This is a genomic window from Sphingomonas sp. PSPC2-2 (assembly GCF_049897725.1).
In the GTDB taxonomy this organism is placed as follows: Bacteria; Pseudomonadota; Alphaproteobacteria; order Sphingomonadales; family Sphingomonadaceae; genus Sphingomonas.
In genome coordinates this window covers 54,467-165,806 of sequence record NZ_JAFCWU010000009.1, presented here as the reverse complement: position 1 = coordinate 165,806, position 111,340 = coordinate 54,467, and the positions used below count along the sequence as shown (strand labels likewise).

Below are 111,340 nucleotides of genomic sequence, written 5' to 3'. Positions count from 1 at the left end.
TATGACGATGGTACGGAATCCGCTCACCGTCGAAGACGGCCTGGGTAAGATGATCGTCGCGCTGGGCATGCCCGGCGCGATCAAGGCTACCGGACGGAAAGCATCCTACCTTCGCGCGCTGTCCAATCCGAACCGGCGCGAACAATTGACGGTCGTCGATATGGTGAAGCTCGAGCGAGCTCACGCGCGTGCTGGCCTTCCCGGCGCACCAATTTTTGAGATCGTCGCTTCCATCCTGCACCTGGCGAAGCCCGAACGCCTCAGTGAGGCCTACGCGATCAGCCGGTGCGCCATCGAAATTGCTCGCGAAGACTGCGAATCCCAAGTCGCGCTGATGGAGGCGGGCCTACCCGGTGCTGACGATCGCGCTCTGAAGAAAGCGCTGAAGGAAACCGTCGAATCGATCCAGGCGAAAAACCGCGCCGTCGCGGTGATCCAGTCGCTGATCGCGCACGAGCAGCAACCGCCATGATCCGCCCGGCCCGCCCCCGGGCTTGACCGAACCTGCATCGCCGAACCGTAGCCCCCTCGCCGCATCCGCTGGCGGGGTGGGAAAACTGCTGCCTGGACAATCCGCATGAGCAACCGCGCCGCCATCGTAAAGATCATGACCGAGCTCGACGCGATCCAGTTGGCGCTGCGGCCGGTCGAGCGGTCGGTCGCATCCTATACCGCTATGGGCAGGGTGCGGCGCGCGCGGCTCAACATCTCGCTTGCCAAGCTCGAACTGGCGCACGCGTTGCAATATCCGGTCGATCCGGTGATCGAAATCACCCTGGTCGAGCCCGCCCCGACAGACCGCACCGGCACCGCAGTGACCAACGTCATGACCGATGGTCTGTCGTCATGACCGGCACGATCACTCCCGGCGCATATCTCAAGCGCTGTCGCCAGCGCGCCGGTCTGAGCATCGCCGATGTCGCCGCGCGCGTCGCGACCGAACCGCAGACGTCCGAACATCAGCGTGGCAAATGGCTCGAGCTGATCGAAGCCGATGCCGCGCCCGCGAGCTTTCGCACCGTCGTCGCCCTGCGCCTCGCCTATCGCTTCGATCTGACCGTGCTCGCCCAGCTCGAGGCGATCGCCCAGGGTGCCGACATACTCGCGCCCTTCCTGTGTCGCATCTGCGCCTGCAGCAAAAACGATCGGTGCATGGATCCCAAGGGCGACGAATGCTGCTGGGTCGAGCCCGATCTGTGCTCGGCCTGCGCCACTCCGCCTGCGGCGAGCGTCGTCGAATGAGCGCCGACGGTCACCGCCGCCCCCGGCGCGCGCGCCTGGCGCGCCGCGCGATCGATCTCGCGATCGCCGCCGCCGGTTTCGGCGTCAGCGTGCTGCTGCTCAGCAAACCTTCCTTGGCGAAGGCGGCCTTGTGGCTCGCTTTGGTCGCGCTCGCGACCGCCTTCGCGATGATCCAGCGGGAGATGTCACGATGAAACTTGACCTTGCCGTCCGGCCCCGGCCGGAAATCACGCACCGCATGGATTGCGGATGCCCCAGTTGCCGCCCACCCAGCCCCAGCGATCCGCGTCGCGCGCTGCTACACCGCTTGCTGCACCGCGGCCCCGGCCTGTTCGCGCTCGGCATGGTGGCTGGGCTGCTGGCCGTCGCCGTCACCGGCAATCTGGGAGCGGCGCTGCGTGCGCTGTTCGGCTTGTGAGCGAGGCGACCATGGGTGTGACCGGCAACGCCCACGAACTGCTCGGCTGGATCGGCGGCCTCCTCAGCTTCGATCCGGAGCCGACCTATCGAGTGATCTCGGTCGATGCCGCAGCTGGCACCCAGACCATCGAACATTGCCAGACGAAGAACACATACGCCGTGACCGTCACCCAGCTGACAGGAGTCGAATGATGTCCGACGTCATTGCCGCGGACCAGCTCCGCTTGCTCATCGAACGGATCGAGCGCCTCGAGGAAGAGAAAAAGGGCATCGCTGACGACATCAAGGATGTCTACGGCGAGGCCAAATCGACCGGCTTCGACGTCAAGACGATGCGGGTGATCATCCGCCTGCGCAAGATGGAGAAACACCATCGCGACGAGGCCGAGGCGATGATCGAAACCTACAAATCCGTGTTGGGGCTGTAGCGATGGCCAAGCCCACGCTCCAGGAAATCGCCGCCATGCCCTACCCGGCGTCGCTGCAGGCATGCCGTCGCTATTACGATCGCCATTGGGCATTGTTCGATGATCGTGGCGAGCGCGAGATCGTCGTCACGATCGATTTTGAAGTCACCAGTGAGGATCAGCGTTCCTATGCGATCCTAGCATCGTCGGTTGAACAGGCGGAGTCCGAAGCGCGCGAGCTCTTGCACACAGAGGTGCACGGGATTTCGGACGTGCTGGAAGTCCGACTGACAGATCCGCATCACGATCGGTCCCATCCCGCCTTTTCGTTCGATCGGGTGCACTGATGGACGCGATCGATCTAAAACGGCAAAAGCTGATCGCAGCGACCGACTATGTCGGCAAGCTGACTCGGGCGGGCGTTCCCGCCGCAACGATCATCGACGGCCTCGTCGCCAACCACGGTGCCGCATACCGTACGCGCTATGACGGTAGCCGGCTGTCCTGCGCCGGCGTCGTGTCCACCTGCACCTTCAGCCCCGACAAGGGATTGCTCGAGAACTGGACCAAGACCGCGACCCTTCGGCTGATGGCCTCGGCGATGGTGTCGGCATGACCCCTTTCGCGAAATTGCTGGCCGAACTCGGCGTCCGCTTGCCCTTGCGCCTGTGCGACGAGGAAACCGGATCGGTACTCGACGCCGACGACATGGAAGTCTTCGTCGTCGATGCCAATCGTGACCTGAGCGATGAATCCGCGTCGGCGATCGCCGCACTGCTCGTTGAGGCGGTCAACGCGCGCACTACCGCCACGCACGATCTAGCGTCGACGCAGCTCGTAATGGCTTTGAAGCCCTTCGCCGCAGTCGCCGACGAATGGGATCGCTGGCAGGCAATGGGGAGCACGTCCGCTCCGCGCATGATCCAGTTGCGCTACGGTCGCACGTCAATCTTCCTCCTGGAATATCAAGCTGCCAGGACCGCAGTCTTAGCGGCTTCCATGGAAGTCAGGTACCGCCCGAATGATGCCGCATGACGTGCGACCGCGTCTCGCTCCCAGGCGGCGGGTCGGCGATCATCTGCTCGTCGCGCACCCGCCAGCGCTGCGCCTGCGGTCGCCCCGCCACCCTGCTGTGCGACTGGAAGGTCCCGACCAGGAAGAGCGGAACATGCGATGCGCCGGTCTGCGCCCGCTGCGCGTATCAGCCGGCGCCGGGAAAGGATCTTTGCCCGGAACATCGCGGCGCGTTCGAACACTGGCGCGCTGCCCGCGCGGCCGCGACCAGCGAGGTGTGCGCATGATCAGCTTTGGCGATCGGGGCTTCTGCACCGCCCGCTGCGGCACGCTCGATTGCGTGCAGAATTTCACGCCTGAGCGCGAAGCCGAGGCGCGCGCCTGGTGGGGTAACCGGCCCGGTCATCCGCCTGTGGATTTCCTCGATCTCGCCGCGCGCTGCACGCGCTGGCGCCCCGCGCCGCGCCCGCTGCGCATGTTTCCGATCTCTGGAGGCGAGGTGACCAACCTCGCCCCCGCCCCTGGCCGTCCAGCGGTGGCACCCGCTCGCTCGGTCCTAACCGAAGGAGCGTGCCCATGACCAGCACCCCGACCGAGTTTCCCGCGACGATCGCGTCCGCGCGGCCCCCGCAACTGCCGCCCGCGATCCTGCGCAAGGCGGTGACCTTCGATCAGCTCGAGATCAGCCGCTTCAACGTCCGCACCAATCGCACAGCGCAAATGACGATCGAGGCGCTCGGCCGCTCGATCCTCGCGCTCGGCCTGGTCAACGCGCTGAAGGTCCATCCGCTGAAGGGCGGCAAGGAACGCTATGGCGTGCATGCCGGCGGTCGCCGCTGCCGCGCGATCGGCGCGCTGATCAAAGCGGGCGCGCTCCCGGCCGACTGGCCGATCGACGTCGTCGTGCGCGACCAGCTGACCGAGGCGCAATTGCTCGAGGAAAGCCAGGCCGAGAACATGATGCGGCTCGATCTCGAAATGTATGAGATCGCCGAGGGCGTGGTGCGCTCGCATGTGGCGGGCGATTCGCTCGAGACGATCGCCGAGCGGCTCGGCCAGGAGCCGCGTTTCACCTATCGCGCCTATCGGCTGGGGATGCTCGCCCCGCCGATTTTCGATGCACTGAAGGCAGGCACGATTTCGCAGGCGCAGGCCGAAGCCTATGGCGCGACCGAGCAACAGACACTGCAGCTTGCCGCATTCAACGCGCTGCGCCTCCTGTCCCCGATCGAGCAAACGCCCGATCGCATCCGCGCCTGGCTCAAGATCGGCGATGCCGAGGCGGCGCGGCTGCTCCGCTTTGTCGGGCAGCAAACCTATCTCGATGCCGGTGGCGCGCTGGAACTCGACCTTTTCGACGATCCTGCCGACGCCGCACCGGCGCGCGCGCTGATCTGCCATCCCGATTTGCTGCGCCAGCTTGCCGATGCCGCGCTGGCCGGTGTGCGCGACGAGATCCGCCGCCGCGCCGCGCGGCCCGATCTGCGCTTCGTTCCACAACCGCCGCAGGCGAGCTTTGGCGGACCAGATCATTTCCTCAATATTCCGGAACTCGCGGTGGTGCTGGGCGAGGAAACCGAAATCACCCTGCCCGAGGGCGATGTCGTCGGTTACATCCAGATCGCCGCGAGTGGTGACCCCAAAATCAGTTTCTGGTGGGAAAGCACGAAGGCGAAGTACAGCACGCGCAAACCCGTCGACACCGCCGCGCCAGCCGCCAAGCCGCGCGCGATCGGCGCGGCCGTCAGCCAGGTCGCGGGCTTCGATGCGCGCCGCGCGGCCGATGCCGCGATCAAGCAAGAGGACGGCCTGACGCAAGACGGCGTCGATGTTTTCCGCGCGCTGCGTCGATCGATCCTGCGCGCCGCCCTGGTCGGCAATGCGCGCGACGGCGGCACCGTGGGCCGCGATTTCCTGGTCTGGTCGCAATTGCGCCAGATGATCACCCCGAACACGCCGGGCAACGCGATCGGCGTGTCCCGCCTAGCCCCGGCCTCGCCCGGGCCTGACAGCGCGCGCAGCCTGATCCAGGCCATGCCGGGCAGCCGGCTGTGGATGGACGCCATGCGCGACATGCACTTGTGCCCGGCCTTCAGCCGCGACGATCTCGTCGCCGCGTTCCAATCCTATCGCGAACAGGACAAGGATTTCAAAACCCTCGCCGCGACGATCGTCGCGGGCCTCGCGATCGAACGGTCGCTCAATTACGGCGATTATAGCGTGCCGCTCCACGACGCGCTGGCCGACATGGTCGGCCTCGGCACCGATAAGGGCCTGCGCGATTTCTGGCAGCCGACCGTGGAGCTGCTCAATCTGCTCGACAAGGGACCGTGCCTCGCCATCGCCGAGCCGATGGTCGAGCGCGTGACCTTCGGCACCTGGGCGCGGATGAAGGGTAGCGAGATCTCGCGCCAGGTGCTGCAGGTCGTCACCGGACAACATCCCGCGACCCGCGCATCGATGGCGCAGGCTGCGGCGAACTGGGTGCATCCGTTGTTGCGCTTCCGCGGCAACGTGCCGGCCGAGGCGGCCGATGCCGACGACATGCTTCAGGCGGCTGAGTGATGCCCCGCGCGAAATCCCCCGCATGGACGAGCGAAGAGCGCGCGGTCCTGATCGAGCTCTATCCGGCGCTGGGCCTCAATGGCGTTGCCGATGCCCTGCCGGATCGGTCATGGCAGGCGATCTACGTCATGGCCAACAAGCTCGGCCTGCGCACCGTCTGCACCGCAAAAGCGCCCGAGCCCAAGCTGCAGGGCCAACGCCTGGAGGAAGCCATTCGGCTCCGCGAAGTCGAAGGCTGGTCCTTCGCCCGGATAGGCGCGCATATGGGGGTGGCCGAAGCTTCCGCCTGCAACGCGGTCCTGATCGCGCTGTGCCCGCGCAAGGGATTCCGGCCTGCAGAGCGCGATGCAACGGGTAGGCTCACGCCGGAGGGACTTGAGCGTCTGCGCTATGCGCTGCGCAAGGGCATGAAGGGCTTGGATATCCAACTTCGCCTTGGCGTCAGCGCCAGCTGCGTCGCCGAGCAGCGCCGCCGCTATCAGGCCGATCTGAAAGCGCGCGACAAAGCCCCCCTTCCTCCGCCGGGCGCGGGTGCAGCCTATTCGGGGGTGAAGGTGGCTGTCGCAAAAAAGCGGGAGGTCGAAGGCCTATTGCTCGAGGGCTTTGGCGCCAAGCGGGTAACCGCACAGACGGGCGTCAGCAACACCACCGTCGGCCGTATCCGCAATCGCCTGGTCAAGCGCCTGGCGCGCAAGGGCGAGTGCCTTCCCGGATGTGACCTCGCTGGTCGGCGTATCGGTGCCGCCAAGGCATCCACCAACTATATCCCGCCGGAATCGATCACCGCTTTGCGCGAACGGCTCCTTGCACGGGAGCCGGTAGCCCGGGCCGCGCGGGCGCTGGGGATTGGCGGTTGTTCCGCCTATCGCATCCGGAATCAGTTGGCCGCTGAGTTGGCGGCGCAGGGAGAAACACTTCCAGCCCCCAACCGTCTCGGGCGCAGCGCGGAAGCGCGCCGCCTGGCGCGCGAGGCCTCATGGCTTCCCGCTGGCATGTTGCGCCGGTTCCGGCAGCTGGCTGCAGAAATCGGACCAGACGCCGCCAAAGCACAGATCGTCGCGGAAATCGCAGCGGATAAGGCCGCCGCGATCGCCGCCCGGCAAGCCGAAGCTGCTCGCCCCAAGTCTTTCGAGGAGCAACTCGAACGGGTGCGCAATGGTGCCAAGATCATCACCATAACCCCATTACGACGTCCGGGGCCCATGATGACGCTCGGCGGCGTCGCGACGGGTGCCCTGTGATGCTCCCGGTTCATCGCACTGAGCGCCCGAGCGGACCCGAGCTGATCGCGGAAATCGAGGCTGCGGCTAGGCACCGTTGCGTCACAGCGCGCGCGCTCATCGCGCCGCTCTATCCTGACAACCCCTCCGCTGCCTTGAACACGATCAGAAAGGCGTCTCATCCAACCGAGCGAACCGTCGCGAAGGTTCGCGCCTTGATCGCAGGTGGACCGATCGCGCGCGAGCCAAGCCCGGCTACCGCTCCGAAGCGAACCCCTATCACCGAAGGGCAACGGCACGCGGCTGCGCGCTCCGCCGGCGGCATGAGAACCACTCTGGTGCAGTCCCTTGATCGGCCGCCGGCACCAAGGATGCCGACCATTCTTGGGGATCGCCGCCCGCCCGCCTGGTCCCGCGAAGCATGTCCCGTCTGTGCCACGCGCGGCGACCTTGGCTGCGCGCATCGACGCCCCTTCGAGGAGGTATGCGATGGCTTACGCTGAAAACACGACGGTGCCGACCGAGCGCTCGATCGCCGAGCCGATCGCCGCCGAATATGCGAGCGGCTGCGCCGACCAGCTTCTGATCTCCGGGCCCAACCAGACCACAATCAACCGAGCGGAGCGCATATGAGCTGGGATACCTTCGGATCGCCCTATGACCCCAATTACCGGGGAAAAGGCAAAATCAGCCGGCCGCAAGAAACCCGCCGCGCCGAACAGGAACAGCACCAGCTGCGCGGGTGCGGCGATCCCGCATGCCCGAGCTGTAACCCGGACACCGCATCGCGCTTCTCCAGCGCAGAACAGTCCGCTGCCTACCGCAGCCCGGATCCGGCACCGGCGCGTAATCGCAGCTTCTCTGTTTCTGTCGACGACAACGCCCGTGAGGCGATGCGGCGCATGAGCGACCGCTTGGTCAATAACATGTTGTTAGGTTACGACATCTCCAGCGGCGAGAGCAATCCGTCCTCGACGTCAGCGAGCGACGGCAAGGCCAAGCCCCCGACATCGTACCGCGATGCGCGCAAGGCGGTCGCCCAATGGATCATCGCCGCCCCCGAACAGGCGTTCGATGATATCGTCGGCAACGATGCAGCACTCGCGCAGCTGCGCGACGCGATCCAGGCCCCGGTCACGCACAAGGCGCTGTATGACGCCTATGGCCTGAAGATGCCCAAGGGGGCGATGCTTTCGGGACCGCCGGGCTGCGGAAAGACGATGTTCGCGCGCGCAGCCGCATCGGAGATGAAGCGACTCTATGGATCCGCGACCGAATTCATCTCGATCTCGGGTGCCGAACTGCAGTCGATGTACATCGGCGAGACCGAGGGACGGATCAAAGCGATCTTCGCCTTTGCTCACGAATATCAGGCGTTTCACGGCCACCCGCTGCTCGTTTTCATGGACGAGGCCGAAGTGCTGCTGCCCGATCGCACGGGCCGCGTGCGCCGCGTCGCACCATGGGAGGAAAGTCAGGTCGCGACATTCCTCGCCGAAATGGACGGCATGCAGGAAAGCGGCGCGTTCGTCCTACTGGCGACCAACCGCCCCAACGTCATCGACCAGGCCGTGCTGCGCGATGGCCGCTGCGACTTCAAGATCGTCGTCCAGCGCCCGACGCCGGAAGCGATCGAGTCGATCCTGCGCAAGAACTTCGCGGGCGTGCTGCTCGACAGCGAAAGCAAGCTCGAGCAGCTCGTCTTTGCTGCGGTCGAATGCCTGCATGATCCGCAGAAGATCATCATCGATGCGCAGACGATCAAAGTCGACTTCCAAGCCGAGATGATCGAGCGCGGCCACAAGCATTTCCTGCTCGAGCATATCGTTTCAGGTGCGATGGCCGCGTCGATCCCCGGCCGGGCGAAGCGCGCAGCCTTCACCCGCGATAAAGCGGATGGGGTCGCGCGCGGCGTCACGACGTCGGACGTGGTCAAGGCGGTCAACGATATCTTCGAAGAAAATCGCGGCCTCGATCATGCCTTCGCCTTCGAAGCATTCATGCGCGAGTTCCTGACTGAAGCGACCGCGTCGCGGCAGGACGGTAAGTCATGACTGCATCGACGCACCGACCGACTCTAGCCGAAGCAAAACATCTCGGCCGGCCAAGCGACCGAGGCCGGTTCCTGCGCATCAACGACGTGATCGCGACGACCGGGCTGAGCCGAGCGACCATATACCGCCAAATCGATGCAGGGGCCTTCCCCAAACAAGTGCCCCTTACCGCTCGCGCGGTCGGATGGTGGGAAACGAGCATCGAAGAGTGGCTCAACGGACGCCGCTCCGCCGCCTGACCTGCGCCGCAACGGGGGCATCCACGGGGGCACCAAACAAACCAGGCGCTCAGTTTTAAACGTAAATGGGGACATTTAGCATGATCACACCGGCTTCCACCTCTTCCGCCAATCGGCGATAGTGCCCCCCGACCGTGGCGGGCGGGGCTATTTAACCCGGAATAATCTCCCCGAAATCGAGGGCCTTCCTCGGTTAGCGCGCCTGTAACTATCAAAATTTCCGCAGGTTCGGCGTTTCGGCCAAATTGCTTCCTAAAATGAAGATGGGGAAGTCGAAGCATTGGCAACGGGAAGTCTGGCATCATGGGCACCTGCACGGGCGTGAACGCGATATCGTCGGCATCACCGACCGCGTCGATATCGTCGACCACGCAGATGGCGGCCTTGCGACAACACAAGCAAGACTATCTGAAGATGATGGCGGCCGCCCAATCGGGTGACGCGACGGCGGCGAAAGCGGCGTATGCCCGCCTGACCGCCAATCGGACGCCCCCCGTCAAAAGCCCGCTCGCCGCGCTTGGGGCGACGCTCCAGAGTGGCGACACAGCGGCAATCCGGCAAGCGGCGGAGGCCCTGCAACAAGCGCGTGACGGCCAGATCAGCAAGTCGGCCGACCCGAACGCACCGCCACCGCCCAAGCCCATTCCCGCCGCTGCCTACGGATCCAGCCAAACCGACATTAACGTCCTCGCGTGATCGGGAGACAGGCACAGCATCGCGACCGCAGCCGGGCAGGAACGCCGGAGACCGCCCCGGCGACCTCCGATCTCACCTCACGGCGTTTCGCTCCTGCGCGGTCCGCCCTGGACGCCGCTTCGGGTTCAAATCGGGCGCAGCCCGACGACGCAAAGGCGATGCAGCGGTGACGTTCGATCCAGCCGCTTCTGTCGCGTCCGATGATGGTGAGCCGATAAGCCCCGGCTTCGACAGCGCGCGCGCACCGCTTCGCTGCGCGACATCGCTCGATCCGGCGGACTGGTCAGGCTTGCGCGCGCAGGGGCATCGGATGCTCGATGACATGATCGACCATCTCGAAGGACTTTCCGGGCAACCGGCCTGGCGTCCGGTGCCCGCAGACGCTCTGGCCGTTGCGCGCGAAGCGGTACCGGTGGCCCCAACCGATCTGGCGAGCGTGCACGCAAGCTTCATGGACGCGATCCTTCCTTATGCCGGCGGCAATCTGCATCCCGGTTTCATGGGTTGGGTGCAGGGTGCGGGGACGCCCGTCGGCATGCTGGCCGAAATGCTCAGCGGCGGGCTGAACGCCAATTTGGGCGGGCGCAACCATATGCCGATCCTGATCGAGCGCCAGATTCGCGACTGGGTGCGCGAGATCTTCGCCTTTCCCGCAACAGCAGACGGTCTGTTCCTGACCGGAACTTCGCAAGCCAATTTCGTCGCGTTGCTGGTCGCACGAACGCGGATATGCGGTGCGGCTGTGCGGCAAGTCGGCGTGACGAAGGCACCGCGCCTGGTTGCTTATGCGTCGAACGAAGTTCACGGCTGCGTTCCCCGAGCATTGGAAATGGCGGGACTTGGCTCCGACGCGCTCACCCGCGTCGCGACCGACGCTGCGGGGCGGATCGATATGGGCTCGCTCCGGGCACACATCCGGGCGGATCGCGCCGCCGGCCTGACGCCCTTCCTGCTGGTGGGCTCCGCCGGTACGGTCAACAGCGGCGCGATCGATGACCTGGACGCCCTGGCCGATCTTGCGGGCGAGGAGGACCTGCACTTTCATATCGATGGCGCGCTGGGTGCGCTGGGCATGATGTCGCCCGAGATCGCGCCGCTCCTGCACGGAATCGAGCGCGCCGATAGCCTGGCGTTCGATTTCCACAAATGGGGGCATGTCCCCTACGACGCTGGTTTCCTGCTCGTTCGCGAGGGCATCTGGCTGAAAGAGACCTTCGCGTCGCCCGCGGGCTATTTGACCCGCGCCGAGACCGGCCTCGCGGCGGGCGGGGACTGGCCATGCGATATCGGCCCCGATCTTTCGCGCAGCTTCCGGGCGCTCAAGACCTGGTTCACGCTCAAGACCTACGGGACCCAGGCATTGGGCGCGGCCATGGCTGCGAACTGCCAGTTGGCCCGCGTATTGGCTGCGCGGATCGCGGCCGAACCCGATCTGGAACTTCTGGCTCCCGTCGCGCTCAACATCGTTTGCTTCGGTTACGCGCCCGACGGCGTTGGCGGGGATGGCGCGATCAACCGTGCGATCGTTGAGGATCTGCACAATGCCGGTCGCGTCGCACCGTCCCTGACGCTGGTGAAAGATCGGCCCGCAATCCGCGCCGCTTTCGTCAATCACCGCACCACCGCAGATGACCTCGACGCGCTTGTCGAAGGAGTATTGCGGTTTGGCGCGGGCCATTCTTCGCGGCGCTGAGGATATATCGATGCCAGTCAACCACCCCCTTCTCAACCGGCCCGTAATCGGTCCACGCACCGAGACGCTCGGCATGCATCGCCTTTTGCCAGTGGCCTTTGAGCGCCGCGACATGACCGCTTTATGGCAACACACCATCCAGCGGATCGAGGCGGACGTGGGCGACGCGGCAGCGATGATCGATCTGTCGATGATGCTCTATTGCCATTTTCGCGCCGACGAAGCGCGTGCCTTGCTCGATCAGGCCATCGCACTTCAGCGCGACTTTTGCATCGTCCACGGTGATGGCTCGGGCCTGAAGGTGCTCGCCTTCGTCACGCCGGGCGATTTCATGGCCAACACGCCGGTCGATTTCCTGCTCAACGGTTCCGACGCCGTTCTGTGGCTGCGCTATGTCGATGCCGACACCGCAGATCTGGACGGCCTGCCCGAACATGATGTCGCCTTGCTGGCGATTGGCGAGGCCACCGAGCATCGCGCCGTCCTGGCGCGGATGGCGGAATTATTGCCCACGCTCGGTGGTCCAGTGATGAATGCCGATCCGCGCCGGATCGCGGGGCTGACGCGGGATGACGTCAGCGCGTCGCTTGCGGCCGAGGCGTCGCTGTGCGTCCCGCCAACCACCAAGGTCGATCGGGCGGTGCTCGAATCGATCGGCTCGGGAGCAACCGAACTCGCCGACCATGTCGCGAGCCTTGCCTTCCCCATCATTGTGCGCCCCCTCGGCACGCATGCCGGCGGCGGACTCGATCGCCTGGACTCGCCCGACGCCGCGCTGGCGTATCTCGCCACCGATGAGAGTGCGAAGTTCTTCATCGCGCCCTTTATCGATTATCGCGGAAACGACGGACTGTTCAGCAAACAACGCGTGGTGTTTATCGGCGGCAAGGCGTTCCCCAGTCATTTGGCGCTCTCCGACCATTGGATCGTGCATTATCTGAGCGCCGGCATGGCCGAAAATGCCGATAAACGCGCCGTCGAGGCGGCATGGATGGAGCATTTCGATACCGATTTCGCTCACCGGCACGCTGCTGCGTTCGCCGCGCTCAATCGTCGAATCGGGCTCGATTATTTCGGGATCGACTGTGCCGAATTGCCCGACGGACGGCTGCTGATTTTCGAGGTCGATGTCGCCATGCTCGTTCACGACATGGATGACGGGGAGACGTTCCCGTACAAAAAAGTGGCGATGCAGAAGCTTTTCGACGCGTTCGTCACCTATGCGGGCGCGTTGCGAGGGGTCGGCTATGAGTGCGCCGCGTGAGCGCCCTCGATTTACTGCACTTGCTCGTCAGCGGCGGGGATGAGCGGCTTGCGCTCGATCCGCAGACGGGGTGCAATATGTATGGATACGGACCGCGTCCGGCTGCCTCGGAACGCGCGCTAAGCTCGTCCACCGCTTCGTCGATTTCGGGCAGCGCCTTTGCGGCGGTCCAACACTATCACCGGTATCTTCTGGGCGAGAGTGTCGCGCGGGGAGAAACCGCTGTTTATCAGGCGGAATGTGACGGTCTCCGCGCCAGCCTGCTCGATTGTATCGGATGTGCGGCATCGTCAGGAGTCGAGGTCCTGCTATCACCCTCCGGCACCGATCTGCACTTGCTGGCGACGCTTTTGTTTCGCCAGCCGGACGCACCCCTTTTCACCCTGACGCTCGAGCCGAGCGAAACCGGCAGTTCGGTGGCGAGTGCGGCTTCGGGCTCGCACTTCATGGCGCATTCGCCAAGCGGCGCGCGCCGGTTGCCGGGCAGTTCGATTGCATCGGGCATAACCAACGCGACCTTTGCCGTACGGGACGATGCCGGTTGCCTAAGAGATGAAGACGGTGTTGAGGACGACATCAACGCCCGTATCGCCGCCGCGATTGAAAGCGGCCACAATTGCCTGGTCGTCGTCACGGATGTGTCCAAGACCGGTTTGATCGCCCCCCGTCTCGATACGGTGTTTCGCCTGAGGGCACGTTATGGCGACCGCATCGATTTCCTGATCGATGGCTGCCAGCTGCGCCTCACACCGGAAACCATTCGGGCCTATCTCGCGCAGGGGTTCGCCCTTGCGATAACGGGATCGAAATTTCTGGGCGGCCCCAGTTTCAGCGGCGCGTTGTTCTGCCCGCCGTCGCTCGCAAAGCGCTGGCGCGACCGCGAACTGCCCCCGCAAATGGCGGACTATTGTGCGCCCGCGGAGCTGCCCTCGGGCTGGCGCGCGCGGCAAGCCTTGCCGGACCGCGCCAATTTCGGCCTGCTGTTGCGCTGGCATGCTGCCCTCCATGAGTGGCAGGCGCTGCTGGCCATTCCATCATCCGAGATCGAGCGCACCGTCAGGACGTTTGGGAAGGCGGTGGAGGATCGCCTGCGGCACGATGGTGCCTTCATACCGCTGGCAACCCGCTCGCTTGACCGGCATCCGCTGCTGCCAAGCGGATTTGATCTGTCTTATGATGCCATACCGACCATCTTCCCGTTCCTGCTCAATCGGCAGAACGGCATCGGCACGCTCAACGCGGTCGAAACGCGGCATGTCTTTGAGAGAGTTGCGCGAGGCGGTCCGAACGTTCCCGCGATCCGGCTGGGCCAGCCGGTCGCGTGTGGCCTACGCCATGGCGAGAAGGTCGCCGCGCTGCGGCTATGCCTGAGCGCGCGGCTGATTGTCGATGCGTCCGACCGCGAGGGCGGCCTTGTGGCAATCATCAACCACGCCATGAAGGCGCTTGACGGCGTCGCGATGGCGTCTTGTGGATTCAGCGTCGAACGGCGATCGATCGCCGCCTGACGGGCGTTTTGGCTGCGACCGATCGTCCCCCCCGCACGAGCGCTGCTCCATGTGAAATCAGACCAGCGCGCGGGTTCCGCCCGAACGGTTTCCGCGACCGCCACAATTCCGCCAAGGTGCTTGATATAAGCTCGTTTTACCAAGGGGTACGCCGCCATTGCGGGTACGCGGCCGTGGGGGAACAGCGTGAAGGCCTCAAGCTGGGCATGGCCATCTTTCGCGCTCGTTTCCGTCGGCCTCGCCGACGTTTCCCAGGCTGCACAAACCCAGCCAGCCTCTGCCGCACCCGCCGACCCGCTGACGCCAGGTTCCATGACGGACCGCGATACAGGTGACATCGTCGTCACCGGGCATCGAACCGCAGGCACTGCCATCGAGACGGTGAAACCGCTTGCCGTGTTCGACAGCGCCGCGCTGCTGGCGCTGGGGCCGACAAGCATGGCGGACCTGATGAAACGCCTTAAGGGCGTGGCAACCTCCGCCAGTGGCGGTGAACCCGCCATCCTGCTTAACGGTCGACGCGTTTCAGGATTCGGCGATTTGATGAGCCTGCCTCCGGAATCGATCGAACGTGTCGAGGTCCTGCCCGAGCAGGAGGCCGCTCGCTTCGGCTTTCCGCCAACGATGCGGGTGATGAACTTCATCACCAAAAAGCATTTTCGGTCGGTGACTTTGCAGGAACTGGGCGGCTCGACCACCGAGGGCGGCGGTGCGACCAACTATGTCGAAGTGAATGGCGCGCGTATCGAGGGGCCGAAGCGGGCCTCGCTCAGCCTCTACTATCTCCATCTCGATCCCCTGCTACAAAGCCAGCGAGCGATCGCGCCAGATCCCGACTCCCTTTTCGCCGTTGGCGGCAACGTCACCGGCGTCGGCGGTGGCAGCATCGACCCTTCGCTGGATCGCCTTGCAGGCCATCCCGTTACCATCGCCGCCGTTCCTCAAAGCGTCGCGGCCCGTCAATCGCTCGACAATTATGTCAATTCCGGCCGGGCGATGACCGATTCCGGTGCCTACCGCACGTTGCAGCAGCGTACAGATACGCTTCACGCCGAAGGAGCCTTCGGGGCACCGCTTGGCAAGAGCGTGGACGGTTCGCTCAACCTTTCCGTTCAGGCAGACCGCAACAGCGGGTTGAGCGGGCTCGCCTCGGGCATCATTCAGGTGCCCGGAGGTACAACGGCGCTGCCCTTTTCCGGGCCAGTACTGGTCTATCGCGCCTTTCCCGGGGCGGTGCTGCACCAGAACAGCTCCACGCTGACCGCGCATGGCGGCCTGACCCTTCAGGGCAGTATCCGACGGTGGTCGTGGAACGTGACCACTAGCTATGACCGCGTATTCTCCCGGGCGGACTCAGAAACGGGTGTTCCACTTGATGCGCTTCAGGACGCGGTCACGGGCGGCGGAGATCCCATGGCAGCGCTCGACGTCGCGAGCGCGGCGCAACGCACCGTCAACCACAGCCGTACCTCGACCAGTACGGTTGCGAGCAAAGCGGTTGTGAATGGCTCGCTCGCCCATCTGCCTGCCGGTGATGCGCAAGTCACGGTTTCTGCGGATTATAGTCGTTCGGTCAGCGGGACCCATGGCAATGGCGAAGCGATCGACCTTGGGGCCGTCAGTCGATCGATCGGCGGAGCCAGTTTCAACACCGTGATACCCATCGCCTCGGCGCAGAACGGTGTGCTGCCCATTCTTGGCCAGTTGACGGTAAACGGCATGGTGGGTGTGTCAGATGTCTCCCGCTACGGGCGGCTGACCAGTTCGAACTATGGATTCACCTGGACCCCGGTGCGGCCCGTGCAGTTGACTGGTTCCATCACCGAAACGCGAACGCCGCCTGCGATCGGCCTGCTCGTCAGCCCCACCTTTACGACGCCGAACACCCCGTTTTTTGATTTTACCGCCGGTGCCAGTGTGCTGGTTTCCACGCTTGTGGGGGGCAACCCGTCACTGATGCCCGAGCGACGGCGAACGACGACGCTGGGGCTTGCGCTACAACCCTTCAAAGACCGGGAGTTCCGCTTCGGGATCGATTTTCTCGACACCACCATCGATAACCAGTCCGCCACGTTGGGAAGCCTGACACCGGACTTTCAGGTCGCGTTTTCAGGGCTATTCCTCCGGGATTTGGCGGGAACCCTGATCAGCGTCGATCTGCGTCCGGTCAATCTGGCGCGCGAGAACGAGAAGAAGTTGCGGATGACGCTGAACCTCCAGACCCCGATTGGCCGCGCCCCACCACCGCCGCCTGCGCCGAACAAGGACGGGCCTCCGGCGAAACCGGCCAAACCGCGCCCGTTCCTATATATAAACCTGACGACCAACTATCGGTTGCAGGATCGTCTGGTCTTGCGGAACGGATTACCATCGCTCGATCTCCTCAATGGAGCGACAATCGACGGGACCAGCGGACGGCCCGAGTGGGATGTTGATGGCACCGTCGGCGGAAATTACGGCCCGTTCAACGTCGGGGTGTATGCCAGACTGCAAGCACCAACCCGCATTCGCAGTGCGTCGGCAGTTTCCGATCTTCGTTTCTCCGCGAAAACCTGGCTCACGCTCTACGGATCGCTCGATATCGCCAAGATCGCCCACCGCCCCTGGAGCAAACAGATGTCGCTCCAGTTCACGGTGGAAAATATGCTGAACGACCGAATCCAGGTGCGCGATCGGACGGGGGCAACGCCCAATCGCTTTCAAGCCGCTTGTCTTGATCCGCTCGGTCGGTCCGTCCGCCTGGGTCTTCGCAAATTGTTTTGAAGAGCGCGGCACCTTGCCAGGGCAGGCCTGCTCCCCCGGGGAATGTCACGGCGGCCCTTCACTCCATGAACGTGCCGAGCCGCCGCCCGAAGTCGACGATCGCGTGGCCGATCCGCAGGCGCGCCCGTTGATAGCGCTGCAACGCCGCTTCGATGGGGGCTTCGGCCAATGCGCTTGTCAGCGCCAGCGCATCGCCCGCTGCCTTTGCCACGCCCATCGCCGTGTGCGGGCGCGCCACAAAGGCGCTGTCACCGATGAGTACCAGCCGTCCGCGCGCCATTTGCGGGGTTTCATAATCGAAGATCGCCTGAACGAACGGGTTTGGCTCGGCCAGCAGCGCATCGTGAAACTGCGGCGGAAGCTGCGCCGAACCGGCAGACCGCAGATCAGACTTTGCCGGCTCGGAAAGCTGTCCTGGAGCAAGGGAGAACGCATGAACCTGGCCAGTGCGGTCTGCGAGCGTGCGCTGGAGATCGTCCGCGCGCCGATACCAGACCCAATTGTACCGCCGCATCCCCGGCTCCAATTCACCGTTCGGCCCGGGGACGACATAACCGAGCGCCTGCGATCGATTGCCCGTGTAAAAGGCGAACCGGTCGAGCAGCGTTTGCGCGGCACTGTCGGGAAGCGCGCTTTCGGGGACCAACCCGCGCCAGGCGACATAGCCGGTATAGGTCGCCTGTTGCGCGGTTCCGATCACGGCCGCGCGGACCGTCGACCCGATCCCGTCGGCACCGATGACCAGATCGGCGGTTACGCGCGTTCCGTCTTCGAACTGCACCCATGCCGTGCTGTCGTCGGTTCCTGCCTGCACCGCATCGCGACCGACATGATAGTCCGATGTCGAAAGCACGTCGCGCAATCCGGTATAAAGATGGTCCCAGGAGATTTGCATCTGGGGCGCGGCAACGCGCCCGGTGATGGTGCCATCAAGATCCAGGAAAATGCGCTCGCGCGCCATCACACCGATGGTTGCCAGATCATCAAGCCCAAGCGCGCGAAGCGCGACGAACACCTCTTCCTGCGGAACCAGTCCAGCACCGCGCCCGGCAAGCCCGGCGCGCGAACGCTCATAGACCTGGACATCGTGCCCGGCCTTTCGCAGCAGCCCTGCAGCGAACAGACCTGCGAGCGACCCGCCTACGATCACGATCCGCATCATCAGTGCTTTCTGCGCAGGCTGGCGATCTGCAGCGCGACCGCAACCAGTGCGAACGCGCCGCCAAGGGCAGCGACGGCGTCCCAGCCCCCCGCCTTCCACGCGGTCATCGCGGCGGCCGAGCCGACCGCGCCGCCAAGGAACATCGCCCCCATGAAGATGGTGTTCAGCCGCGAGCGCGCTTCCGGCCGCAAGGCGTAGACAATATGCTGATTGGAGACGAGCGCGCTCTGCACGGCGAAATCGAGCAGAATGACGCCGACGATCAAGCCGGCCAGCAAGGTCCACACGCCGAAGATCAACCAGGAAAGCAGCGTCAGCAGCGCGCCAATCGCGATCACCTGGTGCGGCCCGTAGCGATCGGCGATCCGCCCTGCAATCGGTGCCGCAAGGATGCCGACCGCACCAACGACGCCAAAGAGTCCGGCGATTTCGGCCCCAAGGCCAAAGCGCGGTTCCTGCAGCCGCAGCGCGAGGATGGTCCAAAACGCCGTAAACGCGGCGAACAGCAGCGATTGCGTTACCGCCGCCAGCCGCAGCGCGCCGAATTCGCGCCACAAATGGACGAGCGAGCGCATCAATGCTCCATAGCGCAGGGTCGAGTCGGGCTTGCTGCGCGGCAGCGAGAACGCCATCATCGCGCCAGCGGACAGCGCCATCGGCAGACCGAGCCAGAACATCGCGCGCCACCCCGCGTGCGTCGCGACGAACCCGGCCAACGTGCGGCTGAGCAGGATGCCACATAACAGCCCCGACATAACGGTGCCGACGGTCGCGCCGCGGCGTTCGGGCGCAGCCAGATGGGCGGCAAACGGAACGATCTGCTGCGCAACCGTCGCGGCAGCACCGACCAGCAAGGAGGCGAGGATCACCAGGATAACCGTCGGGGCAATCGCAGCGGCGACCAAAGCCAGCGCCAGCACACCGAATTGCAGCAGGATCAGGCGCTTGCGCTCGACAAGGTCACCCAGCGGCACGAGCAGGAACAGGCCGACCGCATAACCGAGCTGGGTCGCCGTCGGGATCATGCCGGCCGCAGCGCCCGGAAACTCGCGTTCGATGATGCCCAGCATCGGCTGGTTGTAATAGATATTGGCAACCCCGATCCCGGCTGCGGCCGCCATCGCAAAGGTGGCACCGCGCGTTAACGGGAGGCTCGGCGCGCTGGTCGATTCAGCATCGGCGATCCGCTCCTCCGGGGGGGTACGGCTGGCCCTCTGAATATCAGTCATCATTCACATCCTGTCGCGGTTCAAGACAGGATTTTACCCAACTCTTGCCCCGCGCGAACCCATACTTACATATGACCTAACTTATTTGTTAATATTCAAAATGTTACGACCATTTTCTTCCATCAGCCCCGTCGGAGAAACGGCGCAAGGGACGCCGCTTCACGATCAGGAAGTCGTGCGGCTGCACCACAATCTCGTCGTCGGGCTGGGCGCAAGCCTGCCATTAAATCGGCGAAGAAAGCTCGGAAGCTCGCGAAATTTGCCGCGATGTCTGGCAACGCTGCCGCTATGAGCCCATGTCCGATATCGAGAGAATGCCCCTCGCCCGCGCCTTCTGATGTATAAAAGGAAGATCCATGCCTAACGACCCCGTCATCATCGCCAGCTACGCCCGTACGCCAATGGGTGGCTTTCAGGGGGCGCTTTCCGGCGTCACCGCGGTTGAACTCGGCGTGACGGCGGTGCGTGCGGCAGTCGAACGGGCGCAGGTCGACCCGAACAGCATCGATCGGATTTATATGGGGTGCGTGCTCCCTGCGGGCCTGGGCCAGGCCCCCGCCCGCCAGGCGGCGCTCGGCGCGGGGCTGCCCGATTCGGTAGAAGCAACCACGATCAACAAGATGTGCGGCTCTGGCATGCAGGCGACCATCATGGCGACCGAAGCGCTGATGGCGGGCACCGTCGACGTAGTAGTGGCCGGCGGTATGGAGAGCATGACCAATGCGCCGTTCCTGCTGGCAAAACATCGCTCGGGCGCGCGGATTGGCCATGACGTCGTCATCGATTCGATGATGATGGACGGTCTGGAAGATGCCTATGACAGGGGCAAACCGATGGGGGCCTTTGCCGAGGATACCGCCACCGCCTATCAATTTACCCGCGCCGAGCAGGACAGTTTCGCGATCGAAAGCCTGACTCGCGCCAACGCGGCGATCACCGGCGGCGGCTTTGCCGACGAAGTCGTTCCGGTCACGGTCAAGACCCGCGGCGGCGATGTCGTCGTCAGCGAAGACGAACAACCCGGTAAGGCCAAGCCCGAGAAAATCCCCAGCCTGCGCCCCGCTTTCGCCAAGGACGGCACGATCACCGCTGCTACCTCCGCTTCCATTTCCGATGGGGCGGCCGCCCTGGTGCTGACGCGGGCGAGCGTGGCCGAACAGCGCGGCCTGTCGCAGGAGGCGCGAATCGTCGCGACCGCCGCACACGCCCATGCCCCGGCTTTGTTCACCACCGCGCCGGTCGCGGCGATCCGCAAAGTGCTGGAGCGCGCCGGTTGGTCGGTCGACGACGTCGATCTGTTCGAGGTCAATGAGGCATTCGCCACCGTGGCGATGATCGCGATGCGCGAGCTGGCCATTCCGCGCGAGAAGCTGAACGTCAATGGCGGCGCGACCGCGCTCGGCCATCCGATTGGTGCCAGCGGCGCGCGGATCATCGCCACGCTGGTCGCGGCGTTGAAGCGGCGGGGACTCGAAAAGGGCGTTGCCGCCTTGTGCATCGGCGGCGGCGAGGCGACCGCAATCGCGGTTGAGCTGATCCACCCGTAAGCCGCGCATCGGCAAGGCCGACGCAAGGGCGCGGGGGCCCGGCGTCGGCCTGATGACAGGCGGTCAAGTTTGCCGCAAAAGCTGCTTTGCGCGCGACAAATGCGGGCGATCGAGCATTCCGCCCTTATACCCGATCGCGCCGACGCCCGGATTGGCGGCGAAGAGATCGACGATCGCCTGCGCCTCGGCGATTTCCTCCGCAGTCGGCGTGAAGGCGGCGTTGATCACGTCGACTTGGGCGGGGTGGATGGCGAGCATCCCGCGAAAACCATCGCGCCGCACCTTTTCCGCCCGCGCTTTGAGCAAGTCGAGATCGCGAAAATCGCCCTGGATCGTTTCGATCGCCGCGACCTCCGCCGCCGCCGCACCGAGCAGGCACAGCGAGCGCGCCAATTCATAGGTGAAGCCATAACTGCCATCGGCGTTGCGATTGTCGCTGGCCCCGATCGAATCGGCCAAATCTTCCGCTCCCCAGGTCAACGCCACGACGCGCGGCGCACCCTTATAGTCGCCGGTGCGGAACATGGCGGCGGCGGTTTCGGTGACCAGCGCGATGACCGGGGTGGACCCTGCCGGGATGCCGTGCGCCGCCTCGAACGCGCTGAGATAATGATCGAGCCGCTCGACATCCTCCCGCCCGTTGACCTTGGGCACCATGATGCCGCCGGGACGGGCAGGCATGATCGCGGCCAGATCGGTAAGCGCAGCAGTGCCGTCGAGCGGATTGATCCGCACCCACAAGCGCGATCGTCCCGCCGCGTTCGCCTGCAAGGCATCGTGAACAACCTGCCGCGCGAGCGGCTTGTTTTCGGGCGTCACCGCGTCTTCCAGATCCAGCAGGACGATGTCGGCCGGACTCGCAATCGCTTTGGCCAGCTTACGTTCGCTATCGCCTGGCGCGAACAACCAGGAGCGCATCGTCAGCACTTCGGGGATATCGGACGGCACATCGCTCATTGTTCAGGGTTTCCCACGGTATCGAAACAGCCAAGTCGCATCAAGTCGCATACGGTGTATGGCCGCGTTTGATAACACCCGCTGCATCGAAGCGAGATCGGGCGATTGGGTGTCGGTGCCACCGTTATATTCCCCTACCCCACCGCGCCCGATCTGCTAGAACGGTGCCACGTCGCGTCCGCGCCCGTGCGGTCGCCGCTCCGGGGGTATTTCATGGCACTCGTCATTGCAGGGCTGCTGGTCGTCGTTGTCCTGCTCTATCTCATGCTCGGCATGAAGGTGGTGCGCCAGGGCTATCAATATACGATCGAGCGCTTCGGCAAGTTCACCGCTGTGGCGCAACCCGGGCTCACCTTCATCGTGCCGCTGTTCGACCAGATCGGTCGCAAAGTGAACATGATGGAGCAGGTGCTCGATATTCCGGGACAGGAGATCATCACCAAGGACAATGCGATGGTCGCGGTCGACGGCGTGGTGTTCTTCCAGGTGCTCGACGCCGCCAAGGCCGCCTATGAGGTGAGCGACCTCTACCTCGCCATCATGCAGCTCGCGACGACCAATTTGCGTACCGTGATGGGATCGATGGATCTCGACGAGACGCTGTCGAAGCGCGATGAGATCAACACGCGGCTGCTGATGGTGGTCGATCATGCCACCGAAAGCTGGGGTGTGAAGATCACGCGCGTCGAATTGAAGGATATCCGCCCACCTGCCGACATCGTCAACGCGATGACGCGCCAGATGAAGGCCGAGCGCGAAAAGCGCGCGACGATCCTCGAGTCCGAAGCGGCGCGGCAGAATGCGATCAACCGCGCCGAAGGGGCCAAACAGTCGCAGATCCTCGAGGCCGAGGGTCGTCGCGAATCCGCCTTCCGGGATGCCGAAGCGCGCGAGCGCGCCGCCCAGGCCGAGGCGAGCGCCACCAAGGCGGTGTCCGACGCGATCGAGAGCGGCAGCGTTCAGGCGATCAATTATTTCATCGCGCAGAAATATGTCGAGGCGATCGGCAAGTTCGCCACGTCTCCGAATGCCAAGACGATCCTGTTCCCGGTCGAAGCGACTCAGCTGATGGGGACGCTGGGCGGGATTGGCGAGCTGGCGCGCGAGGCGATTTCGGGCAGTCCGACGCCGCCGGCTCCCGCTACGCCGCGACCGCGCGGACCGTTTGAGGACAAGCCGCAATGATGCTGTTCGGCGTGGCATGGAGCGATGGTGCACTGTGGTTTGCGGCGGCGCTCGCGCTGGTCATTGCCGAGATGCTGGCACCTGGCTTTTTCCTGATTTTTCTGGGAGCCGGTGCCGCCAGTGTCGGCGTGGTCGCGCTGATCGCGCCGGGCTTGCCGGTGATCGTCCAGGCGTTGATATTTGCGGTGGTGACCGGGGCGCTGGTGGCGCTTGGGTGGCGTTGGTATCGCCAGTCGGACCGGTCCTCGGCCGACCCGCTCCTCAATGATCGCGCGGCCCGACTGATCGGCAAGCGTGTCGTGGTTTGCGAAGCGATCGTCGATGGCGAGGGCCGGGTGACGGTTGGCGATGGCGCGTGGAGCGCGACCGGGCCGGATGCAGCCGTGGGCACGACGGTGCGGATCGTCGGCGCGGATGGCAGCGTCCTGCGGGTCGAGCCCGCCTGACGCTGCCCGTCGCGTTATTTCTTGCCGAAGAAATTGGCGGCGAGCCCTTCGAGTTCGCCAAGCGCGCCCTTGCCAGCGCTCCCAAGCGGACCGTCCAAAAGCGTCGCGAATTGGGCGAGCGCCCCTTCACCGCCGATGTGGCCGATGATCTGCTGCAGCACGTCTACGGGGAGGCCAGTCGTCTCGGCCGCAGTCGTGGCCGTATCGGTCGGCGCGGCATGGGCCTGGCCCAGCGCGGTGATTGCCGATTCGACTTGCTCCGGCGTCAGCCCGACCTTCGCGGCAAGGTTCTTTACGTCGACATTTTCAGTGACTTGGGCGAGCAGTCCGTCGAGCAATCCCATATGTGCATCCTTTCGAGCTGATCCGAGCATAGCAAGATTAGCATGCGCCCGGCAGCGACGCGAGATCGGGCGTGATGAAACCGCGTCGCGCGGCCACCGAAAACAATCGATCGCGCGAATAAAAGCGTAGTGGCCAATCGCGCTGTCCTGCCGGTGATCCAAGCAGGGCGTTAACGCACGCGACCAGCGTCTCCCCGGACGGTCGCGCTGCAACATGGGCGCACACACCACTGAGGTAGGCGCGGGTAATCGTCTCATGATATCCTTGGGTGTCGTCGTTCACCCCGCCGACCGCGACGTTGTAGCTACTTATGATAGCGGCAATTTCGACATCGATGGCGATGTCCGGACGATCGCGCACCAGCCACGTGGTCGCGGCGAGATGCGCCTCATGCGTCCACTCGGCACGCGGCAGGCTGTGGTCGAGCAGCCCCTCCCCGACGCGGCGAATGGCGTCATCGTCGGGGAATGGGCGAAAAGGCAATTGGGTCATCGGATCGGGCTTTCCGGTTGGGCGTGCCCGATCCGAAGACCGGGCCATCAGGCGGGAACGTGAACCTTCGGGGCCGATTGTCGCACCCCTTCATCGACATGATCGGCGAATTGCGCGAAGTTTTCCACGAACAGATCGACCAATTTTGCCGCCGTGGCGTCATAGGCCGCCTTGTCGGCCCAGGTTGCCCGCGGATCGAGGATCGCGCTGTCCACCCCTGGCACCGCCACCGGCACCTTGAAGCCGAAATTCGGATCGGTGCGGAATTCCACGCCGTTCAGGCTGCCGTCGAGCGCCGCGTTGAGCAGCGCCCGCGTCGCCTTGATCGGCATACGGCTGCCGACGCCGTATTTCCCGCCGGTCCAGCCGGTGTTGACCAGCCAGCAATCGACCCCGCCCTTGGCGATCCGCTCCTTGAGCAAATTGCCGTAGACCGAGGGATGCCGCGCCATGAACGGTGCGCCAAAGCAAGTCGAGAAGGTCGCATCGGGCTCGGTCACGCCAATTTCCGTCCCGGCCACGCGCGCGGTGTAGCCGGACAGGAAGTGGTACATCGCCTGTTCCGGGCTCAGCTTGGCGATCGGCGGCAGGATGCCATAGGCGTCCGCCGTCAGCATCACGACATTGCGCGGCACCGGCCCCATATTGTGTTCGGACGCGTTGGGGATGAAGTCGATCGGATAGGCCCCGCGACTGTTTTCCGCGAGGCTCGCATCGTCGAGATCGAGCACGCGCGTCACCGGGTCCATCACCACGTTTTCGAGGATGGTGCCAAAGCGTTTGGTGGTGGCGAAGATCTCCGGCTCTGCATCGGCCGACAGGCGGATCATCTTGGCGTAGCAGCCGCCCTCGAAATTGAAGACGGCGGTGTCGGACCAGCCATGCTCGTCATCACCGATCAGCGTGCGGCTGGCATCGGCGCTGAGCGTGGTCTTGCCGGTGCCCGACAGGCCGAAGAATACGGCAGTGTCACCATCCTTGCCGATATTCGCCGAGCAATGCATCGGCATCACGCCCGTCGGCGGCAGCAGATAGTTGAGCAGGCTGAACACCGATTTCTTCATCTCGCCGGCATATTTGGTGCCGCCGATCAGGATCAATTTGTCGGTGAAGTTGACCGCGATGATGGTTTCGCTGCGGCAGCCATGCCGCGCGGGGTCGGCACGGAAGCTGGGCAAATCGATGATCGTGTAATCGGGCACGAAACCGCGCAGTTCCGATTCCGCCGGGCGCACCAGCATCGTGCGGATGAAGCTGTTATGCCAGGCCAGCTCGTTGATCACGCGCACGTTGACGCGGTGCTCGGGCTGCGAACCGCCGAACAGATCCTGAACGAACAGATCCTCCTTGTCCCGCAAGGCGGACAGAAAATCGGCCTTCAGGACAGCGAAATGCTCCGGCGACATCGCCTTGTTGCTTTTGCCCCACCATACGGTGCTCTCGGTTTCGGCATCACGGACGATGAACTTGTCCTGTGCGGAGCGCCCGGTATGCGCGCCGGTTTCCACGACGAGCGGCCCATCGGCCGACAGTTTTCCCTCCCCGCGCGCGATGGCGGACTGGATCAGGCGGGCGGTGACAAGGTTCCAGTGCAGGTTGGCGCGGGTCTCGATGCCCTGGGCCTCCAGCCCTGCGGTCGGGGTACGGTCGCTCATTGCGTGGGGTCTCCTCAATGTCCCATGCGGGCCAATTGACCTCGCATTTTATGCTTTTGCACCGTGGCGCATATCGTTGGCCTTGCTCGCGGTCAAACACGCTCTGTTCAGCGTGCATTGAGGCTGCGCGTGTAATCGATTACGCCGACTCGCGAACGACAAGGATCTATCCCGCCCGATGACGGCAACGATTGCTTTGGTCGATGACGACCGCAATATCCTGACCTCGGTCTCGATCGCGCTTCAGGCCGAGGGCTTTGTCACGCGGGTCTATTCGGATGGCGAGACGGCGCTGAAGGCGCTGATCGACAACCCGCCCGACATCGCGATCCTCGATATCAAGATGCCGCGCATGGATGGGCTGGAGCTGCTCCGCCGCCTGCGCGAAAAGAGCATGTTGCCGGTGATTTTCCTGACCTCCAAGGATGACGAGCTCGACGAAGCGCTAGGCTTGGCGATGGGGGCGGACGACTATATCGCCAAGCCGTTCTCGCAGCGGCTGCTGATCGCGCGGATTCGGGCGATCTTGCGCCGCACCGAAGTTGCGCAGGGCGGCGCGGGCGACGGTGAGGCAACCCCGGAGACATCGCTGGTGCGCGGCCGATTGGCGATGGACACGGCGCGGCACCGCGTTACCTGGAATGGCGATACCGTAACCCTGACCGTCACCGAATTTCTGATCCTGGAAACGCTGGCGCAGCGCCCTGGCATCGTCAAAACCCGCAACCAGTTGATGGACGCGGCTTATCATGACGACATTTATGTCGACGACCGCACCATCGACAGCCACATCAAGCGCGTGCGGCGCAAGTTTCGCCAAGTCGATGCCGACTTCGATGCGATAGAGACGCTTTATGGAGCCGGATATCGATTCTCCGAGGAATAGCGCCGTCGGTATCGATCTGGCTCGTGACGAAGAGGATGCGCGCGCGCTGTCGCTGCGCTGGTCGGCGCGCGTATCGCTCACCCCCCGCATCCTGTTTGTGAACGTGTTCGCGCTCGCAATGCTCGCGGGCGGGTTCTTTTATCTCGATTCCTACCGCAGCCGCATCGTCGACGGCCGCGTCACCCAATCGATCCGCGAGGCCCGCCTGGTCGCCGAGGCGATCGTCGCGGTACCGCAGAAGCAGCGTCCCGACCTCGCGCTGAAGCTGGCACAGGACATGGGCGCACGCTTGCGGATTTATGACAAGGACGCGAAGCTCATCATCGACACGCGCGCGATGGGACTGCGCAATTTCGTGCTGCAAGACCCCGACAAACAGGATTGGCAGCAGGCTGCAGCGCGCTTTCTGGACGCGGTCATCGACACCGTGGTCGGGGCACCGCGCGCACCACTCTATCGCGAGCGAACCAGTGGAATGGCGTGGCCCGACGTGCGCACCGCGCGTGCCGAGCCGAAGGTCGCCGCGACGGTATGGCGCGCGCCCGATCGCACGCCCGTCATCACCGCCGCCTCGGCCTTTCCGGGCGGCGGCGTGGTGATGAGCACGATCAACGCGCGCGACATCACGCAAACCGTGCGGGTCGAGCGCTTTCGCCTTGGCGTGGTCTTGCTGATCGTCGCGATCGTGTCGGTGTTGCTCTCCCTGTTTCTGGCACGCACGATCGTGCGACCGTTGCGGCGGCTCGCACGCGCGGCGGTGCGGGTGCGGCTTGGGCGTGCGCGCGAAGTGGTGGTTCCGCGCCTGCCCGAGCGCCGCGACGAGATCGGCATGTTGGCGCGTGCGCTCTCCGACATGAGCCTCGCGCTGCGCGCGCGGATCGACGCGATCGAGGCCTTTGCCGCCGACGTCACGCACGAGATGAAAAACCCCCTCGCCTCATTGCGCTCCGCCGTCGAGGGCATGGCGATGGTCAAGGATCCCGCGCTGCAGGATCGTCTGCTGGCGATCGTTCGCGATGATGTCCAGCGGCTCGATCGGCTGATCACCGACATCGCGGAGGCCTCACGCCTGGACGCACAATTGAGCCGCGCGAAGTTCGAGCCTGTCGATCTGGGCATGATGATCATGGCACTGATCGCCAGCCGCGACGCGCGCGGGATCGAGCGCGGCATTCGGATCTGGTTCGACAACAAGCTTGCCGAACCCCTGATCGTGCTCGGAGAAGGCGGGCGCCTGGAACGTGTGCTGGAAAACCTTATCGAAAATGCAGTTTCCTTCTCACCCGAAGGCGGTGTCATCACGATTACGGCGTCGCGCGATCACGACATTTTGACGGTTTCGGTGGAGGACCAGGGGCCCGGCGTTCCGGAAAGCGCGCGCGAGCAGGTGTTTCGTCGATTCCAGTCCTTGCGCCCAGCGGGCGAAGCGTTCGGAAAGCATTCCGGCTTGGGCCTTGCTATCGCGCGCACGATCGTCGAGGCCCACCAAGGGACGATCAATGTCGAGAGTCGTAGCGACGGCGCGGAGGGTGCCCGTCTGGTCGTCCGCCTTCCGGCGAGGAACGCGACGTGAAGCAGATTCGGCTTTATGCAACCGCTGTTGCGATCGGCAGTCACGCGGTGCTGCTGATGGGGCCGTCCGGTTCGGGCAAGTCCGACCTCGCCTTGCGCCTGATTGATCGTGGGGCAAATCTGATCAGCGACGATTACACGATCCTTGAGGTTCGCGACGGTGCGCTGTTTGCCTCGGCTCCAGAAACGATTGTCGGAAAGATCGAAGTTCGCGGGATCGGCATCGTCGCGATTCCGCATATCGACAATGTCGCCGCCGCGCTCGTGGTGCATCTGGGCGGTGCCGTCGAACGGATGCCACTGCGCCAGACCGTAATGACCATCGCGGGGGTCGATCTGCCCGAAACCAAGCTTGAAGCCTTCGAACAATCTGCCCCGATCAAGGTGGAATTAGCGCTGCACCGCGCTACAAAGGAACTATAATGCGTGACCCGAAGGACATTTTGCTCGTCACTGGCATGTCGGGTGCCGGCAAGTCGACGGTGCTCCGAACGCTCGAGGATCTCGGGTGGGAAGTGGTCGATAATTTCCCCCTCTTGTTGCTGGATCGGTTGCTAGGTGCCCCCCTCCCAGAAGGAGCGGACCAATCGACGCAGCCGCTCGCGCTCGGCATTGGCGCGCGGACCCGCGATTTCGATCCAGAACGCATTGTCCAGCGGATCAAGCAATTGCAGGACGTCTATGGGCACGACATCGGTACGCTATTCCTGGATTGCGCTGGCAGCGAGCTTGAGCGGCGTTATTCCGAAACACGACGTCGCCACCCGCTGGCACTGGATCGGCCCGCGGCGGACGGTATCGCGCGCGAGCGCGAATTGCTGGCTCCCCTTCGGAAATGGGCCAATCGACTGATCGACACGACCACGCTTACCGCCAATGAACTGGCGCAGCAGGTCCGCACGACGTTTTCTGGCGAAGGGCTGGGGGAACCGACGCTTTCCGTAACCTCGTTCGGCTTTGCCCGCGGCCTGCCCCGCAACGCTGACCTCGTTTTCGATATGCGCTTTCTGCGCAACCCGCACTGGGTGCCGCAGCTGCGCCCCGGTACCGGGCTGGACGCCGATGTCGCCGCCTATGTCGCAGCAGACCCTGCTTATGAATCCGCAGTCGGGCAGATCGAGTCGCTGCTGCTGCTGTTGCTTCCGCGCTACAGAGCCGAAGGAAAATCCTATGTCACCGTCGCGTTCGGCTGCACCGGCGGGCGGCATCGCTCGGTGCATGTGACAGAGCGGGTAGGTGCCAGGTTGCGCGCGGAGGGATTTTCGCCCACGGTCTCGCATCGAGATCTTGACGCTGCTCCCCAGGACTCACTGGAAGGCGCGCCGGACGAGACGCAAAATAATGGGGCGCGTGTTGCATGAGCTGGGCGGAGCGATGATCGGGCTTGTTCTCGTGACTCATGGCCGATTGGCCGACGAATTTGTGACCGCGATGGAACATGTCGTGGGCAAGCAGGAGCGTGTTGCCACCGTCGCGATCGGTCCGGACGACGATATGGAGGCGCGGCGCAACGACATTGCCGCCGCGATCGCCCGTGTCGACGCCGGGCGCGGCGTCATCCTGCTTACCGATCTGTTCGGCGGCACGCCCTCCAATCTCGCTATTTCGCTGCTCGAACGCGGGCGGATCGAGGTGATTGCGGGGATTAACCTGCCGATGCTGATCCGGCTCGAATCGGCGCGCAAGTCGATGAAGGTCGTCGATGCCGTTGCTGCCGCGCGCGAGGCGGGTCGCAAATATATTTCGGTCGCATCCGAGGTGTTGGGCGAGGCGGCGGCTTGATGGCCGTCAGCCGCAGCGTCCTGATCTCCAACAAGCGTGGGCTCCATGCCCGGGCGAGCGCCAAGTTCGTGACGCTGGCGGCGACGCAACCGTGCGAAGTGCTGGTCGAAAAAGACGGCGCGGGGTCGGTCACGGGCACGTCGATCATGGGCCTGATGATGCTCGGCGCAGCGATGGGCGACACGATCATGATCTCCGCCGACGGCGAAGATGCCGAGACGGCCGTCAGCGCGCTGTGCGATCTGGTCGAAGCCAAGTTCGGCGAGGATTGACCGGCCTGCACCGCCCCGGCTTGCGGGCTGCGCTGGCGGAGGGCATGTGGCGGGAATGGACGTCGACATCCCCTGCCTTGCTCCCGCCGCCGCACCGGAGCGCCTGTAATGCCGCGTGAAATCACGGCTTATTCCAACCCGCTGATCAAGCGCGTGCGCTTGCTGCGCGAGAAGCGGCATCGCCGCGAGGAAGGGCTGTTCCTGGCGGAGGGCTTGCGCATCCTGACCGAGGCGCGCGAAGCCGGGCGTATTCCCCAATATTTGTTCTTCGCCCGCGACAGCGCGGCGCATCCGCTGGTGCAGGCGCTGGTCGCCGATGTCGAGGCGGCGGGCGGCGAAGCGATCGAAACGGTGCCCGACATCCTCTCCAAACTGTCGGGCAAGGACAATCCGCAAGCGGTGGTCGGTGTCTTCCCCGAATTTACGCGCGATCTGGCCAGCCTCGATCGCTCGAGCGCGGCGATCTGGCTGGTGGCCGAGCGACTGCGCGATCCCGGTAACCTCGGCACGATCCTGCGCACCGGCGATGCGGTCGGTGCAGGCGGCCTGATTCTGATCGGCGAATGCGTCGATCCCTTCTCGGTCGAAGCCGTGCGCGCAAGCATGGGCGCTTTGTTCACCGTGCCCGTCGTGCAGTGCGAATGGGCGGAGTTCACGCAGTGGTTGCGCAGTGGACCGGGGCAATTGGTGGGGTTGAGCCTCGACACCGACAGCGACTATCGCGCCGCCAGCTACACCGCCCCGACCTTCCTGCTGACCGGCAACGAAGCGCAAGGCATGCCCGATGCTTATGCGGCGCAGTGCGATCTGTTGGTGAAGATCCCGATGCTGGGCAAGGCCGACAGCCTGAATGCGGCGGTCGCGACCGCAGTGATGGCGTATGAGGTGCTGGCGCAAAGCCGGGGTACGTGACCGATTTAGGCTGGTGCCCCCGAGTGGATTCGAACCACCGGCCTGCGGTTTAGGAAACCGTCGCTCTATCCGACTGAGCTACGGGGGCGCCGCGCGCGGTGGTACTGTGCGGCGCTGACGAAATCAATTGACCGTATCGGGTGGAATTACCGGGAACGGCAAGGCCGCGACCGGTACGCCTTCCTCGACCAGCGCCTTCGCCTCGGCCAGGGTCGTTTCGCCGTGGATCGGCGTCGCGGCGGTTTCCCCGACGTGCATCGCGCGCGCGCGATCGGCAAAGGCGCGCCCGACCCATTCCGACTTCTCCAGCGCTTGAGCCTGGGCTTGAGCGAGCGCGTGGAGCGCGGCCTTCATCGTCTCCGGGGTGAGGGCTGGAGGAGCCGCCGCCTCGACGTTTGGCGCCGGAACGCTGCGGCTGTTGCCCTTTGCGCCCACATTCGGGGCCATCACGGCCTTGACGATCTCATCATCACCGCAGATCGGGCACGCGAGCAGGCCTCGCGCCTGCTGATCCTCGAACGCAGTAGTTGAGCCAAACCAGGCTTCGAACACATGCGCCTGACGACAGCGCAGATCGAACACGATCACGCCGATTCGACCTCCGGGATCGCGCGCCGATGCGCCAGCACCGGAATGCGCGCGCGAACATCGGCGACACGCGCCGGATCGATCTCGGCAAAGCCCAAAGCAGCCGTCTCGCCCATATCGAGGACAACCTCTCCCCACGGGTCGATCACCAGCGAATGGCCATAGGTTGCTCGGCCATCGGCATGGACACCGGTCTGCGCGGCCGCGATAACATAGGCCCCGGCCTCGATCGCGCGGGCGCGCAGCAGCACGTGCCAATGCGCCGCGCCGGTCGGACGGGTAAAGGCAGCGGGCACAGCCAGCACGGTCGCGCCTGCGTTGCTCAGCGCACGGTACAGATCGGCAAAGCGCAGATCGTAACAAATCGACAGGCCCAGCGCGCCGACCGGGGTCTGCACCACCACCGCGCCCTCACCGGGTGCGTAGCTTGCGGATTCGCGCCAGCTCTCACCGGTCGGCAAATCCACGTCGAACAAATGCAATTTGTCGTACCGCGCGCGGATTTCGCCATTGTCGTCGATCACGAACGCCCGATTGGCGAGCCGCCCGCTTTCCCCCAATACCGCCAGCGACCCGATATGAACCCAGATGCCGTGTTCCGCCGCTGCGGTACGCACCGCGGCCAGCACGACATCGTCCGCTTCGCTGCGCAAGACCTGTGCGGCGCGCGCGCGGTCCCGATCCAGCAAGCCCGACATTTCGGGGGTGAACAGCATCGTCGCGCCGCCCCGCGCCGCCTCCGCCACCGCCGCGACGAGCGTTTCGGCATTGGCAACGGGATCGATCCCGCTGGTGACCTGGGCAAGCGCGATCTTCATGCCGCGAGCAAGGCGTCCAATTTCCCGGCGCGCTCCAGCGCGGCCAGATCGTCCGACCCACCGATATGGCGATCATCGATGAAAATCTGCGGAACGGTGGTGCCGCCATTGGCGCGCTCGAGCATCTCGGCGCGCTTCGGGCCACCCATCGTAATGTCATATTCCTCGGGCGTGACGCCCTTCGAGGCGAGCAATTTCATCGCGCGCGAGCAATACGGGCAGAAGGCTTTGGTGTAGATTTCGATCTTTGGCATTGCCAAGAAATGTGGGGTGCACCGGTCGTTGTCAATGTCGGGGTCAATGTCGGGCGCATCAATCCGCCGAATCGAGCACCCGCGCCCAGCACAGGATCGTCACCTTTGCCGCGCCCGCGCGCAGCAAGGCGGCGGTGCAACCGTCGGTTGTCGCGCCGCTGGTGTAGATGTCGTCGATCAACACCACCGACTTGCGGCGCAGCTGCGCCTTCGGGTCGATCACGCGGAAAACCCCGGCGACGGCTCGGGCGCGCGCCTTTGCCCCCATCGCGCGCAGCGGTGGCGTGGCCCTCACGCGGCGCAACAGCAGCGGATCGTTTGCGACACCGCTCACGCGGGTTAGCGCGGCGGAAATCAATGCGGCCTGGTTGAAGCCGCGCGACCATAAACGCCAGCGGTGGAGCGGCACCGGCACCAGCACGTCGGCATCGTCCGGCAGCAACCGCGCCATCTGCCGACCGACCGTCTCGGCAAAGGCGGTGCGACCGCCATATTTCAAGCGGAGCGCGACCGTGCGCGCGACATCGCCATAAGCCACCGCCGCGCGCACCCCGGCGTGGCGCGGTGGATCGGCGATGCAGGTCGCGCACTGCGCCTCGGCCCCGCGATCATAAGCGAACGGCGCATGGCAGGTTGCGCACCACGGCGGCGCGAGAAAGCGCAGCGCGCCCCAGCACACCGCGCAGAAGCGATGATCTTCCCCCGTGACCGCACCGCAGCCGGGGCAGCGCGGCGGCAGCGCGAAATCGGCGATCAGGCGCAAAGGGGCGAGCCAGGGCGACACGGCCCCCCTTGTCGCCCGACGCCTAGAGCGGCACAAGCCGCGCGATGAGCGTTCCCGACATCTTCGACCGCGCGGCACGCCGCCTCCACCGCGACCGCGCCGCCCCGACCTTCGCCGAGTTCGATTTCCTGCGTGCGGCGATGCTCGACGGGATTGCGGAACGGCTGGCGAGCGTGACCCATCGTTTCACCGACATGCTCGATCTCGGGTGCTTCGACGGGGCCTTGCCCGTTCCAGCGGGGGCAAAGGTCACGCGGTGCGACGCGGGCGCGCTGTTTGCTGTCCAATCCGGCGGGGTGCAGGCGGACGAGGATCGCCTCCCCTTCCCCGCCGAATCGTTCGACCTGGTGGTTTCGGCAGGCGTGCTCGACAGCGTCAACGATTTGCCCGGCGCGCTCACGCTCGCCCGGCGTGCACTTCGACCCGACGGCCTGTTCCTCGCCGCCTTCTGTGGCGCGGGTACGCTATCGACCTTGCGCAGCGTTCTGCGCGAGGCAGAGCGGGATCGCCCGGCGGCGCGGATCCATCCGCAAGTCGATGTGCGCTCGGCGGGCGATTTACTGATGCGCGCAGGCTTCACGCTGCCCGTCGCCGACATCGAGCCGCTGACCGTTCGCTATCGCGGGATCGGCGGGCTGCTGCGCGATCTGCGCGGCATGGGTGCCTCCAATATCCTGCGCGACCGCACACCGCTGCGCCGCGATACGCTCGCGCGCGCGGCCGAACTTTTTACTGAGCGGGCCGATCCCGACGGCAAGACGCCTGAGCGATTCGACATTCTCTATCTGACCGGCTGGTCCCCGGCCCCGACGCAACCGCAACCGGCGCGCCGCGGCAGCGCGACCGCCTCGCTCGAAGGCGCGCTGCGGCGCTTTCCGCCGAGCGAGGCCTAGCGCGCGAGCCGCACCAGCATTTCGTCGAGCGCCGAGAGGAAGCGCGAACGGTCGGCCTTGGCAAAGGGTGCGGGCCCGCCCACGACATCGCCGCCCGCGCGCAAATCGGCCATGATCGCGCGCACCGCGATCGCATTGCCGATCGACGCCGTGGTGAACGGCTTGCCGTTGGGCGCAAGCACGCTGGCCCCTGCTTTCAAGCAGCGATCGGCGAGCAGGATGTCGTTGGTGATGACCACACTCGCGCGATCGGCACGTTCGGCGATCCAGTCATCCGCCTCATCGAAGCGGTCGCCGACCACGATGCGCGACAGCAATGGATGGGCGGGAATGCGGATCGGGCTGTTGCTGACGATGGTGACGGCCACCGAACGTCGCAACGCGACCCTGTAGATTTCGTCCTTCACCGGACAGGCATCGGCGTCGACATAGATGTGCAGGCTCATACTGTGCGCCTAGGCGAAAAGCCGCGCCGGATCGACAGGAACCCGTCGTGCTGGCATCGGGGGGAGAAACCGCGCCTAGGAGACCGAGAGATGCCGCTCTATGAAATCGACGGGCTGCGGCCCACGCTAGGCTACAATGCCTGGGTCGCACCCAGCGCCGAACTGATCGGCGATGTACAGCTCGGCCCCGATGTCAGCATCTGGTTCGGCGCGGTGATCCGCGGCGATAATACGCCGATCGTGGTGGGCGCGCGCAGCAATATCCAGGAAGGCGCGATGTGCCATTCCGATCCCGGCGCGCCGCTGACGATCGGCGAGGATTGCACGATCGGCCATCACGCGATCCTGCACGGCTGTACCGTCGGCGACAGCGTGCTGATCGGAATGGGCGCGGTGGTGCTCAATCGGGCGGAGATCGGCGCAGGCTCGATTGTCGGCGCAGGCGCGCTGGTCACCGAAGGCAAGGTGTTCCCGCCGGGCAGCCTGATCGTCGGCAGCCCCGCCCGTGCGGTGCGCGAACTCGACGAAAACGCGCAGGCGATGCTGCGCGTCTCCGCCGAACATTATGTCGCCAACGGCCGCAAATATGCCGCCGGGTTGAAGCGATTCGATTAAGACCCGCTTTTGCTGCCGCCACGCGTCGCCCAGGCGGCGATGTCGCCGCGAATGCGCGCATTCACAAGGCGGCGCGCCGCCATCGTCGCAACCGTGGCCTTGGCGGCCCCGCGTGCGGCGAGCGGCAGATTGGCGGCAGCGAAGGCGGTGATCTTGGCGGGCATCGCCGGATCGTCCGAACCGGCCCCCAGGCTGGACACGAAGCCCGCCCGGTTGCTGGTTTCCACCAGCGTATTGACCAGCGCGAGATTGCTGACGGCAAAGTCGAACGCCATGTCGGGATGGCTGCTCGCGACCGAGCGCAACAGGCTGGCCTTTTGTGGTGTGGTCAGGTCGCCGGTCGACAGCAGGCCGAGCGCGCGACGGGCCAGCGCATCGTCATCGCTATAGCCCAGCAAGCGTATATAGCCGTTTTTCACCACCGGGTTCTTTTCGGCCAGCGTCAGCTTCAGCAGCGCGTCCCATTCGGCAGGGGTCGCGTTCGTGGCATAGGTGCCGAGGATCGGTTGCCGGATCGCCGCCGGGATCGCGTTGGTGTCGGTCGCCAGCGCGGCGACATAGCGCCGTGCCTTCTCAGCGACGACGGGGTCCCCATTGTCGCCCAGCACCGCGATCAGCGTTTCGCGCAACGTGGAGATCAGCGGCGATTCGTCCTGCTTGGCCTGGAACCCGACGCGTTCCAGCGCCGGTGCCAGCGTCGTGACGATGCGCGCGCGCATCGCGGTTTTGGCCGCCCCCTTGGGCAAGCGCCCGCCCAGGTCGGATAGCTGCCCGGCGAGCGTCTGCCACAAGAGGGGATTGGCACCGGGTTCGATCGCTCCGACATCGGCGAAATAACGGTCGAGCCGCTGATTGCCGCCCTTCGCCAGAGCGAAATCATCCCCCAGCGTGCCGAGCTGGTCGGTCAGCGCAAGGCTGGCGAAATCGCGGACGATCGCCGCGTGCGCCGACGCATCATAGGCCACGCGCGCATAGCTGCCCTCGTCGCGATTGAGCACCACGGTGCCGCATCCCTGCACGGTGACCGTGGTCGGCTTGGCACCGCGCACGATCGCGCGCGCCACTGGCTTCCCAACCACACCAAGCGTCAGCGGAACATGCCATGTCAGCACTTGCTTGGCGCTGCCGTCATAAGCGAAACGTCCCTGCGTCATAGTGACCTTGGTTTCTCCGCCGACGCAACGGGCGCTGGTCATGGTGACGAGCGGCACGCCCGGCTGCAGCGTGAAATCATGCGCGATATCCGCCACCGGCTTGCCCGCAGCCGCCGACAATTCAGTCCACAGCTGGTCGGTCACGGTGTTCGAATATTTGTACTTCGCCATGTAACGGCGGATGCCATCGCGGAAGGTGTCTGCCCCCAGCGTCGACTCCATCATGCCGATGACGGCCTGGCCCTTGGCATAAGTGATCCCGTCAAACCCCTCGCCAATCTGGTCGACGGTTTCGACATGGCGGATGATCGGATGCGTGCCCGAGGTCGAATCCGCCTGCAACGCGGCTTCACGGTCCTGCGCCACCGCCGTCGCCGCCGCATTCCAATCGGGGTTGAGATCGATGCTCGATTTGTTTTCCATCCAAGAGGCGAAGCCCTCGTTGAGCCACAGGTCGTCCCACCATTTCATGGTGACGAGATCGCCAAACCATTGGTGCGCCATTTCGTGCGCAACCACGGTGAAGATGCGCTGCTTGCCGCTCTGCGTCGCGCGCTTCTGGTCGTACAGCAACTCGGGCTCGAAATAGAAAATCGCTCCCCAGTTTTCCATCGCGCCGAAGAACTGGCTCGAACCCGGGCCGGCAATCATGTCGAGCTTGGGCAAGGGATAAGGCTGACCGAAATAATCGTTATAATAGGTCAGCAGGCGCTTGGCCTGGGCGAGCGCATAATCGCCCTGATCCGCCACCCCGCGCCGGGTGATGATGCCAATTTCGGTCTTTCCCGCCATCACCGTCTTGCGCTCGACGTCCCCCATTCCGAGGAACAGGAGGTAGCTCGACATTTTGGGCGTTTCCGCGAACCGATAGAGCGTGGTCCCGTCCTGCTGTTGGGTAATGCTCGTGGCGGGCATGTTGGAAAAGGCGGTCTGCGCGGCGGGTGCCACGGTCGAGAGCGTGAAGGTCGCCTTATACTGGGGCTCGTCCCACATCGGCGCGAAGCGACGGGCATCGGGGGCCTCGAACTGCGTGGCCAGCATCCGCGCGGCCGATCCGTCCGGATTGGTATAGTCGATCGCGAACAGGCCCGACGCCGAGGTATTGATCGTGCCCGTCCAGGCGAAATGCAGGCGGTGTTGGCCGGTCGGCGCGAGCGTCGGCAGCGTCAGCGTCAATTGCTGCTTACCGGTGTCGAGCGTGAACGGAACCGCTGTTCCGTCGAGGGTCGCCCCGGTAATTTTGAGGTCCGCCGCGTTCAGCACAATCGTCTTGGTTGCTCGCGCGACAGAGATCGTAACGGTTTCTTCGCCTGAGAACGTCATCGCTTTGGCATCTGGGCGGATGGTGATGTCATACGAGACGGGTGCTACGCCTTCCGGCAACTGACCGACCGCAAAGGCGGGCGACGCGACTCCAATCAACAAGGCGGCAGCAAGGGTCAGCTTCACTAGGGTGCTCCGGAAACAAACGCAGAATTCCGCCCCATAACCCTTTCGTGCGCCGTGGCAAATCAACGCCGCTGGACAGGCGTTTCGGTTGCGCTATGAAACGGACATGAGCATTCCCCCCTTGTTCGCATCGTTGCGGCTCCCGGTCATCGGTTCGCCGCTGTTCATCATTTCCGGGCCGGAACTGGTCATCGCGCAATGCAAGGCGGGGATCGTCGGGTCCTTCCCGGCGCTTAATGCGCGTCCGCAGGGATTGCTCGACGAGTGGCTGCACCGCATCACCGAAGAGCTCGCCGCCCATAATCGCGCACATCCCGAACGCCCGGCCGCGCCGTTCGCGGTCAACCAGATTGTCCATCGCTCGAATGAGCGGCTGGAGGCCGATCTGGCGACCTGCGCCAAGTGGCAAGTGCCGATCGTCATCACTTCGCTTGGCGCGCGCGAGGATTTGAACACCGCCGTCCACAGTTGGGGCGGCATCACGCTGCACGACGTGATCGACGACCGCTTCGCGCGCAAGGCGATCGAAAAGGGCGCGGACGGCTTGATCGCGGTGGCCGCGGGTGCGGGCGGCCATGCCGGTCGCTTGTCGCCCTTCGCGATCATCCAGGAAATCCGCCAATGGTTCGATGGCCCGCTCGCCCTTTCGGGATCGATCGCGACGGGAGACGCCATTCTGGCGGCGCAAGCGATGGGTGCCGACTTCGCCTATATCGGTTCGCCCTTCATCGCGAGTGTCGAGGCGAATGCGGAAGCCGCGTACAAGCAGGGGATCGTCGAGGGCAAGGCCGCCGACATCGTCTATTCAAACCTGTTCACAGGCGTGCATGGCAATTACCTGCGCGCGTCGATCGTCGCGGCCGGGATGGACCCCGACAATCTGCCGGAGGGGGACCTCAAAACCATGGATTTCGGCACCGGCAACGGAGCGAAGCCCAAGGCGTGGAAGGAAATTTGGGGCTCTGGCCAAGGCATTGGGGTCATCGACCGAGTCGAGCCCGTTGCCGACATGGTCGACCGGCTGGAGCGCCAATATCGTGCCGCACGCGAACGCCTGAAGCTGTAGCTCTGCTGTAGCTCTATTAGGGCGCGCGACCGGGCGACCGCGACTCAGAAGGCGAGCGCGAGACGATCCTGCATCGTGCGGGCGGGGCTCTCAAAGCTCTCGATCTCCGCCGCCTGGATTTGGTCCAGCCGCGCGACACGCCGGTGAAGATCGATGCTCGCAAGGATCAGCGTTTGAGCGGTCGCAGGCATCGATTGGACGACCGCGCTCTCGGACATCGGGGCAGCCCCCAATCTACGCGACTCATCCAGCGCCTCGCGCGGTGCCATCTCGCCCGCGTCAACCGCGCGCTGGGTCAACAACCAGGCGATGACGTGCATCAACCGCGTGGTGACCTTCAACGATTCGCAGCTGAACGATACACGCGCGAGCGGATCAAGGGCTTCGCGATCAGAGCGGCCGCCTTCGTCGAAATAGCTGCGCGCCTCATCCGCCAGGACCATGGCATCGATGTACAGCGTGTCGATAACGCGGCGCTGCATGCGCGAATCATAGGCTGGGGACCCCATGCCACCACCATACATATACAAAACCTTAACGGTAGCGCCTTGTGGCGCGCGCCCCATTTGTCGCTTGTCCCACTTCGGGAACGCCATCGCCTTACGCGATAATGTCCGGGACGAGTTGATCTTCGAGCATCGCGATTTCATCGCGCAGACGCAGCTTGCGTTTCTTGAAGCGTGCCAATTGAAGCTGATCGAGCGCACCCGAACCGATCAAGGCCCCGATCGCAGAATCGAGATCGCGATGTTCGACGCGTAACACCTCCAGCCGTTTTGCGATCAGGCTTTCGTCCATCGTGCCCCCTTCGATGCCTCGCCTTAGCAAATCACAGACGCGCAGCACGGATAAAATCGACCTGTCGCGCGAATCGGTGCGCACATCGTACTTCGTTATAATTGGGGAGAGACAAGCGGCGCTCCGCATGTTCTATTGGCTACCCCAAACAGCACATGAAGGAGGTACGCATCCCATGCAGACCGCGCATCACTCGGCCCTTTCGGCCAAGCATGCAGTCCTCGATCGCCAGATCGCCGCCGAAACGCAGCGACCGTTGCCGGACACCGCGACACTGGCCGCGCTAAAGAAACAAAAGCTTCGAATCAAGCAGGAACTTGCGCAAATCTAGCGTGAGACGGGCCCGGACGCAGGCGCGTCCGGGTCACCAACCGACCTCTCGATTAGCGAAGCGCGCGCGGGAAAATCGGTTTCACGAAAACGGGTGTCTGCCCGCCCTGACCGACCGGCTTTCGCGCGAGCAGCGGATCGATCTGACGATCGAACGCGACTCCGATGCGTCCGGCTGCCGACCAAGCGATTTGCCCGGGCACCCAACCAACACCCCTTACGTCGAACTCGACTCGCAGGCCTTGCGCCAAGCCGTCTGGAAACTCTGCCATCAACCCCCCGGCAGAAAGGTTGCGAACCCGCACCGAGTGAGTAGCGCTTTGCCCAGCCACGCGAAAATCCGCCATCAGAAACAAGCTGTCGCGCGTGTCCTGACGGTTATGCGCCCCTTCATCGAATGAGGGACTGAGCGGATCTTGCGAATATTGGTCCATTGCGTGCAAATTGCCGATCTTGGTTCGCGGCAAGACTACTCGCGCAATGGTATCCAACATCTTAAGGCAGCGACCGTTCGCTCAATCCTCGCGCGAAATCTTTTCGTGCCGTTCGTGACGCTCCTGGGCCTCGACCGTCATCGTCGCGATCGGCCGCGCTTCCAGGCGAGCCAGCGAGATCGGCTCGCCGGTCACTTCGCAATAGCCATATTCCCCTTCATCGATTCGACGCACTGCGGCCTCGATCTTGGAGATTAGCTTACGCTGCCGGTCCCGGGTGCGCAGTTCGATCGACCAATCGGTCTCGCTGGACGCCCGGTCGGTAAGATCTGCCTCCCGCAGGGTATCGACCTGAAGCTGCGAGATCGTACCCGCTGCCTCGCGCAGGATCGAATCCTTCCAGCCTTGCAACTTTGCGCGAAAATACGCCTGCTGACGGGGGTTCATGAACTCCTCGTCGGCGCTTGGCCGGTAGCCGTCGTCACTACCGACCTGCGGTACCGCGAACTTTTCGGAATCGTCCAATCTATTCAAGACAGTCGCCATCCCACTCTCTCCCCTCACGGTCACCCGATGCTTTGCGCACCTCCGGACCGAGCCAAGGTCAACCCACCTGATGCGGGCCTATAGCCATGCCATTGAAGCACCACAAGCAATCCTGATGCCGGGCGACACGGGAAAATAGGATCGGACAAAATTGATACTGCCAGACGCTCACGCCGACTCCATTCGGGCGTGCGGAGATCGGGGACGCAGACTCGGCAAAACGTCTTCACGGTCACGTGCGAAACAAATGTTAACGCGGGGATCGTTCCACAATGAAACGTTAACCATACTGCACACTGCTTAGTCACGTTTTGTGGCCAAAGGATCACGAAAAAGTTGGTTAACGCAATTGCACTTAACGCTTTGTTCGGCACTTTGCGGAATATCAAATGCAAGTCTGCGCGAGATGTATCGTCCAGGCGATATTTGCGCCGTTAGTGAGAGAATAGCATCATGTCCGTCCGGATGGCTTTGGCGAAACTGTGTGCATGTGCCTGTGGGGGCGCGATTGTCGGCGGTGGCGCCGTGCATGTGGCCGACGGCGCGCGGGCACGCAGCGCCTATACGCACAAGGTCACCAAACGAATCGTCCGCCGCACCACGACGGTCGCCGCCAGCAAGATGCGGGTCGGACACGCTGGCGCGCGCGTTCGCAAGGTGGTGACCCAGACCACCACCACGACGCAGCCCCAAATTGTGTATCTGACTGCACAGGGTGCCCCCGTTCCTGTGGACCCGCCTTATTCGGGCTCAGGCGGCGGTGGCGGCGGCGGGCTGACCGTGATCGGCGGCAGCGGTGGTTTCGGCGGCGGTGGTTTCTTCGCCGGCGGTTTCTTTGGCGGCGGCGGGAGCAGCAGCGGCGGCGGCAGCATCGTCATCTCTTCGACTTCGACCGGTGGATCGACCTCGACCGGCGGATCTTCGACCAGTTCTTCCACCAGCGGCGGGTCGACCTCGACCGGCGGATCATCGACGTCGAGCGGCAGCGTTTCGAGCACGTCGTCCAGCGGTTCGGTCAGCAGCACCTCCTCGTCGGGCGGCTCGGGCGGATCATCCTCGTCCACGAGCACAGGCGGCGCAACGGTATCGAGCACGTCGTCAACCGGCGGCTCCTCGTCGAGCGGGAATGTCTCCTCGGCATCGGGCGGTTCCAGCGGCAACGTCTCGTCTGCCTCGGGCGGCTCGAGCGGGAACGTTTCCTCTTCGTCGGCGTCGAGTGGCAACGTTTCCTCGTCCTCCAGCGGTAATGTGTCGTCGGCCTCGAGCGGGAACGTCTCCTCGGCCTCGAGCGGCTCCTCATCCTCAAGCACCTCCTCCTCTTCGAGTGGCAACGTGTCCTCGGCCAGCTCGTCCAATGGTTCGAGCAGCAGCAGTTCCTCGGCAAGCTCGAGCAGCTATGGCTCAAGCAGCCATGGCTGGAGCTCCAATGGCGGATGGGGATCATCGGGCAGCGGCAGTAGCGGAAGCAGCGCATCGAGCAGCGCGAGCAGCGGCAGCACGGGTTCCAGCGGCGGCCCACCCGCCCCCGTCCCCGCACCGCCGATGGTCCTGCTGTTCGGGGCGGCCGCAGCCGCGCTGGTGGCGCGCAAGCGCTTCGCCAAACCGAGCGCGAACCTCGCCTGAGCAGGCGAAAAGCGACCGTAGCGGGTCTTCCCCACGCGAACGGGTTGCGTAGGGCACGGGGCGACGCCATAGCCCGGTCATGCATGATATCCGCCTGATCCGGGACGATCCCGCCGCTTTCGACGCAAGCCTCGCCCGGCGCGGCTTTCCCCCCGTCGCTTCCGAACTGGTCGCGCTCGACGAACGCCGTCGCGCCCTGATGACCGAGGCGCAGGTTGCGCAGGCCCGGCGCAACGAAGCCTCGAAAGCGATTGGTGCCGCGAAGGCCGCGAAGGACGAGGCGACCGCCGCCACGTTGATGGCCGAGGTTGCGACGCTGAAAGAACGGCTGCCCGCGATCGAAGCCGAAGAAAAGGCGCTCGGCGAGTCGTTGAACGCCCAACTCGCGGCGATCCCCAATCTGCCACTCGGCGACGTGCCCGAGGGTGCCGACGAGGCCGGCAATATGCTGGTCGCAAGTCACGGCACCCCCGGCACCTTCGGTTTCACCCCGCGCGAGCACGACGCGATCGGCCCCGCGCTCGGGCTCGATTTCGAAACCGGCGCGGCAATGGCGGGCGCGCGTTTCACGCTGGTGCGCGGCGCTGCGGCGCGGCTCCACCGCGCGCTTGGACAATTCATGCTCGATACGCTGTCGGGCGAGCATGGCTATGAGCAAGTCGTGCCCCCGCTGCTGGTCCGCGACGAGGCGGTGTTCGGCACCGGGCAGCTCCCCAAATTTGCCGAAGATCTGTTCAAGACCACCGATGGCCGGTGGTTGATCCCGACTGCCGAAGTCAGCCTGACCAATATCGTGCGCGAACAGATTTTGAGCGAGGCCGAACTGCCGCTGCGCTTCACCGCACTCACCCCCTGCTTCCGTTCGGAAGCGGGCGCGGCGGGGCGCGACACGCGCGGCTTCATCCGCCAGCATCAGTTCGAAAAGGTCGAAATGGTCTCGATCGTCACGCCCGATGCCTCCGAGGCCGAGCATGAGCGGATGACGGCGTGCGCGGAGGGCTTGCTCAACGCGCTTGGCCTGCCGTTCCGCCGCATGAAATTGTGCACCGGCGACATGGGCTTCACCGCCGCGCGCACCTACGATCTCGAAGTGTGGCTGCCGGGACAAGGCCAGTATCGCGAGATTTCGAGTTGCTCGACCTGCACCGATTTCCAGGCACGTCGCATGAACGCGCGCTACCGGCCCGAGGGCGAGAAAGCGACGCGCTTTGTCCACACGCTCAACGGTTCCGGCCTCGCGGTCGGACGGACGTTGGTCGCCGTGCTGGAAAACTATCAGCAGGAGGATGGCGCGGTGGCGATTCCCGATGTGCTGCAGCCTTACCTCAAGGGCCTCAACCGGTTGGAACCGGCGCGCTGACATCGCCCGTTCGCCCTGAGCCTGTTGAAGGGTAGCCCTCTTCCCGCGCCTGGCATGCAAGGGAGAGCGGTGCTTCGACAAGCTCAGCACGAACGGAAAAGGGCGTCACGCATAAAGGACGACACGATGCGGATTCTGCTGACCAATGACGATGGCTATCACGCGCCCGGGCTCAAAATCCTGGAGGCGATTGCCGCGAAATTCTCCGACGATGTCTGGATCGTTGCCCCCGCCGACGAACAGTCCGGCGCTGGCCATTCGCTGACGCTGACGCGCCCGATCCGGGTGCGCCAGCATGGCGAAAAGCGCTTTGCCGTGGCCGGCACGCCGACCGATGCCGTGATGATGGCGCTGGCCCGGATCATGCGGGAGGCCAAGCCCGACCTGATCCTGTCCGGGGTCAATCGCGGGGCCAATCTGGCCGAGGACGTGACCTATTCCGGCACGGTTTCCGCCGCGATGGAGGGCGCGCTGGCGGGGGTACGTTCGATCGCGCTGAGCCAGGTCTATGATCGCGAGGGACTGGGGGACGCGGTGCCGTTCGAAGCCGCCGCTGCGTGGGGCGAACGCGTGTTGCGCCCGTTGATCGACGCCCCGCTGGAGCCGCGCAGCCTGGTCAACATCAACTTCCCGGCCGGACCTGCCGACGCGGTGAAGGGGATCAAGATCGTGCAGCAGGGCCTTCGCGACTATGGCCGCCTGCAGATCGTCACCAACCGCGATCCGCGCGGGTATGACTATCACTGGTTCGCGCTCGGCCCGACGGAGGAAACACCGGCCCACGCCACCGATCTGGAAGCTGTGCAAGATGGGTACATTGCCGTGACGCCGCTGCATCTCGACCTGACACACCGCCCCTCGCTTGCTATGCTTGGGGCATTGTACGGTTAGGGGGTAGAGTATGGGGCATCGCGGCAAGACGTTTGGTATCGCGATCCTGGTCCTTTCTACACTCACCGCCTGCATTCCGAACCCCGACCGGCCACAACGCGGTTACGACACCCCGCCCCCCTATCAGCCGCGCGACGACCAACGGCCCTATGAACCGCAAGGCGGGGATCGCGCCGAGCGCGAGCAGGAGCGCTACGAACCGCAACGCATCGATGCGGGCGTTTCCGCCCTTCCCGCTCCGCCACCAGCCTGGCAGGCGCGGCCGGTAACCCCCGATGCCGAGACCATTTCCGCGACCAGCTATATCGTCCGACCCGGCGACACGTTGCGCGCCGTGGGGGATCGTACGGGCGCGGGGTCGGAGGCGATCGCGCGTGCGAATGGCCTGACCCCACCGTTCGTGATCCGGCCCGGGCAGCGGCTCGACATTCCCGGCGGGCGCTATCACCTTGTCCGCGCCGGACAGACCGGGATCGCGATCGCGCGCGCTTACGGCGTGGATTGGTCACGCATCGTTTCCGCGAATGAGTTGAACGAGCCGTACACGCTGCGTGTCGGCATGCGCATTGTCATACCCGGCACCGCCAATGGGAGCACAGCCGCCGAGCGCGCCGCGGCGTTCCGGCTCGACATCGACGATATCGTCACCGGTAGTGAACCGGCACTGGCCGCGAACGACCGCCCGGTGCGGCCATCGCCCTCATCGCGGCGCGTGCTCTCTCCCACCCAGGCGATTGCCGAGCCGACCCGTTTTAGCGGCGGTTTCGCCTGGCCAGTGCGGGGGCGCATCGTCGCCCATTTCGGCCCCGGCGCGTCGGGCGAAAAATATAACGGCATCAAGATCGCCGTGCCGATCGGGACGCCCATTCTCGCCGCCGCAGATGGCGTGGTCGCGTATGCCGGCAGTGGCATCCCGACGCTGGGCGGCCTCGTCATCGTCAAGCACGGCGATAGCTGGACGACGGTCTATGGCCATGCCAGCCAGTTGCTGGTCCAGCGCGGCCAATCGGTCCGGCGCGGGCAGACGATCGCATTGTCGGGCGATTCGGGGCTGGCCGACCGACCCGAACTCCATTTCGAGATGCGCAAGGGCCGCACCCCGGTCGATCCGCAGCGGCAATTGCCGGGGATTTAATTCGGGGAAAAATCGGCTATTCGCCCGGAATGACCGAGCACACCTCCGCCCTCCTCCGCCTGCTGTCCGAGCGTGGCTACATCCACCAGACGACCGACGCCGCCGCGCTCGATGCGTTGGCGAACAAGCAGACCGTGCCCGGTTATATCGGCTTCGATCCGACCGCACCGTCGCTGCATGTCGGCAGCCTCGTCCAGATCATGCTGCTGCGCCGCCTTCAGCAAAGCGGGCACAAGCCGATCGTGCTGATGGGCGGCGGCACCGGCAAGATCGGCGACCCGAGCTTCAAAGACGAAGCGCGCAAGCTGCTCGACCATGATGGCATCGCCACCAACGTCGCCTCGATCCGCCGCATCTTCGAACGCTTTCTGGTGTTCGGCGACGGCCCGACCGATGCGATCATGCTCGATAACGCCGAGTGGCTCGACAGGCTGGAATACATCCCCTTCCTGCGCGATGTCGGGCAGCATTTCTCGGTCAACCGGATGCTCAGCTTCGATTCGGTCAAGCTGCGGCTCGACCGCGAGCAATCGCTGTCCTTCCTCGAATTCAACTACATGATCCTCCAGGCCTATGATTTCCTGGAACTGTCGCGCCGCGCCGGGTGCCGCCTGCAAATGGGCGGGTCCGACCAATGGGGTAATATCGTCAACGGCATCGAACTGTCGCGCCGCATGGACGGGACCGAGGTTTACGGCATCACCACGCCGCTCATCACCACCGCCGATGGCGGAAAGATGGGCAAGACGATGTCGGGCGCGGTGTGGCTGCATGAGGACCAGTTGCCGCATTATGATTACTGGCAATTCTGGCGGAACACCGACGACCGCGATGTCGGCCGCTTCCTGCGGCTGTTCACCGATCTGCCGCTCGAGGAGATCGCGCGCCTCGAAGCGTTGGAAGGTGCCGAGATCAATGCCGCAAAGATCGTGCTCGCCAATGCCGCGACCGCGATGTGCCGGGGCGAAGCCGCCGCTGCCGAAGCCGCCGAAACCGCGCGGCGCACCTTTGAGGAAGGCGGTGCGGGCGGCGCGCTGCCGACCTTCGCGGTCGCCGGCCCGATCGGTATTGTCGATGCCCTGATCGGCCTTGGCTTCGCGGCTTCGAAGGGCGAGGCCAAGCGGCTGATCAAGGGCGGCGGCGCACGTGTCGGCGCGGACAAGGTCAGCGATGAGGCATTGATGGTCGAGGTTGGCGACGACCCGGTCCGTATCGCTGCGGGCAAGAAGCATCACGGCCTGCTGGTCCGTGCGTAAATCTCGACAGAACCTCAAAAAATATAACGGTTAGCGGACGTTAAGCGGCTTCGTTGCGACCTGTTTTACATCCTTTGTCGTATTTTTGCCCGGCCCATTAGAGGGGTTTGGCAATGGCGAAGGCACTGGCTGGACAGGTCGCGGACAAGCGCGCCCTGGCCCGCGACGAAGTACATTATCGCGCTCGGGCTTATGGCCCGGACGCACAACAGGTGTCGTTGCTGATCGTGAACCTGTCGGCGCTCGGCCTCATGGCGCGCGCCGAGGTTCCGTATCGCGAGGGGGACCGGTTACGCGTCACGTTGCCGGTGGTCGGTGTCGTGGTAGCGGAAATCCGCTGGGCACTTGGCGGCCGAATCGGATGCGAGTTGGATCAACCGATCGACCTTGCGGACTATTATGAGGTGCTGGCGGTGATGGTGCGGGGTAAATAGCTCAAGCCGTTCGCCCTGAGCCTGTCGAAGGGCCGTGCCCAAGAAATCTGCTCGCGTTTGGCGAGGGGGCTTCGACAGGCTCAGCCCGAACGGACTTTGGGTGATCCGGTTTAAGCAAAATCGAGTCTAGGCGCGCCTCACCCCGATCGCAGCAAGGCAACGCCCGCCTCGCGCTCGAACAGATAGAGCGCCGTTCGCGCCGCTTGTCCGCGCGCGCCTTGCAGGCCACCGTCGCGGTCGATCAGCAGGCGTGCGTCGTCGGTCGCGATGGGCAGCAAGGTGGTCAGCATCTCGGGCGTCGCCAGGCGGAAACCCGCCTCGCCCGATTGCTTGGTGCCGAGCAACTCTCCCGCACCGCGCAACCGCAAATCCTCCTCGGCAATGCGGAAGCCGTCATTGGTCTCACGCATCAGCGCCAGCCGCGCGCGCGACGTTTCGCTCAGCGCTCCGCCACGGATCAACAGGCAGTTCGACTTACCCGACCCGCGCCCGACGCGCCCGCGCAACTGGTGCAATTGCGCGAGACCAAAGCGGTCGGCATGTTCGATCACGATCAGCGTCGCATTGGGCACGTCGACCCCGACTTCGATCACCGTCGTCGCCACCAGCACGCCCAAGTGCCCGCTGGCAAAGGCCGCCATCACCGCATCCTTTTCGGCGGGCTTCATCTTGCCATGGACCAGCCCGACGCGGTCGCCAAAGCGCGCGCGCAACGTCTCGGCCCGCGCTTCCGCCGCCGCGAGATCGCTCTTCTCGCTCTCCTCGACCAACGGGCACACCCAATAGGCTTGGCCGTCATCGGACAGGTGCCGACCCAGTGCATCGACGACATCGGCCAGCCGGTCCTCCGAAATGACGCGCGTTTCGATCGGCTGGCGCCCCGGCGGCATTTCGTCGAGCTGGCTGACGTCCATCTCGCCGTAATTGGCCAGCGTCAGCGTGCGCGGGATCGGCGTCGCGGTCATCGCCAGCAAATGCGGCGCGGCCTTGGCCTTGGCCTGCAACATCATGCGCTGCGCGACGCCAAAGCGGTGCTGCTCATCGACCACGACGAGACCCAGATCCTTATACGACACCGCCTCCTGGAAGATCGCATGCGTGCCGATCAGAATGTCGATCGTGCCTGCCGCCAGCCCCATCAGCGTCGCCTCGCGCACCCGGCCCTTGTCGCGTCCGGTCAGCACCGCGACCTCGACCGGCAAGCCCGCCAGCATCCGCCGCAGCGACTCATAATGCTGCCGCGCGAGGATTTCGGTCGGCGCGAGCAACGCCGCCTGCGCGCCCGCCTCCACCGCCGTCAGCATCGCCAGCGTTGCCACCAGCGTCTTGCCGGCACCCACATCGCCTTGCAGCAGCCGCAGCATCGGTTGCGCCTGCGCCAGATCGCCCTCGATCTCGCGCACCGTCCGCGCCTGCGCGCCGGTCAGCGCGTAAGGCAAGCGCAGCGCCTCGCGCAGCCGTCCGGTCCCGACCAGCGCCCGCCCACGCCGCGCCCGCGACGATTGCCGCACCAGCATCAGCGCCAGTTGGTTCGCGAAGATTTCGTCATAGGCAAGCCGCGTCCGCGCGACGGTATCGGACGGGTCGGCATGAATGCGCGCCAACGCCGCGCGCCAGCCGGGCCAATCGTGCTTCGCCAGCAAGCCCGGCTCGATCCATTCGGGCAAATCAGGCGCGCGCTCGATCGCCTGCACCGCCAAATGCCCCATCCGCTTGGACGTGATCCCCTCCGACAATGGATAGATCGCCTCGCGCTCGGGCGTATCCTCGGCTTCCTCCAGCGGCAGCACATAGTCAGGATGCACGATCTGCAATTCCTGGCCGTACTGCTCCAGCCGCCCGGAAACCCGCCGTGGCTCACCGATCGGCGCCAGCTTCTTGGCCCAGCCCGAATGCCCGCCGAAATAGACCAGGCTCACATAATTACCGCGCGCATCGGTCGCCTGCACCCGCGTCGGCCCGCGTCCGGCGCTGGAACGATAGGATTGCGCGGTCAGCGTGATCGCGATGGTGCGCCCGGCATCGCCCATGTCGAGCTCATCGCGCGCCAGCCGATCGACCCAACCGGTCGGCAAATGAAAGGCGACATCGACCACACGCGACAGCCCGAGCCGGTCGAGCGGCTTGGCCAGGCCAGGGCCAATGCCCTTCAGTGCCGTGACTTCGGCGAACAATGGATTGAGGATATCGGGCCGCATGACTATCTGGGGTGCTCTTACCCCCACCCGGCCACCACCGCCAGCACATGCTGTCGGGGGTCGTCGGGCAATCTGCGTTGGACGCCCATGGACCGCGAAACCCGCCTCAAACGCCTGCGCTTCCGCAGCTGGCACCGTGGCACCAAGGAAGCCGACCTCCTGATCGGCGGCTTTTTCGACGCGCGCTCGGCCGAGTGGAACGATGCCGAGATCACGCTGTTCGAGGAATTGCTGGAGGAACAGGATGTCGACATCATGGCCTGGGCGATCGGAACCGAAGCCTGCCCGCCGCGCTATCAGGGCTCGATCGTCGATGCGCTCAAAGCGCTGAACTACGTACCGATCGCGGAATAAGAAAATCTCCCTCTCCCCGCTCGCGGGGAGAGGGTCGGGGAGAGGGGCAGTAACGCGCACGCCCTTCCATGACTGCCCCTCTCCCGCGCTTCGCTTCGCTCGCTTGCCCGTTGGCGGTAAACAGTGCCCCGCACTGTTTAGGTCATGCCGGGGGCATGACCGGCCGCCGACGCCCCGCAAGCGGGGAGAGGGAAACAAGAATGCCCAACCTGTCGCAAATCCTCACCGCCAAGACCCCACTCACGCTGGCAGGCGTGCCGACCGGGTTCGAGCCGTGGCTGCTCGCCGATCTCGCCCGCGCCGCCAAGACGCGCGCGGTGTTTGTCGCGCCGGACGAAGCGGCGATGCGCGCGATCGCGGCGACCGCCCCCACCTTCGCCCCCGATCTCGAAGTGCTGACCTTCCCGGCGTGGGACTGCCTGCCCTATGACCGCGCCTCTCCCACCCTGCGCGTCATGGCCGAGCGCATGGCGACGCTCTACCGCCTGCAACAGCCGCCCAAGGGCCCGCAATTGCTGCTCACCACCGTCAATGCGGTGGCGCAGCGCACGCTCACGCCGTTCCGCATCCGCCAATTGGTCGCGCGGCTTGCGCCCAAGGAACGGATTGGGCGCGACCGGCTCGCCGCGCTCTTGCAAGCCAATGGCTATGTCCGCGTCGAAACCGTTGCTGATGCTGGAGAATTTGCCGTGCGCGGCGGCCTGGTCGATCTGTTCCCGAGCGGCGAGGAACAGGCGCTCCGGCTCGATTTCTTCGGCGACGAGATCGAAAGCGTCCGCACCTTCGACCCCGCCGACCAGCGCACCACCGGGCGCGTCGAGGGCTTTGTGCTGCTCCCCGCCTCCGAAACGCTGATCGACGAGGACAGCGTCAAGCGCTTCCGCGCGCGCTACCGCGAACGCTTCGGCGCGACCGCGACCGGCGACCCGCTCTATCAGGCGATCAGCGACGGGCGGCGCTTGGCGGGGATGGAGCATTGGCTCCCGCTGTTCGAGGAAAAGCTCGCCACGCTGTTCGATCATTTGGGCGACGGCGCGGTGATCCTGCGCGATGCCGGATCGGTCGCAGCCGCAGAACAACGCTTCGAAGCGATCACCGACTATCACGCCAACCGCGTGAAGGCGCAGTCGAGCGATCCCGGCAGCTATCGCCCGCTCCCCGTCGACAGCCTGTATCTGACCGCCAAGGACTTTGCCGAGCGGTTGGAGGAAGCGCCCGCGCACCGAATCACCGCCTTCCACGAACCCGAAAGCGCGAGCGTAATCGATTTCGGCGTCGACGGGCCGCGCGATTTCGGTGCCGAACGCGCCAATGGCGCGAACGTCTACGAAGCCGTCGTCCACCATTTGCGCGGGCTGGCGCGCGACGGGCGCAAGGCGGTGCTGGCGAGCTATTCGACGGGCGCGCGCGAGCGCTTGGCGGGGCTGCTGAAGGACCATGGCGCGACCAACTTGAAGCTGGTCGATACGTGGCAGGAAGCGCTGGGGGCGTCTGCTCCCCTCCCGCTTGCGGGAGGGGCTGGGGGAGGGACTGCCACCACCCCACCGCCCACGAAAGCTGCAAACGTCCCTCCCCCAACCCCTCCCGCAAGCGGGAGGGGAGTTTCTGTCGCCCTTATCATCCTGCCGCTCGACCACGGTTTCAGCAGCCCCCAGGTCGCACTCCTCACCGAGCAGGACATGCTCGGCGACCGCCTCGTGCGCCGCAACAAGCGCAAGAAATCGGCCGATGCCTTCCTCGCCGAACTGGCGATGCTCACGCCGGGCGATCTCGTCGTCCATGCCGATCACGGCATCGGCCGCTATGAGGGGCTGACCTCGATTCCCGTCGGCCAGGCCCCGCACGATTGCGTCGCGCTGACCTATGCCGGCGGCGACAAATTGTTCGTGCCCGTCGAAAATCTCGAAGTGCTCAGCCGCTACGGCTCTGACAGCGAAGGTGCGAGCCTCGACAAACTCGGCGGCGAGGCGTGGCAGCGCCGCAAATCCCGGATGAAGGAGCGCATCCGCGAAATCGCGGGCGAGCTCATCGCCACCGCCGCGGAACGCGCGCTGCGTCCGGCCGAAACGATCGATCGCGACAGCAGCTATGCCGCCTTTGTCGACCGCTTCCCGTATGAGGAAACCGACGATCAGGATCGCGCGATCGAGGATGTGATGGGCGATCTCGGCAAGGGCACGCCGATGGACCGGCTCGTTGTCGGCGATGTCGGATTCGGCAAAACCGAGGTCGCTCTGCGCGGTGCCTTCGCCGCCGCGATGGCGGGGCTGCAGGTCGCGGTGGTATGCCCCACCACCCTGCTCGCACGCCAGCATTTCAACAACTTCACGTCGCGTTTCGAAGGTTTCCCCTTGAACGTCGGCCGCCTCAGCCGCCTCGTGCCCGGTGCCGAGGCGAAGGCGACCAAGGAAGGCATGGCCGACGGCACGATCGATGTGGTGATCGGCACGCACGCGATCCTCGCCAAGGGCATTGAGTTCAAGCGTTTGGGCCTCGTCGTGGTCGATGAGGAGCAACGCTTCGGCGTCACCCACAAGGAACGGCTGAAGGCGCTCAAGAACGACGTCCATGTCCTCACCCTCACCGCCACCCCCATCCCGCGCACGCTGCAAATGGCAATGTCGGGCCTGCGCGAACTGTCGGTGATCCAGACCCCGCCGGTCGACCGTCTGGCGGTGCGCACCTATGTCATGCCGTGGGACCCAGTGGTGCTGCGCGAAGCATTGCTGCGCGAACATTATCGTGGCGGCCAAAGCTTCTTCGTCACACCCCGCATCGCCGATCTGCCCGATATCGAGGCGTTCATGCGGGATCACGTGCCGGAGGTCCGCTACGTCGTCGCGCACGGCCAAATGTCGCCGACCGAAGTCGAAGAGCGTATGTCGGCTTTCTACGACAAGAAATTCGAGGTGCTGATCTCCACCACCATCGTCGAGAGCGGGCTCGATATCCCAAGCGCCAACACGATGATCATCCACCGTGCGGACCGCTTCGGCCTCGCCCAGCTCTATCAGCTGCGTGGTCGCGTCGGGCGCGCCAAGACGCGCGCTTATGCCTATCTGACCACGCCCGAGAACCGCATCTTGAGCGAAACCGCCGAGAAACGGCTCAAGGTGCTGAGCGACCTCGATACGCTGGGCGCGGGCTTCCAACTCGCCAGCCACGACCTGGACCAGCGTGGTGCCGGCAATCTGCTCGGTGACGAACAGTCCGGGCATATCAAGGAAGTCGGCTACGAACTCTACCAGTCGATGCTGGAAGAGGCGATCATGGACGCCAAGGCCGGTGGCCAACGCCTGCGCCCCAAGGACTTCAGTTCGCAAATCACCATCGACGCCCCGATCCTCATTCCCGAGGAGTATGTGCCCGATCTCGATCTGCGCATGGGCCTCTACCGCCGCCTCAACGATCTCGAAGACCAGAACCAGCTCGAGGCGTTCGCCGCCGAACTGATCGACCGTTTCGGCAAACTGCCCGATCCGACCGAAAACCTGATCCGCATCATCGAGATCAAGCTCAACGCCAAGAAGGCCGCCGTCGCCAAGATGGACGTGGGGCCGAAGGGGGCGCTGGTCACCTTCTTTGACGATACCCCGCCCAATGTCCCCGGGTTGCTCGCCTGGGTCGGCAAGCTCGATGGCGTGGCGCGGCTACGCCCCGACAGCAAATTGGTGGTGTCGCGCGTGTGGGGCGATCCAAAGGCGCGGCTTCACGGCGCGCTGCAACTGTCGAAGGGGTTGGCCAAGGCGGCTGGGTAACGGCCATACCGCCGGTCAGACGGTCACAGGTTCGTCCAGCTTTGCCGATGCGTCATCCATCAAAGCATCGGCATCGAACTGCTTGCGAGTCATGGAGAAGCGGCCGGAATAGCCGGCCAGCCGCCACAAGCCTGCGATCTCTGTGCCCGGAGCGTTCACAGTCCCCGAATACTCCACCGAATGTGCCAGCCGCCCGCTGCCGTCATACGTCTTGGTGAACTCGATTTGTCCGCCATTCCGTGTGCCGTCAACAATGGCGCGCAAAAGGCCCGCCTGCTGCCGATCAGGCTCGGTGATCGTACCCGAAACAAGCGACGCAGATTCCTGCAGCGTCGCGATGAAGCTGTTCGGCATGATGCGTCGGTCGGTCGCGGTCCAACGGCCATACCAAACGCCGGTTACGTCGCGCGGGTCGGTCATCTGGTTGCAACCAGCGCGACGAGCGCTGCCAGTGTAATCGGCTCCGAACACAGGAAGCCCTGGTAGATCTGGCAGCCTTCTTTCGCGAGCGCCTCCAACTGCGCCTCATTCTCCACCCCTTCGGCAATCACCGTAAGCCCAAGCGAGCGCGCCATGTCGATCACGCCGCGCACCACGATCCGGTCGCGCGGGGACCCGGTAATGTCCTGCGCCAGTTTCTTGTCGATTTTCAGATAATCGAGCGGCAACGCCTTCAGATAGGCCAGGCTCGAATAGCCTGTTCCGAAGTCGTCAATCGCAATCCGGCATCCAGCGCCGCGCAAAACCGACAACAGGTTGGACGCAATCCCCAGATCCTCGATCAGGCCGCTCTCGGTAATTTCCAGCGTTAGCCGGGACCGGGGAAAGCCGCTGCTGTCGACGCGGTCAAGAAACAGATCGGCGAAGCCCGGGCGGGCAATGTCCCCCGCCGTCAGATTGAGCGACAACCGCAAGTCGCCAAGCGAGGCCGGCCAGGCCGCCGCCTGGGCCAGCACAAGCTTTTGGATATGATCGGAAAGCCCGATGTCGAGATCGGCACGCGCGGCCGCAGCGAACAACGTCTCGGCACCGATCGTCCCCAGCACGCCATGCTCCCAGCGCGCGAGCGCCTCGACCCCGACGATCGCCCCGCTGGAGACCGAAACCTGCGGCTGGAACAACACGCCGATCTCGCCACGGTCCATCGCATGATTCAGTTCGACCGCAAGCCGGTCGATCGGCTCGCCTTCGCTATCGGAATCGGCCACCCGCATCGTCGCGCTGTCGGATTCGCGCGCTTCGGCCAATGCCTCGCTTGCGCGGCGCAGGAGGGTCGCGGCGGAATCGTCGTCACGCGCCTCGGCAAGGCCGATCCTGCAGCCCAGCACCGCAATCGACTCACCCGTCACAAAGGGGCGCGCCAATTCCGTAGCGACGCGCGCGACCGCCAGATCGATCCGCAAGCGCGGAGCCCGCGCGGCGACGATGAAGGTCGAACCGCCCATCCGGGAAATCAGCGCCTCGCGTCCCAGCATTTCGCGCGCGGCATCGTCGATCCGCTTTTGCGCGCTCCGCAACAGCGCATCACCGGCTGCGCGGCCATAGGCCGTGTTGACCATGTCGAAGCGGTTGAGCGCGACGAGCATCATATGCAGCGGCGCGTCGCCGCCGCTCTCCAACTGCCGTGTCAACCAGCGCCGCGCGCTGCTGGCATCGCGACTGCCGGCCAATGCCTCCCGCATCTCCGCCGCTGGCTCGGGTGCGCTGCCAAGCGGCTCGATCACCGCCTCGATGCGCTGCGTCGCTTCGTCCCATTGCAGATGCTGCACAATGCGGCCGATCCCTTCGGCATCATGGGCGAAGGCTGTTGCAGGACGACCATGCGACATGCGCCGCAGCGCGGCGATCGCCGCAGCCCGGTCCCCCCTGTCGAGGCGGCGCAACAGCGCGCGGACGCCAACCTCCCGCTCCAACCCAAGAAGCGCCATCAAACCAGGCGTCAAAACCAGCGTCTTTTGCGCTAGATCATAGCGCCAACCCAGCGGAGCGAAGACGGGAGCCGCAGCCCATTCATGTGCCATCCGCTCTGCATGGCGGGCGGCGAAGCGGAGCGCCTGGAGGAACTCCGCTTCACTGAACGGGCTCGCCAGAAAATGCGTCGCGCCCGCCTCGAACAGCGCTGCAATGGTCCCGACCTCACCGCGCGAAACCAGCGCCAGCAATGCACCGCCATTGGCTTCGATCGCGCCGCTGAGCATGGCGACTGCGCTGACACCGTCCTCGGTCGCGCCCCGCGCGTCGATCACCGCGACTGCGGCTCCGCTTGAAAGGAAACGCCGCTCCGCACCACCGGCCCGCCGCGCTGCAACGACTTGCCATCCCGCTCCCGCAGCCAGCGATGCAAGCTCATCGCGCTGGCGAAACGACAGGACGAACAGCGGAGCTTGATACGCAGCAATCATACTTTGATCCTAGTGAAGCGCCGCCGAATAAAGAAGAGTGAGCTTTGCACGGCGCAATGCCCTTGTTCGCACCTCCATGAAGGCTTAGCTCCACAGCAGATGATCGCAGCAACCGCCCCTGCTCCCGGCCTTGTCGACCGCCACGGTCGCACGATCAGCTATTTGCGCATTTCGGTGACCGATCGCTGCGACCTACGATGCCGCTATTGCATGGCGGAACATATGACGTTCCTGCCCAAATCGGCGATTCTGAGCCTTGAGGAGATCGCGGTCATCGCCGAGCGCTTTATCGCCCGCGGCATTACCAAGATCCGCCTGACCGGGGGAGAACCGCTGGTGCGACGCGATATCGCCGAACTGGTAAAGCGGCTCGGTCACCATATCGGTGCCGGTCTCGACGAATTGACCATGACGACGAACGGCAATGCCCTGGCGCAGCACGCTCCGGCAATGGTTGCCGCCGGGATCCGGCGGATCAATGTGAGCCTCGACAGCCGCGATCCCGAAACCTTCCGCTACATCACCCGCCACGGCGATGTGGCGCGGGTCATCGAAGGCATTCTGGCCGCGCGCGACGCCGGGTTATCGGTCAAGATCAACCTGGTCGCGCTGAAAGGCCTGAACGAACACGAGATCGCGCCGATGCTGGAGTGGTGCGTCGCCGAGCGGCTGGATCTGACGCTGATCGAGACGATGCCGCTCGGTCAGATCGACGAGGATAGGGCCGATCGCTTCGTGCCGCTGACCGCAGTGTTCGACGAGCTGGCCGGGCGCTTTTCGCTGGTACGCGACACGCATCGCAGCGGCGGCCCCGCGCGTTACTGGCGGGTGGACGGCACGCAGACCAAGCTCGGACTGATCTCCCCGCTGACCGCCAATTTCTGCGACACCTGCAATCGCGTTCGGCTGACCACGGAAGGTGTGCTGTATACCTGCCTCGGGCACGACGATCAGGTCGATCTCAAAACGATCCTGCGCAGCGAGGGTGTCGACGGGCTGGATGTTGCGCTGGACGCGGCGATGCAGACCAAGCCTGCACGCCATGAATTCGATATCGCAGCGGCCGCCCCTGCGGTCGCCCGTCATATGAGCGTTACCGGCGGATGACGTCGCCGCAGCGCCGCGCTCTAGTCGCCTCGCCTACTCCACAGGCGCAAGAGGCGGCGGCCGTACTTGCGGACGCGCACGATTGGGTGCCGCCCGAGGAGGCCGAACTGATCGTGGCGCTCGGCGGCGATGGCTTCATGCTGCAAACGCTCCATGCGATGCTCGAACGGCGCAAACCGGTCGTGCCGGTGTTCGGCATGAACCTCGGCACGGTCGGTTTCTTGATGAACGAATGGCGTCCGCACGGGCTGGACACGCGATTGGAGCGAACCAAGGCGTTCAAGGTCGTGCCGCTCGCCATGAACGCAACCACCATCGATGGCGAAACCCACGCGCTGCCCGCAATCAACGAAGTGTCGCTGCTGCGCGAGACGCGCCAGACCGCGAAACTGGAAGTGACGGTCAACGACCGTGTCGTGATGCCCGAACTGGCGTGTGACGGCATTCTCGTCGCGACCCCGGCCGGATCGACTGCCTATAACCTGTCGGCACAGGGGCCGATCCTGCCGCTGGGCTCCAACATGCTCGCGCTGACGCCGATCAGCCCGTTCCGCCCGCGGCGTTGGCGCGGCGCGATCCTCCCCGACAAGACGCGAATCACGTTGCGTGTGCTCGAACCCGCCAAACGCCCGGTCAGCGCGGTCGCCGACCAGCGCGAGGTTCGCGATGTCGCGGTGGTGGAAATCATGATCGATCGCACGCGCGAACTGACATTGCTGTTCGATCCCGAACACGCCCTCGACGATCGCATCACGATGGAACAGTTCGTCGCCTGACGCCGATAGGCGTCCGTGGCAATTGGTGTCGCTTCCTGAACACCACCGCTGAAAAAAATGGCTCCCTGAGTAGGATTCGAACCTACGGCCGCTCGATTAACAGTCGAGAGCTCTACCGCTGAGCTATCAGGGAACACTGCGGAGGCGGGCCTATAGCAGCGAGATTCGCAGACGCGCAAGGCCCGTTTTCAGCTTTTATCGCGATGGGCCAAAACCACCGAGGCCACGGAGATATTGGGTCTTGATATCGACCACCGCGACACCGTTGCCGACATCGACCGCCGCATCATCGACGCGTGGACGCGCGCGGCCGATCCGGGCGTTGCTGCGCAGCCCCACGCCGTCTTTCCAGAAGTCGAACTTGTCCTGCGCGCGGCGCGAATGCAGGAACAGCAAAGCGTAGCGGCCAGGGTGCGGCACGCGGATGCACAGCGACACCGGCCCTGCATTGGGCGCATCGACCGTCACGCGCCGGAAAATCTTGCCCTCGGCCAGCAGATCCATGTCGGGGCGCATGAAATCCTTGTCGTTGGCGGGATAGAGCTCCAGCCTGAGCAGGCCGGTGCGGTCTTTCAAGTCCGATACGTTGACCTGAATGGCGGGTCCACGGCCTGAAGCGCAGTGGCTGGCGTCCGCCCCCATCACGCCACCCGCAAGAGCTGCGGTCGGGCACCCTGCCAGCGCGACCAGCGTCAGGGAGAATGCCGAGAACATCACTTTCATGATCGGTCCTGAAATCGCGAGGCCACGCGGGCCCGTTACGAAAAGAGACCCCCGAACCCATGGACGTGCGGCGAATCGCCCCGTGTGCAGCATGGTTAAGACGGTCGTGTCATTCGAACGACGCCGTCCACCCGCGGAAACCACCTCAAGCCGCTTGGCAAGTGCGGCAAAGCGTTCCGCTAAAACGTCGAATGGAAATTCACTCCTTTCGTCGCGCGTCAGTCTCCGTTCAGCTACAAAGGTTTATGCGATTCGCGACCAGTGCGATTGTCCGGAGCCTTGCCACGGGTGGATCGTTCTGCGCTTCATGGCCTTGGCTTCGCGGCCCTGTCGGCAACACTCGTCGGCCGGCGTCGCGTTTTTGGAGATCGACATGCCGCTACCTTCTTCTGCCCTACGCAAAACCCTCGCGGTAGCGCTCGGTGCCGCGACCTTGCTTACCTCGGCGTGCGCGACCGAATCGACCTATCGCCCCGCGACCGGCCATGGCTTCGAACGCTCGGGCTATAGCGATCGTCAGATCGAGGATAACCGCTTTCAGGTGAGCTTCTCGGGCAACAGCTATACCTCGCGCGACACTGTCGAGAAGTACCTGCTGTACCGCGCTGCCGAGCTGACGTTGCAGCGTGGCTATGACTATTTCATCTTCGCCGATCGCGATGTCGATCATCGCTCGCGGGTATATTCCACGCCCAGCATCGGCGGTGGTTATGGCTTTGGCGGCTATTGGGGCCCGAGCTGGCGCTATCGCGGTCGCGGCTTTGGCTGGCGCACCTGGGATCCATTCTTCGGTGATCCCTTCTTCGACCGCGGCGTCGATATCGATACGATCGACAAATATGAGGCCAATGCCGAAATCATCGTCGGCAAGGGCCCCAAGCCTCGCGACAACATCAAGGCGTTCGACGCGCGCGAAGTGATCCACAATCTCGGGCCGAGCATCGTCACGCCCAAATAAGCGCTTACGAAAAAGGCCCCCTTCCAAACTGGAAGGGGGCCTTTTTTGTTGCCTGCAATCAGCGCCGCGCAGCGCTCAGATCACACCGCACCGTGGCAATGCTTGTACTTGCGCCCCGAACCGCACGGGCATGGTGCATTGCGGCTGACCTTGCCTTCCCATTCCGACGGATCCTGCCCGAAATCGCTTCCATCGGGCAGCGGGATCGAGAGAGGGGCCAGCCGGGTGGTGATGTGGCCGCTCGTGCCGCCATCCTGGTCCATCGTGTCGTCATCGCCCGTGAACGGGTCGAAATGCGAGGTGATGAAGTCGGGCAGCGTCGGAAGCTGTGGCGCTTCCTGGATCTGGAACTGCGCGAAGGCGATCGTACGCGTCACATCCTCGCGAATGTTGGCGAGCATCCGCTCGAACAGCGAGAACGCCTCCTGCTTATATTCGTTGATCGGCGTCTTCTGCGCATAGGCGCGCAAGTGGACGACCTGCCGCAACGCATCCAGCGTCGACAAATGCTCCTTCCAGTGATGGTCGAGATTTTGCAGCAGGATCGACTTCTCGACCCGCACCCAGGTTTCCGGGTCGAGCGAGGCGGCTTTCTCCGCAATCGCGTCGTCCGCCATCGTTTGCACGCGGCTTTCGATGATCTCGGGGTCGATCGCTTCCTCTTCCAGCCACGCCTCGATCTGCGGCTCCAGGTTGAGCATCTCGGCCAGCGCTGCCTTCATGCCGGCAATATCCCACTGCTCGGGATAGGTGCCCGGAGGGCAGGCTCCGCCGACGATCGTGTTAACCGTTTCCGCGCGCATATCGGCGACCACGTCGCCCACCGTGTCGGCATCCATGATGTCGGCGCGCTGTTCGTAAATCACCTTGCGCTGATCGTTCATCACGTCGTCATATTCGACGACCTGCTTGCGGATGTCGTAGTTGCGCGCCTCGACCTTCTTCTGCGCGGTCTCGATCGCCTTGGACAGCCATTTGCTGCCGATCGCTTCGCCATCGCCGATGTTGGAGCGCATCATCTTCGCGAACAGCGTGTCCGGCCCGAAGATGCGAAGCAGATCGTCGTCGAGGCTCAAATAGAAGCGGCTGAGGCCGGGGTCGCCCTGACGGCCCGAACGGCCGCGCAACTGGTTGTCGATGCGGCGGCTTTCATGCCGCTCGGTGCCGAGCACGAACAGCCCGCCCGCCGCCAGCACATTGGCCTTTTCATTCTCGATCTCGGCCTTGATCCGCTCGATCGCGGCGTCGCGCTCGGGGCCTTCCTCGAGATCGGTCAGCTCGTCATTGATGCGGAATTCGAGATTGCCGCCGAGCTGAATGTCGGTGCCGCGCCCCGCCATGTTGGTCGCGATGGTGACGGCGCTCTTGCGCCCCGCCTGCGCGACGATATGCGCTTCCTGCTCATGGAAGCGCGCGTTGAGCACCTTGTGCGCAACGCCTTCCTGGACCAGAAAGTCGCTGAGCAACTCCGACTTTTCGATCGACACCGTGCCGACCAGCACCGGCTGGCCGAGATCGGCGTGATGCTTGATCTTCTTGGCGATCGCGCGGAACTTGTCGGCGGTGTCCTTGTAGAATTCGTCTTCCTCGTCGATCCGCTTGACGGGGACGTTGGTCGGGATGGTAACGACGTTCATCTTGTAGATGTCGTAAAATTCCGCCGCCTCGGTTGCCGCCGTGCCGGTCATGCCGGCGAGCTTGGGGTACATGCGGAAATAGTTCTGGAAGGTGATCGAGGCCATCGTCTGGTTTTCGGGCTCGATCTCGACACCTTCCTTGGCCTCGATCGCCTGATGCAGGCCGTCCGACCAGCGACGGCCATCCATCATACGACCGGTGAATTCGTCGATGATGACGACCTTGCCGTCCTTGACGATATAATCGGTGTCGGCCTTGAACATCATGTTCGCGCGCAGCGCCTGGTTGGTGTGGTGCACCACCTGCGTGTTCTCGAAATCATAGAGATTTGCGCCCTCGAGCAACCCGGCATCCTCGAGCATCCGCTCGACCTTCTCGGTGCCGTCCTCGGTCAGGATGATCGACTTCTGCTTTTCGTCCTTCTCATAATCCTCGGGCGAAAGCTGCTTCACGACCAGATCGACCGAGCGGTACAGGTCAGACTTGTCGTCGGTTGGGCCCGAGATGATCAGCGGGGTACGCGCTTCGTCGATCAGCACCGAATCGACTTCGTCGACGATCGCCATCGCGAACGGGCGCTGCACCATCGATTCGCGATCGTACTTCATGTTGTCGCGCAGATAATCGAAGCCGAACTCGTTATTGGTGCCGTAAGTGATGTCGGCGGCATAGGCCTGGCGGCGCTGTTCATCGGACAAATTGGGCACGATCACGCCCACCGTCATGCCGAGGAAATTATAGACCTGCGCCATCCAGCCCGCGTCGCGCGCCGCCAGATAGTCGTTGACGGTAATGACATGCACGCCCTTGCCGGGCAGCGCGTTGAGATAGGTGGCGAGCGTCGCGACCAGCGTCTTGCCCTCGCCCGTGCGCATCTCGGCAATTTCGCCGCGGTGGAGCACGATGCCGCCGATCATCTGCACGTCGTAATGCCGCTGGCCGAGCGCGCGCTTGGCCGCTTCGCGCACCGTGGCGAAGGCCTCGGGCAGCAGATCGTCGAGCTTTTCGCCCGCCGCGAGACGTTCACGGAACTTGGCGGTCTGGCCCGACAGTTGCTCATCGGACATGGCGGAGATGACGGGCTCGAAGCCGTTGATCTTGGCGACGATGACGCCGAGCGATTTGACGTAGCGGTCGTTGGACGACCCGAAAAGCGATTTGGCAATGCCGCCGAGCATGGAGAATTCCTGTTAAGATAAGGCATCGGCCGCGCGTTGCGCGGCGACGACGAAGTCGATGGGAAGATAGGATCCGCGCAAGAGCGGACAACGGCGAAGCGCTATTCGCGACGCCGTCCTGCATAGAGCGGGTTTGCGGGCACGAGCGCGAAGCCGGTAAATTCGGGCGCGCGGGACAGTGCGACTAGGCCCGCCACCGTATTGGCCGGTCGCAAGACGCTGGAGCAGGATCGGGCGACTCGCGCGGTCGCCCGGACCACAGCTGCGGCCCGGTGCAACTCAACCCCCGGCGCGCGCGTCCCCGTCGCCCCGGTAAGGGCGCTGAGCAAGGCGGAAAGGATAAGCAGCAGTTCCAAAGTCGCACGTCACCCGTCGGTGGAGCCGCCGCACTTAGGGATATTTCCGCCGTGCGTCCAGCATCGCGCACCTACCGCGATGTCAGGCGGAAGGCTTGCATTTGCGCGATGCCGCACCATTTCATTGTGCATCGCAGCATAAATTGCGGTACACTGTCCCAAAGAAAGAATCCACGCCCCGCACGACGGGCCGGATAGAGATGTCGCATGCCTGGTCTTTCCGAAACGCTGTCTCGCCTTGCCGCTGCGCGCGCAAACGCCACGCAAATGCCGATTCCCGAGTCCGATCGGCTCGCTGACATTTCCGATTTCGGCAGCGATCCCGGCAATTTGCGCGCGCGGCACTATATTCCGGCGGGTTTCGCGGCGGGGGCCCCGCTTGTAGTGGTGCTCCACGGCTGTACCCAAAACGCGGCGGGATATGATCACGGGTCGGGCTGGTCGGCGCTGGCCGATCGCTATGGCTTTGCCTTGCTCTATCCCGAGCAGCGCCCCGCCAACAATCCCAACCGCTGCTTCAACTGGTTCGCCGCCGAGGATATCGCGCGCGACCAGGGCGAGGCCCTGTCGATCCGCCAGATGATCGCGCACATGATCGGCGCCTATCATATCGATGCGACGCGCGTTTTCGTGAACGGGCTGTCGGCCGGTGGCGCGATGACGATGGTCATGCTCGCCACCTATCCCGAGGTGTTCGCCGGTGGCGCGGTGATCGCCGGTCTCCCTTATGGTACCGCGACCTCGGTCGGCGCGGCGTTGCAACGGATGCGGGGCAGCGGCCTGCCCGATGGCCCAGCCCTCGCCGAACTGGTGCGTGAGGCGGCACCAACCCCGCTACGCTGGCCGCGCCTGTCGGTGTGGCACGGCACGGACGACCAGACCGTCGCGAACGACAATATGGAAGCGATCATCGCACAATGGGCGCTGCTTCAGGGCATCCCGCTCGATGCCGCCAAACGCGACCAGGTCGATGGGCAGGCGCGCCGGCGCTGGCTGAGTTCGCGCGGCACCGTGCGGATCGAAGCCTATAGCATTGCCGGACTTGGTCACGGCACGCCGATCGATCCCGTCGGGGATGCAGCGTGCGGCACCGTTATGCCCTTCATGCTCCCGGCCGGGATCTGCTCGACCCGCCACATTGCCGCCTCCTGGGGCATTGCCGACGCCGCCGATATCGAGGTCCCTTCGCGCCGCTCGACACCACCGGCACCGCTGCGCGCCGCAGCGCGCCCGATCGCGCCCGGCGGAGTGGCAAAGGCGATCAGCGATGCGCTGCGCGCGGCTGGGCTGATGCGCTGATTCGGCAGCTTGTCTCACCCGCATCGCCGGGTATGACGGCGGCATGACCCGCTCCCCGCTCGCCCGCCCCTTCCCAGTTCTGCCGTCAATTGCCGGGGTCACCCCGCATGTCGCCCGGGCGCAGTATAAGACGTGGGATCGCTGCGACCTGACCTTCATTACGCTCGATCCCGGCACGGTGGTGGCGGGCGTGCTGACCCAGAGCAAATGCCCCTCCCCCGAGGTCGAATGGTGCCGCGCCGCGCTCCCGCTTGGGCACGCCCGCGCGATGGTAGTCAATGCCGGTAACGCCAACGCTTTTACCGGCCAGCGAGGCCGCGCGGCGGTAGAAGCGATCGCCGCCCGTGCCGCCGCGCATCTCGGTTGCCAGCCCTCCGACATCTTCGTCGCCTCGACCGGGGTGATCGGCGTGCCGCTGCCGATCGACAAGGCCGAGGCCGGGCTCGACGCCGCCTTCGCCGCCGTACCCTGCGCCTGGCAGGATGCCGCCAACACCATCGGCACCACCGACACCTTCGCCAAGGGTGCCGTCGCCACCGCCGTCGTCGATGGCCGCACCGTCACGCTGGTCGGCATCATAAAGGGCTCGGGCATGATCGCGCCCGACATGGCGACGATGCTCGGCTTCCTGTTCACCGATGCCGCCGTCTCCCCCGCCTTCCTGCAACGCGCGCTCAGCGACGCCAACCGCGCGAGCTTCTCCTGCATCACCGTCGACAGCGACACCTCGACCAGCGACAGCGTGCTTGCCTTCGCCACCGGCAAAGCGGGCAACGCACCGCTGACCAGCGACGAAGACGCCGGAGCCGACGCCTTCCGCGCCGCCCTCGCCGACCTCTGCCTGCAACTCGCGCATCTGGTGGTGCGTGATGGCGAAGGCGCGTCCAAGTTCATCGAAATCGCCGTCACCGGTGCCGATAGCGACGCCAGCGCCCACAAAGTCGCGCTCAGTATCGCCAACTCGCCGCTGGTGAAAACCGCAATCGCAGGCGAGGACGCCAATTGGGGCCGCGTGGTGATGGCGGTCGGCAAGGCCGGCGAACCCGCCGAGCGCGACCTCCTCAGCATCCGCTTCGGCGACACGCAGGTGGCGACCGGCGGCCTTGCGGTCACCGGCTATGACGAAGCCCCGGTCGCCGCGCATTTGAAGGGGCAGGAGATCGAGATCGGCGTCGATCTCGGCCTGGGCGAGGGCACGGCGACAGTTTGGACCTGCGACCTCACGCATGGCTACATCTCGATCAACGCCGATTATCGGAGCTGAACGCCAATGCTCACCATCTGGGGTCGCCTCAATTCGCACAATGTGAAAAAGGTCGCGTGGTTCGCGGAAGAACTGGCGCTCCCCTATGTCCGCCACGATGTCGGCGGCCAGTTCGGCATGAGCGACGCCTATCTCGCGCTCAACCCCAACGCGCTGGTCCCGACGATCGAAGACGACGGCTTCATCCTGTGGGAATCAAATGCGATCCTGCGCTATCTGGCGGCGCGTCACGGCGGCAAAAGCTGGTGGCCCGAAGACCCGGTGCAGCGCGCGCAGGCCGATCGCTGGATGGACTGGCAATTCGACTATGCCGACGCCCAGCGCGGGGCCTTCCTCCACCTCATCCGCCGCCCGCTGGCCGAGCGCGATCCCGCCGTGATCGCGGCGTCAGCGGCAGCCTGTGCCGCCAAGATGCAGATCCTCGACCATGCACTGGCGCAGACGCCATGGCTGTCGGGTGCGGAGTTCGGCATGGCCGATATCCCGATGGGCACCTACGCCCATAGCTGGTTCACCCTCGATATCGCGCGCCCATCGGTCCCGCATGTCGAGGCATGGTATGCCCGGCTGACCGAACGCCCGGCTTTTGCCGCGCAGGTGATGATTCCGCTGACCTGATCGGGTACGGGGACGCTGTACACCTCGGAAAATCACAGTCCCGCACCGCAGCAGGCCAACCCACCCCAACCCCTCCCTTTCAGGGAGGGGAGAAAGGGCGCTAACCGCCAACCGCCCCTCCCTGAAAGGGAGGGGCCGGGGGTGGGTCGTTCTCCGTATCGTAAAACGGCAGCCTGGACGACCGCCAGAAGAAAGCAACGACCCGCCCAAAGGGCGCGGGCGCGCAAGCTGCGCCCTTTAGCCTCGCCGCCCCGCTTCTCGATTGCAGACACTGCTTTCAGATGCGAACACCAAGCAATGAGCAAGCTCACCCTTCGCTATCAATACGATTCCAGCGTCTTCGATCCCGACCAGCAAACCGATGATTTTGGCTGGCTTGAGGTCAAGGTGGAGACGGATCGCTTCTCGGGCGACGGCGGTTGTTGGGTTCAATGGCAGGACGTGAAAGAGTTTGGAAAAGCTCTAAGCGCCTTTCCCATTACGACAGATCATCCGATCGTGGTGCAATGGGGCTTTGATATGCAGGAAGGCGATGATCTGATCCTGCGCCTTGAGATTGCACCCGCCAATACGCGCGGCGATCTCGCCGTCCGGTTTGAAGTGGCCGATTATGCTGAGCCTCGTCACCGGGCACGCGGCTGCTTCATGACCAACTATCCCGATCTGGACGCATTCCGCCAAAGCATCGCGCACCTCATGGACAGGCAGGTGGAGGAAGCCACCTTGGCCGGGCGTTGACGGCTATGTCTTCCAATTCACACTGAAGGTCGCCGCCAGCAACACATCGCGTGCTCCCACCCCTGAAAGGGAGGGACTGGGGGTGGGTCGCTCTCCGTATCGTGAAACGGCACGCCCACGCCAAACGAAAATCCCTCTCCCAGCGGGAGAGGGAGGGAGCGGCAAAGCCGCGGAAGGGTGAGGGCGATCCCACGGATGATGCCCATCACCCTCACCCTTCCCACCGCTTACGCGGCGGGCCCCTTCCCTCTCCCGCTGGGAGAGGGAAAGCAGGCCGTGAACTACTTGTATGTGAGGGACTGCAATCGCCCATTTGCAGACATCCGCGCCAACGGTATCACGAGCTATGGAAACCATCGATCAGCTAAGGCATTATCTCAGAAATAACGGATACTCGCAGTTTCTAACCTGCGACAAACCAACTTGTGTTGGTGTATATGATCTACGTTTGGAAAAATCTGGAAGTGATTGGCGGGTTTTCGAAACCGAGCGGGGCCAAGAGGTCGCAACATATGCCAAGACGTTGGACCAAGGCGAGGCATCGCGGGCTTTCCTTCAGATCGCGTCAACGCGGATTTACCACCTAAAAACGTTCAAAGACGCCGAAAGGATCGCAAAGTTCGAAGCTGTGCTCGAAGCGGCTGATATTCCATTTGAGCGGAATGATGTGCCTTACGAGGGTGAGCTGCGAGTGTTTGTTACAGGCAGCAACTTGCTAAAGGCTCAACATGCCGCTGCGTCGTTCGGTGTTTGAACGACCGCTTCCCACCATTTCTACCCGTCCGAAGCGCCCCCCGCGTCATGCCGCGCAAGGTATAGTTCCCTCACCCACCCCACGCGGCACAACCCGGCAGTCTCAGCCCAGCGCACCCTCGAGCCACGCCTTGATCCGACCCTTCGGCTCGGCACCGACCTTGGTCGCGGCGGGGACGCCGTCCTTGAACAGGATCATCGTCGGAATGCCGCGCACGCCATATTTGCCCGGCGCATCGGGGTTTTCGTCGATGTTGAGCTTGGCGATGGTCACCTGCTCGCCCAGCTCTTCCGAAATTTCTTCGAGGCTCGGCCCGATCATCTTGCACGGGCCGCACCATTCCGCCCAGAAATCGACCAGCACAGGGCCACTCGCATTGGTGACGTCGGCGGTCCAGCTGGCGTCGGTGATCTTCTTGGTAGCCATGGTAAATCTCCTGATGTTGCGCAGAACGTAGGGTGTCGGGCGCGTCCACTCAAGCGGGTGCGTGCTAGCTTTGCTCTGCGGCGGCAAAGCCCGGCTTGTGTGCCTCCAGAAGCGGCGCTGACAGCATGTGCAGCACCGGCGCGCTTGTGTAGAGCAACGCCGCCTCGACGCGCCGTTCAGGGAAGATGACCGCCAGCGCCGCGACATAGGCGGCCATCTGCCGCAAATGATACGGCGGGATTGCGTCGGGCGTGGCGGGCACGCCGCGCCCGGTCTTGAAATCGACCACGCTCACCAGATCGGGCGTGACGAGCAACCGGTCGACCGTGCCCGACACGACGAAGCCATCGGGCAGCACCGCCGCAATCGGGGCCTCGGCCAGCGCATCCGGCCCGAACAGGTCCATGAGGCCGGGATCGCCGAGCACTGCCAGCACTGGCGCGGCAATCTCCGCGCGTGCGGTCGCGTCGGCCACCGCTCCGGCACTCGCCAGCCAACGGTCAGCGACCTCTGCTCGTTTCGCAGGTGCAACCGTCGGCAAACGCTCGAACAACGCGTGAATCAGCCGCCCGCGCTCGGCCGCCGCGCGCATTGCGGGAGTCGGCGGCGCGTCGGCGACCGCGTCATCGCCCAGCGACGACGGCGCGAGCGGACGCGGCGGTCGTGCCTCGACCGGTGCCGCGCGACGTGCCCAGCCGGGCACCGGCTCGGCAACCACCGCCGCCCGCACCGCTTTGCGGTCTGGCGCGACCGCCTTTTGCGGCACGCGCCCGGTGAAGCTGCGCTCCTCGCCTTCCGGCACCTCCAGCGCGGCCATCGCGCGCGCGGCGGCCGCATACCAGCTTTGCGCGGGAGCATCGCCTTGCGCGCGTGGACCGACCGACCCGGCAATCACCAACCGCTCCTCGGCGCGCGTCGCCGCGACGTAGAACAGCCGCCAATGCTCTTCGAGATCGCGCGCGGCGGTTTCCTCGACCAGCGCCGCCAGCGGGCCGGTGGCTTCACCCTTGCGTGGGCGGATCACCGGCAGTTCCGCCGCCATATCGCCCGCCCGCCATTTCAGCGTCGAGCGCGGCGAACGGGTCGGGTCGACTGCGGCATCGGCGAGGATCACCAGCGGGGCCTGCAAGCCCTTGGCACCATGCGCCGTCATCACCCGCACCGCATCGAGCGGGGCGGAGGGGTCACGCTTGATCTCCACTTCGCCGCGATCGAACCAGTCGAGAAAGCGTTGCAGCGAGGGCGTGCCGAGCGCTTCGAAATCGAGCGCCGCGCTCAGCAATTCCTCGATCGGGTCGCGCGCTTCCTGCCCCAGCCGCCGCACCAGATTGCGCCGCCCGCCAAGCGGCCCCGACAGCAGTTCCTCCAGAAATTGATAGGGCGTAGCGATGTCGGCGCGGTCGAGCATCGCGAACAACGGCGCGATCTCAGCGCGCGGTTCGGCGCGGGCAATGTGCCGCCACAGGCTGACCGCGCGCTTGGGCGCGGCGTGCATCAGCCGCTCCTGGCTCCAGCCGATCAGCGGCGATACCAGTAACGACGCCAACGACAAATCGTCGTCGGGCTGCAGCACGAAACGGATCGCGGCGAGCAGATCCTGCACCGACAGCGGCGCATTCAGCCGCAACCGGTCGACCCCCGCCACAGGCACGCCTTCGGCATAGAGCCGCGCGACGATCAGCGAGGCGAGTTCGCCGCGCCGCTTGACCAGAATCATGATGTCCTCTGGCCGGAGCGTGCGCCCCTTGCTCTCGAGCATCAGCGTGCCGATCCAGCCCTTGATCGTCCGCGCGATCCGGCGGGCGAGTTCGCGGGTGGAATCGGAAACCCAGCTTTCCTCATCCTCCTCGCTGCCGCCAGCCACCACCAGCGGCCACAGCGTCACGGTGCCCGGCCCCGGCACTTCGCTCGCATGCACTTCGCGGTCGGCAATCGCGCCCAGCCCCGGCTCGGGCAAAGCCTCGATCGCGGCATCGACGAATTCGAGCACTGGCCGGGTCGAGCGGAACGATTGTGTCAGCGAAAGCCGGTGCCACGGGCGCGCCCGCATCGTGCCGCTCTGGCGGCGTTGTTCCTCGTCCGCCGCCCACGCGTCGCGTGCGAGCGTCCCGATGCGCTGCTCGGCGGCGGCGAAAAACTTTGGGTCGGTACCCTGGAAGCCGAAGATCGCCTGCTTGAAATCGCCGACGGTGAACAGCGTACGGACGCGTTCGCCATGCGACCCCTCGCCCGCGAAGAATTCCTCGACCAGCGCGCGGATGATCGCCCATTGGTCGGGATTGGTATCCTGCGCCTCGTCGATCAGCACATGTTCGGTAGCCTGATCGAGCTTGTAGCGTACCCATTCGCCCATGCCGGGTTGGCCGAGCAGCGCGATCGTCGCGCGGATGAGATCGTCGAAATCGACCGCGCCCAGCCGCCGCTTCGCCTGGTCATACGCTGCCGCATACTCCCGCCCGACCGCCAGCGCTGCCGCAAGCAGATCGGCATAGGCCGCGCGCTCGCGCAAACCCAGCAGATGCGCGCACGCTTCGCCCACCTCGATTGCGAGATCGGCATAATCGGGGTCGGCGGCGAGCAGTTTGGGGGAATATTTGCGCGGCTCGCGCTTGGCGGTGAAGGGCACACCGATCAGGTCACCCAGCATCCGTGCGCGCATCTCGGGTGCCGCCTCGATCCAGCATTCGGCGATGTCGGCGTGGTTGCCGCCCGTCGCCGTGCCCCACGCCCGGTTCGCCGCCGCCAGCCGCGCGACCGCATCCACGTCGAAGGCATTGTCACCGCAGGCATCGGCGATCTCCGCCTCGATCTCGCCCACCGGCAAATCGAGCGCGCGGCGGATGAACGGGCCGATGCCCGCGCCCATCGGCAGTTCCGCCATCGCGGCGGGTGCCCGCGCGCACGCCAGCAGGAAGCGCTCGGCCTCGCCCTCGCCCAAGCGCAGGCTCAGCGCGCCAACAGTAGTGACGGTGGCATCGCGCCCTTCGGCCTCTGCCGTTACCAGCATTTCGGCCAGTGCATCGCGCGCCATTACCGCTTCTTCGCGCGCCTCGATCGGGCGGAAACCGGGCACCAGCCCGGCCTCGACCGGGAAGGCGGCAAGCAGGCTCTGACAGAAGCCGTGGATCGTCTGGATGCGGATGCCGCCCCCCGGCGCGTCGAGCACCTTGGCGAACAACGTGCGTGCGCGGGCGCGGAGTTGCGGCGAGGGATCCTCGCCCAGCGCCACCAGATCGGCCACCAGATCGGGCTCGGGCATCCGCACCCACGCCGCCAGCCGCTCGCCAATGCGCCCGGCCATTTCCGCCGCGCCCGCCTTGGTAAAGGTCAGGCACAGGATCGCACCAGGATCGACGCCGCGCAGCAACAAGCGATAGACGCGCGCGGTCAGCACCTGCGTCTTGCCCGTCCCGGCCGAGGCGGACAGCCAGACATGCCCGCCCGGATCGCTGGCGCGCGCCTGCGCGTCCTTCAGGACCGGGAGCGGTCGGCGGCTGTGGCCCTCGGTCATACGGACTCACTCACGGCCATACCATTCGTCCCGCCGCATCAACTGGTCATATTCGGCATAAGGCGCATAGTCCGGGTGCAGCTTCGCTTCGAACGCACGCGTGCCCGTCAACCAGTCCGCCACGGCATCGCTGAAATGCCGCGCGGCGAGCGTGGTGAAATCCTCAGGCACGACCTTGTCGCCCTTGCCCTCGGCATCGACCGGCGAGGTGACATAACCGAACGCATCGCCCTTTTTCGACAGCGACCAATATTCGAAGCCGCGCGCCTTGCCCGCAATCCCGGCATAACCGCCGCGCTCGGCGATCAGCCCGAGCAACCCCAATTGCAGGCTGAACCCCTCACGCACCGCCGCCGGCGAGGGCGGCTTGCCAGTCTTGTAGTCGATCACCGCCAGCGCCCCGTCGGGCAACCGGTCGATGCGGTCGAACTTGCCCGTCAGCGTCACCCCCGCAATCGCGATCTCACCCGATTGTTCGACCGCCAGCACGGTGCGCCCGGAATCGACGTTCTTGCCCATCTGCGCGACGATCCAGTCGATCGCCTCCATCAGGCGCGGTCGCCACAGCGCACGCTGCATTGGATGCGCGCCGTCGAACATCGCCCGCGCGCGCTCGTGCAGTTTGTCGAGCGCGCAGGCGTCCTCACGCGCCCAGCGTTCGAGGATGTCATGCACCGCCGTGCCGCGCCACGCTGCGCTGGGATCGGCATCGACCGGGTCGAGCTGCGTCAGACCGAGGATGCGTTTGGCGTAGAACGCATAGGGATCGGCCTTCAGCCGATCGACGTCGGTGACGGCAATCGCCTTGGGCCGGCGTTCGGCGGGGGGCTCTGGCATCGGCTTGGCAGCGGGCACATGCGCGCCCGGATCGTCGAGCGCGCGCGCCCAGCCTTCCAGCGCGGTGGCCCGCTCGAACCGATCGCCCGCCAATGCCTGCAAGCGCAGCCAGAAGCGCGAGGCGATCGCCGGTTGCGTGCCGCCGCGTCGTGCACGCGTCATCAGCGCGGCGGGCGCGCCCAAGGCCTGCGCCAGATCATGCCCCGCCATGCCGACGCCGCGGTCGAGCCCCGGCAGCCCCAATTCGGTGCGGATTCGCGGTGCCAGCCACGGGTCGGGCGCGGGCAGACCGGGCCAGGTTCCTTCGTTCAGCCCGCCCAGGATCATGACGTCGGCGGTCTGCAAGCGCGCCTCGATTAGGCCATAAATAGCCAGGCGCGGATGCCCGCCTTGCTGCGGCCGCACTGCCACTTCGTCCATCAACGTCTTGAGCAACGGGCCAAGGCTGGCGGGCTCGATGACCGCCGGGCCATGCGCGGCGTGATCCTCCGCCTCGCGCAGCAGCTCGGCAGCGGCGCGCCCGGCAGGGCCCGCCCACAAGGCATCGCCGCAAAGGGCTTGCGCCGCCTCGCGCAGGGCAGCGAGCAAGTCGGCAATCGGTCGCGCGCCGCCATCAAACACGCGTTCGATCGGTTCGAGCAGCGCGCGCGCCTCCCCCCACCAGGCCGCCGGCGCTTCGGCGCGGCGCGCGGTGCGCAGATGCAGGTCGATCCCGACCAGCCCCGCCGCCGGACGGGGCCCGCGCAACACCCGATCAAGCGCGCGCACCCCATCGAGCCATTCCCGCCGTGCATCGCCAAAGCGCACCAGCGGATGTTTGAGCAACGTCAGCAACGCGAGCGGCGCAAAGCGCTGCGTCGCCGCCTCGGCCAGCGCGGTCAGCAACGTCCCGGACGGCAGGATCGACAGCGGACGCCCCGCCGAATCATCGATCGCGATCCCCCAGCGCGCGCAATGCGCCGCCACCCGCCGGGCAAGGCCGCGATCGGGCGTGACCAGCGCGCCCGTCCGCCCCGGCGTCTCAGCCACCTCGCGCAAGGCAAGCGCGATCGCCTGCGCCTCCTCGCCCGGCGTCGCCAGTTCCGCCGCCGCAATGCCGCCCAATCGCCGCTGCTCGGCACCGAGCGTCGTCCATTTCGCCGTGAACTCGGCCGATGCCAGCGCGTTGGCGACTGCCTTGCCGCGCGCGACGGTGGCGTCATGATCGCTACCGTCGCGCCACAGCCGCACTTCGCTGCGGTTGACGCTCATTCGTTCGAGCAGCAGCTTCAAATGGAATTGCGGGTGCGTCTCGATCGATCGCCGGGTGAGCCCGGTCGCCGGATCGGGCGCGTGCGGCCCGAGCGCTTGCCACTCAACCTCGTCCATCCCCGTCGCGAGATCGGCCAGCACCACCATCCCGCGCGGGCTGTCCGCCACGCAGCGCAGCAGCCGCGCGACGGCGGGGGCACTATCGGTAACGCCCGCTGCGCAGACGAAACCGGCAGGTGGGGTGCGATCCCAGCGTTCCGCCAGCCGCTGCAACAACAGCCCGCGCCGTTCGGCGGCGTCAATCCGACCGATCCGCTGCAATTCGGCGGGCCAGCGGTCGAGCACAACCGCAAACAGATCCAGCGCGCGCTGCCAATGCGCCGACATTGCTTCGTTGAGCTCGATCTCGCGCAAGCGGCGGGGCGGGATTTCCTCCACCAGCAATTGATCGAGCGTGCGCGCCAATTCGCCCGCCAGCCGCACCGCCTCCGCCGCGTCGACCACCTGGCCGATGCGCGCGCGTTCCTCCGACACAAGTCGCGCCAGGATCATGCGGCGCTGCAAGGGGGCAACCGCAGGTGGCACCGGCACCGGATCATCCGCCGGGTCGAGCGCCGCGCCCACCGCTTCCTCCAGCGCCGGATCGCCGATCGCGACCATCCGCGGCAACAGCAGTCCGCCCGCGCTTGCGCGGACAAAGGCATCGGTCAGCGCGCGTTTGGCGCGATTGTTGGGCAGCAGCACCAGCCCGCGCGCGAGCCCGAGATCGTCGCCGCCAAATTGCCGGATCAGCCCGGCGGCCAGCGCATCGGCAAAGGCGCGATGCGCCGGGATGGTGAAGAGCCTGGGGCCCTTCACCTCAACCATCGGCGAGCATAGCCTCCGTCAGCGGAACGGCTTCCGGGGTGCCAACATCGAACCACAGCCCCTGATGGACCAATCCATATGCCCGCCCGGCCGCAATCGCCCGCTCCCAGAACAGCATGGTCGAGAACGGCCCTTCCGGCCAATCCGCGATCACGCGCGGCGAAAGGATCTGCACCCCGGTATAGACAAACGGCGCAAGGCGTCCGGGCGGCCGCCGCCCAAGAATGCGCCCGTCGGCCCCAAGGCGAAAATCGCCGCGCCCGCCATGATGGTTGGCGCGGGCCAGCGGGACCATCAGCAGCAAGGCGTCCATCGTCGCGTCGTCCCAGCGCGCCGCGAGCATCTTGATCGCATCCGAGGGCCCGTCGACCCACAGATTGTCGCTGTTCACCACCAGAAACGGCTCGTCGCCGAGCAAGCTGCGCGCCTGCACGAGCCCGCCGCCCGTTTCCATCAACCGGCCGCGTTCATCGGACACGACAATGTCGATGCCCGTCTCGCGATTGTGCAAATAAGCTTCAAGCGAATCGGCAAGATAGTGGACGTTCACCACGGCGCGCTCGATACCGCTTGCGCGCAACCGATCGAACACGTGGCCGATCAAGGGCTTGCCTGCCACTTCGATCAACGGTTTGGGGCGGGTGGCGGTCAGCGGGCGCATCCGCTTGCCGAGACCGGCCGCCATCACCATCGCGGTTTTGGGCACCGTACCACCCGGCTCCGGCCGGATGTTGAGCGTGCGCTTGGGCTTCATCATGCCGCCAACACCATCGGATCGCCGCGCAACTCGAACGGAATGGTCGCATCGAACCAGGCCTTGACCGGGGCAAGCGCGGGATGCTCCAGATCGCGGTTGAGATAGCGCCACACCCGCGGACACAAAGCGGCATAGCGGGTCTTGCCGTCGCGCTGCCACAGCCGCGTGAAAATCCCAATGATCTTGGCGTTCCGCTGCGCGCCGAGGACATGGTAGGCAATATCGAACGCTTCGCCCGCGCCCGTCGCCGCTTTGTAGCGCGCCACCATCGCCGCTTCGACATGTTCGTCGACGTCGCGTCGCGCATCCTGCAGCAGCGACACAAGATCGTAAGCGGGGTGGCCCGCCAGCGCATCCTGAAAATCCAGCAACCCCAGCGTATCGCCGCCGAGGAGCATCAGGTTTTCCGAATGGTAATCGCGCAGGACAGTCACCGCCGGCCCCGCGAGCGCATGGTCGAACACGGCGTCCCACGCGGCATCATAAGCCGCCTGATCGGGTGCGATCCCCAGCGCCGGACAATACCATTCGGTCAGCAAATTGGCTTCGCGGTGCAGCGTCGCCCGATCATAGGCAACCGGCGTCGCGGGATCCTCACGGTGCAAGCGGACCAGGAGATCGATTGCGGAACCATAAAGCGCCGGTTCACGCGAAGCATCGCCGTCCACGGTCTCGCGCATCCGCACGTCACCAAAGTCCTCGAGCAGCACCAGGCCCAGGTCGAGGTCGATCCCGTGGATCGCGGGTGCCGCGAAACCGCGTTCCCCAAGCCAGCGCGCAATATCGATAAAGGGGCGCGGATCCTCATTGGGCGGCGGCGCGTCCATCAGGATCGCGCTCCGCCCATCCTTTACCGCGCGAAAATAGCGCCGGAAGGACGCATCGCCCGCGACGGGCTCGATCGTGGCATCGCGCCACCCATTCGCGGCCAGGAACGCGGCGGCCGCCGCCGGGGGGATCATATCTGCTGCCATCGATCCTTCCAGCCAGCGGGCACGTCGGCTGTCAAGCGGCGGGTGCCATCCGGCAACATCTCCAGGACGAGCGGCAGTGCATCGGGCCACCAGCCCGGTGCCCGTTCCGGCCATTCGATCAGCAACACCGAATCACCCGCCGCATCGTCGAGCCCCAGTTCGGCGATCTCGTGGGAGTCATCGATCCGGTACAGATCGATATGCAACACCGGCATCCGCAGCTCAGGGGGGGCGTAAGGCTGCACGATTGCGAAACTCGGGCTCGGGGCCTCTCCCTGCAACCCAAGCGCGGCGAGAAGACCGCGCGCAATGCTGGTCTTGCCCGCCCCAAGCGGGCCCGACAACGTCACCACATCGCCAGGGCGGACCAACTCGGCCAATCGTGCGCCAAAGGATTCGCTCGCTTGAGGACCGGCCAGAATCATCTCAACATCCTGTCAGCATCATATCGACCCCGCTCCGCCTTCACCGGCGCGGCAGGGTGGCAGTGATCAACGTCCCCTGCCCGGCTTCGGACAGCAGTTCGATCGTGCCGCCATGCGCCTCGACAAACTGCTTGGCGAGCGGCAGGCCCAATCCCAAAGCGCGTTCCCCGTCGCGGGTGATCCCCGGTTGCGCGAAGCGATCGAAGGCACGCGTCACCGCCTGCGGACTCATCCCCACCCCGTCGTCGGACACCACGATCCGCGCCGTGGCATCGGTACCGTCAGTGTGGAGCAGAACCCGCCCCCCGGCCGGCGTACCCGCGACGGCATGGCGCAACAGATGCTCGATCACCTGTTGCAGCCGCCGGGCATCCCCCGTTATCGCGCCGGTTGACGGCAGGATCTCCACGGCGAAATCCAGCTTTCGCTTGTTGGCCAGGGGTGCCACCGCATCGGCGGCGGCCTGCGCAACCGCGCCAAGATCGATCGGCTGCATGTCGAGTTCAGGGGCCTTGCCCTCGGCTTGCGTAAGGTCCAGCACTTCGTCGACCAGCATACCGAGGCGTTCGACCGATTGGAGAATCGCCTCGACATATCCCGACGCGGAGGCGCTCAGCTTCCCGGCATAGCCCTCGTTTAGCATCTCGGCGAAACCGCTGATCGAAGTCAGTGGCGTGCGCAATTCGTAGCTCATCGTGGCGACGAACGAGGTTTTGATGCGATCGGCCGCCTCCAGCGCTTCATTGCGATCGCGCAGTGCGCGCTCGATCCGGCGACTGTCGGAGATGTCCAGCATCGTGAACAGGCCATTGCCATCGGGCAACGGCACGGCTGCAAATTCGAAATGTCGGCCATCGGCGAAACCGACGCGGCCGCCGCGCTGCTGCCGCTCGACGGTCGCGGCACGAACAAGGTCCGCGATCAACGAAGCTCGCGCCGGATTGGCAAGCTGGCGCGACGCGGCTTCGGCAAGTACGTCGACGCGCGGATGCGTCGCCAGGAATTCCTCGTCGAATCCCCACACCAGCCGGAACTTGTTGTTCCACAATTGCAGCCGGCCATCGGCGGCAAACACCCCCAACGCCTCATAGAGATTCTCGAAGGTCGCGGTGCGCACGCGCAACAAGGTGTCGCGGGCACTGGCCAATTGCACCTGTTCGGTGCGATCCTCGAAGATCAGCAATAGGCCACCATCGGGCAAGGGTTGCGCAACGACGCGCAGATGCGCGCCGCCGGGAAGATGCCATTCCTCCTCCTGTCCGCCGCCCGCCGCGAGAAACCAGTCGCGCCGCTCGGCCTTCCAGCCCGGAAAGTCGCGCACTTCGGGCAGGCGTTTGGCTTCGCGCATCCGTTCCAGCACCCGGTCGAATTCGGGGCGATCCGCCAGCCATTCGGCCTTCATGGCGAACAAGCGCCGAAACGGTTGATTGCAGAAGACCAGCGAGCGGTCGGCCCCAAATTGCACCACGCCCGCCGAGAGCCGGTCCAACATCGCGCGCTGCGCATCATCGAAGCGCTTCAAGCGTGCGCGGGCTTGCTCCAGATCCTCAATATCAATCGCAAAGCCGGCGACGCCCCCGGTTGAGAGCGGGGCGTCATACACGCGCAGCATCCGTCGCTCACCGCGGATCGTCGCGGGCATCGTTTGCGACTGCACCGATCTCGCATCGCGCGCCAACACGGCGTTGCCGAGCGGCCCGCCGACGCCCGATCCCTCCACCAGCTCGAGCCCGCGCGCGATTACGTCCTCGGCAGACGCCGCTTCGACGGCGTCGACATATTGCGAATTGACCATGGCCAGCCGCAAGTCGGCCCCCCGGTACCACATCGGCATGGGTGCCGCCTGGATGACACCGCTGAGATCTTCATACAGCGCGGTCGCCTGGCCGATGGCCACTCCGAGCTGCGCAATCTCATCTTCCGTGTCGGTTGCGTCAAAGACCCACAGGATAACGCCGCCTGGCGCTTGAAACGCCTTGGGAACGCGCGCGCCACGGATCATGAGCGCGCGCGCCGATCCCTTCACCCGCAGCGCACGCGAGAAGGGCCGCCCGGACTTTTGCGCGGCCGCAACGTCTGACGAAAGGGCGGCGAGATCTTCCCCGGTGAGACCCGCATCAACGACCGAGAGGTCATCCAAATAACGAGGAGCGATCGCCAAACCCAACCAGTCGGCCAGGCGTTGGGAGCACTCAACCCGACCATCGCCTCGAACAATCATCGCTAAAGCCGGAGCCGACCCAAGCATCGCTTCCAAGCGCGCGTTTTCGGCAAATGCCACCGCAGCTTCGCGTCGCGCACGTAGACCAGAGAAGAGACTCCAGGCGGCAGCACCAATCAACGCCGCCAAGGCGACACCGATCCCGGTCATGTTTGTCGCCGAAAGCTGGTTCACCGCGTGGGGTCCTGATCCATAGACGACCCATAAGCTACTCACGCTGCGTGCGGGAAGGCCCCAAAAGCACAACGGCCACCGCGATTTCTCGCGGCGGCCGCTTTGTACTTCGTCCGCTCGATATCAGTAGCGATAATGATCCGGCTTGAACGGTCCCTCGACCGGCACGCCGATGTAACCGGCCTGCTTCGGGGTCAGCTTCGAAAGCTTCACGCCCAGCTTGTCCAGGTGGAGCGCGGCCACCTTTTCGTCGAGGTGCTTCGGCAGGACGTACACTTCGTTCTTGTAGTTCTCGCCCTTGGTCCACAGCTCGATCTGCGCGAGCGTCTGGTTGGTGAAGCTGGCCGACATCACGAACGACGGGTGGCCCGTCGCGCAACCCAGGTTCACCAGGCGGCCCTTGGCCAAGACGATGATCTGCTTGCCGTCGGGAAAGGTCACCAGATCGGTGCCCGGCTTCACTTCGTTCCACTCATAGTTCGACAGCGCGGCGATCTGAATTTCGCTGTCGAAGTGGCCGATGTTGCACACGATCGACATCGGCTTCATCGCCTTCATGTGATCGGCGGTGATCACGTCGGCGTTACCGGTTGCGGTGACGAAGATGTCGGCGCGGGTCACCGCCTCTTCCATCGTCACGACTTCGAAGCCCTCCATCGCCGCCTGCAGCGCGCAGATCGGATCGATTTCGGTGACCATCACGCGCGCACCGCCATTGCGGAGCGACTGCGCCGAGCCCTTGCCGACGTCGCCGAAACCGGCGACCGCAGCAACCTTGCCGGCGAGCATCACGTCGGTGGCGCGACGGATCGCGTCGACCAGCGATTCCTTGCAGCCATAAAGGTTGTCGAACTTCGACTTTGTCACCGAGTCGTTGACGTTGATCGCCGGGAAGGGCAGCTCGCCCTTCTTCGCAATCTCGTACAGGCGGTGGACGCCGGTGGTGGTCTCTTCCGAAACGCCCTTCAGGTTCTTGACGGTCTCGGTCAGGTAACCCGGATATTTGGCGACGAACGCCTTCAGCGCGCGCTGGAATTCGACTTCCTCGTCATTCTCGGGCTCGCCGAGCGTATGACCGGCTTCGAGCTTCGCGCCCCAGAGTGCGAACATGGTCGCGTCGCCGCCGTCATCCAGAATGATGTTGGCGGTGGTGCCATCGGTGCCGGCACCCCAGTTGAAGATGTCGCCGACATAATCCCAATAATCGGCCAGGCTCTCGCCCTTGATCGCGAACACGGGAACGCCCGTCGCGGCAATGGCGGCAGCGGCATGGTCCTGGGTCGAGAAGATATTGCAGGTCGCCCACCGCACCTGCGCGCCTAGCGCGGTCAGCGTCTCGATCAACACGGCGGTCTGGATCGTCATGTGCAGCGAACCGGTGATGCGCGCGCCCTTCAGCGGCTGCGACGCACCGAATTCTTCGCGCAGCGCCATCAGGCCAGGCATTTCGGTTTCTGCGATGTTGATCTCCTTGCGGCCGAAATCGGCAAGGGTGATGTCGGCGACGACATAGTCGGTCGGACGGTCAAGAACGGTGGCCACGCAGGAATCTCCGGTTTGGTTGATGAGGCGGCCCGTAACGCGGGTCAGGCTCCAAATCAAATATAAAGATGTCTTTATATGTTATGTGAGACGGTGTCTGGCCGTGATGACGTTGCCATTTCTCCTATCATAGCAGCGATTCGACCGCGCAGACGCCTTCCAGCGGCGATTTCAGTGGCGTTTCAGGCCCAGCCTGTCTCGTTCGCCAGGAGCCGCGAATCGATTCCGGCGCTGGCAAACCCCGCTTCCCATCGACTCTCGGCATTGCAGCCATACAGCAAATCGAGATGGCCCGGCACGTTCAGCCAACCGTGTCGCGTCAACTCGCCGTCGAGTTGCCCCTCGCCCCATCCCGCATAACCCAGCGCGACCAGCCAGCGCGACGGGCCGCGGCCAGCCGCAATCGCCTTCAGCACGTCGGTCGTTCCCGACAACGCCCACAGCGCCCCCGCATGCCCGACGACCTCGATCGTATCCTGGCCGCCCCAGTCGAGGGCGTGAAGCACGAAACCGCGCCGGGGTTCGACCGGCCCGCCGAAATGCACGGGAACATCGGGCGCGACGCCAAGGTCGATATCCAACTGCTCAAGCACCGTGTGCAAGCCAATGCCCGCGATCGTCGCACCGATCCCGATTCCCAGAGCGCCGTCTGAATCATGCGCGCACATCGCAATCACCGCCCGATCGAAGCGCGGGTCACCAATACCCGGCATGGCGAGCAGGAATTGGCCAGTGAGGTTGCGGGCGGAGTCCATCGCGTACAGCATAACCGCGGACGCGCTCGCTCGCCACGCTTGAAATTCCCGCGCGCTTGCACGAGGTACGCCGCGCCGCACCTATTAGTCGGGCGGCCCCATCAGGAGAGATTCCCATGACGATCAGCGTCGGCGACCGCATCCCCACCATCACCCTCACCAAAGTGACGGCCGAAGGCCCCAATCAGGTCAGCTCGGACGAGTTCTTCAAGGGCCGCAAGGTCGCGCTGGTCGCGGTTCCGGGTGCTTTTACGCCGACCTGTTCTGCTCGGCATTTGCCTGGTTTTGTCGACAAGGCCGACGAGATCAAGGCAAAGGGCGTGGACGAGATCGCCTTTACCTCGGTCAACGACGCCTTTGTGATGGGTGCCTGGGGCAAGGCGAGCAACGCTGACGGCATTACCATGCTCGCCGACGGAAACGCCGAATTCGCCAAGGCGGTTGGCCTGACCTTCGACGGCTCCAAATTCGGCATGGGCGAGCGCAGCCAGCGCTATTCGATGCTGGTCAATGACGGCGTGGTGGAACAGCTCAACGTCGAAGCCCCCGGTGCCTTCGAAGTGTCCTCGGCCGAACATCTGCTAAGCGAGATCTGATCCTGTCGGCCTGGCTCACGCCGGGCCGACCGATTATTGCGATTGGCGTCGGAAAGCGTGGAACCCGCCATGCTCCCGATCGGTTGCAAGAGGACGTTCCAGGAAAGGGCCAAGCCATGACCGATACGACCCGCGATTCGAGCACTCCCCCCGCAAATGACACGATCATCGAACAGGCCGAGGGCTTGTTCGAACAAGCCAGGGGTGCACTGAACGATGCATTTGAGGCGACCGTCGAAGCGGTGAAGGATCATCCGCTCGCCGCCGTCGGCATTGCCGCCGGTGCAGCTGCGGCCGTTGCCGGTGCCGCCTTCGGTGCCAGCAAGATCCTCTCAAAGGACGAGGCCGGATCCGCCCCGAAAAAAGGCTGACCTTTCGAAGGGGCGTATCGACGATACGCCCCTTGGTCTTGCGCGCGTAACGATAGCGGCGTAGCGGCTATCCATGACGCACGCTTCCAGCCCCGCCGCCGCCATCGTCGCTGAGCTCGACCGGCTTTATCGCGCATCGGTCGATCGCCTGCAGGCGGCGCTGACCACCTATCTCTCCACCGGAACGCCGCCCGCGCCGCATACGCGCACAGACGGGAGTTTCGCCTACCCCGAGATTCGGCTGCACTATCGCGGAGGGAGCGACCGGCCGACCCCGCGGCGTTCGTTTGGACGGCTAGTAACCGAGGGTGATTATGCGATCAGCGTCACCAAGCCGGCGATTTTCGCCGATTATCTGACCGAGCAATTGACGCTGCTGATTGAAGATTATGACGTCACGGTCGAAGCGGTCGAGGGCCGTCAGGAAATCCCCTTTCCTTATGTCATAGATCCGGGCCATGCGCTGAGCCTCGACCAGGTTTCCGCGCTGGAACTGGCGCGCCACTTCCCGGCGACCGACCTGGCGCATATTGGCGACGAGATTGCCGACGGGCTCTATACCGTCACCGACGGTGCCCGCCCGCTGGCGCTGTTCGATGGCTTGCGCACTGATTTCTCGCTCGCGCGGTTGCGGCATTACACCGGCACGCCGCCCGAACATGTTCAGCGCTATGTGCTGTTCACCAATTACCACCGCTACGTTGACGAGTTCGTCCGCTGGGCGTGCGCGCAACTGGAGCCCGGTGAAGACGGCAAGCCAAGCCGCTACACCGGCGTTTCCGGTGCCGGCGGCGTGCTGATGCGCGCGGGCGACGATGTCGAGGCGATGCTGGCCGATACGAGCGCGTGGCGGCGGCACCAAATGCCGGCCTATCATTTGATGGCAGAGGACGGCACCGGCATCACGCTTGTCAATATCGGCGTCGGCCCCGCCAATGCCAAGACGATTTGCGATCATCTGGCGGTGCTGCGGCCCGAGGCGTGGCTGATGATCGGCCATTGCGGCGGCCTGCGCCCGAGCCAGCGGATCGGCGACTATGTCCTCGCCCACGCCTATTTGCGCGACGATCACGTGCTTGACGATGTGCTGCCCCCGGCAATCCCCGTGCCCGCGATTGCCGAGGTGCAACTCGCGCTCGCGCGCGCGGCCGAGACGATTTCGGGCCAGTCGGGCGACGAACTCAAGCGCCGCCTGCGCACCGGCACGATCGTCACCACCGACGACCGCAACTGGGAGTTGCAATATTCGCGCTCGGCGCTGCGCTTCTCGCTCAGCCGCGCGGTCGGCATCGACATGGAATCGGCGACGATCGCGGCGCAGGGCTATCGCTTCCGCGTTCCCTACGGCACCTTGCTGTGCGTTTCCGACAAGCCGCTGCACGGCGAATTGAAGCTGCCGGGTCAGGCCAACCGCTTCTACGAACGCGCGATCAGCGAGCATATGCGGATCGGCATCGAGGCGTGTGAGGAACTGCGCCGCGAGGGCAAGAAATTGCACAGCCGCAAGCTGCGCGCCTTCAACGAACCGCCGTTCCGCTAAACGCTTGAAGGAGGGCGGGGAAACACCCGCCACCTCGCGCGTTACGCCTGATCAACGAACAAGGGAGCCGCTCATGGCCACGCCGCCGAAAAAACCGACCGACACCGCAACCAAACCCGCGACCCCGCGCAAGCCCGCGACGCCCCGCAAAGCCGCGGCACCGCGCAAGGCAACCGCGAAAAAGGCTCCGGCGACGAAGACCGCTGCGACGCCGACCCGCAACCGCTGGGGCCTGGCCGCGATCATCGGCGGCGTGGCGGCAGTGGGCGCGGCAGCGGCAGCGCTCTTCACCCTGCGCAGCAGCACGCCCAAGACCGAAGCGCTGAACCCCGGCGAACATGCACATCAGGCCGATGGCAGCGATTCCAGCGCTTCCTTCCAAGCGGGCATCGCCGATGAAGGGACGATCCCCAACTGAGGCGACCTATCGCTTGGCCTCGCGCCCGGCGGAACCAGAAGTTTGGGGGAAGGCAGACCGACCTTCCCCCCAAGCATCACCACCCCTGCGGCTTGCCCTCATTCTGCTTATCCAGCCACGCCTTTAGCGGTGCGAAATAATCGACCATCGCCTGGCCCGAAATCTCGCGGGTGCCCGTAAACACGGCCAGTGCCTCGGGCCACGGCTTCGACTGCCCCATTTCCAGCATGGCGTTCAGCTTCGCGCCGACCTCCTTATTGCCGTAAAAGGAGCAACGATGCAGCGGCCCGGTCCAGCCCGACTGCTTGCACGCCGCCTGATAGAATTGGAACTGATAGAGCCGGGCGAGGAAATAGCGCGCATACGGCACGCTGGCCGCAACATGGTATTTCGCGCCGGGATCGAAGCGCGTCTCGTCGCGCGCGACCGGGGGTACGATCCCCTGATATTTCAGCCGCAGGTCGTTCCAGCTCTTTTCATACTGCCCCTCCGGCGTCGCGCCCGAAAAGACACCCCAGCGCCATTTGTCGACCAGCAGACCAAACGGCAGGAAGGCAACCTTGTCCATCGCCTGCTTGAGCAGCAGGCCGATATCCTTGTCGGGGCTCGGCACCTTGGCCGGATCGAGCAGGCCGATCTTCACCAGATAATCAGGCGTGATCGACAAAGCGACGAAATCGCCGATCGCTTCGTGGAAGCCGTCATTCGCGCCATTCTCATAGAGGAAGGGCTGATTTTTGTAGGCGCGCTGGTAATAATTGTGGCCCATCTCGTGATGGATGGTGACGAAATCGTCGCCATTGACCTTGGTGCACATCTTGATGCGCACGTCATCCTTGCTGTCAATGTCCCAGGCCGAGGCATGGCAGACCACTTCGCGGTCGGCCGGCTTCACGATTTGCGAGCGCGCCCAGAAGGTGTCGGGCAGCGGCTTGAACCCGAGCGAGGAGTAGAAGCCCTCGCCGGTCTTGAACATCTTGATCGGGTCATAGCCCTTGGCCTTGAGCAGATCGCCGACATCATAGCCGACATCGCCCGCGCCCGCCGGGGCTACCACATCATAGATGTTGCCCCATTCCTGCGCCCACATATTACCCAGCAGATCGGCGCGGATCGGCCCTGTCTTGGGCTGCACCGCATCGCCATATTGGGCGTTCAGCTTCCAGCGGACATAGGTGTGGAGCGCCTTGTAGAGCGGCTCGACCTGCTTCCACAGCGTATCGGTGGTGGCCTCAAACTGCGCCGGGGTCATGTCATAGCCCGAGCGCCACAGCGCGCCGACATCGGCATAGCCGAGGCCCTTGGCACCTTGGTTGGCGATCACCACTTCGCGTGCGAAATCCTTGCGCATCGGCGCGCCGACAGCGTCGTGCCAGCTGACCCACATCTCCTTCGACTTGGCGGGATCGCGCACCGTGCCCATCGCCGCCTCGATGTCGCTGCCGTTGATCGGCTTGCCGTCAAGCGTGCCCTTGCCCTTGCCATAGTCCGATCCGAGCTTCGTCACGATCGTCGAAAGCTCGGATGCGGCACCGGGCGTGGTCGGCGCAGGCAGCGTCAGGCCGTTGCGCAGCAGATCGATCTTGCGTTTGGTATCGAACGACAGGCCGGGCACACCCGCATATTTCGCCGCCTCGAGCGCGAAGCGGACCCCCATCTCGGTCCCCTCCGCACCGAACTTCGCGGCGATCGCGTCGGTGTCGTCGGTGATGTAGGTTGCGTTGATCCACGCCGCCTGCTGCGCCGGGGTGGAGAAATCGGCCAGTTCCTTTTCCGCGCGCGCTACGAACGCATCTGCCTCGGCGACGGTCGGTGCTGCGGCAGCGGCGGCGGGTGCGGCTGCCGGGTTGGCGAAAGCGGGTGCCGACGCCAGCGACAGAATCAGGGCGAGCGACGAAATTCCAGTGCGGATCATGTGAGTCCCCATTTGCAAAGATGGCGCAACCTGTGCGCCACCGCGCGCAGGGTCAAGCCGCCAGAAACGCCGCGATCGCCGTGCCCAATTCGGGTTTGAGCACCGCGCTCATATGGTTGCCGGGGATCGCCTGATAGCGCGCATCGGGCAGCGCCGCCGCGAGGTCCTGCGCCGAGCCGTTGTCGTCATCGTCCTCGCCGGTCAGGATCAGCGTCGGCGTGGTGATATGGTCGAGCGCATCGCGCGGCGTGTCGACGAAGGTGTCGAGAATGTGCAGCAGCGCGACCGGATCGCCCGCAGTCGTCTTGAGGAACGCTTCGGTCAGCCATTCGCTGGTGCCGCGTGTGAAACTGCCGAGGTTGGTCAGCACATTGTGGAAATAGCTGCCACGCCCGGCGGTATCGACGATGCCCTGCAACCCCATGCCAGAGATGACCGCGCGGCGTGGCGTCGCGCCATTGGCGAGCATCCGCATCGAGGTGCGCCCGCCGAGCGAATAGCCGGCGAGATCATAATCGGTGAGGCCGAGATGCGCGATCAGCGCAAAGCCATCGCGCATCAGCACGTCGGGCGGATAGGCGGCGGCCTCGTGCGGCTTGGCGCTGTCGCCGTGCGCGCGCAGGTCGGGCATGATCACCCGAAAACCTGACTCGGCGATGCGCGCAGCATGGCCGTATTTGATCCAGTTGATCGTCGCGTTGGAGAAATAGCCGTGGATCAGGACGACAGGGCGTCCCTCCCCGATCTCCCGCCACGCCAGGCGGGTGCCATCGAAGCTGTCGAAGAACTGCGGTTCAGTCGGGGAGTTTGCCAATAGCTTTCATCCAGCGCTCGACCGTCGACGGATTGTCCGCCACCCGCGTCGTCGGCAGGTCCTTAATGTCGAGCCACGCCTCATGCCAAGTCTCGGGCGAGAAATGATGCGTCGGGCGAAAGCGATACGGATCATCGAAACTGCCGACGCTGAGGTCCATAGTCTCGCCGGGCTCGAGATATTCAAAGGTCAGCGGCGTGCCGCACGCAGCGCAAAACCCGCGCTGCGCGATCGGCGAGCTTTGATAACGATCGGGTTCGCGCTCCCAGGCGACATTGGCGATCTTCACTCCCTTGAAGGCGATCGACACGCCCCCGGTCGCGCGCTGGCACATCCGGCAGTGGCACAGATACGCATCGTCAGTGTCGATCGCGACGCTGTAGCGGATCCGACCGCATTGGCAGCCGCCGGTGACGGTTTCGGTCATCCCTGCCTCCCTGTCTACGCGGTCATGCCTTATCGGCTGATGACCGCGTTCGACTGGAGGCTAACAGGCGTTCAGAAGCCGCTCAATCCGCCTTCTTCAAATACCGGCGGCCCAGCAATTCCGCGATCTGCACCGCGTTGAGCGCCGCGCCCTTGCGGAGATTGTCCGAAACGCACCACAAGGACAGGCCGTTCTCGACGGTCGAATCCTCGCGCACGCGGCTGATGAAGGTCGCATATTCGCCCACGCATTCAACCGGCGTCACGTATCCGCCGTCCTCGCGCTTGTCGACGAGCATCACGCCGGGTGCCTCGCGCAGGATCTTCTGCGCCTGGTCGGCCGAGATTTCATTCTCGAACTCGATGTTGATCGCTTCCGAATGACCCACGAACACCGGCACGCGCACGCAGGTGGCGGTGACCTTGATCTTGGGATCGAGGATCTTCTTGGTCTCGACCACCATCTTCCATTCTTCCTTGGTCGACCCATCGTCGAGGAAGCTGTCGATGTGCGGGATCACGTTGAAGGCGATCTGCTTGGTGAACTTCTTCGCTTCCGCCGAATCGCCGACGAAGATGTTGCGCGATTGCTCGAACAGCTCGTCCATCCCCGCCTTGCCCGCGCCGGAGACCGACTGATAGGTCGCGACGACGACGCGCTTGATCTTGGCGAAATCGTGCAGCGGCTTCAGCGCCACCACCATCTGCGCGGTCGAGCAGTTCGGGTTGGCGATGATATTGCGCTTGGTATAGCCCGCGATCGCATCGGGGTTCACTTCCGGCACGATCAGCGGCACATCGGGGTCCATGCGGTAGAGCGACGAATTGTCGATCACCGTGCAACCGGCAGCGGCAAAGCGCGGCGCGTGGATCTTGGTCGCGTCCGACCCGATCGCGAACAGCGCCATGTCCCAGCCGGTGGGATCGAAATTGTCGATATTCTGCACTTTGAGCTTGCGCCCGGTCTCGCCGAAATCGACCTCGTCGCCCTGGCTGCGCGACGATGCCACCACAGCGATATCCGCCAGCGGGAATTCACGCTCCGCCAGAATATTGAGCATCTCGCGCCCGACATTGCCCGTCGCGCCCGCGACCACGATCCTGTAACCCATAACATCCTCCAATTCGGATCGCGCCCGTAGCGTCATTACGCGCCGACGTCCAATCGCTTTGCTAATCGTGCGTGCGCGCCTGCCACGTCGCATGGGAAATTCCATGCACGGTCGCAAGATGATCGGTCAGCGCGTCGAGCTCACCGCCGTCTATATTGGTGCTCACCAGCTTGGCGACAATCTCCACGCGATCTTCACCGCGCGCAACCACGTCAAGCTCGGCCACGGGGAGTTGCGCCGCCTCAAGATGCTCGGTCAGCAAATCGCCCATCGGCCCGGCCTCCTCGGCATCGGTGGTGATCGTCACCGTATAGGTCGCCTCGACATTGCGCCCTTCGATCGGGATGCGGTTGATCGCATCAACCAGCGGCCGCAGCATCGTGTTGGCGAGGATCACGAAGCCGGTCAGCAGCACCGCTTCCGCGATCAGGTCGCTCCCGGCAATCGCGCCCACCGCCGCCGAGCACCACAAGGTCGCCGCAGTGTTGAGCCCGCGGACGTTCATCCCCTCCTTCATGATCACGCCCGCGCCGAGGAAACCGATCCCCGACACGACATAGGCAATGATCCGGATCGACTCGACGTCCCCGCCGAGCCGCTGCCCGAGATCAACGAACGCCGCTGACCCCAATGCGACCAGCGCATTGGTACGCAGGCCCGCAGTGCGCTGGCGATATTGCCGCTCGGCGCCGATCAGCGTGCCGAGCACGAACGCCGCCAAATAGCTGACGACCGTGTCCAGGAACGGCCACAGATGGAAGGTCGTCAGGAACCGCATGTGATCAGCGCTTGTCCTTCACGTTGCGGTCGAGGAAGGTCAGGATCGTCCCCCACAGATGCTCGCTAATCCCCGGCCCAGCCACGCGGTGCGTGTAGCCGGGGTAGAACATCATCTCGAACGGCGTATCGGTCGACTGCATCCGCGCGGCGAGCGCGGTCGAGTTGGTAAACACGACGTTATCATCAGCCATTCCGTGGATCAGCAGCAGCGGATCCTTGATCTTGGGCGCGTTCTCAAGCGCCCCTGACGCAGCATAGGCTTTCGCGTCGCCGACCGGCGAGCCCATATAGCGCTCTGTATAATGCGTGTCGTACAGGTTCCACTGCGTCACCGGCGCGCCCGAAACGCCGGCCGCATAGACGCCCTGGCTCGCCTCCAGCATCTTCAGCGTCATATAACCGCCATAGGACCAGCCATAGATCGCCACCTTGTTTGGATCGACGAAGGGCTGGCTCTTGATGAACTTCGCGCCCGCCAATTGATCCGCCACTTCGACCGTGCCCATCGCGCGGTAGATATGGTCCTCGAACGCCTTGCCGCGATTGTACGATCCGCGATTGTCGATCTGGAAGAAGATGTAGCCGTGCTGCACCAGATATTGCGGCAACGCCCCGCCCCAGCCACGCGTTACCTGCTGCCCGGTGCCCGGGCCACCATAATGCTGGAAGAACACCGGATACTTCTTGCCCGGCTCCAGCGGCGGCGTGATCATCTCATAATAAAGATCAGTGCCGTCCTCGGCCTTGATCGTGCCGAAGGTGGTTTGCTGATGGCTCGCCAGATAGGGGTAATAAGGATGCCCCGGCTTCAGCGCATTTTCGTTGATCCACGACAGCCGCTTGCCGCTCGCATCGGCCAGATAGACCTGCGTCGGCTGGGTCGGGTTGGAGCGCCCCACGATCATCCGCGTCGCGGCGTGATCCATGCTGGCACCATTCCACCAGCCCGTCTCGGTCAGCCGCGTCACGACGCCCGGATGCGCGATGTCGACCGAATAGACATGCTGCTCCAGCACGCCATCCTTATTGCCGGTGAAGAACAGCCGACCTTTGGCTTCGTCAACGCCGATCAGCTGCTGGACGACCCAATCGCCCTTGGTCAGCGCGGTCCACTTGCCCTTGGCGAAGCGGTAGAGGTGGCCATAGCCGGTCCGCTCCGAGCGCCAGATCAAGCTGCCATCCTTCATCGGACGATAGGCTTCGGTAAGGTTCAGCCAACTCCGCGCGCCCGCTTTCTCGGTGAACAGGATGCTGCTCTTGCCCGTTTCCGGGTCGACCGTGAGCATGTCGAGCGTCTTCTGGTCGCGGCTTTCGCGCTGCACCAGCAGCGTCTTGCCATCGGGCGTCCAGTCGACGCGGGCGAGATAGATGTCGGGATTCTGGCCAAGATCGACCTTCACCCTGCCTGTGCCATCGGCCTTCATCACATACAGTTCGACCGCGACATTCGGTGTGCCCGCCGCCGGATAGCGCTGCTCATAGACCTTAGTCCCGGTCGCCCCGATCGCGGCGCGGGTGACGATGCCGACCGGAGCCTCGTCAAAACGCTCGACCGCGATGTGCGTGTCCTGCGGGGACCACCAATAGCCGGTGCGACGGTCCATTTCTTCCTGCGCGACGAACTCGGCCTCGCCCCAATGCACCGTGCCCGCGCCATCCTGGCTGATCTGCCGAGCGTCGCCGCCGCCGAGCGGCTGGACGAACAGATTCTGCCCGCGCACGAAGCTGACGAACCCGCCCTTGGGGCTGATAATGGGGTTGAGCGCGCCGCCAGGCGAGTTGGTCAGCCGCCGCGTCGTGCCGTCGAGCGTCGCGAGATACAGGTCCCCGTCCAGCGGCACCAGGATGGTCTTGCCATCGGGGGCCCAGTCATAGGCCACGATCCCCTTTGACCCGGCGATGCGGGCGCGCTCGCGCTGCATCTTTTCGGCCTCGGACAATTCCGCGCCACTGCCGACCTTCTTCGAATCTACCAGCATCCGCTCTTCACCGGTGCGCGTATCGAGCGCCCATAGGTCGAAACGCTCCTTTTCATCGGCCCGCGGGCGCAGCGAGGTCAGCAAAGTGCCGTCAGGCGACAACCGTACCCCGCGCGGCTGCACGCCCGACAGATCGGGGCTCCCGAACACGCGTGACAGCGTCAGCTTGGTCGGCGCGTCAGCCGCCATCACGGGCACCGCCGCACAGGCGAGCATCACGCCCGCAAAAGCCCAACTCGCCCGCATCCTGCATCTCCAATCCCGCGTTTTTCCTCGCCCGACGAGTGCGGACGGCGTCGGCGCTTATCGCGGTGCGCGGGGACTGCGTAAAGAGGGCAAGCGCGCGGTGCGGCATCGCGTCCGGATTGCAACGAGAATTTGCTCGGCTGCGGATGCGTCGATCGCGCCGAACGCCCCCTTGCCGTCGTTAAGGATCAACTTCGGCCTGCACTTTGCGCGGTGCCCGCTAAACTGACGGGGCAACGCGCGCTGCACCAACCAAGACACCATTCACCCTTCGCCTTTCAGGAGAATAGTAATGCCGTTGGAAACAAGCAGCCTGTCCCCGCGCGACGCCGCGCTCGAAATCATGGACGGCTTCAAGGCGCGCCTGGGCATCGACCTGGCCGGAATCGCCGGCAACGAAGCACTGACCGTCGAACAACGCCGCCGCAAGATGATCGCAAAGCTGTTGGAGGCGACACTCTCGGGAATCGATGAGTATCACCGCGCCGAGGGCATCGAGCTCGCATCGCATGAAGACAACACGCTGATCACCGCTGCTCTGGCCGAAGAGCCCACCGAGATCGAACCGAATATCAGCCTGACCCAGCATAATTTCGAAATTGTCCGCGGCTATCGCGGACAGGAAGTGACCGATTATGTCTATGGTCTGTCCAAACGGCTCGAAGCGATGCAGAACGCCAAGACGCCGGGCCAGCTCGCCATCGAGATCGGCGCGAGTAGCCTGTTCAGCATCGGCGTGGCGATGGCCAAATTGACCTGGACCGCCTGGCGCGGCGGGGCGACCTTCCTCAATGCGCTGCGCACGGGCATCACCACGCTGGGCATGAAGACCGCGATCACCATCATCGTGATCGTGCTGGTCGCATTCCTGCTCTATCTATTCCTCGAAAACCCCAAAAAGGTGCTGGCGCTGGTGTTCAACGACACGGCGGAAGATCTCGTCGTCACCAATTGGCGCGCCGGAGTCGAGGGCGGCACGGGTGGGAACCTCTATGTCGCGCACGGGCACATGGAGAATTTCATGCAGGATCACGCCAGCGGCGATCTCGATTCACCAATCGTGCAGATCCGCCAACGCTTCTTCTTCGAACCGAACGATCCCGACAATGTCGTGTTCGGCGGGATCTATTTCGCCGATCGCAATTTCGGCCTGCGCGGCAGCGAGGGGGTAATGCTGTTCACATCGCTGAACAGCCCTTTCTCCGCCGCGCATCTCTACGCCGTGCCGTATGTCAACGATAACGGCACCAACATGCGCTTGATGACCGGGCAGAAACCCAATCTCGAAACGCTGTTCCGCGAGATGTACGATACGCGCAAGGTGCGGGTCGATTTCGCCGAGGGCGGGTATCGCTTTACCTCGACCGTGAATGACGCGCGCGGTGGCGTGGTTGGCTTGATCGGCACGATCTCGACGACCTGATCCAAAAACGGCAGGGCGTGGCGGACGCAGTCCGGCATGCCCTGCTGGCCACGACGCGATCCGCCTCGCTCAAGCGAGCGCCGGGCTTCCCTCCACCTGCGGCCCCACCCGCGCCCGCTTGCGCCATGGCAGCACGCGGCGCTCCACCAGCGAACGCCACGCCCATTCGACCGGCGCAATGTCGAAATGCCGCACCCACACATTGGCGCCGATCAGCAACGCCGCATTGATGAGGAAGGCCGTTACCATCAGCGGTCCCCATGTCATCTTGCCGTACAGGCCGAGCATGAATGGCGGGTACAGCACCCACAGGCAGATCAGCGTCTGCGCGATATAGATCGACAGCGCCGTCCGCCCGGCCGCGACGAACGGGCGCAACAGCCGCGCCCCGACGGCGCTGCTGACGAGCAGGTTGATCAGCGCGACATGCCCCAGCGTCATCGCCTGCCGCGCAAACTCATAGCTCGCCCAGAAGGTATAGGGACCATTGCCGAATTCCATCTGTTCGGACGCGCCGATGACCCGCAGCGTGATGCCGACGGCATAAGCGATCAGTGCGGTCCAGACGTAAAAGCGCCGCGAGCGCCGCCCCTGCAGGATGCCGAGCTTATAAAGCGCGGCACCGATCAGCATGACGCTCGCCGCTTCCCATACGAACAATATCTCGAGGAACTGCGACTCGATATCGAGGAAGGAGCCCCATTGTGCGTGCGCCCAGGTGATGAAAGTGCCCTTGCGCGCTTTGTCTTCGGCGGCGATGTCGTTGTGCGATTTGGCGCGGGCCTCGGCGCGCTTTTTGTCCCGCTCGGCCTTGTCCTTCAGGACCTTGCGTTCTTCCGCAGTCGGCTTGGTTCCGGCGGCCACCTTGGCCTCGATCGCCGCCACTTGCGCGCGCGTCTGCAGCGTCAGGTAATAGCCGAAATAGCCCCCGCCCCCCAATTGGAACAACGCCAGCGTCAGGCCGATCATGATCAGCCATTGCGGGCGCAACCGCCGGAACAGGAACGCGACCAGCGCGGCCAGCCCATAGGTGTGGAGGATGTCCCCGGGCCACAACAGGATGAAGACATGCACCAGCCCGAATGCGAACAGGATGAGATTGCGTACATAATAGCGCCGCATCACCACCCAGCCATTGGCTTTATCGGCCACACGATCGGTCAGGATCACCATCCCCGCGCCGAACAGCATTTCCAGCATGCAGCGGGCGGTGCCATTGGCGAACACTTCGCGCAGCCACCAGGCGATCCGGTCGGTCTGCGACCAGCCGAGATGCCGGATATCGTCGAACGACGCGTAAATCGACTGCCCCATGTCGTTGATGTTCATGAACAGGATGCCGAGGATCGCCACCCCGCGCAGGATGTCCAGCACCGCGATGCGCGGCGCGCCATCGGGTTCGGCGGCGGTGGTCATGGTGACGTCGGACATATTTCCCCCCGGAATAGTCGGCAGCCGACCATAGCGAATCGCGGTGTATCGTGCAAACATGACACGTTGGTCGAGAACGGATGCGGGGGGGGTAGCGAATGCGGCGGATCGGGTCGGCGCAAAAGGCCTTCGCGGCACTTGTTTTAACGGTCCTGCTTCTTGCCGGGGCAACCCCGGTGCTGAGCCAGTCGATCCACGACCGTATTTATCCCGCGCCAACCGCACCAATCGCGACCGCAGTCCTCCCTGCAGGGGCCGAGCGCGTCACGGTCCAAACTAGCGACGCGCTGTCGATCACCGGAGCTGCGGTCGCGGCCGCGCCGGGCAAACCGACGCTGCTGGTGTTCCACGGCAACGGCTCCAGCGCGATGAGCACGCTCGCCTGGTTCGCGCCCGCCATCGCCAAGGGCTATGGCGTCGTAGCAGCGGAATATCGCGGCTATTCGGGCAATCCAGGCCGCGCCGACGAGCCCGGGCTCGCGCGCGATGCCGACGCCTTTTATGCCGAGGCACGGCGGCGGGCCGGGGGCGGGCGGCTGATCGTCGTTGGCCACAGCCTTGGCGGCGGCGTGGCCTTCGGGCTGGCGTCACGGCAAAAGCTGGATGCGCTGGTGACGATTGGCACCTTCACCAGCCTGACCGCGATGGTACCGAAGATCGGGCGCGCGTTCGTCAGCGACCGCTACGACAATCTTGCCACGGTGCCGACGCTGGACGAGCCCTATTTCCTGATCCACGGCCTCGCCGATCAGACCATCCCCGCTGCGATGGGGCAAGAACTCCACAAGGCCGCACACGCCGCCAAACGCACTGGTTTCAGCGTGGTGATCCAGGGGGCCGACCATCACCCTGATGGCGCGCTGATTGCTTCAATCCTGGAAACGATCGTGGCACATCTGGACCACCCCGATGCGGCGGCTTTGCCCCTCCCCGACACCGTGAAGATTTATGGCTTCGGTTGAGCCTTGCCGCCACGATATTCGCGCACTCTCTTGACTGGTCTCGCAACATCGTCAGTCTCGATCGCCGAGGTTGGGAGCGGATAATGGTAGGAAAGCGGTTCGTTTTTATAGCCTTGTCCCCATTGCTCCTCGGCGCGCAGAGTCCACCGCAATCGCCCGCTGCCGATGTGGCAGATACCGCTTTGGCTAAGGGGCGCTATCTCGAGGCCAGTGACGCCTTGGCCGCCGCAGCCTTCGGCCCTGACGGCAAAGTGCGTGACGAAGACGCGTTCCAGATGTGGGAACAGGTCAGCCCAATGCTCACCAATGAACTCGACCCAGCCGTGCTGGCCCGTGCCCAGCCTGGCTCGCCCCCCGACCCCAGTTGGGCAACGCACTTGGCGGCGGCCACTCCACACGATGCCATTGAAGAGATCGTCCGACGCGCGCGCGACACCAGCATCGTTATCTTGAATGAAGCCCATGATAGCCCGCGCGACCGTGCCTTTGCTTTGCAAGTGGCACGTGCGTTAAAACCCCTTGGGTACTCGATCCTGGCCGCCGAGACGTTTGATAGCGAGCCGGCGGAACCCGGCCACGCCTCGATGATCGACAAACTCAGGCAGGACGGTTTCGTCCGGATCAGCACCGGTTATTACACGCGAGACCCGGTATTTGCGGGCTTTGTGCGCGAGGCCTTAGCGTTGGGGTATCGGCCTGTGGGTTACGAGCAAACCAGCAAGCAACGCCCGAAAGAGGGCGGCATTGCCCCGCGAGAGCAAGCGCAGGCAGAGAACTTGGCGGCAATTCTCGCAGCGAAGCCCAGTGCAAAAGCACTGATATACGTTGGATATGGCCACGTCTGGGAAGCCCCGATCAACTTTCAACAAAGTACGACCGATATGATGGCAACGCGGCTGAAACGGTTGACCGGCATTGACCCGCTCACCATTGACCAGACGAGTTTAACAGATTTGGCATCCGCCGCCCGCCCCGCTTACGCCGTAGCTGCGCGGCGCATCGGGAACCGACCGAGCGTCTTCTTGGAAGGCAACAACCCGCTCATTCTCGGGCGCTATGCTGGTGCGGTTGACCTGCAGGTGGTTCACCCGGCCAGAGCGTATCGCTACGGACGTCCTCAATGGCTGGTTGAAATGGGCGGCACGCCACTCGCAATCCCGAAAGAGCTGGTGCCGACCTCGGGGCGTCGGCTGATCCAGGTTTTTGCCGCAGATGCACCGCCGGATGCCGTCCCGCTCGACCAAATTGTGGTACAAGCCGGTGCCCCGTTGCCGATGCTGTTCGCGCCCGCCGTACCGGTGCGCTTTGCCATCGGTTCATAGCAAGCCGCTCTGGCACAAACAAAAAGGGCGCAGAGGCCAAAGCCACCGCGCCCTTCTGTTAGCCTAACGGCTGTCCGATTACTCGGCAGCGCCGCCCTTGGCCGGACGGGTGTCGCGGCGCTCGGCGATGCGTGCCGACTTGCCGGTACGACCACGCAGATAATAGAGCTTCGCACGACGCACTGCGCCCTTGCGGACGACTTCGATGCTGTCGACGTTGGGCGAATAGAGCGGGAAAACGCGCTCTACGCCTTCACCGAACGAAATTTTCCGCACGGTGAAGTTCGAGCCCATGCCCTTGTTGGAACGCGCGATGCACACGCCTTCATAATTCTGAACGCGGGTGCGCTCGCCTTCGACCACCTTCACGCCGACCTTCAGCGTATCGCCAGGGCGGAATTCGGGGATCTTCTTGGTCTCGAGAAACTTGGCAATGTTCTCGGCTTCGATCGTCTGGATGAGATTCATCTCATGCGTCCTTGTCTGTCTGTCGCGCGCCAGAGGGCGACTGGACCCGAGCACCCTCATGGCGCTCCCACAGGTCCGGCCGCCTTAGCCGTGTTTCGGTCTCGGCCATCGACTTTCGCCATGCCGAAATCCTCGCATGATCCCCCGATCGCAACACTTCGGGGATCGTGCGCCCTTCCCATTCAAATGGTCGGGTATATTGCGGATATTCGAGAAGCCCCGTTTCGAAGCTCTCGTCCACGCCGCTATAAGCCGCGCCCATTACGCCGGGGAGCAGCCGAATGCAAGCGTCGAGCAGCACCAGCGCCCCCATCTCGCCGCCCGAAAGAATGTAATCCCCGATCGACACTTCCTCGATGTCGCGCGCGGCGAAGATGCGTTCGTCAAACCCCTCGAAGCGGCCACACAGGATGGTGACGCCCGGCCCTTCCGCCAGGCTACGCACGCGCGCCTGGGTAAGCGGGGCGCCGCGCGGCGTCATGGCGAGCAGCGGAAGGCCAGCGGGCACGCTGTCGATTGCCGCCGCCAGCACATCGGCGCGCAACACCATCCCCGCCCCGCCACCCGCGGGCGTTCCGTCGACGGTGCTGTGCTTGTCGGTGGCGAAATCGCGGATGTTGCGCGCGTCGAGGCTCCAGCGCCCCTCGGCCAGCGCGCGACCGGCAAGAGAAATGCCAAGCGGCCCGGGAAACATGTCGGGGTAAAGCGTTAAGACGGTGGCGGCGAACGGCATTGGGCTCCTTCCCCCGCCCGCCTCCGAAAGGCAAGACGCGTGGACGACTGCATCATCATCGGCGCTGGCCCGGCCGGGCTCACCGCCGCCATCTATCTCGCGCGGTTCCATTTGCGCATCCGCATGTTCGATTGCGGCAGCAGCCGAGCCGCGCTGATCCCGCGCACGCACAACCATGCCGGTTATCCCGGCGGGGTGAAAGGCACCGAGTTACTGCGCTTGATGCTGGAGCAAGCCGAGGAATTCGGCGCGACGCGCGAACAGGCGGAAGTCACCGAAATCGTTCCGACGGGCGACACGTTCGACGTGCGCGTGGGCGATCACCGGTATCCGGCCCGCTCGGTCCTGCTGGCTACCGGCGTGGTCAACCACCGACCGGACATGGCGGGGGATGTGCATGACGAAGCGCTGGCCCGCGGGCTGCTGCGCTATTGCCCGATCTGCGACGGCTATGAAGTCACCGACAAGCGCGTCGGCGTGATCGGCACTGGCGACCACGGAATGAAGGAAGCGCTGTTCCTGCGCGGCTTCACCCGCGACGTGACCTTGATTGCGCCCGGTGCCGCGCATGAGCTCGACGCGACCTGCCGCGCCAAACTGGAAGACGCTGGCATCGTTCATGTCGATGGCCCCTGCACACCAATCCGCACTGCCGGGGACGCGATCGAGGTCACCACGCCGGGCGGTGCGCTACGCTTCGACAGCGTCTATCCGGCACTGGGGTCGACGATCCGCTCCAGCCTCGCCGTTGCGGCCGGCGCGCGGGCGACCGCCGATGGCTGCCTCGAAGTCGACGATCATCAACGCACCTCGATCCCGGGCTTGTTCGCCGCGGGCGATGTGGTGAAAGGGCTCGATCAAATCAGCCATGCCATGGGCGAAGCCGGTGTCGCCGCAACCACCATTCGCAACCTGCTCGACGAACGCCGCCCGATCAGGCGCTGACCGACCAGTTCTCGACGCGCAGGCCCGGCACATCGGCGAAATCGGCTTCGTTATTGGTGACGATGGTCGCGCCCAGGCTCAGCGCATGCGCGGCGAGCAAACGGTCGAAACGGGCGCGTTTGAAGGGCAGCCGCGCATATTCGCGCGCCGCAGCGTCGTCGAAGGAAAGAATCGGGATCACCGCGACAAAACTCGCCAGAACTTCCGGTGACGGCGGCTTTCCAACAAAGGTGCCGACGGCGATCTCCGCGAAACTGATCGCGGAGATCGCCACCTCGCCCGGAAAGCACGTCGCCAAGCGATCGTTCACTGCCGAAAATCGCTCCGACATCGTGTAGATCGCCATGTCGGCATCAATGAGATAGCGCGTCACGCGTCGCGCGCTGCAAGTCGCTTTGCGATCGTGCTGGGCCGCTCATCGAAATCGCCATGCGGAATTAAGCGTGCGCCGGGTGCCTTGCCCGCGAAACCGCTAATGTCGATCGTCCGCCGGGGCGCGTCGACGGGTTCTACGCGAAACGACATCGGCGCCTCCTTGACCATACGCACTTCGGTGCCTTCGGGAATGCCCATCCCCTTGGGCAGCCGCAACGCGACCGAATTGCCCGACTTGAATGTGGTACCCTTATATTCGTCGTCCGGCATCGCAGCCTCCGTATACACGTTACGTATATACTAGACCACGAAGGCAGTGTCAACGACGAGGCGCTCCGCATTCCACTCGGGTACGGCATCGGCGTTCATCGGGACCATGAAGCGCTTCTTGTCGGGCCGTTCGACTTCGATCACGTCGCCCGCGCCGAAATCATCGATCGCGACGACCTGCCCCAGCGCCTCGCCTTCCAGCGAGACGACAGGCAGCCCCAACAGATCGGCATGATAATATTCGCCCGGCTCCAGCGGCGGCAACGCCGAGCGCGGTACGGTCAGTTCGGTGCCGCGCAACGCCTCGGCGGCGTTGCGGTCGGTCACTTCGGCAATGCGGGCGATCGCGCCATTGCTGCCGTGGCGCACGGACTTCAGCGTCAGTGCGCCACCATTGAACACCTTGTAGCTGCTCAGGTCCTCGGTGAAGACCTTGAGACGGACTTCCCCCGTCACACCGTGCGCGCCGATGATGACGGCGAGCGTGACGGGGGAATCGGGTCGCATCAGCCGTTCGCCGGGGTTTCTTCAGCGGTTGCCTCGGCGACGGCTTCGGCTTCCGGGGTCGGGGTTTCGGTTGCGGCTTCTACCTCAGCGGCCATGACAGCTTCGGCTTCAGCAGCTGCGGCAGCGGCCTTGGCCTCTTCCTCAGCGGCAGCAGCGGCGACCTTGGCGGCCTCGGCATCGTCCAGCTTCTTCTGGCGCTCTTCCAGGCGCTCGGTCGCCTTTTCGCCGGGCTTGCCCTTGTTCGGGTTGTTGCGGGCTGCACGCTCGCGCACGCCGGTCACGTCGAGGAAACGCGCAACGCGGTCGGTCGGCTGCGCGCCAACGCCCAGCCAATAGTTCGCACGCTCGGTGTCGAGCACGATGCGCTTCTCGTCGTCCTTGGCGAGCAACGGGTTGTAGGTGCCGATCTTCTCGATGAACTTGCCGTCGCGCGGGTTGCGCGCATCGGCAACGACGATGCGATAGTAAGGGCGCTTCTTGGAACCACCGCGCGAGAGACGAATGCTGACTGCCATTTTCTGTACCTTCTTCTTTTAATACGTTGATTGGGTTGAACTTATTTCTTCTTGAGCAAATTCTCGAAGCCGGGAGGAAGCTTGGTCTGGCCGCCGCCGAGGCCAGGAAGGCCGCCACCGCCGCCGCTGAGCATCTTCGCCGGATCGATCCCGCCGCCCAGCGCACCGCCCAGCCCACCAAGACCGCCGCCACCGCCGAACATCTTGGCCATGCCGGCCAAGCCGCCCATCTTTTTGATCTTCTTCATGGCATTCGCCATTTCCTGATGCATCTTGATGAGCTTGTTGACGTCCTGCACCGTGGTGCCGGAACCCTTGGCGATACGGATCTTGCGCTTGGCGTTGAGCAGTTCCGGCTTGCGGCGCTCCTTCGGCGTCATCGAGGTGATGATCGCGTCCATCCGCACCAGTACCTTTTCGCCGCCGACCTGGTCGACTTGCGCCTGCGCCTTCTTCATGCCGGGGATCATACCCGCCAGCGCGCCGATGCCGCCCATGCGCTGCATCTGCGCAAGCTGCGCGCGCAGATCGTCCATGTCGAACAAGCCCTTGGCGAGCTTGGCCGCCATCTTCTCGGCATCTTCGACCTGGATCGCTTCGGCCGCACGCTCGACCAGGCCGACCACGTCGCCCATGCCAAGGATCCGCCCGGCAACGCGCTTGGGGTCGAACGCTTCCAGCGCTTCGAGCTTTTCGCCCATGCCGGCGAACTTGATCGGCTTGCCGGTGACGGCACGCATCGACAGCGCCGCACCACCACGCGCATCGCCGTCCATGCGGGTCAGCACGACGCCGGTCAGCGCGACCTGATCGGAGAAGTTCTTGGCGACGTTGACCGCATCCTGCCCGGTCAGCGCATCGACCACGAGCAGGATTTCGGTCGGCTTGGTCACTTCGGCGACCGCGCGCATTTCGTCCATCAGCGCCTGGTCGACATGCAGACGCCCTGCCGTGTCGAGCATCAGGACGTCATAGCTCTGCAGCTTCGCCGCCTGCAGCGCACGCCGGGCGATGTCGACCGGCTGCTGCCCGGCGACGATCGGCAGGGTCGACACTTCGGCCTGCGTGCCGAGCACGGCCAACTGCTCCTGCGCATTCGGGCGATTGACGTCGAGCGACGCCATCAACACCTTCTTGCCTTGCTTCTTGGCGAGGCGCAGCGCGATCTTCGCAGTCGTCGTGGTCTTGCCCGAGCCTTGCAGACCGACCATCATCACGATCGCGGGCGGCGTCACGTCGAGTTCGAGGTCCGCCGCTTCGGCCCCGAGCATCTCGACCAGCGCGTCGTTGACGATCTTGACGACTTGCTGGCCGGGTGTGACCGAGCGCAGCACGTTCTGGCCGACCGCCTGTTCGGTGACCTTATCGACGAAATCGCGCGCCACCGGCAAAGCGACGTCGGCTTCGAGCAAGGCCACGCGCACTTCGCGCATCGCCGCGCGCACGTCGGCGTCGGTCAGCGCACCGCGCCCCCGCAACCGATCGAACACACCGCCAAGACGGTCGCTCAGGCTCTCGAACATCCGAACAAACCCTTCTCAAAAGTCGCTTTTGCCCAGTAACGCAAAGAACGCCGGCGGACGAAACCTCGTCGACCGGCGTAGCCCCGTGGGGCAGCCTTCACGCACCTGAACAGGAGCGATTGAGGTTGCCCCTACCGCAACACAAGCAATTGCGCAACCATCCGGCTTAACACGATCTACACGGGTAGCGTGGGATGGACACGAACCGGGAAAGCGTTGGGGCGAAAGACAGCATGATGGCCGAGTCGAGGGTTGGCGAAACGAGCGAGCAGGGCACACGGGTGCCCGCCGAACGCCACGACATCCTGAACGGCGCGATCACGGTGGCGGCGATTCTGTTGTTCGTCGGCACCGGCAGTGCAGCGCTATCGTCGACGATCCAACGCTATTTCAACGATGGCCCCGGCCCCGACCAGACACTCGTCATCGCCTTGCTGCTCAACGTCGCGCTGATCCTGTTCGGGTGGCGTCGCCACCGCGAGTTGGCGCATGAAGTGGCGATACGGACCGCTGCCGAGGAACGTGCGCAACTGCTCGCCTCCAAGGATCCGCTGACGGGCTTCCTCAACCGCCGCAGCCTGGCCGAGGAAGGGGCGGCCATGTTCGTCCGGGCACAGGCCCGCCATAAAGCGATGGCGTTGCTGATGCTCGACCTCGACCATTTCAAGACCGTCAACGACATGCACGGCCACGCAACGGGCGATGCCCTCTTGCAGCAAGTCGCCGTGCAAATTGCCGAAGCGATGCCCAGCGTTGCGCTGACCGCGCGCTTCGGCGGCGACGAATTCGCCTGCGCCTTCCTATTCGACCCCACCGACCCATCCACCGTCGAACGCATCGCCGAAAAGCTCGTCAGCCGTCTGGCGCAGCCGTTCCAGGCCGGCGGATTGCAGCTGCACATCTCGGTATCGGTGGGCATCGCGCGTTCGGACTTCGATTGCACCAGCATCGATGCGCTGATGCGCGCCGCCGACATCGCGATGTATTCGGCCAAGAATTCCGGGCGCAATCGCTTCGCCTGGTTCGACCAGTCGATGGAGCGCGAGTTGCAGGTCCGCAACGATCTGGAAGTGGGCCTGCGCAGCGCCATCCCGCGCGCTGAAATCGTGCCCTATTTCGAGCAGCAGATTCACCTGGCGACCGGACGACTGAGCGGTTTCGAAGTGCTGGCGCGCTGGGACCATCCGACGCGCGGGCTGATCGGCCCCGACGCCTTTATCCCGATTGCCGAGGAAACCGGCATGATCGCCGATCTGTCGCTGTCGGTGATGCGCCAGGCCTTCCTCGCCGCCAAGGACTGGGACGCCAGCCTGTCGCTGTCGGTGAACATTTCGCCGTGGCAGTTGAAGGATGCGTGGCTCGCACAGAAGATCATCAAGGTGCTGACCGAAACCGGCTTCCCGGCCAGTCGGCTGGAAATCGAGATCACCGAGACGTCATTGTTTCATAACCTCGCGCTGGCGCAATCGATCGTGGGGAGCCTCAAGAACCAGGGCGTGCGCCTCGCACTTGATGATTTCGGCACGGGCTATTCCTCGCTCGCGCATCTGCGCGCGCTGCCCTTCGACCAGATCAAGATCGACAAGAGCTTCATCATGTCGATCAACGAGAATAGCGAAAGCGCGGCGATCGTCACCGCAATCACGCGGCTGGGCGAGAGCCTCAACCTGCCGATCACCGCCGAGGGCATAGAGGATGCGAGCATCGAGGAACGGCTGCGCGCGCTGGGCTGCGCCAAGGGCCAGGGGTATTTCTACGGCCGTCCGACCAGCATCGCCGTTACCCGGCGGCTGTTGGCCGAGCGGCGGCTGTTGCAGGTGGTGACGACCGATCCGGCCTTCCAACCGGCAGAGGAACACCGCCGGGCGAGCTGACGTTGTCACCATCGTCGAGCGGGGCGGTGCATGGACTTCGCCCGCATCCGCTCCTAGATCGCCCGCAATGCCCGGTCCCCAGATCATCAGCCTTGGCTGCCGCCTGAACATCGCCGAGAGCGAAGCGATCCGCGCGCTCACGGCTGGGCGGGACCTGGTCGTCATCAACAGTTGCGCGGTCACCAATACCGCCGTTGCCGAAACGCGCAAAGCGATCCGCCGCGCCCGCGCCGACCGACCGGGTGCCGAGATCGTCGTCACCGGGTGCGCGGCGCAGATCGACCCTACCGCCTTTGCTGCGATGCCCGAGGTCGACCGTGTGCTCGGCAATGCCGAAAAGCTTTCAGGAGACGCCTGGGCCGCGCCAGAACCGGTGCTGGTCGGCGATATTGCACGGGTCCGCGAAACCGCACCCCACCTCGCCCCCGCCTTCAGCGCGCACGCCCGCGCCTTTGTCGAGGTGCAGAATGGCTGCGACCATCGCTGCACCTTCTGCGTGATCCCCCAGGGGCGCGGCAACAGCCGCTCGGTCCCCGCCGGAGCTGCGATCGATCGCATCGCCGCTTTGGCCGAGGCAGGGCATCGCGAAGTGGTGCTGACCGGAGTCGACCTCACCAGCTATGGTCCCGATTTGCCCGGTGCGCCCACGCTCGGGCAATTGGTCGAGCGCATCCTGCACCGTGTCCCCGCGCTCGAACGGCTGCGGCTGTCGTCGCTCGACGGGATCGAGATCGACGACCGGCTGTTCGCGCTGCTGACGCAGGAAAAGCGGATGATGCCGCATGTCCACCTCTCGCTCCAGGCGGGCAGCGACCTGATCCTGAAGCGGATGAAGCGCCGCCATAGTCGCGCGCAAAGCGTCGGGCTGGTCGAGCGGTTGAAGGCCGCGCGGCCCGACATTGCGATCGGGGCCGATCTGATCGCGGGTTTCCCGACCGAGGATGATGCGCTGTTCGCCGAGACGCTGGCGTTGATCGACGATTGCGACATCGTCCACGCGCATATTTTTCCCTATTCCGAGCGCGACGGCACACCTGCGGCACGTATGCCCGCCGTGCCGGTGCCGGTCCGCAAGGCCCGGGCGGCGCTGCTGCGCGAGGCAGGCGCGCAGCGCAAGGCGGCGTGGCTGCAGACTTTGGTCGGCAGGAAGCAAGACGTTCTGGTCGAACGGCCCGGCGATCGCGGGCATACGCCCGGCTTTGCCGAGGTGCGCTTCCCCCTCCCCCCCGTTCGCCCTGAGCCTGTCGAAGGGCAGGCTTCACCACAAGCCGCGTTCTCCGCAGCGAGCAGTGCTTCGACAAGCTCAGCACGAACGGTAGAGGGGGCTGCACGAACGGCCGGAAATATATCCGCCATCCATATCCTCGCCACCGACGGCAAAACCCTCACCGGAATCCCCGCATGACATCCTGGCACGAAAAACTCCTCGGCGGATTCAAACGCACCTCGGATCGGCTGATCGGCAACCTTGCCGGACTCGGCACCGGGCCACTCGACAAAGCAACGCTCGACGAGATCGAGGAAGCGCTGATCGCCTCCGATCTCGGCCCCGAAACCGCCGCCCGCATCCGCCAGCGCTTGTCCGTGGGCACCTTCGAGCGCGGCATGGAAGAACTGGGCATTCGCCTGGTCGTCGCCGAGGAAATCGAGAAGGTGCTCGATACCGTCGCCACGCCGCTCGAGATCACCGGCTTCCCGCGTCCGCACGTCATCCTCGTCATCGGGGTCAACGGCTCGGGCAAGACGACGACCATCGCCAAGCTCGCGCATTGGCTGAAGGAGCAGGATTATGGCGTCATGCTAGCGGCGGGCGACACCTTCCGCGCCGCCGCGATCGGCCAGCTCGCCACCTGGGCCGAGCGCGCGGGCGTGCCGATCATCAGCGGCAAGGAAGGCGGCGATGCGGCGGGGATCGTTTATGAAGCGGTCAAGCAAGCCACCGCCACCGGCATCGACGTGCTGATCGTCGACACCGCCGGTCGCCTGCAGAACAAGCGCGAGCTGATGGACGAACTGTCCAAGATCCGCCGCGTGCTCGGCCGCCTCAACGTCGACAGCCCCCATGACGTGCTGCTCGTGCTCGATGCCACTACCGGACAGAACGCGCTCAACCAGATCGAGGTGTTCAAAGAAAGCGCCGGGGTCACCGGCCTCGTCATGACCAAGCTCGACGGCACTGCGCGCGGCGGCATGCTGGTGGCGGCGGCGGAGAAATACGGCCTGCCGATCCACGCGATCGGCGTGGGCGAAGGCATGGGCGATCTGCGCCCGTTCGATGCGAATGAAGTTGCGCGGATCATCGCGGGCGTGGAAGGGGTCCGCAAATGACCGCCACCCCCATCAAAAAAGCCCCGCTCGGCGCGGGCCAGCGCCTCGCCATCGACATTGGCCCGATCGCGATCTTCTTCCTCGTCAATTTCCTGACGCCAGGGCTGGACATGGTCAAACTGATCGCCGGCACCGCAGCCTTCATGATCGCGAGCATCGCCGCCATGATTTATTCCCTGGTCCGCGCCGGACGCATCTCGCCGATGCTTTGGCTGACCGGCACGCTGGTGCTCGTGTTCGGCGGGCTGACGCTGTATTTCCACAATAAGGATTTCATCCAGATCAAGCCGACCGTGATCTATGCGATGCTGTCGGCGATCCTCGTGTTCGGACTGGTAACCGGGCGACCATTGCTGAGTCTGTTCCTTGAGGCCGCCTATCCGGGCCTGACCGAGACCGGCTGGCGGAAGCTGACGATCAACTGGGCGATCTTTTTCGCGTTCCTCGCCGTGCTCAACGAAGTCGTCCGGCACGAATTCAGCTACACCTTCTGGCTTGGTTTCAAGCTGTGGGGCGTCATTCCGCTGACGCTGATTTTTGCATTTGCGAACGTGCCGATGCTGATGAAGCACGGCTTTAGCGTGAACAACGAACCACCGATCCCGCCACAGGAATAATTGCAACCGCCGTTAGGCGTGCCAATCGCGGGGGAGAGCAGACCCTGCTCAATCCCCCGCACGATCGTGTCGCCGGTGCCGGTCTTTCCGGCGGCCTACCTCTTCCGCGTTTTTGTTCTGATACGGCGCTACGACAGCACGAACGAGTATAGCAGGCGCTCAAACAAAAAAAAGGCCGGTCTCGCGACCGGCCGGGAAAGTTTTAGGAGAGGATGCCTGAAAGGCACCTTCTTTGTGCAGTGCAGCAGACACTTGCGCAACTGCAATATACGATTTTACGATTGCATATTGTGCAATCGCATCATCCGAAACGTGCGATTCAGGCGGCGTCGAACCGCTTGCCCGCTTCGTCCCAGTTTACCACATTCCACCACGCCTTCAGATAGCCGGGGCGATCGTTCTTGTAGGTCAGGTAATAGGCGTGTTCCCACACGTCATTGGCGAGGATCGGCGTGCCCTTGTCCTTGGCATCGTCCATCAGCGGATTGTCCTGATTGGGGGTCGATACGACCTTCAGCGCGCCGCTCGCATCCTTGATCACCCACGCCCAGCCCGAACCGAACTGGCCCGCACCCTTGCCGTTGAAATCTTCCTTGAGCTTGTCGAGGCCGCCATAGGCTTCGATCGCCTCGGCGAGCGCGCCCGACGGCTGGGTGGTGCCGGCCGGGGCCATGATCTTCCAGAAGAAATCATGGTTCCAGAAGCCACCACCATTGTTGCGCACCAGCGGCGGCAGCGTCGAGATGATGTCGAAAATCTCTTCGATCGTCTTGCCTTCAAGCTTCGGATCGGCCGCAACACCCTCGTTCAGCTTCGCGGTATACGCCGCGTGATGCTTGTCGTGGTGATACTTCATCGTCTCTTCGCTGATGGTCGGCTCCAGCGCATCATAAGCGTAGGGCAATGGGGGAAGTTCGAAAGCCATGGGTCTTCTCCTTGAAAAGCTCGCGAGACGCTAACGTCAGGCCCGGCAAATGGGTCCGCGCGGCTCGTTACGCAACCGATTCCGCATTCGCACCTGAAATCAATCCGTGGCGCTTCAGCGCGTGGCGGAGCTGGTCGTAACTGAGCCCCAGCGCGTCGGCAGTCGCACGCTGGTTAAAGCGATTCTCGGCCAGGGCCGATTGCAGCATTTCGCGCTCGAACCGCGCCAGCCGTGCCTTGTAATCCATCGGCGTGTCCGGGTTACTTGGAGGCTGCGGCGCAGCGGGTGGTGGGGTATCGGACACGGGCTCGGCCGGGGGCTGCACCGTCGGCGGGCGATGCGGCGACTGGAACGGGTCGAACTGAATCGCATCGATCGGGCTGTCCTCGTCCCAGCGATACACCGCACGCTCCACCACGTTGCGCAATTCGCGGACATTGCCCGGCCATTGATAGGCGACCAAAGCCGCCTGCGCCGCCTTGGTGAAGCCCGGCCAATCCTCGCGCCCGAGTTCGGAGGCCATGCGCCGCCCGAAATGCTCGGCCAGCACCAGCACGTCGCCGACGCGCGCACGCAGCGGCGGCAGCGTCACCACCTCGAAACTCAGCCGGTCGAGCAGATCGGCGCGGAACTGATGCCGCGCGACCTTGTCGGGCAAATGTTCGTTGGTCGCCGCGACGATCCGCACATCGACGCGCATCGGCCGAGACGATCCGATGCGCGTGACTTCGCCATATTCGACCGCGCGCAACAACCGGTCCTGCGCCGCCATCGACAGCGTGCCGAGTTCGTCGAGAAACAAGGTCCCGCGATGCGCCTCCTCGAACCGCCCTGCCCGCGCCTTGGTGGCACCCGTGAACGCGCCTGCTTCATGGCCGAACAGTTCTGCCTCGATCAGCGTCTCGGGCAGTGCCGCACAATTCATGATGACGAGCGGCTGGTCCCAGCGCGGCGAAAGGCGGTGGAGGCGCTCGGCGACCAACTCCTTACCGGTGCCGCGCTCGCCGATCACCAGCACCGGGCGGTCGAGCGCCGCGGCGCGGCTGGCGAGTTCCAGCGCATCCAGGAACGCGCCCGATTGACCAATGACGTGCGTTGTCCGTTCCATTCCCAAGGCTTGGCGTAAAATCCCAAGCCTTGGCAAGTCCGATTTTCGTTCATCTCCCAGAAAGGCGCGGAAATCCGCCATTTTTGAAACTGGCACGCTCCCTGCAAAGCTATTGGCATCGCCCCACCGGGCACCACGATTTCAAGCTTCAGGAGACTTTCAATGAACAGCGAATATAAATCGGGCAACTCGCTTCCCCAGATCCTCGTCGCCCTGGTCGCGACGGTTCTGATCGGTTCGGTCACCCTGGTCGGCACCGTTGGCCCCGCCACCGCCGCCCCCACCCAGATCGCCGCCCAGCCCCACGGGTAAGGCGATGCCGGGGCGGTGCCCTCACATCCGCCCCGGCACACCCTCTTCACACCAGTACAGCGTACCCCTCGAAGGAGTTACATCATGGGCATCTTCAGCCGAACCCGCGATATCATCGCCGCCAACTTCACCGACCTGCTCGACAAGGCCGAAGACCCCGCCAAGATGATCCGCATGATCATCCTGGAAATGGAGGAAACGCTGGTCGAGGTCCGCGCCTCCGCTGCGCGCACCATCGCCGACCAGAAGGAAATGCGTCGCCACATCAGCAAGCTTGGCAGCTTGCAGGAAAGCTGGACCGAAAAGGCCGAGCTCGCGCTGTCCAAGGGCCGCGAGGACCTTGCCAAGGCCGCCCTGGTCGAAAAGCAGAAAGCCGCCGACATGGCCGACCAGCTGGGTCGCGAAATCGCAGTACTCGACGAAGCGTTGCATGCCTCGGAGGAAGACATCGCCAAGCTGACCGGCAAGCTGCGTGAAGCGCGCACCCGCCAGAACTCGATCGCAACCCGGCTCGAAAGCGCGCAGAACCGTTTCAAGCTGCGCGAAATGTATGCTGGCCCCAAGATCCAGGACGCATTCAGCCGCTTCGAAATCATGGAGCGCCGCGTGGATCTGGCCGAGGGCCGCGCCGATGTGATGGGCATGGGCCAGCCGCCCAAGACGCTCGAGGAGGAGATCGCCGAGCTGAAATCGAGCGACAAGGTGGAAGCCGAACTCGCCGCGATGAAGGCCCGCTTCGGCAAGGATGTCTGAGATGAGCGACATATTGGTCCCCATCATCGTCATTCCCGCGATCTTCATCGGGATGCCGTGGATCATCCTGCACTACATCACCAAGTGGAAGCAGGCCCCCAAGATCACCAATGAAGACGAGAAGCTGCTCGATGAGCTCTACTCGCTCGCCCGCCGCCTCGAAGATCGCCTCGGTACGGTCGAACGGATCATCGCCGCCGACCACCCCGAATGGCGCGCGAGCATGCCGCTCGCCGAGCCGACACCCCCCAACTACGACATCACCCGGAGGAACTGAAATGTCCGCCAGCCGCACCAAATTCTACCTCGACAAACAGAACAGCAAATGGCTGGGCGTCTGCTCGGGGATCGCCGATTACACCGGCATCGACGTCACCTGGGTCCGCGTGGGCACCGCCCTGTTGACCTTCGCCACCAGCGGATGGACGCTGCTCGCCTATATCGTCATCGCCTGCGTCGCCGAAAAGAAGCCGCTCGGCCTCTATGACAG

114 protein-coding genes and 2 tRNA genes (2 of these 116 cut by a window edge) are annotated in these 111,340 nt (G+C 64.6%); 66 read left to right on the top strand and 50 right to left on the bottom strand.

Annotation, left to right across the window (positions count from 1 at the left end; all coding sequences use genetic code 11):
* The 21 genes from ACP7BY_RS16425 to ACP7BY_RS16325 all read left to right on the top strand — a co-directional run.
* Positions 1–472, top strand: the 3' portion of a protein-coding gene (locus ACP7BY_RS16425; protein WP_137902306.1) for a hypothetical protein. Its footprint begins 47 nt before the window's first position; only the last 472 of its 519 coding nucleotides appear in the window; its start codon lies off the left edge, out of view; it ends in the stop codon at positions 470–472.
* A 105-nt stretch (positions 473–577) separates the two neighbouring features.
* On the top strand, positions 578–850 hold the full coding sequence (locus ACP7BY_RS16420) for a hypothetical protein (RefSeq protein ID WP_033966411.1): 273 nt from the start codon (positions 578–580) through the stop codon (positions 848–850).
* On the top strand, positions 847–1,242 hold the full coding sequence (locus ACP7BY_RS16415) for a helix-turn-helix domain-containing protein (RefSeq protein ID WP_033966410.1): 396 nt from the start codon (positions 847–849) through the stop codon (positions 1,240–1,242). Before ACP7BY_RS16420 ends, ACP7BY_RS16415 begins: the two co-directional genes overlap by 4 nt.
* Positions 1,239–1,436, top strand: coding sequence for a hypothetical protein (locus ACP7BY_RS16410; protein WP_033966409.1), 198 nt, complete (start codon positions 1,239–1,241; stop codon positions 1,434–1,436). The genes ACP7BY_RS16415 and ACP7BY_RS16410 overlap by 4 nt, the downstream gene beginning before the upstream one ends.
* The gene (locus ACP7BY_RS16405; protein ID WP_137902305.1) at positions 1,433–1,660 is read left to right on the top strand and encodes a hypothetical protein; all 228 of its coding nucleotides are present in this window, start codon (positions 1,433–1,435) and stop codon (positions 1,658–1,660) included. The genes ACP7BY_RS16410 and ACP7BY_RS16405 overlap by 4 nt, the downstream gene beginning before the upstream one ends.
* 17 nt (positions 1,661–1,677) lie before the next feature.
* The gene (locus tag ACP7BY_RS16400; RefSeq protein ID WP_171010434.1) at positions 1,678–1,854 is read left to right on the top strand and encodes a hypothetical protein; all 177 of its coding nucleotides are present in this window, start codon (positions 1,678–1,680) and stop codon (positions 1,852–1,854) included.
* Positions 1,854–2,090 (top strand): DUF2312 domain-containing protein, encoded by a 237-nt coding sequence (locus ACP7BY_RS16395; RefSeq protein WP_033966427.1) that lies wholly within the window; start codon positions 1,854–1,856, stop codon positions 2,088–2,090. The genes ACP7BY_RS16400 and ACP7BY_RS16395 overlap by 1 nt, the downstream gene beginning before the upstream one ends.
* 2 nt (positions 2,091–2,092) lie before the next feature.
* A complete protein-coding gene (locus ACP7BY_RS16390; RefSeq protein WP_033966407.1) occupies positions 2,093–2,416 on the top strand; it encodes a hypothetical protein in 324 nt (107 codons plus the stop codon).
* Positions 2,416–2,685: a hypothetical protein gene (locus ACP7BY_RS16385; RefSeq protein ID WP_033966405.1), complete on the top strand. Its 270-nt coding sequence runs from the start codon at positions 2,416–2,418 to the stop codon at positions 2,683–2,685. Before ACP7BY_RS16390 ends, ACP7BY_RS16385 begins: the two co-directional genes overlap by 1 nt.
* Positions 2,682–3,104: a hypothetical protein gene (locus tag ACP7BY_RS16380; protein WP_033966404.1), complete on the top strand. Its 423-nt coding sequence runs from the start codon at positions 2,682–2,684 to the stop codon at positions 3,102–3,104. The genes ACP7BY_RS16385 and ACP7BY_RS16380 overlap by 4 nt, the downstream gene beginning before the upstream one ends.
* Before the next feature lie 262 nt (positions 3,105–3,366).
* Positions 3,367–3,663, top strand: a complete 297-nt coding sequence (locus ACP7BY_RS16375; protein WP_033966403.1) for a hypothetical protein — start codon at positions 3,367–3,369, stop codon at positions 3,661–3,663.
* Complete coding sequence (locus ACP7BY_RS16370; RefSeq protein ID WP_137902304.1) at positions 3,660–5,648, top strand: ParB/RepB/Spo0J family partition protein; 1,989 nt, start codon at positions 3,660–3,662, stop codon at positions 5,646–5,648. The genes ACP7BY_RS16375 and ACP7BY_RS16370 overlap by 4 nt, the downstream gene beginning before the upstream one ends.
* The gene (locus tag ACP7BY_RS16365; RefSeq protein ID WP_137902303.1) at positions 5,648–6,889 is read left to right on the top strand and encodes a hypothetical protein; all 1,242 of its coding nucleotides are present in this window, start codon (positions 5,648–5,650) and stop codon (positions 6,887–6,889) included. Before ACP7BY_RS16370 ends, ACP7BY_RS16365 begins: the two co-directional genes overlap by 1 nt.
* Before the next feature lie 468 nt (positions 6,890–7,357).
* Complete coding sequence (locus tag ACP7BY_RS16360; protein WP_156143042.1) at positions 7,358–7,501, top strand: hypothetical protein; 144 nt, start codon at positions 7,358–7,360, stop codon at positions 7,499–7,501.
* A gap of 269 nt (positions 7,502–7,770) precedes the next feature.
* Positions 7,771–8,922, top strand: coding sequence for an AAA family ATPase (locus tag ACP7BY_RS16355; RefSeq protein WP_426288198.1), 1,152 nt, complete (start codon positions 7,771–7,773; stop codon positions 8,920–8,922).
* On the top strand, positions 8,919–9,161 hold the full coding sequence (locus ACP7BY_RS16350) for a helix-turn-helix transcriptional regulator (RefSeq protein WP_033965972.1): 243 nt from the start codon (positions 8,919–8,921) through the stop codon (positions 9,159–9,161). The genes ACP7BY_RS16355 and ACP7BY_RS16350 overlap by 4 nt, the downstream gene beginning before the upstream one ends.
* A gap of 303 nt (positions 9,162–9,464) precedes the next feature.
* A complete protein-coding gene (locus ACP7BY_RS16345) occupies positions 9,465–9,857 on the top strand; it encodes a hypothetical protein (protein WP_033965971.1) in 393 nt (130 codons plus the stop codon).
* Between the two features lie 166 nt (positions 9,858–10,023).
* Positions 10,024–11,550, top strand: coding sequence for a pyridoxal phosphate-dependent decarboxylase family protein (locus ACP7BY_RS16340; RefSeq protein ID WP_212742078.1), 1,527 nt, complete (start codon positions 10,024–10,026; stop codon positions 11,548–11,550).
* Between the two features lie 10 nt (positions 11,551–11,560).
* Positions 11,561–12,814 (top strand): ATP-grasp domain-containing protein, encoded by a 1,254-nt coding sequence (locus tag ACP7BY_RS16335; protein ID WP_137902302.1) that lies wholly within the window; start codon positions 11,561–11,563, stop codon positions 12,812–12,814.
* Entirely contained in the window at positions 12,811–14,322 is a 1,512-nt protein-coding gene (locus tag ACP7BY_RS16330) for a hypothetical protein (RefSeq protein WP_137902301.1), read from the top strand. The genes ACP7BY_RS16335 and ACP7BY_RS16330 overlap by 4 nt, the downstream gene beginning before the upstream one ends.
* Before the next feature lie 312 nt (positions 14,323–14,634).
* Positions 14,635–17,085, top strand: a complete 2,451-nt coding sequence (locus ACP7BY_RS16325; protein WP_137902300.1) for a TonB-dependent receptor plug domain-containing protein — start codon at positions 14,635–14,637, stop codon at positions 17,083–17,085.
* Between the two features lie 58 nt (positions 17,086–17,143).
* Here the strand turns inward: ACP7BY_RS16325 and ACP7BY_RS16320 are convergent, their stop codons facing one another.
* Together ACP7BY_RS16320 and ACP7BY_RS16315 are read right to left on the bottom strand one after the other, a co-directional pair.
* Positions 17,144–18,247: an FAD binding domain-containing protein gene (locus ACP7BY_RS16320; RefSeq protein WP_249340782.1), complete on the bottom strand. Its 1,104-nt coding sequence runs from the start codon at positions 18,245–18,247 to the stop codon at positions 17,144–17,146.
* Positions 18,247–19,368: an MFS transporter gene (locus ACP7BY_RS16315; protein ID WP_212742084.1), complete on the bottom strand. Its 1,122-nt coding sequence runs from the start codon at positions 19,366–19,368 to the stop codon at positions 18,247–18,249. Before ACP7BY_RS16315 ends, ACP7BY_RS16320 begins: the two co-directional genes overlap by 1 nt.
* Before the next feature lie 464 nt (positions 19,369–19,832).
* Between ACP7BY_RS16315 and ACP7BY_RS16310 the strand changes: the two genes are divergently transcribed.
* Positions 19,833–21,023 (top strand): acetyl-CoA C-acyltransferase, encoded by a 1,191-nt coding sequence (locus ACP7BY_RS16310; RefSeq protein WP_033965970.1) that lies wholly within the window; start codon positions 19,833–19,835, stop codon positions 21,021–21,023.
* A gap of 63 nt (positions 21,024–21,086) precedes the next feature.
* Here ACP7BY_RS16310 and ACP7BY_RS16305 read toward each other — a convergent pair whose 3' ends face one another.
* A complete protein-coding gene (locus tag ACP7BY_RS16305; protein WP_033965969.1) occupies positions 21,087–21,980 on the bottom strand; it encodes an HpcH/HpaI aldolase/citrate lyase family protein in 894 nt (297 codons plus the stop codon).
* 213 nt (positions 21,981–22,193) lie between these two features.
* Between ACP7BY_RS16305 and ACP7BY_RS16300 the strand changes: the two genes are divergently transcribed.
* Together ACP7BY_RS16300 and ACP7BY_RS16295 are read left to right on the top strand one after the other, a co-directional pair.
* Entirely contained in the window at positions 22,194–23,165 is a 972-nt protein-coding gene (locus ACP7BY_RS16300) for an SPFH domain-containing protein (RefSeq protein WP_033965968.1), read from the top strand.
* Positions 23,162–23,611 carry an NfeD family protein gene (locus ACP7BY_RS16295; protein ID WP_081988781.1) on the top strand — a complete coding sequence of 150 codons (450 nt, stop codon included), beginning with the start codon at positions 23,162–23,164 and terminating at the stop codon, positions 23,609–23,611. The genes ACP7BY_RS16300 and ACP7BY_RS16295 overlap by 4 nt, the downstream gene beginning before the upstream one ends.
* Positions 23,612–23,625: 14 nt before the next feature.
* On the opposite strand, the gene ACP7BY_RS16290 is transcribed toward ACP7BY_RS16295, so the two are convergent.
* The 3 genes from ACP7BY_RS16290 to ACP7BY_RS16280 are packed head-to-tail and all read right to left on the bottom strand — an operon-like array spanning position 23,626 to position 26,103.
* Complete coding sequence (locus ACP7BY_RS16290; protein WP_033965966.1) at positions 23,626–23,955, bottom strand: hypothetical protein; 330 nt, start codon at positions 23,953–23,955, stop codon at positions 23,626–23,628.
* A 37-nt stretch (positions 23,956–23,992) separates the two neighbouring features.
* Positions 23,993–24,448 (bottom strand): hypothetical protein, encoded by a 456-nt coding sequence (locus tag ACP7BY_RS16285; RefSeq protein ID WP_126846380.1) that lies wholly within the window; start codon positions 24,446–24,448, stop codon positions 23,993–23,995.
* A gap of 47 nt (positions 24,449–24,495) precedes the next feature.
* On the bottom strand, positions 24,496–26,103 hold the full coding sequence (locus tag ACP7BY_RS16280) for a phosphoenolpyruvate carboxykinase (RefSeq protein WP_137902299.1): 1,608 nt from the start codon (positions 26,101–26,103) through the stop codon (positions 24,496–24,498).
* A gap of 178 nt (positions 26,104–26,281) precedes the next feature.
* On the opposite strand from ACP7BY_RS16280, the gene ACP7BY_RS16275 reads away from it, so the two are divergent.
* The 7 genes from ACP7BY_RS16275 to ACP7BY_RS16245 all read left to right on the top strand — a co-directional run bounded on the left by ACP7BY_RS16275 (position 26,282) and on the right by ACP7BY_RS16245 (position 31,527).
* Positions 26,282–26,989, top strand: coding sequence for a response regulator transcription factor (locus tag ACP7BY_RS16275; RefSeq protein WP_010402796.1), 708 nt, complete (start codon positions 26,282–26,284; stop codon positions 26,987–26,989).
* Positions 26,958–28,562 carry a sensor histidine kinase gene (locus tag ACP7BY_RS16270; RefSeq protein WP_126846378.1) on the top strand — a complete coding sequence of 535 codons (1,605 nt, stop codon included), beginning with the start codon at positions 26,958–26,960 and terminating at the stop codon, positions 28,560–28,562. Before ACP7BY_RS16275 ends, ACP7BY_RS16270 begins: the two co-directional genes overlap by 32 nt.
* Positions 28,559–28,984 (top strand): HPr kinase/phosphorylase, encoded by a 426-nt coding sequence (locus tag ACP7BY_RS16265; protein WP_033965963.1) that lies wholly within the window; start codon positions 28,559–28,561, stop codon positions 28,982–28,984. The genes ACP7BY_RS16270 and ACP7BY_RS16265 overlap by 4 nt, the downstream gene beginning before the upstream one ends.
* Complete coding sequence (gene rapZ, locus ACP7BY_RS16260) at positions 28,984–29,922, top strand: RNase adapter RapZ (protein ID WP_033965961.1); 939 nt, start codon at positions 28,984–28,986, stop codon at positions 29,920–29,922. Before ACP7BY_RS16265 ends, rapZ begins: the two co-directional genes overlap by 1 nt.
* Positions 29,923–29,935: 13 nt before the next feature.
* Positions 29,936–30,343, top strand: a complete 408-nt coding sequence (locus tag ACP7BY_RS16255) for a PTS sugar transporter subunit IIA (protein ID WP_033965982.1) — start codon at positions 29,936–29,938, stop codon at positions 30,341–30,343.
* A complete protein-coding gene (locus ACP7BY_RS16250; RefSeq protein ID WP_033965981.1) occupies positions 30,343–30,615 on the top strand; it encodes an HPr family phosphocarrier protein in 273 nt (90 codons plus the stop codon). The genes ACP7BY_RS16255 and ACP7BY_RS16250 overlap by 1 nt, the downstream gene beginning before the upstream one ends.
* Before the next feature lie 108 nt (positions 30,616–30,723).
* A complete protein-coding gene (locus ACP7BY_RS16245) occupies positions 30,724–31,527 on the top strand; it encodes a TrmH family RNA methyltransferase (RefSeq protein ID WP_033965960.1) in 804 nt (267 codons plus the stop codon).
* An 11-nt stretch (positions 31,528–31,538) separates the two neighbouring features.
* Here ACP7BY_RS16245 and ACP7BY_RS16240 read toward each other — a convergent pair.
* The 5 genes from ACP7BY_RS16240 to ACP7BY_RS16220 form a co-directional block, all read right to left on the bottom strand.
* A tRNA-Arg gene (locus tag ACP7BY_RS16240) sits at positions 31,539–31,615 on the bottom strand.
* Between the two features lie 35 nt (positions 31,616–31,650).
* Positions 31,651–32,115 (bottom strand): DUF1178 family protein, encoded by a 465-nt coding sequence (locus tag ACP7BY_RS16235; protein ID WP_137902297.1) that lies wholly within the window; start codon positions 32,113–32,115, stop codon positions 31,651–31,653.
* The gene (locus ACP7BY_RS16230) at positions 32,112–32,933 is read right to left on the bottom strand and encodes a carbon-nitrogen hydrolase family protein (protein ID WP_033965958.1); all 822 of its coding nucleotides are present in this window, start codon (positions 32,931–32,933) and stop codon (positions 32,112–32,114) included. Before ACP7BY_RS16230 ends, ACP7BY_RS16235 begins: the two co-directional genes overlap by 4 nt.
* Positions 32,930–33,187, bottom strand: coding sequence for a glutaredoxin 3 (gene grxC, locus ACP7BY_RS16225; protein WP_033965957.1), 258 nt, complete (start codon positions 33,185–33,187; stop codon positions 32,930–32,932). Before grxC ends, ACP7BY_RS16230 begins: the two co-directional genes overlap by 4 nt.
* 58 nt (positions 33,188–33,245) lie before the next feature.
* Positions 33,246–33,971, bottom strand: coding sequence for a ComF family protein (locus ACP7BY_RS16220; protein ID WP_033965955.1), 726 nt, complete (start codon positions 33,969–33,971; stop codon positions 33,246–33,248).
* A gap of 44 nt (positions 33,972–34,015) precedes the next feature.
* Here ACP7BY_RS16220 and ACP7BY_RS16215 point away from each other — a divergent pair, with 44 nt between their 5' ends.
* On the top strand, positions 34,016–34,864 hold the full coding sequence (locus tag ACP7BY_RS16215) for a class I SAM-dependent methyltransferase (RefSeq protein ID WP_033965954.1): 849 nt from the start codon (positions 34,016–34,018) through the stop codon (positions 34,862–34,864).
* Here ACP7BY_RS16215 and ACP7BY_RS16210 read toward each other — a convergent pair.
* Positions 34,861–35,310, bottom strand: coding sequence for a YaiI/YqxD family protein (locus ACP7BY_RS16210; RefSeq protein WP_171010433.1), 450 nt, complete (start codon positions 35,308–35,310; stop codon positions 34,861–34,863). The genes ACP7BY_RS16215 and ACP7BY_RS16210 overlap by 4 nt on opposite strands.
* A gap of 90 nt (positions 35,311–35,400) precedes the next feature.
* Here ACP7BY_RS16210 and ACP7BY_RS16205 point away from each other — a divergent pair, with 90 nt between their 5' ends.
* Positions 35,401–35,925, top strand: a complete 525-nt coding sequence (locus ACP7BY_RS16205) for a gamma carbonic anhydrase family protein (protein ID WP_033965950.1) — start codon at positions 35,401–35,403, stop codon at positions 35,923–35,925.
* Here the strand turns inward: ACP7BY_RS16205 and ACP7BY_RS16200 are convergent.
* The gene (locus ACP7BY_RS16200; protein ID WP_033965948.1) at positions 35,922–38,528 is read right to left on the bottom strand and encodes a M1 family metallopeptidase; all 2,607 of its coding nucleotides are present in this window, start codon (positions 38,526–38,528) and stop codon (positions 35,922–35,924) included. The genes ACP7BY_RS16205 and ACP7BY_RS16200 overlap by 4 nt on opposite strands.
* Before the next feature lie 106 nt (positions 38,529–38,634).
* Between ACP7BY_RS16200 and ACP7BY_RS16195 the strand changes: the two genes are divergently transcribed.
* Positions 38,635–39,594, top strand: a complete 960-nt coding sequence (locus ACP7BY_RS16195) for an NAD(P)H-dependent flavin oxidoreductase (RefSeq protein WP_033965979.1) — start codon at positions 38,635–38,637, stop codon at positions 39,592–39,594.
* 44 nt (positions 39,595–39,638) lie between these two features.
* Here the strand turns inward: ACP7BY_RS16195 and ACP7BY_RS16190 are convergent, their stop codons facing one another.
* Together ACP7BY_RS16190 and ACP7BY_RS16185 are read right to left on the bottom strand one after the other, a co-directional pair.
* The gene (locus tag ACP7BY_RS16190) at positions 39,639–40,076 is read right to left on the bottom strand and encodes a DUF1465 family protein (RefSeq protein ID WP_231565226.1); all 438 of its coding nucleotides are present in this window, start codon (positions 40,074–40,076) and stop codon (positions 39,639–39,641) included.
* A 118-nt stretch (positions 40,077–40,194) separates the two neighbouring features.
* Positions 40,195–40,392, bottom strand: coding sequence for a YdcH family protein (locus ACP7BY_RS16185; protein ID WP_033965978.1), 198 nt, complete (start codon positions 40,390–40,392; stop codon positions 40,195–40,197).
* A 175-nt stretch (positions 40,393–40,567) separates the two neighbouring features.
* Between ACP7BY_RS16185 and ACP7BY_RS16180 the strand changes: the two genes are divergently transcribed.
* Positions 40,568–40,723 carry a YdcH family protein gene (locus ACP7BY_RS16180; RefSeq protein WP_081988780.1) on the top strand — a complete coding sequence of 52 codons (156 nt, stop codon included), beginning with the start codon at positions 40,568–40,570 and terminating at the stop codon, positions 40,721–40,723.
* Between the two features lie 52 nt (positions 40,724–40,775).
* On the opposite strand, the gene ACP7BY_RS16175 is transcribed toward ACP7BY_RS16180, so the two are convergent.
* The 4 genes from ACP7BY_RS16175 to ACP7BY_RS16160 all read right to left on the bottom strand — a co-directional run bounded on the left by ACP7BY_RS16175 (position 40,776) and on the right by ACP7BY_RS16160 (position 43,291).
* Complete coding sequence (locus tag ACP7BY_RS16175; protein WP_033965977.1) at positions 40,776–41,156, bottom strand: PilZ domain-containing protein; 381 nt, start codon at positions 41,154–41,156, stop codon at positions 40,776–40,778.
* Positions 41,157–41,237: 81 nt separating this feature from the next.
* Positions 41,238–41,702 carry an RNA polymerase-binding protein DksA gene (gene dksA / locus ACP7BY_RS16170; protein ID WP_033965945.1) on the bottom strand — a complete coding sequence of 155 codons (465 nt, stop codon included), beginning with the start codon at positions 41,700–41,702 and terminating at the stop codon, positions 41,238–41,240.
* A 740-nt stretch (positions 41,703–42,442) separates the two neighbouring features.
* Positions 42,443–43,057: a hypothetical protein gene (locus tag ACP7BY_RS16165; protein WP_033965943.1), complete on the bottom strand. Its 615-nt coding sequence runs from the start codon at positions 43,055–43,057 to the stop codon at positions 42,443–42,445.
* A 39-nt stretch (positions 43,058–43,096) separates the two neighbouring features.
* Positions 43,097–43,291 carry a hypothetical protein gene (locus tag ACP7BY_RS16160; protein ID WP_171010432.1) on the bottom strand — a complete coding sequence of 65 codons (195 nt, stop codon included), beginning with the start codon at positions 43,289–43,291 and terminating at the stop codon, positions 43,097–43,099.
* A 113-nt stretch (positions 43,292–43,404) separates the two neighbouring features.
* On the opposite strand from ACP7BY_RS16160, the gene serS reads away from it, so the two are divergent.
* The 5 genes from serS (at position 43,405) to ACP7BY_RS16135 (ending at position 48,401) form a co-directional block, all read left to right on the top strand.
* On the top strand, positions 43,405–44,685 hold the full coding sequence (gene serS, locus ACP7BY_RS16155) for a serine--tRNA ligase (RefSeq protein WP_033965941.1): 1,281 nt from the start codon (positions 43,405–43,407) through the stop codon (positions 44,683–44,685).
* A gap of 126 nt (positions 44,686–44,811) precedes the next feature.
* Entirely contained in the window at positions 44,812–45,576 is a 765-nt protein-coding gene (surE, locus tag ACP7BY_RS16150; protein WP_033965940.1) for a 5'/3'-nucleotidase SurE, read from the top strand.
* Between the two features lie 10 nt (positions 45,577–45,586).
* Positions 45,587–46,711: a M23 family metallopeptidase gene (locus ACP7BY_RS16145; RefSeq protein WP_126846362.1), complete on the top strand. Its 1,125-nt coding sequence runs from the start codon at positions 45,587–45,589 to the stop codon at positions 46,709–46,711.
* A gap of 29 nt (positions 46,712–46,740) precedes the next feature.
* Positions 46,741–47,967 (top strand): tyrosine--tRNA ligase, encoded by a 1,227-nt coding sequence (tyrS, locus tag ACP7BY_RS16140; RefSeq protein ID WP_033965939.1) that lies wholly within the window; start codon positions 46,741–46,743, stop codon positions 47,965–47,967.
* A 113-nt stretch (positions 47,968–48,080) separates the two neighbouring features.
* Positions 48,081–48,401 carry a pilus assembly protein PilZ gene (locus tag ACP7BY_RS16135; protein ID WP_033965937.1) on the top strand — a complete coding sequence of 107 codons (321 nt, stop codon included), beginning with the start codon at positions 48,081–48,083 and terminating at the stop codon, positions 48,399–48,401.
* 137 nt (positions 48,402–48,538) lie between these two features.
* Here ACP7BY_RS16135 and recG read toward each other — a convergent pair whose 3' ends face one another.
* Positions 48,539–50,599 carry an ATP-dependent DNA helicase RecG gene (recG, locus tag ACP7BY_RS16130; RefSeq protein ID WP_137902295.1) on the bottom strand — a complete coding sequence of 687 codons (2,061 nt, stop codon included), beginning with the start codon at positions 50,597–50,599 and terminating at the stop codon, positions 48,539–48,541.
* 87 nt (positions 50,600–50,686) lie between these two features.
* On the opposite strand from recG, the gene ACP7BY_RS16125 reads away from it, so the two are divergent.
* Positions 50,687–50,953 (top strand): succinate dehydrogenase assembly factor 2, encoded by a 267-nt coding sequence (locus ACP7BY_RS16125; RefSeq protein WP_137902294.1) that lies wholly within the window; start codon positions 50,687–50,689, stop codon positions 50,951–50,953.
* A 200-nt stretch (positions 50,954–51,153) separates the two neighbouring features.
* Positions 51,154–54,711, top strand: a complete 3,558-nt coding sequence (mfd, locus tag ACP7BY_RS16120; RefSeq protein ID WP_426288190.1) for a transcription-repair coupling factor — start codon at positions 51,154–51,156, stop codon at positions 54,709–54,711.
* A 15-nt stretch (positions 54,712–54,726) separates the two neighbouring features.
* On the opposite strand, the gene ACP7BY_RS16115 is transcribed toward mfd, so the two are convergent.
* Together ACP7BY_RS16115 and ACP7BY_RS16110 are read right to left on the bottom strand one after the other, a co-directional pair.
* Entirely contained in the window at positions 54,727–55,131 is a 405-nt protein-coding gene (locus ACP7BY_RS16115; RefSeq protein ID WP_052191997.1) for a hypothetical protein, read from the bottom strand.
* A complete protein-coding gene (locus ACP7BY_RS16110) occupies positions 55,128–57,113 on the bottom strand; it encodes a putative bifunctional diguanylate cyclase/phosphodiesterase (RefSeq protein ID WP_171010431.1) in 1,986 nt (661 codons plus the stop codon). Before ACP7BY_RS16110 ends, ACP7BY_RS16115 begins: the two co-directional genes overlap by 4 nt.
* 99 nt (positions 57,114–57,212) lie before the next feature.
* Here ACP7BY_RS16110 and moaA point away from each other — a divergent pair, with 99 nt between their 5' ends.
* Together moaA and ACP7BY_RS16100 are read left to right on the top strand one after the other, a co-directional pair.
* On the top strand, positions 57,213–58,220 hold the full coding sequence (gene moaA / locus ACP7BY_RS16105) for a GTP 3',8-cyclase MoaA (RefSeq protein WP_137902292.1): 1,008 nt from the start codon (positions 57,213–57,215) through the stop codon (positions 58,218–58,220).
* Complete coding sequence (locus tag ACP7BY_RS16100) at positions 58,217–58,996, top strand: NAD kinase (protein WP_033963346.1); 780 nt, start codon at positions 58,217–58,219, stop codon at positions 58,994–58,996. The genes moaA and ACP7BY_RS16100 overlap by 4 nt, the downstream gene beginning before the upstream one ends.
* 58 nt (positions 58,997–59,054) lie before the next feature.
* Here the strand turns inward: ACP7BY_RS16100 and ACP7BY_RS16095 are convergent.
* Positions 59,055–59,129 (bottom strand) — tRNA-Asn (locus ACP7BY_RS16095).
* A gap of 62 nt (positions 59,130–59,191) precedes the next feature.
* The gene (locus ACP7BY_RS16090) at positions 59,192–59,719 is read right to left on the bottom strand and encodes a DUF2141 domain-containing protein (protein WP_081988578.1); all 528 of its coding nucleotides are present in this window, start codon (positions 59,717–59,719) and stop codon (positions 59,192–59,194) included.
* 373 nt (positions 59,720–60,092) lie between these two features.
* Between ACP7BY_RS16090 and ACP7BY_RS16085 the strand changes: the two genes are divergently transcribed.
* A complete protein-coding gene (locus ACP7BY_RS16085; RefSeq protein ID WP_137902291.1) occupies positions 60,093–60,677 on the top strand; it encodes a CC0125/CC1285 family lipoprotein in 585 nt (194 codons plus the stop codon).
* A gap of 80 nt (positions 60,678–60,757) precedes the next feature.
* Here the strand turns inward: ACP7BY_RS16085 and secA are convergent, their stop codons facing one another.
* Positions 60,758–63,493: a preprotein translocase subunit SecA gene (secA, locus tag ACP7BY_RS16080; RefSeq protein ID WP_033963344.1), complete on the bottom strand. Its 2,736-nt coding sequence runs from the start codon at positions 63,491–63,493 to the stop codon at positions 60,758–60,760.
* Positions 63,494–64,056: 563 nt separating this feature from the next.
* Here secA and ACP7BY_RS16075 point away from each other — a divergent pair.
* The 5 genes from ACP7BY_RS16075 to ACP7BY_RS16055 all read left to right on the top strand — a co-directional run bounded on the left by ACP7BY_RS16075 (position 64,057) and on the right by ACP7BY_RS16055 (position 68,522).
* A complete protein-coding gene (locus tag ACP7BY_RS16075; RefSeq protein WP_033963342.1) occupies positions 64,057–65,148 on the top strand; it encodes an extracellular catalytic domain type 1 short-chain-length polyhydroxyalkanoate depolymerase in 1,092 nt (363 codons plus the stop codon).
* A 43-nt stretch (positions 65,149–65,191) separates the two neighbouring features.
* Complete coding sequence (gene argJ, locus ACP7BY_RS16070) at positions 65,192–66,412, top strand: bifunctional glutamate N-acetyltransferase/amino-acid acetyltransferase ArgJ (RefSeq protein WP_033963340.1); 1,221 nt, start codon at positions 65,192–65,194, stop codon at positions 66,410–66,412.
* A gap of 6 nt (positions 66,413–66,418) precedes the next feature.
* Complete coding sequence (locus ACP7BY_RS16065; RefSeq protein WP_033963339.1) at positions 66,419–67,030, top strand: glutathione S-transferase family protein; 612 nt, start codon at positions 66,419–66,421, stop codon at positions 67,028–67,030.
* A 297-nt stretch (positions 67,031–67,327) separates the two neighbouring features.
* Positions 67,328–67,768 carry a hypothetical protein gene (locus tag ACP7BY_RS16060; protein ID WP_033963337.1) on the top strand — a complete coding sequence of 147 codons (441 nt, stop codon included), beginning with the start codon at positions 67,328–67,330 and terminating at the stop codon, positions 67,766–67,768.
* Positions 67,769–68,114: 346 nt separating this feature from the next.
* A complete protein-coding gene (locus ACP7BY_RS16055) occupies positions 68,115–68,522 on the top strand; it encodes a hypothetical protein (protein ID WP_126846344.1) in 408 nt (135 codons plus the stop codon).
* Between the two features lie 102 nt (positions 68,523–68,624).
* Here ACP7BY_RS16055 and trxA read toward each other — a convergent pair whose 3' ends face one another.
* The 9 genes from trxA to ACP7BY_RS16010 form a co-directional block, all read right to left on the bottom strand.
* Positions 68,625–68,948 carry a thioredoxin gene (gene trxA / locus ACP7BY_RS16050; RefSeq protein WP_126846342.1) on the bottom strand — a complete coding sequence of 108 codons (324 nt, stop codon included), beginning with the start codon at positions 68,946–68,948 and terminating at the stop codon, positions 68,625–68,627.
* Between the two features lie 64 nt (positions 68,949–69,012).
* Positions 69,013–72,459 (bottom strand): double-strand break repair helicase AddA, encoded by a 3,447-nt coding sequence (addA, locus tag ACP7BY_RS16045; RefSeq protein WP_137902290.1) that lies wholly within the window; start codon positions 72,457–72,459, stop codon positions 69,013–69,015.
* 6 nt (positions 72,460–72,465) lie between these two features.
* Positions 72,466–75,414: a double-strand break repair protein AddB gene (addB, locus tag ACP7BY_RS16040; protein ID WP_137902289.1), complete on the bottom strand. Its 2,949-nt coding sequence runs from the start codon at positions 75,412–75,414 to the stop codon at positions 72,466–72,468.
* A complete protein-coding gene (locus tag ACP7BY_RS16035; protein ID WP_033963844.1) occupies positions 75,407–76,171 on the bottom strand; it encodes a nucleotidyltransferase family protein in 765 nt (254 codons plus the stop codon). Before ACP7BY_RS16035 ends, addB begins: the two co-directional genes overlap by 8 nt.
* Entirely contained in the window at positions 76,168–77,133 is a 966-nt protein-coding gene (locus tag ACP7BY_RS16030; protein WP_137902404.1) for an aminoglycoside phosphotransferase family protein, read from the bottom strand. Before ACP7BY_RS16030 ends, ACP7BY_RS16035 begins: the two co-directional genes overlap by 4 nt.
* Positions 77,130–77,570: a tRNA (adenosine(37)-N6)-threonylcarbamoyltransferase complex ATPase subunit type 1 TsaE gene (gene tsaE / locus ACP7BY_RS16025; RefSeq protein WP_033963839.1), complete on the bottom strand. Its 441-nt coding sequence runs from the start codon at positions 77,568–77,570 to the stop codon at positions 77,130–77,132. Before tsaE ends, ACP7BY_RS16030 begins: the two co-directional genes overlap by 4 nt.
* Positions 77,571–77,610: 40 nt before the next feature.
* Positions 77,611–79,941 (bottom strand): sensor histidine kinase, encoded by a 2,331-nt coding sequence (locus ACP7BY_RS16020; protein ID WP_137902288.1) that lies wholly within the window; start codon positions 79,939–79,941, stop codon positions 77,611–77,613.
* A gap of 147 nt (positions 79,942–80,088) precedes the next feature.
* Positions 80,089–81,507 carry an adenosylhomocysteinase gene (gene ahcY, locus ACP7BY_RS16015; protein ID WP_033963836.1) on the bottom strand — a complete coding sequence of 473 codons (1,419 nt, stop codon included), beginning with the start codon at positions 81,505–81,507 and terminating at the stop codon, positions 80,089–80,091.
* A gap of 182 nt (positions 81,508–81,689) precedes the next feature.
* Positions 81,690–82,262, bottom strand: a complete 573-nt coding sequence (locus tag ACP7BY_RS16010) for a YqgE/AlgH family protein (RefSeq protein WP_033963871.1) — start codon at positions 82,260–82,262, stop codon at positions 81,690–81,692.
* A 116-nt stretch (positions 82,263–82,378) separates the two neighbouring features.
* On the opposite strand from ACP7BY_RS16010, the gene ACP7BY_RS16005 reads away from it, so the two are divergent.
* From ACP7BY_RS16005 to ACP7BY_RS15990, 4 genes are all read left to right on the top strand, one after another.
* Complete coding sequence (locus tag ACP7BY_RS16005; RefSeq protein ID WP_033963823.1) at positions 82,379–82,858, top strand: peroxiredoxin; 480 nt, start codon at positions 82,379–82,381, stop codon at positions 82,856–82,858.
* Between the two features lie 116 nt (positions 82,859–82,974).
* Positions 82,975–83,229: a hypothetical protein gene (locus ACP7BY_RS16000; RefSeq protein ID WP_033963822.1), complete on the top strand. Its 255-nt coding sequence runs from the start codon at positions 82,975–82,977 to the stop codon at positions 83,227–83,229.
* A 73-nt stretch (positions 83,230–83,302) separates the two neighbouring features.
* Positions 83,303–84,769, top strand: coding sequence for an AMP nucleosidase (locus tag ACP7BY_RS15995; RefSeq protein ID WP_137902287.1), 1,467 nt, complete (start codon positions 83,303–83,305; stop codon positions 84,767–84,769).
* A gap of 73 nt (positions 84,770–84,842) precedes the next feature.
* Positions 84,843–85,187 carry a hypothetical protein gene (locus tag ACP7BY_RS15990; protein WP_033963821.1) on the top strand — a complete coding sequence of 115 codons (345 nt, stop codon included), beginning with the start codon at positions 84,843–84,845 and terminating at the stop codon, positions 85,185–85,187.
* A gap of 76 nt (positions 85,188–85,263) precedes the next feature.
* On the opposite strand, the gene ACP7BY_RS15985 is transcribed toward ACP7BY_RS15990, so the two are convergent.
* The 6 genes from ACP7BY_RS15985 to ACP7BY_RS15960 form a co-directional block, all read right to left on the bottom strand.
* A complete protein-coding gene (locus ACP7BY_RS15985) occupies positions 85,264–87,102 on the bottom strand; it encodes a M2 family metallopeptidase (RefSeq protein WP_033963820.1) in 1,839 nt (612 codons plus the stop codon).
* Positions 87,103–87,154: 52 nt separating this feature from the next.
* Positions 87,155–87,916 (bottom strand): alpha/beta fold hydrolase, encoded by a 762-nt coding sequence (locus ACP7BY_RS15980; protein ID WP_033963818.1) that lies wholly within the window; start codon positions 87,914–87,916, stop codon positions 87,155–87,157.
* A complete protein-coding gene (locus tag ACP7BY_RS15975; protein ID WP_033963815.1) occupies positions 87,897–88,343 on the bottom strand; it encodes a GFA family protein in 447 nt (148 codons plus the stop codon). Before ACP7BY_RS15975 ends, ACP7BY_RS15980 begins: the two co-directional genes overlap by 20 nt.
* Before the next feature lie 82 nt (positions 88,344–88,425).
* Positions 88,426–89,454, bottom strand: a complete 1,029-nt coding sequence (locus ACP7BY_RS15970) for an aspartate-semialdehyde dehydrogenase (RefSeq protein WP_033963869.1) — start codon at positions 89,452–89,454, stop codon at positions 88,426–88,428.
* 61 nt (positions 89,455–89,515) lie between these two features.
* The gene (locus tag ACP7BY_RS15965) at positions 89,516–90,232 is read right to left on the bottom strand and encodes an MgtC/SapB family protein (protein WP_033963814.1); all 717 of its coding nucleotides are present in this window, start codon (positions 90,230–90,232) and stop codon (positions 89,516–89,518) included.
* A gap of 4 nt (positions 90,233–90,236) precedes the next feature.
* Positions 90,237–92,459 carry a S9 family peptidase gene (locus tag ACP7BY_RS15960; protein ID WP_137902286.1) on the bottom strand — a complete coding sequence of 741 codons (2,223 nt, stop codon included), beginning with the start codon at positions 92,457–92,459 and terminating at the stop codon, positions 90,237–90,239.
* 292 nt (positions 92,460–92,751) lie between these two features.
* Here ACP7BY_RS15960 and ACP7BY_RS15955 point away from each other — a divergent pair, with 292 nt between their 5' ends.
* Positions 92,752–93,882: a hypothetical protein gene (locus ACP7BY_RS15955; protein WP_033963811.1), complete on the top strand. Its 1,131-nt coding sequence runs from the start codon at positions 92,752–92,754 to the stop codon at positions 93,880–93,882.
* 69 nt (positions 93,883–93,951) lie between these two features.
* Here ACP7BY_RS15955 and ACP7BY_RS15950 read toward each other — a convergent pair whose 3' ends face one another.
* Positions 93,952–95,313, bottom strand: a complete 1,362-nt coding sequence (locus ACP7BY_RS15950; RefSeq protein WP_126846310.1) for a DUF418 domain-containing protein — start codon at positions 95,311–95,313, stop codon at positions 93,952–93,954.
* 98 nt (positions 95,314–95,411) lie between these two features.
* Between ACP7BY_RS15950 and ACP7BY_RS15945 the strand changes: the two genes are divergently transcribed.
* Positions 95,412–96,275, top strand: a complete 864-nt coding sequence (locus ACP7BY_RS15945; RefSeq protein WP_126846308.1) for an alpha/beta hydrolase — start codon at positions 95,412–95,414, stop codon at positions 96,273–96,275.
* Positions 96,272–97,597, top strand: a complete 1,326-nt coding sequence (locus ACP7BY_RS15940) for a hypothetical protein (RefSeq protein ID WP_137902285.1) — start codon at positions 96,272–96,274, stop codon at positions 97,595–97,597. Before ACP7BY_RS15945 ends, ACP7BY_RS15940 begins: the two co-directional genes overlap by 4 nt.
* Before the next feature lie 78 nt (positions 97,598–97,675).
* On the opposite strand, the gene rplS is transcribed toward ACP7BY_RS15940, so the two are convergent.
* Together rplS and trmD are read right to left on the bottom strand one after the other, a co-directional pair.
* On the bottom strand, positions 97,676–98,065 hold the full coding sequence (rplS, locus tag ACP7BY_RS15935; RefSeq protein ID WP_010402880.1) for a 50S ribosomal protein L19: 390 nt from the start codon (positions 98,063–98,065) through the stop codon (positions 97,676–97,678).
* A gap of 1 nt (position 98,066) precedes the next feature.
* A complete protein-coding gene (gene trmD / locus ACP7BY_RS15930; protein WP_033963810.1) occupies positions 98,067–98,798 on the bottom strand; it encodes a tRNA (guanosine(37)-N1)-methyltransferase TrmD in 732 nt (243 codons plus the stop codon).
* Positions 98,799–98,837: 39 nt separating this feature from the next.
* On the opposite strand from trmD, the gene ACP7BY_RS15925 reads away from it, so the two are divergent.
* A complete protein-coding gene (locus ACP7BY_RS15925; protein ID WP_033963809.1) occupies positions 98,838–99,743 on the top strand; it encodes an NAD(P)/FAD-dependent oxidoreductase in 906 nt (301 codons plus the stop codon).
* On the opposite strand, the gene ACP7BY_RS15920 is transcribed toward ACP7BY_RS15925, so the two are convergent.
* From ACP7BY_RS15920 to ffh, 5 genes are read right to left on the bottom strand one after another with little or no spacing between them, the layout of a single operon-like run.
* Positions 99,733–100,116, bottom strand: coding sequence for a type II toxin-antitoxin system VapC family toxin (locus tag ACP7BY_RS15920; RefSeq protein WP_126846303.1), 384 nt, complete (start codon positions 100,114–100,116; stop codon positions 99,733–99,735). The genes ACP7BY_RS15925 and ACP7BY_RS15920 overlap by 11 nt on opposite strands.
* A complete protein-coding gene (locus ACP7BY_RS15915) occupies positions 100,113–100,388 on the bottom strand; it encodes an AbrB/MazE/SpoVT family DNA-binding domain-containing protein (RefSeq protein ID WP_033963866.1) in 276 nt (91 codons plus the stop codon). The genes ACP7BY_RS15920 and ACP7BY_RS15915 overlap by 4 nt, the downstream gene beginning before the upstream one ends.
* Before the next feature lie 30 nt (positions 100,389–100,418).
* Complete coding sequence (rimM, locus tag ACP7BY_RS15910) at positions 100,419–100,895, bottom strand: ribosome maturation factor RimM (RefSeq protein WP_033963807.1); 477 nt, start codon at positions 100,893–100,895, stop codon at positions 100,419–100,421.
* Positions 100,895–101,410 carry a 30S ribosomal protein S16 gene (gene rpsP / locus ACP7BY_RS15905; RefSeq protein WP_010402889.1) on the bottom strand — a complete coding sequence of 172 codons (516 nt, stop codon included), beginning with the start codon at positions 101,408–101,410 and terminating at the stop codon, positions 100,895–100,897. The genes rimM and rpsP overlap by 1 nt, the downstream gene beginning before the upstream one ends.
* A gap of 41 nt (positions 101,411–101,451) precedes the next feature.
* Complete coding sequence (gene ffh / locus ACP7BY_RS15900) at positions 101,452–102,933, bottom strand: signal recognition particle protein (protein ID WP_033963805.1); 1,482 nt, start codon at positions 102,931–102,933, stop codon at positions 101,452–101,454.
* A 233-nt stretch (positions 102,934–103,166) separates the two neighbouring features.
* On the opposite strand from ffh, the gene ACP7BY_RS15895 reads away from it, so the two are divergent.
* The 4 genes from ACP7BY_RS15895 to ACP7BY_RS15880 all read left to right on the top strand — a co-directional run bounded on the left by ACP7BY_RS15895 (position 103,167) and on the right by ACP7BY_RS15880 (position 107,752).
* A complete protein-coding gene (locus ACP7BY_RS15895; protein ID WP_033963865.1) occupies positions 103,167–104,807 on the top strand; it encodes a putative bifunctional diguanylate cyclase/phosphodiesterase in 1,641 nt (546 codons plus the stop codon).
* Positions 104,808–104,874: 67 nt separating this feature from the next.
* Positions 104,875–106,212 carry a tRNA (N(6)-L-threonylcarbamoyladenosine(37)-C(2))-methylthiotransferase MtaB gene (gene mtaB, locus ACP7BY_RS15890; protein WP_137902284.1) on the top strand — a complete coding sequence of 446 codons (1,338 nt, stop codon included), beginning with the start codon at positions 104,875–104,877 and terminating at the stop codon, positions 106,210–106,212.
* On the top strand, positions 106,209–107,135 hold the full coding sequence (gene ftsY / locus ACP7BY_RS15885; RefSeq protein WP_033963804.1) for a signal recognition particle-docking protein FtsY: 927 nt from the start codon (positions 106,209–106,211) through the stop codon (positions 107,133–107,135). The genes mtaB and ftsY overlap by 4 nt, the downstream gene beginning before the upstream one ends.
* Positions 107,132–107,752: an inner membrane-spanning protein YciB gene (locus tag ACP7BY_RS15880; RefSeq protein ID WP_137902283.1), complete on the top strand. Its 621-nt coding sequence runs from the start codon at positions 107,132–107,134 to the stop codon at positions 107,750–107,752. Before ftsY ends, ACP7BY_RS15880 begins: the two co-directional genes overlap by 4 nt.
* Before the next feature lie 319 nt (positions 107,753–108,071).
* Here ACP7BY_RS15880 and ACP7BY_RS15875 read toward each other — a convergent pair whose 3' ends face one another.
* A complete protein-coding gene (locus ACP7BY_RS15875) occupies positions 108,072–108,677 on the bottom strand; it encodes a superoxide dismutase (protein WP_033963803.1) in 606 nt (201 codons plus the stop codon).
* A 67-nt stretch (positions 108,678–108,744) separates the two neighbouring features.
* Positions 108,745–109,785: a phage shock protein operon transcriptional activator gene (gene pspF, locus ACP7BY_RS15870; protein WP_033963802.1), complete on the bottom strand. Its 1,041-nt coding sequence runs from the start codon at positions 109,783–109,785 to the stop codon at positions 108,745–108,747.
* A 162-nt stretch (positions 109,786–109,947) separates the two neighbouring features.
* Between pspF and ACP7BY_RS15865 the strand changes: the two genes are divergently transcribed.
* From ACP7BY_RS15865 to pspC, 4 genes are all read left to right on the top strand, one after another.
* Positions 109,948–110,097, top strand: a complete 150-nt coding sequence (locus ACP7BY_RS15865; RefSeq protein WP_156142953.1) for a hypothetical protein — start codon at positions 109,948–109,950, stop codon at positions 110,095–110,097.
* An 84-nt stretch (positions 110,098–110,181) separates the two neighbouring features.
* The gene (gene pspA / locus ACP7BY_RS15860; RefSeq protein WP_033963800.1) at positions 110,182–110,850 is read left to right on the top strand and encodes a phage shock protein PspA; all 669 of its coding nucleotides are present in this window, start codon (positions 110,182–110,184) and stop codon (positions 110,848–110,850) included.
* A 1-nt stretch (position 110,851) separates the two neighbouring features.
* The gene (gene pspB, locus ACP7BY_RS15855; protein WP_033963798.1) at positions 110,852–111,127 is read left to right on the top strand and encodes an envelope stress response membrane protein PspB; all 276 of its coding nucleotides are present in this window, start codon (positions 110,852–110,854) and stop codon (positions 111,125–111,127) included.
* 1 nt (position 111,128) lies between these two features.
* Positions 111,129–111,340 carry the 5' portion of an envelope stress response membrane protein PspC gene (gene pspC / locus ACP7BY_RS15850; RefSeq protein WP_010402906.1) on the top strand. Its footprint extends 166 nt past the window's final position, so the window shows 212 of its 378 coding nt (coding positions 1–212); the start codon lies at positions 111,129–111,131; the stop codon falls past the right edge of the window.

Coding starts and splice junctions, on each gene's coding strand:
- ACP7BY_RS16175 (WP_033965977.1), bottom strand. CDS start 41,156: ATGGACCAATATTCGCAAGATCCGCTCAGTCCCTCATTCGATGAAGGG.
- mtaB (WP_137902284.1), top strand. CDS start 104,875: ATGCCCGGTCCCCAGATCATCAGCCTTGGCTGCCGCCTGAACATCGCC.
- secA (WP_033963344.1), bottom strand. CDS start 63,493: ATGCTCGGCGGCATTGCCAAATCGCTTTTCGGGTCGTCCAACGACCGC.
- rplS (WP_010402880.1), bottom strand. CDS start 98,065: ATGAATCTCATCCAGACGATCGAAGCCGAGAACATTGCCAAGTTTCTC.
- recG (WP_137902295.1), bottom strand. CDS start 50,599: ATGCGGCCCGATATCCTCAATCCATTGTTCGCCGAAGTCACGGCACTG.
- ACP7BY_RS15880 (WP_137902283.1), top strand. CDS start 107,132: ATGACCGCCACCCCCATCAAAAAAGCCCCGCTCGGCGCGGGCCAGCGC.
- rimM (WP_033963807.1), bottom strand. CDS start 100,895: ATGCGACCCGATTCCCCCGTCACGCTCGCCGTCATCATCGGCGCGCAC.
- ACP7BY_RS16310 (WP_033965970.1), top strand. CDS start 19,833: ATGCCTAACGACCCCGTCATCATCGCCAGCTACGCCCGTACGCCAATG.
- ACP7BY_RS16285 (WP_126846380.1), bottom strand. CDS start 24,448: ATGACCCAATTGCCTTTTCGCCCATTCCCCGACGATGACGCCATTCGC.
- ACP7BY_RS16360 (WP_156143042.1), top strand. CDS start 7,358: ATGGCTTACGCTGAAAACACGACGGTGCCGACCGAGCGCTCGATCGCC.
- ACP7BY_RS16415 (WP_033966410.1), top strand. CDS start 847: ATGACCGGCACGATCACTCCCGGCGCATATCTCAAGCGCTGTCGCCAG.
- pspB (WP_033963798.1), top strand. CDS start 110,852: ATGAGCGACATATTGGTCCCCATCATCGTCATTCCCGCGATCTTCATC.
- mfd (WP_426288190.1), top strand. CDS start 51,154: ATGCCCAACCTGTCGCAAATCCTCACCGCCAAGACCCCACTCACGCTG.
- trxA (WP_126846342.1), bottom strand. CDS start 68,948: ATGGCTACCAAGAAGATCACCGACGCCAGCTGGACCGCCGACGTCACC.
- trmD (WP_033963810.1), bottom strand. CDS start 98,798: ATGCCGTTCGCCGCCACCGTCTTAACGCTTTACCCCGACATGTTTCCC.
- ACP7BY_RS15975 (WP_033963815.1), bottom strand. CDS start 88,343: ATGACCGAAACCGTCACCGGCGGCTGCCAATGCGGTCGGATCCGCTAC.
- ACP7BY_RS16245 (WP_033965960.1), top strand. CDS start 30,724: ATGCCGCGTGAAATCACGGCTTATTCCAACCCGCTGATCAAGCGCGTG.
- ACP7BY_RS16270 (WP_126846378.1), top strand. CDS start 26,958: ATGGAGCCGGATATCGATTCTCCGAGGAATAGCGCCGTCGGTATCGAT.
- grxC (WP_033965957.1), bottom strand. CDS start 33,187: ATGCCAAAGATCGAAATCTACACCAAAGCCTTCTGCCCGTATTGCTCG.
- ACP7BY_RS16350 (WP_033965972.1), top strand. CDS start 8,919: ATGACTGCATCGACGCACCGACCGACTCTAGCCGAAGCAAAACATCTC.
- dksA (WP_033965945.1), bottom strand. CDS start 41,702: ATGGCGACTGTCTTGAATAGATTGGACGATTCCGAAAAGTTCGCGGTA.
- ACP7BY_RS16230 (WP_033965958.1), bottom strand. CDS start 32,933: ATGAAGATCGCGCTTGCCCAGGTCACCAGCGGGATCGATCCCGTTGCC.
- ACP7BY_RS15895 (WP_033963865.1), top strand. CDS start 103,167: ATGATGGCCGAGTCGAGGGTTGGCGAAACGAGCGAGCAGGGCACACGG.
- ACP7BY_RS16085 (WP_137902291.1), top strand. CDS start 60,093: ATGCCGCTACCTTCTTCTGCCCTACGCAAAACCCTCGCGGTAGCGCTC.
- ACP7BY_RS16210 (WP_171010433.1), bottom strand. CDS start 35,310: ATGAGCCTGCACATCTATGTCGACGCCGATGCCTGTCCGGTGAAGGAC.
- ACP7BY_RS15965 (WP_033963814.1), bottom strand. CDS start 90,232: ATGCGGTTCCTGACGACCTTCCATCTGTGGCCGTTCCTGGACACGGTC.
- ACP7BY_RS16055 (WP_126846344.1), top strand. CDS start 68,115: ATGGAAACCATCGATCAGCTAAGGCATTATCTCAGAAATAACGGATAC.
- ACP7BY_RS16325 (WP_137902300.1), top strand. CDS start 14,635: ATGACGGACCGCGATACAGGTGACATCGTCGTCACCGGGCATCGAACC.
- ACP7BY_RS15875 (WP_033963803.1), bottom strand. CDS start 108,677: ATGGCTTTCGAACTTCCCCCATTGCCCTACGCTTATGATGCGCTGGAG.
- ACP7BY_RS16300 (WP_033965968.1), top strand. CDS start 22,194: ATGGCACTCGTCATTGCAGGGCTGCTGGTCGTCGTTGTCCTGCTCTAT.
- ACP7BY_RS16405 (WP_137902305.1), top strand. CDS start 1,433: ATGAAACTTGACCTTGCCGTCCGGCCCCGGCCGGAAATCACGCACCGC.
- ACP7BY_RS16180 (WP_081988780.1), top strand. CDS start 40,568: ATGCAGACCGCGCATCACTCGGCCCTTTCGGCCAAGCATGCAGTCCTC.
- ACP7BY_RS16000 (WP_033963822.1), top strand. CDS start 82,975: ATGACCGATACGACCCGCGATTCGAGCACTCCCCCCGCAAATGACACG.
- ACP7BY_RS16280 (WP_137902299.1), bottom strand. CDS start 26,103: ATGAGCGACCGTACCCCGACCGCAGGGCTGGAGGCCCAGGGCATCGAG.
- ACP7BY_RS15955 (WP_033963811.1), top strand. CDS start 92,752: ATGCCGTTGGAAACAAGCAGCCTGTCCCCGCGCGACGCCGCGCTCGAA.
- ACP7BY_RS16370 (WP_137902304.1), top strand. CDS start 3,660: ATGACCAGCACCCCGACCGAGTTTCCCGCGACGATCGCGTCCGCGCGG.
- ACP7BY_RS16335 (WP_137902302.1), top strand. CDS start 11,561: ATGCCAGTCAACCACCCCCTTCTCAACCGGCCCGTAATCGGTCCACGC.
- ACP7BY_RS16110 (WP_171010431.1), bottom strand. CDS start 57,113: ATGATTGCTGCGTATCAAGCTCCGCTGTTCGTCCTGTCGTTTCGCCAG.
- moaA (WP_137902292.1), top strand. CDS start 57,213: ATGATCGCAGCAACCGCCCCTGCTCCCGGCCTTGTCGACCGCCACGGT.
- rapZ (WP_033965961.1), top strand. CDS start 28,984: ATGCGTGACCCGAAGGACATTTTGCTCGTCACTGGCATGTCGGGTGCC.
- ACP7BY_RS16255 (WP_033965982.1), top strand. CDS start 29,936: ATGATCGGGCTTGTTCTCGTGACTCATGGCCGATTGGCCGACGAATTT.
- ACP7BY_RS16035 (WP_033963844.1), bottom strand. CDS start 76,171: ATGATGAAGCCCAAGCGCACGCTCAACATCCGGCCGGAGCCGGGTGGT.
- ACP7BY_RS16250 (WP_033965981.1), top strand. CDS start 30,343: ATGGCCGTCAGCCGCAGCGTCCTGATCTCCAACAAGCGTGGGCTCCAT.
- pspF (WP_033963802.1), bottom strand. CDS start 109,785: ATGGAACGGACAACGCACGTCATTGGTCAATCGGGCGCGTTCCTGGAT.
- ACP7BY_RS15970 (WP_033963869.1), bottom strand. CDS start 89,454: ATGGGTTACAGGATCGTGGTCGCGGGCGCGACGGGCAATGTCGGGCGC.
- ACP7BY_RS16090 (WP_081988578.1), bottom strand. CDS start 59,719: ATGAAAGTGATGTTCTCGGCATTCTCCCTGACGCTGGTCGCGCTGGCA.
- ACP7BY_RS16205 (WP_033965950.1), top strand. CDS start 35,401: ATGCCGCTCTATGAAATCGACGGGCTGCGGCCCACGCTAGGCTACAAT.
- ACP7BY_RS16410 (WP_033966409.1), top strand. CDS start 1,239: ATGAGCGCCGACGGTCACCGCCGCCCCCGGCGCGCGCGCCTGGCGCGC.
- ACP7BY_RS16365 (WP_137902303.1), top strand. CDS start 5,648: ATGCCCCGCGCGAAATCCCCCGCATGGACGAGCGAAGAGCGCGCGGTC.
- ACP7BY_RS16195 (WP_033965979.1), top strand. CDS start 38,635: ATGAGCATTCCCCCCTTGTTCGCATCGTTGCGGCTCCCGGTCATCGGT.
- ACP7BY_RS16290 (WP_033965966.1), bottom strand. CDS start 23,955: ATGGGATTGCTCGACGGACTGCTCGCCCAAGTCACTGAAAATGTCGAC.
- ACP7BY_RS16375 (WP_033966403.1), top strand. CDS start 3,367: ATGATCAGCTTTGGCGATCGGGGCTTCTGCACCGCCCGCTGCGGCACG.
- ACP7BY_RS16320 (WP_249340782.1), bottom strand. CDS start 18,247: ATGATGCGGATCGTGATCGTAGGCGGGTCGCTCGCAGGTCTGTTCGCT.
- ACP7BY_RS16345 (WP_033965971.1), top strand. CDS start 9,465: ATGGGCACCTGCACGGGCGTGAACGCGATATCGTCGGCATCACCGACC.
- ACP7BY_RS16030 (WP_137902404.1), bottom strand. CDS start 77,133: ATGATCCCCCCGGCGGCGGCCGCCGCGTTCCTGGCCGCGAATGGGTGG.
- tyrS (WP_033965939.1), top strand. CDS start 46,741: ATGACCGAGCACACCTCCGCCCTCCTCCGCCTGCTGTCCGAGCGTGGC.
- ACP7BY_RS15945 (WP_126846308.1), top strand. CDS start 95,412: ATGCGGCGGATCGGGTCGGCGCAAAAGGCCTTCGCGGCACTTGTTTTA.
- ACP7BY_RS16020 (WP_137902288.1), bottom strand. CDS start 79,941: ATGACCGGGATCGGTGTCGCCTTGGCGGCGTTGATTGGTGCTGCCGCC.
- ACP7BY_RS16395 (WP_033966427.1), top strand. CDS start 1,854: ATGTCCGACGTCATTGCCGCGGACCAGCTCCGCTTGCTCATCGAACGG.
- ACP7BY_RS16065 (WP_033963339.1), top strand. CDS start 66,419: ATGCTCACCATCTGGGGTCGCCTCAATTCGCACAATGTGAAAAAGGTC.
- ACP7BY_RS16060 (WP_033963337.1), top strand. CDS start 67,328: ATGAGCAAGCTCACCCTTCGCTATCAATACGATTCCAGCGTCTTCGAT.
- ACP7BY_RS15960 (WP_137902286.1), bottom strand. CDS start 92,459: ATGCGGGCGAGTTGGGCTTTTGCGGGCGTGATGCTCGCCTGTGCGGCG.
- ACP7BY_RS15985 (WP_033963820.1), bottom strand. CDS start 87,102: ATGATCCGCACTGGAATTTCGTCGCTCGCCCTGATTCTGTCGCTGGCG.
- ACP7BY_RS16355 (WP_426288198.1), top strand. CDS start 7,771: ATGAGCGACCGCTTGGTCAATAACATGTTGTTAGGTTACGACATCTCC.
- ACP7BY_RS16115 (WP_052191997.1), bottom strand. CDS start 55,131: ATGACCGACCCGCGCGACGTAACCGGCGTTTGGTATGGCCGTTGGACC.
- rpsP (WP_010402889.1), bottom strand. CDS start 101,410: ATGGCAGTCAGCATTCGTCTCTCGCGCGGTGGTTCCAAGAAGCGCCCT.
- ACP7BY_RS16075 (WP_033963342.1), top strand. CDS start 64,057: ATGCCTGGTCTTTCCGAAACGCTGTCTCGCCTTGCCGCTGCGCGCGCA.
- pspA (WP_033963800.1), top strand. CDS start 110,182: ATGGGCATCTTCAGCCGAACCCGCGATATCATCGCCGCCAACTTCACC.
- tsaE (WP_033963839.1), bottom strand. CDS start 77,570: ATGATTCTGGCCGGTCCTCAAGCGAGCGAATCCTTTGGCGCACGATTG.
- serS (WP_033965941.1), top strand. CDS start 43,405: ATGCATGATATCCGCCTGATCCGGGACGATCCCGCCGCTTTCGACGCA.
- addB (WP_137902289.1), bottom strand. CDS start 75,414: ATGGTTGAGGTGAAGGGCCCCAGGCTCTTCACCATCCCGGCGCATCGC.
- ACP7BY_RS16295 (WP_081988781.1), top strand. CDS start 23,162: ATGATGCTGTTCGGCGTGGCATGGAGCGATGGTGCACTGTGGTTTGCG.
- ACP7BY_RS15990 (WP_033963821.1), top strand. CDS start 84,843: ATGGCCACGCCGCCGAAAAAACCGACCGACACCGCAACCAAACCCGCG.
- ACP7BY_RS16100 (WP_033963346.1), top strand. CDS start 58,217: ATGACGTCGCCGCAGCGCCGCGCTCTAGTCGCCTCGCCTACTCCACAG.
- ACP7BY_RS15915 (WP_033963866.1), bottom strand. CDS start 100,388: ATGCCGGACGACGAATATAAGGGTACCACATTCAAGTCGGGCAATTCG.
- ACP7BY_RS16010 (WP_033963871.1), bottom strand. CDS start 82,262: ATGGACTCCGCCCGCAACCTCACTGGCCAATTCCTGCTCGCCATGCCG.
- ACP7BY_RS16215 (WP_033965954.1), top strand. CDS start 34,016: ATGAGCGTTCCCGACATCTTCGACCGCGCGGCACGCCGCCTCCACCGC.
- ACP7BY_RS16380 (WP_033966404.1), top strand. CDS start 2,682: ATGACCCCTTTCGCGAAATTGCTGGCCGAACTCGGCGTCCGCTTGCCC.
- ACP7BY_RS16315 (WP_212742084.1), bottom strand. CDS start 19,368: ATGGCGGCCGCAGCCGGGATCGGGGTTGCCAATATCTATTACAACCAG.
- ACP7BY_RS16275 (WP_010402796.1), top strand. CDS start 26,282: ATGACGGCAACGATTGCTTTGGTCGATGACGACCGCAATATCCTGACC.
- ACP7BY_RS16135 (WP_033965937.1), top strand. CDS start 48,081: ATGGCGAAGGCACTGGCTGGACAGGTCGCGGACAAGCGCGCCCTGGCC.
- ACP7BY_RS16385 (WP_033966405.1), top strand. CDS start 2,416: ATGGACGCGATCGATCTAAAACGGCAAAAGCTGATCGCAGCGACCGAC.
- ACP7BY_RS15995 (WP_137902287.1), top strand. CDS start 83,303: ATGACGCACGCTTCCAGCCCCGCCGCCGCCATCGTCGCTGAGCTCGAC.
- ACP7BY_RS16390 (WP_033966407.1), top strand. CDS start 2,093: ATGGCCAAGCCCACGCTCCAGGAAATCGCCGCCATGCCCTACCCGGCG.
- surE (WP_033965940.1), top strand. CDS start 44,812: ATGCGGATTCTGCTGACCAATGACGATGGCTATCACGCGCCCGGGCTC.
- ACP7BY_RS15865 (WP_156142953.1), top strand. CDS start 109,948: ATGAACAGCGAATATAAATCGGGCAACTCGCTTCCCCAGATCCTCGTC.
- ACP7BY_RS16420 (WP_033966411.1), top strand. CDS start 578: ATGAGCAACCGCGCCGCCATCGTAAAGATCATGACCGAGCTCGACGCG.
- ACP7BY_RS16005 (WP_033963823.1), top strand. CDS start 82,379: ATGACGATCAGCGTCGGCGACCGCATCCCCACCATCACCCTCACCAAA.
- ACP7BY_RS16125 (WP_137902294.1), top strand. CDS start 50,687: ATGGACCGCGAAACCCGCCTCAAACGCCTGCGCTTCCGCAGCTGGCAC.
- addA (WP_137902290.1), bottom strand. CDS start 72,459: ATGACCGAGGGCCACAGCCGCCGACCGCTCCCGGTCCTGAAGGACGCG.
- ACP7BY_RS16185 (WP_033965978.1), bottom strand. CDS start 40,392: ATGGACGAAAGCCTGATCGCAAAACGGCTGGAGGTGTTACGCGTCGAA.
- ftsY (WP_033963804.1), top strand. CDS start 106,209: ATGACATCCTGGCACGAAAAACTCCTCGGCGGATTCAAACGCACCTCG.
- ACP7BY_RS16190 (WP_231565226.1), bottom strand. CDS start 40,076: ATGCAGCGCCGCGTTATCGACACGCTGTACATCGATGCCATGGTCCTG.
- ACP7BY_RS16145 (WP_126846362.1), top strand. CDS start 45,587: ATGGGGCATCGCGGCAAGACGTTTGGTATCGCGATCCTGGTCCTTTCT.
- argJ (WP_033963340.1), top strand. CDS start 65,192: ATGACCCGCTCCCCGCTCGCCCGCCCCTTCCCAGTTCTGCCGTCAATT.
- ACP7BY_RS16305 (WP_033965969.1), bottom strand. CDS start 21,980: ATGAGCGATGTGCCGTCCGATATCCCCGAAGTGCTGACGATGCGCTCC.
- ffh (WP_033963805.1), bottom strand. CDS start 102,933: ATGTTCGAGAGCCTGAGCGACCGTCTTGGCGGTGTGTTCGATCGGTTG.
- ACP7BY_RS15950 (WP_126846310.1), bottom strand. CDS start 95,313: ATGTCCGACGTCACCATGACCACCGCCGCCGAACCCGATGGCGCGCCG.